This is a genomic window from Pseudomonas sp. MD330_10 (assembly GCF_042610415.1).
Classification (GTDB): Bacteria; Pseudomonadota; Gammaproteobacteria; order Pseudomonadales; family Pseudomonadaceae; genus Aquipseudomonas; species Aquipseudomonas rhodesiae.
Genome location: NZ_JBHGZU010000014.1, coordinates 1 through 112489, shown reverse-complemented (window position 1 = coordinate 112489; position 112489 = coordinate 1). Strand labels below are relative to the sequence as shown.

Annotated in this window: 106 protein-coding genes and 9 tRNA genes (1 of these 115 cut by a window edge); 90 read left to right on the top strand and 25 right to left on the bottom strand. The window is 60.6% G+C overall.

From position 1 onward, the window contains the following. Both ACFZPT_RS20225 and ACFZPT_RS20220 read right to left on the bottom strand, forming a co-directional pair. Nucleotides 1-1324: the 5' portion of an ATPase domain-containing protein gene (locus tag ACFZPT_RS20225; RefSeq protein ID WP_034099199.1), read on the bottom strand. It extends 119 nt beyond the left edge of the window; only the first 1324 of its 1443 coding nucleotides appear in the window; it begins with the start codon at nucleotides 1322-1324; the stop codon falls past the left edge of the window. A gap of 73 nt (nucleotides 1325-1397) precedes the next feature. After that, nucleotides 1398-2789, bottom strand: a complete 1392-nt coding sequence (locus ACFZPT_RS20220) for an aldehyde dehydrogenase family protein (RefSeq protein ID WP_034114451.1) — start codon at nucleotides 2787-2789, stop codon at nucleotides 1398-1400. 103 nt (nucleotides 2790-2892) lie between these two features. On the opposite strand from ACFZPT_RS20220, the gene ACFZPT_RS20215 reads away from it, so the two are divergent. Continuing rightward, a complete protein-coding gene (locus ACFZPT_RS20215) occupies nucleotides 2893-3765 on the top strand; it encodes a LysR family transcriptional regulator (RefSeq protein WP_034099848.1) in 873 nt (290 codons plus the stop codon). 48 nt (nucleotides 3766-3813) lie between these two features. Here the strand turns inward: ACFZPT_RS20215 and ACFZPT_RS20210 are convergent, their stop codons facing one another. Together ACFZPT_RS20210 and ACFZPT_RS20205 are read right to left on the bottom strand one after the other, a co-directional pair. After that, nucleotides 3814-4026: a hypothetical protein gene (locus tag ACFZPT_RS20210; protein ID WP_034099195.1), complete on the bottom strand. Its 213-nt coding sequence runs from the start codon at nucleotides 4024-4026 to the stop codon at nucleotides 3814-3816. Between the two features lie 97 nt (nucleotides 4027-4123). Next, nucleotides 4124-5320, bottom strand: a complete 1197-nt coding sequence (locus ACFZPT_RS20205; RefSeq protein WP_034114449.1) for an amino acid aminotransferase — start codon at nucleotides 5318-5320, stop codon at nucleotides 4124-4126. Nucleotides 5321-5663: 343 nt separating this feature from the next. Between ACFZPT_RS20205 and uvrB the strand changes: the two genes are divergently transcribed. From uvrB to ACFZPT_RS20145, 12 genes are all read left to right on the top strand, one after another. Beyond that, nucleotides 5664-7679: an excinuclease ABC subunit UvrB gene (uvrB, locus tag ACFZPT_RS20200; protein ID WP_034099192.1), complete on the top strand. Its 2016-nt coding sequence runs from the start codon at nucleotides 5664-5666 to the stop codon at nucleotides 7677-7679. A gap of 188 nt (nucleotides 7680-7867) precedes the next feature. Continuing rightward, a complete protein-coding gene (gene gltX / locus ACFZPT_RS20195) occupies nucleotides 7868-9349 on the top strand; it encodes a glutamate--tRNA ligase (protein WP_034114447.1) in 1482 nt (493 codons plus the stop codon). 147 nt (nucleotides 9350-9496) lie between these two features. Further along, nucleotides 9497-9572 (top strand) — tRNA-Ala (locus ACFZPT_RS20190). Nucleotides 9573-9650: 78 nt separating this feature from the next. Further along, a tRNA-Glu gene (locus ACFZPT_RS20185) sits at nucleotides 9651-9726 on the top strand. Nucleotides 9727-9776: 50 nt separating this feature from the next. Continuing rightward, a tRNA-Ala gene (locus ACFZPT_RS20180) sits at nucleotides 9777-9852 on the top strand. Nucleotides 9853-9930: 78 nt separating this feature from the next. Then, nucleotides 9931-10006: transfer RNA gene (locus ACFZPT_RS20175), tRNA-Glu, on the top strand. Between the two features lie 182 nt (nucleotides 10007-10188). Beyond that, nucleotides 10189-10728, top strand: a complete 540-nt coding sequence (locus ACFZPT_RS20170) for a TetR/AcrR family transcriptional regulator (RefSeq protein ID WP_034099190.1) — start codon at nucleotides 10189-10191, stop codon at nucleotides 10726-10728. A 12-nt stretch (nucleotides 10729-10740) separates the two neighbouring features. Then, a complete protein-coding gene (locus ACFZPT_RS20165) occupies nucleotides 10741-11574 on the top strand; it encodes an alpha/beta hydrolase (RefSeq protein WP_034114445.1) in 834 nt (277 codons plus the stop codon). 41 nt (nucleotides 11575-11615) lie between these two features. Further along, complete coding sequence (locus ACFZPT_RS20160) at nucleotides 11616-12050, top strand: thioesterase family protein (RefSeq protein ID WP_034114443.1); 435 nt, start codon at nucleotides 11616-11618, stop codon at nucleotides 12048-12050. 55 nt (nucleotides 12051-12105) lie between these two features. Then, nucleotides 12106-13071 carry a tRNA-dihydrouridine synthase gene (locus tag ACFZPT_RS20155; RefSeq protein WP_034114440.1) on the top strand — a complete coding sequence of 322 codons (966 nt, stop codon included), beginning with the start codon at nucleotides 12106-12108 and terminating at the stop codon, nucleotides 13069-13071. 535 nt (nucleotides 13072-13606) lie between these two features. Beyond that, nucleotides 13607-14689: a hypothetical protein gene (locus ACFZPT_RS20150; protein WP_158231127.1), complete on the top strand. Its 1083-nt coding sequence runs from the start codon at nucleotides 13607-13609 to the stop codon at nucleotides 14687-14689. 87 nt (nucleotides 14690-14776) lie between these two features. Continuing rightward, the gene (locus tag ACFZPT_RS20145; RefSeq protein ID WP_034114438.1) at nucleotides 14777-15721 is read left to right on the top strand and encodes a hypothetical protein; all 945 of its coding nucleotides are present in this window, start codon (nucleotides 14777-14779) and stop codon (nucleotides 15719-15721) included. 34 nt (nucleotides 15722-15755) lie between these two features. Here the strand turns inward: ACFZPT_RS20145 and ACFZPT_RS20140 are convergent, their stop codons facing one another. Both ACFZPT_RS20140 and ACFZPT_RS20135 read right to left on the bottom strand, forming a co-directional pair. Beyond that, complete coding sequence (locus ACFZPT_RS20140; RefSeq protein ID WP_034099180.1) at nucleotides 15756-19034, bottom strand: PAS domain S-box protein; 3279 nt, start codon at nucleotides 19032-19034, stop codon at nucleotides 15756-15758. Between the two features lie 69 nt (nucleotides 19035-19103). Then, on the bottom strand, nucleotides 19104-19994 hold the full coding sequence (locus tag ACFZPT_RS20135; protein WP_034114436.1) for a LysR family transcriptional regulator: 891 nt from the start codon (nucleotides 19992-19994) through the stop codon (nucleotides 19104-19106). A gap of 148 nt (nucleotides 19995-20142) precedes the next feature. Here ACFZPT_RS20135 and leuC point away from each other — a divergent pair, with 148 nt between their 5' ends. The 19 genes from leuC (at nucleotide 20143) to ACFZPT_RS20040 (ending at nucleotide 39042) form a co-directional block, all read left to right on the top strand. Continuing rightward, nucleotides 20143-21561 (top strand): 3-isopropylmalate dehydratase large subunit, encoded by a 1419-nt coding sequence (gene leuC, locus ACFZPT_RS20130; protein WP_034099176.1) that lies wholly within the window; start codon nucleotides 20143-20145, stop codon nucleotides 21559-21561. A gap of 10 nt (nucleotides 21562-21571) precedes the next feature. Further along, nucleotides 21572-22216, top strand: a complete 645-nt coding sequence (gene leuD / locus ACFZPT_RS20125; RefSeq protein ID WP_034099174.1) for a 3-isopropylmalate dehydratase small subunit — start codon at nucleotides 21572-21574, stop codon at nucleotides 22214-22216. Between the two features lie 136 nt (nucleotides 22217-22352). Then, nucleotides 22353-23117: a class I SAM-dependent methyltransferase gene (locus ACFZPT_RS20120; RefSeq protein ID WP_034099172.1), complete on the top strand. Its 765-nt coding sequence runs from the start codon at nucleotides 22353-22355 to the stop codon at nucleotides 23115-23117. Nucleotides 23118-23170: 53 nt separating this feature from the next. Then, nucleotides 23171-24253 (top strand): 3-isopropylmalate dehydrogenase, encoded by a 1083-nt coding sequence (leuB, locus tag ACFZPT_RS20115; RefSeq protein ID WP_034099170.1) that lies wholly within the window; start codon nucleotides 23171-23173, stop codon nucleotides 24251-24253. A 64-nt stretch (nucleotides 24254-24317) separates the two neighbouring features. Further along, a complete protein-coding gene (gene asd, locus ACFZPT_RS20110; RefSeq protein ID WP_034099168.1) occupies nucleotides 24318-25430 on the top strand; it encodes an aspartate-semialdehyde dehydrogenase in 1113 nt (370 codons plus the stop codon). 237 nt (nucleotides 25431-25667) lie between these two features. Then, nucleotides 25668-26678 carry an aspartate-semialdehyde dehydrogenase gene (locus ACFZPT_RS20105; RefSeq protein ID WP_034114434.1) on the top strand — a complete coding sequence of 337 codons (1011 nt, stop codon included), beginning with the start codon at nucleotides 25668-25670 and terminating at the stop codon, nucleotides 26676-26678. 164 nt (nucleotides 26679-26842) lie between these two features. Next, a complete protein-coding gene (locus tag ACFZPT_RS20100) occupies nucleotides 26843-29371 on the top strand; it encodes a FimV/HubP family polar landmark protein (RefSeq protein WP_099312060.1) in 2529 nt (842 codons plus the stop codon). Nucleotides 29372-29529: 158 nt separating this feature from the next. Then, nucleotides 29530-30354: a tRNA pseudouridine(38-40) synthase TruA gene (truA, locus tag ACFZPT_RS20095; protein ID WP_034099162.1), complete on the top strand. Its 825-nt coding sequence runs from the start codon at nucleotides 29530-29532 to the stop codon at nucleotides 30352-30354. 63 nt (nucleotides 30355-30417) lie between these two features. Next, nucleotides 30418-31050, top strand: coding sequence for a phosphoribosylanthranilate isomerase (locus ACFZPT_RS20090; RefSeq protein ID WP_034114430.1), 633 nt, complete (start codon nucleotides 30418-30420; stop codon nucleotides 31048-31050). 244 nt (nucleotides 31051-31294) lie between these two features. Continuing rightward, nucleotides 31295-32215: an acetyl-CoA carboxylase, carboxyltransferase subunit beta gene (accD, locus tag ACFZPT_RS20085; RefSeq protein ID WP_034099158.1), complete on the top strand. Its 921-nt coding sequence runs from the start codon at nucleotides 31295-31297 to the stop codon at nucleotides 32213-32215. After that, entirely contained in the window at nucleotides 32212-33519 is a 1308-nt protein-coding gene (gene folC, locus ACFZPT_RS20080; RefSeq protein WP_034114428.1) for a bifunctional tetrahydrofolate synthase/dihydrofolate synthase, read from the top strand. The genes accD and folC overlap by 4 nt, the downstream gene beginning before the upstream one ends. Beyond that, nucleotides 33503-34171: an SPOR domain-containing protein gene (locus ACFZPT_RS20075; RefSeq protein WP_034099155.1), complete on the top strand. Its 669-nt coding sequence runs from the start codon at nucleotides 33503-33505 to the stop codon at nucleotides 34169-34171. Before folC ends, ACFZPT_RS20075 begins: the two co-directional genes overlap by 17 nt. Before the next feature lie 218 nt (nucleotides 34172-34389). Next, complete coding sequence (locus ACFZPT_RS20070) at nucleotides 34390-34947, top strand: CvpA family protein (protein ID WP_034099153.1); 558 nt, start codon at nucleotides 34390-34392, stop codon at nucleotides 34945-34947. Nucleotides 34948-34988: 41 nt separating this feature from the next. After that, entirely contained in the window at nucleotides 34989-36494 is a 1506-nt protein-coding gene (gene purF / locus ACFZPT_RS20065) for an amidophosphoribosyltransferase (RefSeq protein WP_034099151.1), read from the top strand. 65 nt (nucleotides 36495-36559) lie between these two features. Then, nucleotides 36560-37771 (top strand): O-succinylhomoserine sulfhydrylase, encoded by a 1212-nt coding sequence (locus ACFZPT_RS20060; protein WP_034099149.1) that lies wholly within the window; start codon nucleotides 36560-36562, stop codon nucleotides 37769-37771. A gap of 11 nt (nucleotides 37772-37782) precedes the next feature. After that, nucleotides 37783-38547, top strand: a complete 765-nt coding sequence (locus ACFZPT_RS20055) for an SDR family oxidoreductase (RefSeq protein WP_034099148.1) — start codon at nucleotides 37783-37785, stop codon at nucleotides 38545-38547. Nucleotides 38548-38654: 107 nt separating this feature from the next. Beyond that, nucleotides 38655-38730, top strand: a tRNA-Val gene (locus ACFZPT_RS20050). Nucleotides 38731-38785: 55 nt separating this feature from the next. Beyond that, a tRNA-Asp gene (locus ACFZPT_RS20045) sits at nucleotides 38786-38862 on the top strand. Between the two features lie 103 nt (nucleotides 38863-38965). Further along, nucleotides 38966-39042 (top strand) — tRNA-Asp (locus tag ACFZPT_RS20040). A gap of 155 nt (nucleotides 39043-39197) precedes the next feature. On the opposite strand, the gene ACFZPT_RS20035 is transcribed toward ACFZPT_RS20040, so the two are convergent. Continuing rightward, nucleotides 39198-40481 carry an FAD-binding oxidoreductase gene (locus ACFZPT_RS20035; RefSeq protein WP_034099147.1) on the bottom strand — a complete coding sequence of 428 codons (1284 nt, stop codon included), beginning with the start codon at nucleotides 40479-40481 and terminating at the stop codon, nucleotides 39198-39200. Between the two features lie 184 nt (nucleotides 40482-40665). Here ACFZPT_RS20035 and ACFZPT_RS20030 point away from each other — a divergent pair. The 7 genes from ACFZPT_RS20030 (at nucleotide 40666) to ACFZPT_RS20000 (ending at nucleotide 46151) form a co-directional block, all read left to right on the top strand. Then, a tRNA-Val gene (locus ACFZPT_RS20030) sits at nucleotides 40666-40742 on the top strand. Between the two features lie 158 nt (nucleotides 40743-40900). Then, the gene (locus tag ACFZPT_RS20025; RefSeq protein WP_034099146.1) at nucleotides 40901-41326 is read left to right on the top strand and encodes a hypothetical protein; all 426 of its coding nucleotides are present in this window, start codon (nucleotides 40901-40903) and stop codon (nucleotides 41324-41326) included. Nucleotides 41327-41448: 122 nt separating this feature from the next. Beyond that, nucleotides 41449-43062: a histidine kinase famiy protein gene (locus ACFZPT_RS20020; protein ID WP_034099144.1), complete on the top strand. Its 1614-nt coding sequence runs from the start codon at nucleotides 41449-41451 to the stop codon at nucleotides 43060-43062. Between the two features lie 254 nt (nucleotides 43063-43316). After that, complete coding sequence (locus tag ACFZPT_RS20015) at nucleotides 43317-44033, top strand: DUF969 domain-containing protein (RefSeq protein ID WP_034099143.1); 717 nt, start codon at nucleotides 43317-43319, stop codon at nucleotides 44031-44033. Further along, the gene (locus ACFZPT_RS20010; protein ID WP_034099141.1) at nucleotides 44030-44980 is read left to right on the top strand and encodes a DUF979 domain-containing protein; all 951 of its coding nucleotides are present in this window, start codon (nucleotides 44030-44032) and stop codon (nucleotides 44978-44980) included. The genes ACFZPT_RS20015 and ACFZPT_RS20010 overlap by 4 nt, the downstream gene beginning before the upstream one ends. A 7-nt stretch (nucleotides 44981-44987) precedes the next feature. Next, a complete protein-coding gene (pcp, locus tag ACFZPT_RS20005; protein WP_034099139.1) occupies nucleotides 44988-45617 on the top strand; it encodes a pyroglutamyl-peptidase I in 630 nt (209 codons plus the stop codon). A gap of 75 nt (nucleotides 45618-45692) precedes the next feature. Next, entirely contained in the window at nucleotides 45693-46151 is a 459-nt protein-coding gene (locus ACFZPT_RS20000) for an anti-virulence regulator CigR family protein (RefSeq protein ID WP_034114424.1), read from the top strand. Here the strand turns inward: ACFZPT_RS20000 and ACFZPT_RS19995 are convergent, their stop codons facing one another. Genes ACFZPT_RS19995 through ACFZPT_RS19985 form a run of 3 tightly spaced genes read right to left on the bottom strand, consistent with a single transcriptional unit; the run spans nucleotide 46152 to nucleotide 48517 of the window. Beyond that, nucleotides 46152-47555, bottom strand: a complete 1404-nt coding sequence (locus tag ACFZPT_RS19995) for a heavy metal sensor histidine kinase (RefSeq protein ID WP_034114422.1) — start codon at nucleotides 47553-47555, stop codon at nucleotides 46152-46154. After that, entirely contained in the window at nucleotides 47552-48223 is a 672-nt protein-coding gene (locus ACFZPT_RS19990) for a heavy metal response regulator transcription factor (RefSeq protein ID WP_034099134.1), read from the bottom strand. Before ACFZPT_RS19990 ends, ACFZPT_RS19995 begins: the two co-directional genes overlap by 4 nt. Nucleotides 48224-48265: 42 nt before the next feature. After that, entirely contained in the window at nucleotides 48266-48517 is a 252-nt protein-coding gene (locus ACFZPT_RS19985) for a DUF2790 domain-containing protein (RefSeq protein WP_034099132.1), read from the bottom strand. 200 nt (nucleotides 48518-48717) lie between these two features. On the opposite strand from ACFZPT_RS19985, the gene ACFZPT_RS19980 reads away from it, so the two are divergent. After that, nucleotides 48718-49395 carry an HAD-IA family hydrolase gene (locus tag ACFZPT_RS19980; protein WP_034099131.1) on the top strand — a complete coding sequence of 226 codons (678 nt, stop codon included), beginning with the start codon at nucleotides 48718-48720 and terminating at the stop codon, nucleotides 49393-49395. A 19-nt stretch (nucleotides 49396-49414) separates the two neighbouring features. Here ACFZPT_RS19980 and ACFZPT_RS19975 read toward each other — a convergent pair whose 3' ends face one another. Together ACFZPT_RS19975 and csrA are read right to left on the bottom strand one after the other, a co-directional pair. Then, nucleotides 49415-49711 (bottom strand): hypothetical protein, encoded by a 297-nt coding sequence (locus ACFZPT_RS19975; RefSeq protein ID WP_034099130.1) that lies wholly within the window; start codon nucleotides 49709-49711, stop codon nucleotides 49415-49417. A gap of 551 nt (nucleotides 49712-50262) precedes the next feature. Beyond that, nucleotides 50263-50457, bottom strand: coding sequence for a carbon storage regulator CsrA (gene csrA, locus ACFZPT_RS19970; RefSeq protein WP_003192511.1), 195 nt, complete (start codon nucleotides 50455-50457; stop codon nucleotides 50263-50265). A gap of 262 nt (nucleotides 50458-50719) precedes the next feature. Between csrA and ACFZPT_RS19965 the strand changes: the two genes are divergently transcribed. After that, a complete protein-coding gene (locus ACFZPT_RS19965) occupies nucleotides 50720-51085 on the top strand; it encodes an SPOR domain-containing protein (protein ID WP_034099847.1) in 366 nt (121 codons plus the stop codon). A gap of 32 nt (nucleotides 51086-51117) precedes the next feature. Here ACFZPT_RS19965 and ACFZPT_RS19960 read toward each other — a convergent pair whose 3' ends face one another. From ACFZPT_RS19960 to ACFZPT_RS19950, 3 genes are all read right to left on the bottom strand, one after another. Further along, a complete protein-coding gene (locus ACFZPT_RS19960; protein WP_034099128.1) occupies nucleotides 51118-51807 on the bottom strand; it encodes an endonuclease in 690 nt (229 codons plus the stop codon). A 4-nt stretch (nucleotides 51808-51811) separates the two neighbouring features. Next, entirely contained in the window at nucleotides 51812-52063 is a 252-nt protein-coding gene (locus ACFZPT_RS19955; RefSeq protein WP_169869002.1) for a DUF1654 domain-containing protein, read from the bottom strand. A 167-nt stretch (nucleotides 52064-52230) separates the two neighbouring features. Then, complete coding sequence (locus ACFZPT_RS19950) at nucleotides 52231-53319, bottom strand: asparaginase (protein WP_034099126.1); 1089 nt, start codon at nucleotides 53317-53319, stop codon at nucleotides 52231-52233. 546 nt (nucleotides 53320-53865) lie between these two features. On the opposite strand from ACFZPT_RS19950, the gene ACFZPT_RS19945 reads away from it, so the two are divergent. The 7 genes from ACFZPT_RS19945 to ACFZPT_RS19915 are packed head-to-tail and all read left to right on the top strand — an operon-like array spanning nucleotide 53866 to nucleotide 60835. Then, entirely contained in the window at nucleotides 53866-54825 is a 960-nt protein-coding gene (locus ACFZPT_RS19945) for a sugar ABC transporter substrate-binding protein (RefSeq protein WP_034099124.1), read from the top strand. Between the two features lie 59 nt (nucleotides 54826-54884). After that, nucleotides 54885-56438 carry a sugar ABC transporter ATP-binding protein gene (locus ACFZPT_RS19940; RefSeq protein ID WP_034114419.1) on the top strand — a complete coding sequence of 518 codons (1554 nt, stop codon included), beginning with the start codon at nucleotides 54885-54887 and terminating at the stop codon, nucleotides 56436-56438. Continuing rightward, nucleotides 56435-57412 carry an ABC transporter permease gene (locus ACFZPT_RS19935; RefSeq protein ID WP_003174987.1) on the top strand — a complete coding sequence of 326 codons (978 nt, stop codon included), beginning with the start codon at nucleotides 56435-56437 and terminating at the stop codon, nucleotides 57410-57412. The genes ACFZPT_RS19940 and ACFZPT_RS19935 overlap by 4 nt, the downstream gene beginning before the upstream one ends. 3 nt (nucleotides 57413-57415) lie before the next feature. Then, nucleotides 57416-58438, top strand: a complete 1023-nt coding sequence (locus ACFZPT_RS19930; RefSeq protein ID WP_034114417.1) for a LacI family DNA-binding transcriptional regulator — start codon at nucleotides 57416-57418, stop codon at nucleotides 58436-58438. 23 nt (nucleotides 58439-58461) lie between these two features. Next, complete coding sequence (rbsK, locus tag ACFZPT_RS19925) at nucleotides 58462-59379, top strand: ribokinase (RefSeq protein ID WP_034114415.1); 918 nt, start codon at nucleotides 58462-58464, stop codon at nucleotides 59377-59379. Further along, on the top strand, nucleotides 59376-59780 hold the full coding sequence (rbsD, locus tag ACFZPT_RS19920) for a D-ribose pyranase (RefSeq protein ID WP_034099117.1): 405 nt from the start codon (nucleotides 59376-59378) through the stop codon (nucleotides 59778-59780). The genes rbsK and rbsD overlap by 4 nt, the downstream gene beginning before the upstream one ends. A 26-nt stretch (nucleotides 59781-59806) precedes the next feature. Beyond that, nucleotides 59807-60835 carry a nucleoside hydrolase gene (locus ACFZPT_RS19915; protein WP_034099116.1) on the top strand — a complete coding sequence of 343 codons (1029 nt, stop codon included), beginning with the start codon at nucleotides 59807-59809 and terminating at the stop codon, nucleotides 60833-60835. A 33-nt stretch (nucleotides 60836-60868) separates the two neighbouring features. Here ACFZPT_RS19915 and ACFZPT_RS19910 read toward each other — a convergent pair whose 3' ends face one another. Then, a complete protein-coding gene (locus ACFZPT_RS19910; protein WP_034099115.1) occupies nucleotides 60869-61081 on the bottom strand; it encodes a hypothetical protein in 213 nt (70 codons plus the stop codon). A gap of 171 nt (nucleotides 61082-61252) precedes the next feature. Between ACFZPT_RS19910 and ACFZPT_RS19905 the strand changes: the two genes are divergently transcribed. Both ACFZPT_RS19905 and ACFZPT_RS19900 read left to right on the top strand, forming a co-directional pair. Next, a complete protein-coding gene (locus tag ACFZPT_RS19905) occupies nucleotides 61253-61561 on the top strand; it encodes a hypothetical protein (RefSeq protein ID WP_034099113.1) in 309 nt (102 codons plus the stop codon). A gap of 146 nt (nucleotides 61562-61707) precedes the next feature. Beyond that, entirely contained in the window at nucleotides 61708-62028 is a 321-nt protein-coding gene (locus ACFZPT_RS19900) for an I78 family peptidase inhibitor (protein ID WP_034099112.1), read from the top strand. Between the two features lie 72 nt (nucleotides 62029-62100). On the opposite strand, the gene ACFZPT_RS19895 is transcribed toward ACFZPT_RS19900, so the two are convergent. Together ACFZPT_RS19895 and ACFZPT_RS19890 are read right to left on the bottom strand one after the other, a co-directional pair. Then, complete coding sequence (locus ACFZPT_RS19895; protein ID WP_003234260.1) at nucleotides 62101-62313, bottom strand: cold-shock protein; 213 nt, start codon at nucleotides 62311-62313, stop codon at nucleotides 62101-62103. Between the two features lie 289 nt (nucleotides 62314-62602). Further along, nucleotides 62603-62917 (bottom strand): hypothetical protein, encoded by a 315-nt coding sequence (locus ACFZPT_RS19890; RefSeq protein ID WP_021491187.1) that lies wholly within the window; start codon nucleotides 62915-62917, stop codon nucleotides 62603-62605. Nucleotides 62918-63283: 366 nt separating this feature from the next. Here ACFZPT_RS19890 and thrS point away from each other — a divergent pair, with 366 nt between their 5' ends. The 16 genes from thrS (at nucleotide 63284) to ACFZPT_RS19810 (ending at nucleotide 79371) form a co-directional block, all read left to right on the top strand. Beyond that, nucleotides 63284-65206 carry a threonine--tRNA ligase gene (gene thrS, locus ACFZPT_RS19885; RefSeq protein ID WP_034114413.1) on the top strand — a complete coding sequence of 641 codons (1923 nt, stop codon included), beginning with the start codon at nucleotides 63284-63286 and terminating at the stop codon, nucleotides 65204-65206. Then, entirely contained in the window at nucleotides 65206-65757 is a 552-nt protein-coding gene (gene infC / locus ACFZPT_RS19880) for a translation initiation factor IF-3 (RefSeq protein WP_169850653.1), read from the top strand. Before thrS ends, infC begins: the two co-directional genes overlap by 1 nt. Before the next feature lie 60 nt (nucleotides 65758-65817). After that, complete coding sequence (gene rpmI, locus ACFZPT_RS19875; protein ID WP_002553160.1) at nucleotides 65818-66012, top strand: 50S ribosomal protein L35; 195 nt, start codon at nucleotides 65818-65820, stop codon at nucleotides 66010-66012. A gap of 30 nt (nucleotides 66013-66042) precedes the next feature. Further along, entirely contained in the window at nucleotides 66043-66399 is a 357-nt protein-coding gene (gene rplT / locus ACFZPT_RS19870) for a 50S ribosomal protein L20 (protein WP_002553161.1), read from the top strand. A gap of 109 nt (nucleotides 66400-66508) precedes the next feature. Further along, nucleotides 66509-67525: a phenylalanine--tRNA ligase subunit alpha gene (pheS, locus tag ACFZPT_RS19865; protein WP_034099107.1), complete on the top strand. Its 1017-nt coding sequence runs from the start codon at nucleotides 66509-66511 to the stop codon at nucleotides 67523-67525. 26 nt (nucleotides 67526-67551) lie between these two features. Beyond that, nucleotides 67552-69930: a phenylalanine--tRNA ligase subunit beta gene (gene pheT / locus ACFZPT_RS19860; RefSeq protein WP_034114411.1), complete on the top strand. Its 2379-nt coding sequence runs from the start codon at nucleotides 67552-67554 to the stop codon at nucleotides 69928-69930. A 3-nt stretch (nucleotides 69931-69933) separates the two neighbouring features. After that, nucleotides 69934-70236, top strand: a complete 303-nt coding sequence (ihfA, locus tag ACFZPT_RS19855) for an integration host factor subunit alpha (RefSeq protein ID WP_002553164.1) — start codon at nucleotides 69934-69936, stop codon at nucleotides 70234-70236. Further along, nucleotides 70217-70573 carry a MerR family transcriptional regulator gene (locus ACFZPT_RS19850; protein WP_003174972.1) on the top strand — a complete coding sequence of 119 codons (357 nt, stop codon included), beginning with the start codon at nucleotides 70217-70219 and terminating at the stop codon, nucleotides 70571-70573. The genes ihfA and ACFZPT_RS19850 overlap by 20 nt, the downstream gene beginning before the upstream one ends. A 90-nt stretch (nucleotides 70574-70663) precedes the next feature. Beyond that, a tRNA-Pro gene (locus ACFZPT_RS19845) sits at nucleotides 70664-70740 on the top strand. 501 nt (nucleotides 70741-71241) lie between these two features. After that, nucleotides 71242-73647 (top strand): TonB-dependent receptor, encoded by a 2406-nt coding sequence (locus ACFZPT_RS19840; RefSeq protein WP_034111067.1) that lies wholly within the window; start codon nucleotides 71242-71244, stop codon nucleotides 73645-73647. Between the two features lie 289 nt (nucleotides 73648-73936). Continuing rightward, nucleotides 73937-74605, top strand: coding sequence for a GntR family transcriptional regulator (locus tag ACFZPT_RS19835; RefSeq protein WP_034099029.1), 669 nt, complete (start codon nucleotides 73937-73939; stop codon nucleotides 74603-74605). Between the two features lie 61 nt (nucleotides 74606-74666). Next, nucleotides 74667-75473: an ABC transporter substrate-binding protein gene (locus tag ACFZPT_RS19830; RefSeq protein ID WP_034111065.1), complete on the top strand. Its 807-nt coding sequence runs from the start codon at nucleotides 74667-74669 to the stop codon at nucleotides 75471-75473. Nucleotides 75474-75484: 11 nt separating this feature from the next. After that, a complete protein-coding gene (locus ACFZPT_RS19825; protein WP_034099019.1) occupies nucleotides 75485-76261 on the top strand; it encodes an amino acid ABC transporter permease in 777 nt (258 codons plus the stop codon). A 2-nt stretch (nucleotides 76262-76263) separates the two neighbouring features. Next, on the top strand, nucleotides 76264-77043 hold the full coding sequence (locus ACFZPT_RS19820) for an amino acid ABC transporter ATP-binding protein (RefSeq protein ID WP_034099017.1): 780 nt from the start codon (nucleotides 76264-76266) through the stop codon (nucleotides 77041-77043). A 36-nt stretch (nucleotides 77044-77079) separates the two neighbouring features. Further along, nucleotides 77080-78690, top strand: a complete 1611-nt coding sequence (locus tag ACFZPT_RS19815; RefSeq protein WP_379555600.1) for a gamma-glutamyltransferase family protein — start codon at nucleotides 77080-77082, stop codon at nucleotides 78688-78690. A gap of 66 nt (nucleotides 78691-78756) precedes the next feature. Further along, on the top strand, nucleotides 78757-79371 hold the full coding sequence (locus ACFZPT_RS19810) for a TetR/AcrR family transcriptional regulator (protein ID WP_034099013.1): 615 nt from the start codon (nucleotides 78757-78759) through the stop codon (nucleotides 79369-79371). 58 nt (nucleotides 79372-79429) lie between these two features. On the opposite strand, the gene ACFZPT_RS19805 is transcribed toward ACFZPT_RS19810, so the two are convergent. After that, nucleotides 79430-82180, bottom strand: coding sequence for a glycoside hydrolase family 3 C-terminal domain-containing protein (locus ACFZPT_RS19805; RefSeq protein WP_034111060.1), 2751 nt, complete (start codon nucleotides 82178-82180; stop codon nucleotides 79430-79432). Nucleotides 82181-82688: 508 nt separating this feature from the next. Here ACFZPT_RS19805 and ACFZPT_RS19800 point away from each other — a divergent pair. The 12 genes from ACFZPT_RS19800 to gspD all read left to right on the top strand — a co-directional run bounded on the left by ACFZPT_RS19800 (nucleotide 82689) and on the right by gspD (nucleotide 92871). Next, nucleotides 82689-82916: a hypothetical protein gene (locus ACFZPT_RS19800; protein WP_034099010.1), complete on the top strand. Its 228-nt coding sequence runs from the start codon at nucleotides 82689-82691 to the stop codon at nucleotides 82914-82916. A gap of 92 nt (nucleotides 82917-83008) precedes the next feature. Further along, nucleotides 83009-84727: a type II secretion system ATPase GspE gene (gene gspE, locus ACFZPT_RS19795; RefSeq protein ID WP_034111058.1), complete on the top strand. Its 1719-nt coding sequence runs from the start codon at nucleotides 83009-83011 to the stop codon at nucleotides 84725-84727. Next, on the top strand, nucleotides 84724-85926 hold the full coding sequence (gene gspF / locus ACFZPT_RS19790; RefSeq protein WP_034111056.1) for a type II secretion system inner membrane protein GspF: 1203 nt from the start codon (nucleotides 84724-84726) through the stop codon (nucleotides 85924-85926). The genes gspE and gspF overlap by 4 nt, the downstream gene beginning before the upstream one ends. Nucleotides 85927-85946: 20 nt before the next feature. Next, on the top strand, nucleotides 85947-86372 hold the full coding sequence (gene gspG / locus ACFZPT_RS19785; protein WP_034111054.1) for a type II secretion system major pseudopilin GspG: 426 nt from the start codon (nucleotides 85947-85949) through the stop codon (nucleotides 86370-86372). 3 nt (nucleotides 86373-86375) lie between these two features. Further along, entirely contained in the window at nucleotides 86376-86807 is a 432-nt protein-coding gene (locus ACFZPT_RS19780; RefSeq protein ID WP_034099001.1) for a GspH/FimT family pseudopilin, read from the top strand. Further along, nucleotides 86804-87160 carry a prepilin-type N-terminal cleavage/methylation domain-containing protein gene (locus ACFZPT_RS19775; RefSeq protein WP_034111052.1) on the top strand — a complete coding sequence of 119 codons (357 nt, stop codon included), beginning with the start codon at nucleotides 86804-86806 and terminating at the stop codon, nucleotides 87158-87160. The genes ACFZPT_RS19780 and ACFZPT_RS19775 overlap by 4 nt, the downstream gene beginning before the upstream one ends. Then, complete coding sequence (locus ACFZPT_RS19770) at nucleotides 87157-87786, top strand: prepilin-type N-terminal cleavage/methylation domain-containing protein (protein ID WP_034098998.1); 630 nt, start codon at nucleotides 87157-87159, stop codon at nucleotides 87784-87786. The genes ACFZPT_RS19775 and ACFZPT_RS19770 overlap by 4 nt, the downstream gene beginning before the upstream one ends. After that, nucleotides 87783-88508, top strand: coding sequence for a general secretion pathway protein GspK (locus ACFZPT_RS19765; protein ID WP_034098996.1), 726 nt, complete (start codon nucleotides 87783-87785; stop codon nucleotides 88506-88508). Before ACFZPT_RS19770 ends, ACFZPT_RS19765 begins: the two co-directional genes overlap by 4 nt. Next, entirely contained in the window at nucleotides 88505-89548 is a 1044-nt protein-coding gene (locus tag ACFZPT_RS19760) for a type II secretion system protein GspL (protein ID WP_034111050.1), read from the top strand. The genes ACFZPT_RS19765 and ACFZPT_RS19760 overlap by 4 nt, the downstream gene beginning before the upstream one ends. Then, entirely contained in the window at nucleotides 89523-90134 is a 612-nt protein-coding gene (gspM, locus tag ACFZPT_RS19755) for a type II secretion system protein GspM (protein ID WP_034111048.1), read from the top strand. The genes ACFZPT_RS19760 and gspM overlap by 26 nt, the downstream gene beginning before the upstream one ends. Then, nucleotides 90131-90655 carry a general secretion pathway protein GspN gene (locus tag ACFZPT_RS19750; RefSeq protein WP_034098993.1) on the top strand — a complete coding sequence of 175 codons (525 nt, stop codon included), beginning with the start codon at nucleotides 90131-90133 and terminating at the stop codon, nucleotides 90653-90655. The genes gspM and ACFZPT_RS19750 overlap by 4 nt, the downstream gene beginning before the upstream one ends. Further along, complete coding sequence (gene gspD / locus ACFZPT_RS19745) at nucleotides 90652-92871, top strand: type II secretion system secretin GspD (protein ID WP_379555602.1); 2220 nt, start codon at nucleotides 90652-90654, stop codon at nucleotides 92869-92871. Before ACFZPT_RS19750 ends, gspD begins: the two co-directional genes overlap by 4 nt. A 411-nt stretch (nucleotides 92872-93282) precedes the next feature. On the opposite strand, the gene ACFZPT_RS19740 is transcribed toward gspD, so the two are convergent. Beyond that, entirely contained in the window at nucleotides 93283-94488 is a 1206-nt protein-coding gene (locus tag ACFZPT_RS19740; RefSeq protein ID WP_379555603.1) for a DUF1835 domain-containing protein, read from the bottom strand. Nucleotides 94489-94669: 181 nt separating this feature from the next. Next, entirely contained in the window at nucleotides 94670-95749 is a 1080-nt protein-coding gene (locus tag ACFZPT_RS19735) for an aldo/keto reductase (RefSeq protein WP_034111042.1), read from the bottom strand. 232 nt (nucleotides 95750-95981) lie between these two features. Here ACFZPT_RS19735 and ACFZPT_RS19730 point away from each other — a divergent pair, with 232 nt between their 5' ends. From ACFZPT_RS19730 to ACFZPT_RS19715, 4 genes are all read left to right on the top strand, one after another. Continuing rightward, nucleotides 95982-96614 carry a glutathione S-transferase family protein gene (locus ACFZPT_RS19730; RefSeq protein ID WP_034111040.1) on the top strand — a complete coding sequence of 211 codons (633 nt, stop codon included), beginning with the start codon at nucleotides 95982-95984 and terminating at the stop codon, nucleotides 96612-96614. Between the two features lie 9 nt (nucleotides 96615-96623). After that, nucleotides 96624-97544 carry a LysR family transcriptional regulator gene (locus tag ACFZPT_RS19725; protein WP_034098987.1) on the top strand — a complete coding sequence of 307 codons (921 nt, stop codon included), beginning with the start codon at nucleotides 96624-96626 and terminating at the stop codon, nucleotides 97542-97544. Further along, nucleotides 97544-98410, top strand: coding sequence for a LysR substrate-binding domain-containing protein (locus ACFZPT_RS19720; RefSeq protein ID WP_379559063.1), 867 nt, complete (start codon nucleotides 97544-97546; stop codon nucleotides 98408-98410). The genes ACFZPT_RS19725 and ACFZPT_RS19720 overlap by 1 nt, the downstream gene beginning before the upstream one ends. A 79-nt stretch (nucleotides 98411-98489) precedes the next feature. After that, a complete protein-coding gene (locus ACFZPT_RS19715) occupies nucleotides 98490-99416 on the top strand; it encodes a pyridoxamine 5'-phosphate oxidase family protein (RefSeq protein ID WP_034111035.1) in 927 nt (308 codons plus the stop codon). 32 nt (nucleotides 99417-99448) lie between these two features. Here the strand turns inward: ACFZPT_RS19715 and ACFZPT_RS19710 are convergent, their stop codons facing one another. From ACFZPT_RS19710 to ACFZPT_RS19695, 4 genes are all read right to left on the bottom strand, one after another. Next, complete coding sequence (locus tag ACFZPT_RS19710; RefSeq protein ID WP_034098983.1) at nucleotides 99449-100228, bottom strand: helix-turn-helix transcriptional regulator; 780 nt, start codon at nucleotides 100226-100228, stop codon at nucleotides 99449-99451. A 366-nt stretch (nucleotides 100229-100594) separates the two neighbouring features. Beyond that, on the bottom strand, nucleotides 100595-102115 hold the full coding sequence (locus tag ACFZPT_RS19705; protein ID WP_034111033.1) for a glycosyltransferase family 39 protein: 1521 nt from the start codon (nucleotides 102113-102115) through the stop codon (nucleotides 100595-100597). Beyond that, nucleotides 102115-103770 (bottom strand): lipid IV(A) 4-amino-4-deoxy-L-arabinosyltransferase, encoded by a 1656-nt coding sequence (gene arnT, locus ACFZPT_RS19700; protein ID WP_034111031.1) that lies wholly within the window; start codon nucleotides 103768-103770, stop codon nucleotides 102115-102117. The genes ACFZPT_RS19705 and arnT overlap by 1 nt, the downstream gene beginning before the upstream one ends. Nucleotides 103771-103953: 183 nt before the next feature. Further along, entirely contained in the window at nucleotides 103954-104667 is a 714-nt protein-coding gene (locus ACFZPT_RS19695) for a histidine phosphatase family protein (RefSeq protein WP_052229497.1), read from the bottom strand. Between the two features lie 235 nt (nucleotides 104668-104902). Here ACFZPT_RS19695 and ACFZPT_RS19690 point away from each other — a divergent pair, with 235 nt between their 5' ends. The 8 genes from ACFZPT_RS19690 to ACFZPT_RS19655 all read left to right on the top strand — a co-directional run. Continuing rightward, nucleotides 104903-105571, top strand: a complete 669-nt coding sequence (locus ACFZPT_RS19690) for an ABC transporter ATP-binding protein (protein ID WP_034098980.1) — start codon at nucleotides 104903-104905, stop codon at nucleotides 105569-105571. A 1-nt stretch (nucleotide 105572) separates the two neighbouring features. Next, the gene (locus tag ACFZPT_RS19685) at nucleotides 105573-108035 is read left to right on the top strand and encodes an FtsX-like permease family protein (RefSeq protein WP_034111029.1); all 2463 of its coding nucleotides are present in this window, start codon (nucleotides 105573-105575) and stop codon (nucleotides 108033-108035) included. Beyond that, a complete protein-coding gene (locus tag ACFZPT_RS19680) occupies nucleotides 108025-109089 on the top strand; it encodes a lipocalin-like domain-containing protein (RefSeq protein ID WP_034111027.1) in 1065 nt (354 codons plus the stop codon). Before ACFZPT_RS19685 ends, ACFZPT_RS19680 begins: the two co-directional genes overlap by 11 nt. A gap of 137 nt (nucleotides 109090-109226) precedes the next feature. After that, nucleotides 109227-110222 (top strand): hypothetical protein, encoded by a 996-nt coding sequence (locus tag ACFZPT_RS19675; protein WP_034111025.1) that lies wholly within the window; start codon nucleotides 109227-109229, stop codon nucleotides 110220-110222. 2 nt (nucleotides 110223-110224) lie between these two features. Beyond that, a complete protein-coding gene (locus ACFZPT_RS19670) occupies nucleotides 110225-110602 on the top strand; it encodes a hypothetical protein (RefSeq protein WP_034111024.1) in 378 nt (125 codons plus the stop codon). Nucleotides 110603-110604: 2 nt separating this feature from the next. Further along, nucleotides 110605-110982 (top strand): hypothetical protein, encoded by a 378-nt coding sequence (locus tag ACFZPT_RS19665; RefSeq protein ID WP_047882636.1) that lies wholly within the window; start codon nucleotides 110605-110607, stop codon nucleotides 110980-110982. A 567-nt stretch (nucleotides 110983-111549) separates the two neighbouring features. After that, on the top strand, nucleotides 111550-111936 hold the full coding sequence (locus ACFZPT_RS19660) for a hypothetical protein (RefSeq protein ID WP_034115644.1): 387 nt from the start codon (nucleotides 111550-111552) through the stop codon (nucleotides 111934-111936). Nucleotides 111937-112126: 190 nt separating this feature from the next. After that, the coding region (locus ACFZPT_RS19655) for a hypothetical protein (protein WP_323156937.1) at nucleotides 112127-112489 on the top strand (363 nt) is incomplete at its 3' end.

Genomic DNA, 112489 nt, shown 5'->3' with positions numbered 1-112489 from the left:
AGCTGTCTCTGACCTTAAGAATGGAAAGCGTCCTTCTAAGTTCAGACTGAATCTCGAAGAAACGCATCAACATCAAGTTGTCGGCAATGCTCGACAGCTCGGATGCCGGTGAACTGACCTCGGAACCGAACAGATCGTGCATTTCCCAGGTCGCGAATACCGTGACGCCACGGGCGCGCAGTTCGTTCATCAGCGCGCTGTAGAAATCGGTGATGCGCGCCGGGTTGGTGGACACGCGGGTCATGCCGCTGAGGCTGTCGATAAACAGACGCTTGATGCCTTTTTCTTCCACCAGGCCCAGCAGACGCGCGCCCAGACCGTCGAGCAAACCTTCGGTGGTGGGCTGCCAGGCGATGCTCAGGGCGCCGCTGTCCTGCATCTGTTGCAAGTCGATGCCGAGGGACAGGCCCTTGAGTTGCAGGCGCTGCGGGCTTTCGTAAAAGCCGAAGTGCAGACCCGGCGCGTCCACCGTGGACTCGGACAAAAACTTGAGGCCCAAAGTGGTCTTGCCGATGCCCGACGGGCCCATCACCAGGGTCACGCTGGAGCTGTGCAGGCCGCCGCCGAGAATCGCGTCCAGTGAAGTGATGCCGCTGGGGATGCGCGTCAGGTCGGCGCTGTCCGGTGCGGAAGGGCGGCCATAGAGGCTTTCCAGGCGCGGGTACACCACCAGGCCGTCGTTGGTGATTTCGCATTCGTGCAGGCCGGTGAGCGCGCCGCTGCCGCGGGTCTTGCGCAATTGGATACGGCGGACCGAGCGGGTGCCGAACAGTTCTTCGCCCATTTCGATCACGCCGTCGACCATGGTGTGTTCTGGGCTGCCGTCGTCCAATCGCGAGCTGGTCAGAAACAGCACGGTGCAACCGGCGAAGGCGGCATGGCCTTGCAGTTCGGAGATGAATTTTTTCGTGTCGATGGGTGAGTCAGCTTTGGAGCGCGCATTGAGCAGGCCGTCCACCACCATGACGGTAGCCTTTTGCCGACTGATTTCGCGCCGGAGCAACTTCACCACCTCGTCGAGACCTTCGTTTTCCAGGGTGTCGAAGGCGCTGACGAATTGGATTTCGGCGCCGACGCGGGAGGCATCGAAAAAGCTCAGGGTGGACAGAAACTGGAAAAGGCGGTCGTGGGATTCCGCCAGCAACGTAGCGACCAAGACACGGCCGCCGTTGCGCGCATGATGAAACCCCAGCTGGTTGGCGAGGATGGTTTTACCGGAGCCGGGGCGCCCCTGGATGATATAGGACGCCCCAGACACCAGCCCTCCCTTGAGCAGAGCATCCAGCCCTTCGATTCCGCTTTGAAGGCGATTTAGCTTTTCCACAGTGCGATCCTGACCCTAAAAACATGCTGTTAAGCCGAGTGGACAGGATGCTAACGCCATTTGTTCAATGGGGCTACTTACGATCCAGCCACACCGTCTGTGCATTACAGAACTCTCGTACGCCAAAGTGCGACAACTCGCGGCCGAACCCGCTCTTTTTCACACCGCCAAAAGCGACGCGCGGATCGGAAACGCTGAACGCATTGACGAAGATACCGCCAGTCTCCAGTTGGTCGGCGATCTGGCGCGCCTTGGCCGGATCCTCGGTGAAAATGCTGGCGGTGAGGCCGAACTCGCTGTCATTGGCCAGGGCCACGGCGTGGTCGGCATCGCGGGCAGTGATGATCGAGGCTACCGGGCCAAACAGTTCTTGTTTGAAGGAGGTCATCTGGTCGGTGACATCCGCCAGGACCGTCGGCTGATAATAGTTGCCGGCCCCCTCGACTTTGTCGCCGCCCAGCAGCAGGGTGGCGCCTTCGTTCAGGGTCGCCTGGACTTGCCCATACAGTTCGTCGCGCAGGTCGAAGCGCGCCATCGGGCCGACGTAAGTGCTGTCGGCGGTCGGGTCGCCCATGACCAGGGCGCGAGTGGCTTCGACGAACTTCGCGGTGAAGGCTTTTGCCACCCCTTCCTCAATGATCAGGCGCTTGGCGGCGGCGCAGACCTGGCCGCTGTTCTGGAAGCGGCCGATGACGGCGGCCTGCACGGCGGCGTCGAGGTCGGCGTCGTTGAGCACGATAAATGGGTCGGAGCCGCCCAGTTCCAGCACACATTTTTTCAGCGCGGCGCCGGCCTGTGAGCCGATGGCGATGCCGGCCCGCACACTGCCGGTGAGGGTGACGGCGGCGATGCGTGGGTCAGCGATGGCGTTGGACACGCCATCCTGGGTCACGTTGAGCACTTCGAACAGGCCATCAGGGAAACCGGCTTGCTGGAACGCTGCTTTGATCAGGTACGCGCAGCCCATCACATTCGGCGCGTGCTTGAGCACGTAGGTATTGCCAGCGAGCAAAGTCGGCACGGCACCGCGCAGCACCTGCCAGACCGGGAAGTTCCACGGCATCACGGCGAGGATCGGCCCCAGCGGGCGGTACTCGATGTGCGCCGTGCCGTTGTCCACCAAGGTCGGTTCCGGGACGAGCATGGCCGGGCCGTGGGCGGCGTACCACTCGCTGAGTTGGGCGCATTTTTCGATTTCGGCACGGGCCTGGGCAATGGGTTTGCCCATTTCCAGGGTGATCATCTGCGCCATGGCTTCGGCCTGCTCGCGCAGAGCAGTGGCCAGGGCCAGCAGCAGCTCGGCACGCTGGCAGACCGGCTGGCGACGCCAAGTGCGGAACGCCCGGGTAGCGCGATCAAGCGCCGCGTCCAGTTGCGGTGCGGTTTCGTAAGGGTAGCTGCCGACGGTTTCGCCGCTGGCCGGGTTGATCGAGAGGGCGTGGGTCTGGGAAGTGATTGCGTTCATGGCGCCGTCCTGCTGAATGGGAGGAATGGGTTCAGCGTACGGGGCTGGCTCTTTTCTGAGAACTGAATAATATTGAGCGATACATTCACGAATGGAGAATGACTTGGATCTGGTGCAGTTGGAAATCTTCAAGGCCGTGGCCGAGCAGGGCAGTATCAGTGCCGCGGCACAGCTGATCCATCGGGTGCCGTCGAACCTGACCACGCGCATCAAGCAGTTGGAGCAGGACTTGGGCGTCGAGTTGTTTATTCGCGAGAAGAGCCGTTTGCGCTTGTCGCCGGCTGGGTGGAATTTCCTCGGCTATGCGCGGCGCATTCTCGATCTGGTGCAAGAGGCTCGCGCCACGGTGGCGGGGGAGGAGCCCCAGGGCGCGTTCGCCCTGGGCTCGCTGGAAAGTACGGCGGCGGTGCGCATCCCAGCCTTGCTGGCGGCCTATAACCAGAAGCACGCCAAGGTCGAGTTGGACCTGAGCACCGGGCCATCGGGCACTATGATCGAAGGTGTGCTGTCGGGGCGCCTGACGGCCGCGTTTGTCGACGGGCCGGTGTTGCACTCGACCCTGGAAGGTGTGGCGGTGTTCGAGGAAGAGATGGTGGTGATCGCGCCGCTGCACCACGCGCCGATCACCCGAGGGCAAGACGTGAATGGCGAGAACATCTATACGTTCCGCTCCAATTGCTCTTACCGGCATCACTTTGAGCGCTGGTTTTCCCAGGATGGCGCGGTGCCGGGCAAAATCTTCGAAATCGAGTCGTACCACGGTATGTTGGCGTGCGTCAGTGCCGGTGCCGGGCTGGCGTTGATGCCGCGCAGCATGCTGGAAAGCATGCCGGGGTCGGCGGCGGTGAGTGTGTGGCCGCTGGCCGATACCTTCCGCTTATTGAATACCTGGCTGATCTGGCGGCGTGGCACGGTGTCGCAGAGTTTGAACAGCTTTGTGAAGCTGCTGGAGGAGGGCGGCCTGGTTGCCGCCTGAGTTATCGATAGGGGAGTGGATTTGCCCTCTCCCACATGTTGGTCTTCATCAGCCGCCGAACTGGAAGGTGCCCATGGCCAATTTCGCCATGATCGCCGTTGCCCCCAGTTGCACCAGCCACAGTGCCAAACCACCGAGGAACACACCGAGCGCCACTTGCAGCACCAGGCTTTTTTCACGCTTGGGGTGGTGGGTGGCACGCGGGGGGAAGGGGTCCATGTCGTCGGGGTCGGCGCGCAGGTCCAAGTCATCGTTTCGCATAGGGCTCTCACAGCAAAGGGGCGGTGGGGTTCAGTCTAGGGGCTGGATACGAAAAAGGGGAAGCCATCGGCTTCCCCTCCTTATGCAACCAGCAGGTTTACAGGACCTGAACGATTGCCTTTGTGACCGCATCGATGTTGGCCTGGTTCAACGCTGCCACGCAGATCCGCCCGGTATCCAACGCATAAATACCGAACTCGGTGCGCAGGCGGGTAACTTGCTCAACGGTCAGGCCGGAGTAGGAGAACATCCCGCGCTGGCGGCCGACGAAGCTGAAGTCGTGGCCCGGTGCAGCCTTGGCCAGTTCGGCGACCATCTGCTCACGCATGCCACGGATGCGCAGGCGCATTTCGGCCAGTTCGGCTTCCCACTGAGCACGCAGCTCCGGGTTGTTGAGTACCGCCGCGACGATGGCCGCGCCGTGGGTCGGTGGGTTGGAGTAGTTGGTGCGGATCACACGCTTGACCTGGGACAGGATGCGCGCGCTTTCTTCCTTGGACTCGCTGACGATCGACAGCGCGCCTACGCGCTCGCCATACAGCGAGAACGACTTGGAGAACGAGCTGGACACAAAGAAGGTCAGGCCCGACTCGGCGAACAGGCGCACGGCGGCGGCGTCTTCGTCGATGCCATCGCCAAAGCCTTGGTAGGCCATGTCGAGGAACGGCACCAGGTTTTTGGCCTTGACCACGTCCAAGACTTTTTGCCAGTCGGCCGGGCTCAGGTCGACGCCGGTCGGGTTGTGACAGCAGGCGTGCAGCACCACGATGGACTGCGGCGGCAGGGCGTTGAGGTCTTCGAACAGGCCGGCACGGTTTACGTCGTGGGTGGCGGCATCGTAGTAGCGATAGTTCTGCACCGGGAAACCGGCGGTTTCGAACAGCGCGCGGTGGTTTTCCCAGCTCGGGTCGCTGATGGCCACCACGGCGTCAGGCAGCAGCTGCTTGAGGAAGTCTGCGCCGATCTTCAGCGCGCCGGTGCCGCCAACGGCTTGCACGGTGACCACCCGCTCAGCGCTGAGCAATGGCGATGCTTGACCGAACAGCAGGGTCTGCACGGCCTTGTCGTAGGCGGCGATACCATCGATCGGCAAGTACCCGCGAGCGGCATGTTGCGCCACGCGAATGGCTTCCGCTTCGGCAACGGCACGCAAGAGTGGAATCTTCCCCTCCTCGTTGCAGTAAACGCCTACGCCAAGGTTGACCTTGGTGGTTCGGGTGTCGGCGTTGAATGCTTCGTTGAGGCCCAGGATTGGATCGCGTGGTGCCATTTCGACAGCGGAGAACAGGCTCATTTTTGCGGCAGCTCTATGGGGGGTAGGAGGGACGTGTCGCGCTCCAGCCGAATGCACTAGAGCGGTGCACAAACGGGGAGCTAGTATAGAGGCCATCATCGCCGAGGGCGACCACCGAAACGGCTTTTCGGCCAAGTTTTTCGGTTTATTTACCGACCGTTAGTCATATTGCAACCTTGATCGAAAACCCAGGGTCAGACGATTGCCTTGAAAGCCGTCACATTCGCCTCCACTTGTATGGCTATCATGATTATTTCCTACGGCCCGCTCTGTATTTTCGCGGGTGGTGGTCTATTTCTTCCCCGACCGCTTTACAGTCTGGGGTGACTTCAAGAGGTACGTTATGTCGGATTTCCAACTAGTCACCCGCTTCGAACCCGCCGGCGATCAGCCCGAGGCCATTCGCCAGATGGTCGAAGGCATTGAAGCCGGCCTGGCCCACCAGACGCTGCTCGGGGTGACCGGTTCAGGCAAGACCTTCAGCATCGCCAACGTCATCGCCCAGGTGAACCGCCCGACCCTGGTGCTGGCGCCGAATAAAACCCTGGCCGCGCAGTTGTATGGCGAGTTCAAGGCGTTTTTTCCGAACAACGCGGTGGAGTACTTCGTTTCCTACTACGACTACTACCAGCCCGAAGCCTACGTGCCGTCCTCCGATACCTTTATCGAGAAGGACGCCTCGATCAACGACCATATCGAGCAGATGCGCCTGTCCGCGACCAAGGCGCTGCTGGAGCGCAAGGACGCAATCATCGTTACCACGGTGTCGTGCATCTACGGCTTGGGCAGCCCGGAAACCTATCTGAAGATGGTGCTGCACGTCGATCGCGGCGACAAACTCGACCAGCGCGAGCTGCTGCGTCGTTTGGCGAGCCTGCAATACACCCGCAACGACATGGACTTCGCCCGGGCCACCTTCCGCGTGCGCGGCGATGTGATTGATATTTACCCGGCCGAATCGGACCTGGAGGCGATCCGCATCGAGCTGTTCGACGATGAAGTCGAGAGCCTGTCGGCGTTCGATCCGTTGACCGGCGAGGTAATTCGCAAACTGCCGCGCTTCACCTTCTATCCGAAAAGCCACTATGTGACGCCCCGCGAAACCCTGATGGGCGCGATTGAGGGCATCAAAGTCGAATTGGCCGAACGCTTGGAATACCTGCGCGCCAACAATAAGCTGGTGGAAGCCCAGCGCCTGGAACAGCGCACCCGCTTCGACCTGGAGATGATCCTGGAGCTGGGTTACTGCAACGGCATCGAAAACTACTCGCGTTACCTCTCAGGCCGCGAGTCCGGCGCGCCGCCGCCGACCCTCTATGACTACCTGCCGCCGGATGCGCTGCTGGTGATCGATGAATCCCACGTCAGCGTGCCGCAGGTGGGCGCGATGTATAAGGGTGACCGTTCGCGCAAGGAAACCCTGGTGGAATACGGTTTCCGCCTGCCGTCGGCGCTGGATAACCGGCCGATGCGCTTCGATGAGTGGGAGGCCATCAGCCCGCAGACGATTTTTGTCTCGGCAACGCCTGGCAACTACGAAGCCGAGCATGCCGGGCGGGTGATCGAGCAGTTGGTGCGTCCCACCGGCCTGGTGGACCCGGAAATCGAAATCCGCCCGGCGCTGACCCAGGTCGACGACCTGCTGTCGGAAATCAACAAGCGCGTGGCCCTGGAAGAGCGGGTGCTGGTCACTACGCTGACCAAACGCATGTCCGAAGACTTGACCGACTACCTGGCCGACCACGGCGTGCGTGTGCGCTACCTGCACTCGGACATCGACACCGTGGAGCGCGTGGAGATCATCCGCGATCTGCGCTTGGGCACCTTTGATGTGCTGGTGGGCATCAACCTGCTGCGCGAAGGCCTGGACATGCCGGAAGTGTCGCTGGTGGCGATCCTGGATGCAGATAAAGAAGGCTTCCTGCGCTCCGAGCGTTCGCTGATCCAGACCATCGGCCGCGCGGCGCGTAACCTCAATGGTCGTGCGATTTTGTACGCGGACCGTATCACCGGTTCCATGGAGCGGGCGATCGGCGAGACCGAGCGTCGTCGCGACAAGCAAATTGCCTTCAACCTCGAACATGGCATCACGCCCAAAGGTGTGTTCAAGGACGTTGCCGACATCATGGAAGGCGCCACCGTGCCCGGCTCGCGCAGCAAGAAGCGCAAGGGCATGGCCAAGGCCGCGGAGGAGAGTGCCAAGTACGAAAACGAACTGCGCTCGCCGAGTGAAATCACCAAGCGGATTCGGCAGTTGGAAGAGAAGATGTACCAGTTGGCGCGCGACCTGGAGTTTGAAGCGGCGGCGCAGACGCGTGACGAGATTGGCAAGTTGCGTGAGCGATTGCTGGCGGTTTGATCTGCGCTGAATTGACTGGCCTTATCGGGGGCAAGCCCCCTCTCACAGTTGAAATGTGTTCACAGATCCAAGTGTGGGAGGGGGCTTGCCCCCGATAGCCGCGCCGCGGTTTTCCAGAAAACCCCCTGGGCTGTTACCATTCGCCCCTTGTTTCAATTTTCAGTTATATCGCCCATTCGAGACCTGCCATGACCACCGTCCGCACGCGCATCGCGCCATCGCCCACTGGGGATCCCCACGTCGGTACCGCTTACATCGCCTTGTTCAACTACTGCTTCGCCAAGCAGCACGGCGGTGAATTCATTCTGCGGATCGAAGACACCGATCAACTGCGCTCCACCCGCGAGTCGGAGCAGCAGATTTTCGATGCGCTGCGCTGGTTGGGCATTACCTGGGCCGAAGGCCCGGACGTGGGCGGCCCCCACGGCCCGTATCGCCAGAGCGAGCGCAGCGACATCTACAAGCAGTACACCCAGCAACTGGTCGACATGGGGCATGCGTTCCCATGCTTCTGCACCGCCGAAGAACTCGACCAGATGCGCGCCGAACAACAGGCCCGGGGCGAAACGCCGCGCTACGACGGTCGCGCGCTGTTGCTATCCAAAGAAGAAGTGGCACGTCGCCTGGCTGCCGGCGAACCCCATGTGATCCGCATGAAGGTGCCGAGCGAAGGCGTGTGTGTGGTGCCGGACATGCTGCGCGGTGACGTCGAGATCCCGTGGGACCGCATGGACATGCAGGTGCTGATGAAGACCGACGGCCTGCCCACGTACTTCCTGGCCAACGTGGTCGACGACCACCTGATGGGCATCACCCATGTGCTGCGCGGCGAAGAATGGCTGCCGTCGGCGCCGAAGCTGATCCTGCTCTACGAATACTTCGGCTGGGAGCAACCGCAACTGTGCTACATGCCGCTGTTGCGTAACCCGGACAAGAGCAAGTTGTCCAAACGCAAGAACCCGACTTCGGTGACCTTCTACGAGCGCATGGGCTTTATGCCCGAAGCGATGCTCAATTACCTGGGTCGCATGGGCTGGTCGATGCCGGACGAGCGCGAGAAGTTCTCGCTGCAGGAGATGGTCGACAACTTCGACTTGTCCCGTGTGTCGCTGGGTGGGCCGATCTTCGATATCGAAAAGCTGTCGTGGCTCAACGGCCAATGGCTGCGTGACTTGCCGGTGGAAGAATTCGCCAGCCGTGTGCAGCAGTGGGCGTTGAACCCTGAATACATGATGAAGATCGCACCGCTGGTGCAGGGCAGGGTGGAGACCTTCAGCCAGGTCGCGCCGTTGGCCAGTTTCTTCTTTGCGGGGGGCGTGAACCCGGATCCGAAGCTGTTTGAATCCAAGAAGCTCTCGGGTGATCAGGTTCGCCAGTTGATGCAGTTGATCCTGTGGAAACTGGAAAGCCTGCGTCAGTGGGAGAAGGACGCCATCACCGCGACGATTCAGGCGGTGGTCGAGTCCCTGGAGTTGAAACTGCGCGACGCCATGCCGCTGATGTTTGCGGCGATCACGGGGCAGGCCAGTTCGGTGTCGGTGCTTGATGCGATGGAAATTCTCGGCCCTGACCTGACGCGTTTCCGTCTGCGCCAAGCGCTTGATTTGCTGGGTGGTGTGTCGAAGAAAGAAAACAAAGAGTGGGAAAAGCTGCTGGGCACTATCGCTTAAGCACGCGGTTGTAACGACGAAACCCCGGTTTTCCGGGGTTTCGTCGGTAAGTGATTGTTATCCCGGCAAAAAATTTTGGAAATTGTTGAAAATAAATTTGACACGTTTCCAAACCGCCATTAAGATTCGCCCCGTCCTCACCGATGAGGGGCTATAGCTCAGCTGGGAGAGCGCTTGCATGGCATGCAAGAGGTCAACGGTTCGATCCCGTTTAGCTCCACCAATTTGCAGGTTCAAGGTCTGGCCACACCGTCCTTGAATCGATCAGAACTCAGCTCTGATCCGTTGTACAGAAGGTTTTGTCCCCTTCGTCTAGTGGCCTAGGACACCGCCCTTTCACGGCGGTAACAGGGGTTCGAGTCCCCTAGGGGACGCCAGTTTCAACAAGCAGCTCGCAAGGTCTGCTGCGCCGCGAGGCGAAAAATCTGGGGCTATAGCTCAGCTGGGAGAGCGCTTGCATGGCATGCAAGAGGTCAACGGTTCGATCCCGTTTAGCTCCACCAATTTACAGGTTCAAGGTTCCGGCCACACCGTCCTTGGATCGATCAGTCTCAGCCTGATCAATTGTATAGAAGGTTTGTGTCCCCTTCGTCTAGTGGCCTAGGACACCGCCCTTTCACGGCGGTAACAGGGGTTCGAGTCCCCTAGGGGACGCCACGATTACCCGCTCTGCGGGATTTTTAAGGGTCATTCAATTATTGAATGGCCCTTTTGTTTGTCTGGCGTTTGGCCAATTCCTCCTTCCCTTTCTTCTTGTCGTTCTGACCAGTGGTCATACCCGTCGCTTGCGGAATATTATTATGGTAATAATATTCAACCCATGAACCACGGAGGCAACGATGAGCGACAAAAAAGCGCAAACCCGCGAACGCATTCTGCAGGCTGCCAGCGCTGCGTTGATTCAGCGTGGCCCGGCTGAGCCTAGCGTCGGTGAAGTCATGGGGGCGGCGGGGCTGACCGTGGGTGGCTTCTACGCACACTTTGAAAGCAAGGACGCGCTGATGCTGGAGGCATTCAGTCAGTTGCTGGCTCAGCGCCGCGCGTCCATCAATGACCTGGACGAGCAGATCACCGGCGAAGAGCGCCGCGCCCTGGCGGCGGCGTTTTATCTGTCGCGCAAACACCGCGACTCAACCTCCCAGGCCTGCCCGCTACCCGCCACGGTCGGGGAGATGGGGCGCTTGCCAGAGGCGTTCCGCCAGGTGCTCAGCGAACATGTTGAATTGATGGCTGCACAGTTGGCGACGTGCCCGGAAGACATCGACAAGGCCCTGGCGGACATGGCGTTGATGGTGGGTGGACTGACCCTGGCGCGTGCGCTCGGGCCGGGGGAATTGTCGGATCGGGTGATGCGCGCGGCCAAGTCGGCGGTGCGTTAAAAGGAGCGGGTTATGGGTGCGTTAACCTGGGTGCGAGGTGTCAACGGTACATTGGGGTACGTGGCGCCGCGAACGGTGGCCAACAGAATGCGGCGTGTGTTCATGACCCCGCGCGAATTGCCGCCCCGTGATTGGGAGTTGCCGCTGCTGGCGCAGGCGCAGCGTGTCACGTTGCGTTTCGGTTTGTCGGCGCTGCGCTGGGGCGAAGGGCCCGCCGTGCTGCTGATGCACGGCTGGGAAGGCCGGCCAACCCAATTCGCCAGCCTCATCAATGCGCTGGTCGACAACGGCTACTCCGTGATCGCCCTGGACGGCCCGGCCCATGGCCATTCGCCGGGGCGTGAAGCCCATGTGCTGCTGTTTGCCCGAGCCATGTTGGAGGCGGCCGCCGAGTTGCCGCCGCTGCACGCGGTTATCGGCCATTCCATGGGCGGGGCGAGTGCCATGCTCGCCGTGCAATTGGGATTGCGCACCAATGCGTTGGTAAGCATTGCTGCGCCGTCGCGCTTTCTGGATGTGCTGCGCGGCTTTACCCGTATGGTGGGCCTGCCGACGCGGGCGCGGCTGGCATTTATCCAAGAGGTCGAGCTGACATTTGGTATGCCACTCAAACATCTGGATGTCGCTCACTACGATATGGCTATTCCCGGGCTGATCGTGCACGCCGAGGACGATACGTTTGTGCCCGTCAAGGCCGCCAAGGCCATCCACGAGGCCTGGTTCGACAGCCGCTTGCTGCAACTGGAGCAGGGCGGGCATCAGAAGGTACTGGCCGATCCACGGGTGATCGACGGTGTGCTGACGTTGTTGGCCGGCGCTCGGTTACAGGAGCGACAAAGCGCCTGATACACTGCTGCCCCCTGACATTAATCGACCGGGAGCAGCGCATGGGCTGGGATTTGGCAACGCCGTTTATCATTGACCTGCAGGTCGCCCCTGAAGACATTGACGGTCTGGGGCACGCCAACAACGCAGTGTATGTCGCCTGGCTCGAACGCTGCGCCTGGCGCCATTCGCAGCGCTTGGGGTTGGACCTTGCCGAGTACCGTCGATTGGATCGTGCCATGGCGGTGGTGCGTCATGAAATCGACTACCTGGCGGCCGGGTACGAAGGCGATGAGTTGCAGTTGGCCACCTGGATCGTCGATTGGGATCAGCGTCTGAAGATGACCCGCCGTTTCCAACTGGTCCGCCCCCGGGATGGCGCCACCTTGCTGCGGGCGCACACCACATTCGTCTGCATTGAGCTGTCCAGCGGCAAGCCCAAGCGCATGCCGACGGAGTTTCTCGATGGCTATGGCCCCGCCCTGACAGGGGGTTAACGGTTGCAGTGGGAAACCCAGTAAACTGCGCCACGATTTTTCTTGAGTGTTTTCCATGCAAATTGCTTTGGCGCCCATGGAGGGGCTGGTCGATAACATCCTGCGTGACGTGCTGACCCGCGTCGGCGGGATTGACTGGTGCGTGACCGAATTCATCCGCGTCAACGACCGCCTGCTCACCCCAGCCTATTTCCATAAGCTCGCGCCTGAACTGCTGCACGGTGCCCACACCGCAGCGGGTGTGCCATTGCGTGTGCAATTGCTCGGCTCCGACCCGGTTTGCCTGGCGGAAAACGCCGCGTTGGCCTGTGAACTGGGCTCCGAAGTGATCGACTTGAACTTCGGCTGTCCAGCCAAGACCGTCAATAAATCGCGCGGCGGTGCCGTGCTGCTCAAGGAACCAGAGCTGCTTAACCAGATTGTCGAGCATGTGCGCCGCGCGGTGCCGGCGCATATCCCGGTGACTGCCAAGATGCGCCTGGGCTTCGACAGCCCCGACGGTGCGCTGGTATGCGCCACAGCCCTGGCCGAGGGCGGCGCCGCCCATATCGTGGTGCACGCCCGTACCAAGACCGATGGCTACAAGCCGCCCGCGCATTGGGAGTGGATTCCTCGTGTGCAGGACGTGGTCAAGGTGCCGGTGTTCGCCAATGGCGATATCTGGAGTGTTGAAGACTGGCGGCGTTGTCGCGAAGTCAGCGGCGCCGAAGACATCATGCTCGGCCGTGGCTTGGTGGCGCGTCCTGATCTCGCGCGGCAAATCGCAGCTGCTCGCGCAGGTGAAGACGTGGTGGAAATGTCCTGGGCACAGCTGCAACCGCTGCTGCAGGATTTCTGGGTGCAATGCGTGGCGCAATTGACCGAGCGCCAGGCGCCAGGTCGCCTGAAGCAGTGGCTGGCGATGTTGACGCGTAACTACCCCGAAGCGGTGGCGTTGTTTGCCGCCTTGCGGCGTGAGACATCGCTGGAGCAAGTCAGTCTTTTGCTCGGTGTGGCCCATCCGCCGGTTTATCAGCCCTGACGGAGGAGTGGGTCGGCGGTATGGCGTGAATGGCTGCATGTTTCCAGGAAATGCTCCGTATCGAAAGATGCGGGGCATTTTTTGTTTATGGGCGGCATCAGTGGGGCGGCGTCAAGTGAGATGTATTTTTTATATTTAACCAAGCTGATGTATCGCCGGGTGTCTTTTTATTTAAGTTCATACACATGTGTCAGTTTGTCTTGATTTGTTTCTTGCGAGGCTGTTAGCAGAATCAATTACTGGGCGGTATCCGGAATTATTTCGCTGAGTTGCGCGCGCGTCGATTTATTAATATGTATTTCCGTTAATGCCTTCGCTTGGCGGCTTGATTCGCGGACTTCCGATAAAAGCCATGAGGCATTATCTGAAAATTCGGTTTGGTTTCCTTATATGAAATGCGATTCGAGGAACCCGACAGCGTTATTTTCCACGAAAGTAGGGACTGTGAAGCAGCCTTGTTGCTTGCTGGTCAATAAGACTATTGCTTTCCTATTCCTATAACGGAGTCAGGTTGCGTTAATTGAGGAAGTTATGAATGTCTCTAACGATCAATAATCCTAATTTTGTAAAACCTGATACATCGATTCTCGATCAACCGTCGTCCAAGCCGACGAGCGCTGATGCTAAATCCACCCCGCCTAGTAGCACTTCCCGTTCCGATGTTTCGACGACGCGCTTTGAAAATTCTAGCGTTAAAAATAACGAGTTGATGTTCAGTGCGGGTGCACTCTCTAAGATGTTTGACATGATCGAACAGTTTTTTAGGTCTATGCGGGAAGTGTTTGTTGGGCGAAATAATGCGCCTGATCTTATGTCTGGTTTGAAGCATTCGCCGGGTCTTACGCCGGACGTCACCAAAGCGCCTGTGAAGCCGGATGCCGCTGACCAACCGGCGACGCCAGGCGCAGATAAGCGATTGGTAAAGCCGGATATGGAAAAGCAATCGGTGAAGCCGGATGCTGCCAACCAATCCGTGACACCAGGCTTGGATAAGCGTCGGGTAACCCCTCAGACAACGGACCCCTCCGGTAAGGCTGACGCAGAGAAGTCGATGGTTTTAGCGGACGCCCGCAACACCCCAAAACCGGTGATGCCGCAAGTGCCCCGGCCTGAGGTCGCAGTGACCAACGATGCAAAGGCGAACGTACAGGTGAATGTCAACGTCAGCCATTGTCACTGCCCCGACCACGGCGTATTGCCTGATAGTGGGATCAGGCCAAGGGTTGTCCCAGACGTGCGCGTTGGGCCCAATCCCGATGTAATGCCTGGCGTAACGCCAAAACCCGCGCCGAGAGTTAAGCCTGAGGTGAAACCGGACACGAAGCCAGACGTGAAGTTGGAAGTGAAACCGGACACGAACCCGGCCGTGAAGTTGGATGTGAAACCCGACACGAACCCGGCCGTGAAGTTGGATGTGAAACCGGACACGAATCCGGCCGTGAAGTTGGATGTGAAGCCGGACACGAAACCCAACGTGACGCCACCCGTCAAGCCGGACACCCTCGTCGAAGTTAAACCTGACAAAACGGAACCTGATTTGACCAGCCCTGGCCCAGCGGAAAATACATTCGATAACAGGGACTGGCGTTTCAATAGGCGGCCTGCATTCAGGCGTTGAAAACAACAGGCTAGGATCGTTCACGTAAAACAATGACTTCTCCGGTGTCGGCTCGGTTCGGTGAGGTCATTGTTCAAGGAGTCAGTTATGCCATGTCCTTTAATTAATAATGTTGCGCGTGTGATAGATGTGCGTCAGGTCCTTGGTGTTGATACTTTCAACGCAGTGAATGAAGACGTCTCGCACGGTTATTCCAGAAATAACATAAAGTTTGATGCGTCGCCCAGCGCCGTCGCGAATGTAAAAAATAGTGCTGTCCAAAATGCGGATGCGGTCAATTCATTGGTGGCATTGTTTACTTCATTTTTTAACCAGTTAATTGGCTTGATATCCAATAAAAAAGAAACAACCGTACCTGACGTTCCACGTCCCCCTGACGTCCTGCCAAAGGTCGTACCTGATCCGACACCGCCCGCTCCCGGACCCGCCACGGATATCCCGGGTCTTTCAAGCAAGCGTAATGGTGCCAAGCCGGAGAATATTTGGAGTGGTTTTCGTCAGGGCCCCGATGGCAATTGTGTCACTGTCTCGGCGATTAAGGCGGCGATGCATCGCTTCGGTCAAAGCCCAACGGATATTTATAAAGAGGTGAAAAAAACCAGTACGGGTTATCACGTGGTCATGCGGGACGGCTATGAACTGACCTTGAGCGACCAAGAGTTGAGAGAGGGCGCACAAGGCGCGAAGTTTATTGGCCCGGACAAAGGAATGCTCAAGGATGCGCAGTTTTTGTTTGCGGTGAGCGCCAAGCGTGCTCAACGGGACAATAACGACGGCACGGCGGGCAGGAGTTACCGTGCAGCGATCCACAGCTTGAACAACGGTGAGGATGAAACCATGGCAGGTGAGGGGTTTGAACGGCTTGGATTGAAAAAGCACATGAAAAGAGTCTCCGTGCGTGAGCTCGCCCGTGGACAAATAGGCATGTGTAATCGAGCCGGGCATTCGGTGGCGGTTATCAACGGACGTGAAGAGTTGTGGGGGCGACAGGGTTCGACACCGAGACGGGGCGTTGCAGTAGCCCTGGTCTAGGGGTCGCTTACCTGCGCTGAAGGGCGGGTGTCGGCTATACCAGCAGCCGTCTGAAGCCTTCGATCGGCAGCGGACGACTGTGTAAATACCCCTGGTACAAATGGCAGCCCAGCATCTGCAGGAATGCCAGTTGTTCAGGGGTTTCCACGCCCTCGGCAATCACCTCCAGATTCAAACTGCGCGCCATGGCCACAATGGCGCGGATGATTTCGGCATCGTTGGGATCGTGGGTGGCATCGCGGACAAACGATTGGTCGATTTTCAGCGCGTCCACCGGCAAGCGCTTGAGGTAAGTGAGGGATGAATAGCCGGTGCCGAAGTCATCCATCGCAAAGCTCACGCCGAGTTTTTTCAGGCGGCGCATCTTGCTGATGGTGTCGTCGAGGTTCTGGATCACGATGCCTTCGGTGATTTCCAGTTTCAGCAGGCTGCAGGGCAAGGAGTGCTGCTGCAGACTGCGCTCCACCCGCTCGACAAAATCGCTCTGGCGGAACTGCCGCGGGCTGATGTTCACACACAGGCTGAAGTCCAACGGGTCGATCTTGCCCTCCTGAAGCAATTGCCCGAACGCCGCGCAGGCCTCGTCGAGAATCCAGGTGCCGACTTCAAGGATCAAGCCACTGTCTTCCAATACCTTGATAAATTCCGCCGGCGACTGCGCGCCCAATTGCGGGTGCTGCCAGCGCACCAAAGCTTCGGCGCCGACGATACGGTTGCCGCGCGCGTCCACTTGCGGCTGGTAATGCACGCTGAACTCGCCGCGGGAAAGGGCCAGGCGCAGGTCGGTTTCCATGCGCAGCCGTTCGCTGGCGGTCTTCTGCATGCTGTTGTGGAACATTTGCGTGGTGTTGCGCCCCGAGTCCTTGGCGCGGTACAGCGCGATGTCGGCGCGCTTGAGCAGGTCGGCCGGGGTCGAACCGTGGTCGGGGATCAGCGCCACGCCGATGCTGGGAGTGACTTGCAGGCGGTGACCGTCCAAAAACATTGGCTCCGAGAGCAACTCGCGCAGGGTATTGGCCAGGTTCTGAACCTGATGGCTGACTTCGTTGCGTGAGCCTTCCAGACCGCTAAGCAACACCACGAACTCATCGCCGCCCAGGCGCGCCACGGTGTCTTCCATGCGCACGCTGGCTTCAAGCCGCGCGGTGACGATTTTCAACACGGTGTCGCCCACCGGGTGGCCGAGGGAATCGTTGATGTGCTTGAAATGGTCCAGGTCCAGAAACAACAGCGCTCCGCGCAGGTTGTGGCGCTTGAGCAATGCAATCTGCTGGCTCAGACGATCCATCAGCAGCGCGCGGTTGGGCAGGTTGGTCAGTGGGTCGTGATAGGCCAGGTGGCGGATCTGCGCCTGGGCGTTTTTCAGCAGGCTCACATCCCGCGCCGTCAGCAGCAGGCACGGGGTTTCATTCAGCGTAATGGGCTCCACCGAGACTTCCACTGCCAGTAATTCGCCGCGTTTGTTGTGCCAGAGCATCTCCAGATGATGGATGCGACCCTTGATCTGCAGCTCGGCCAGCAGCGCCGAGCGTTGTTTGTCGTCGGCCCAGATGCCGATCTGATAGAGGGTCAGACCGATGGCCTCTTCAGCACGGTAGCCGGTCAAGCGGCAGAAACCATCGTTGACTTCTACATACCGGCCGGTGTCGCGTTCGGTGATCGAGATAGCGTCCGGGCTGGAATGGAACGCCTTGGCGAACTTTTCTTCGCTGGCCTTCAACGCCGCCTCCGAACGTTGTTGCTGGGTGATATCGCGCAAGGTCGTGACGATGCACGGTTGCTCCCCCACTTTGATCAGGCGGCTGGAAATTACACAGGTGAGGCTGCGGCCGTCTTTGTGATGGGCCACCACCGCCACATTGTTCAGCGCTTGCTCGCGGATTACTCGCTCGATGCGCTCAAGGCGCTGGCTCGAATCGTTCCATAGGCCGATTTCATCGGCGCTTCTGCCGATCACCTCGGCGACGCTCCAGCCGAAGGTCTGGGTAAACGCCGGGTTGATCTCGATGAACGCGCCGCTATCCAGGCCGGTGACGCAGATTGGGTCGGGGCTGGCCTGGAACAGACTGGCGAATTTCTCTTCGGAGGCGCTCAGGCGCTGTTCCCGTTCGACCTGGTCAGTGATGTCCAGCAGGGTACCGGCCATGCGCAACGGCGCGCCCTGGGCGTCGCGGTACAGGCGGGCGCGGCTTTCCAAATAGCGTGAGGAGCCGTCTTCCATCGGCACGCGGTAGGTCAGCTGATAGTTGCCGGCCGGGCCTTCGCGCAGGGTGCGGTAGGCATGGCGCATATTTTCGCGCTCTTCATCGGGCATGCCTTCGAAAAACGCATCGAAGGACTCGTGGAACGGCTCCGGCGGCAGGCCATGCAGTTGGGCGGCGCGGGCCGAGCCGTAGAGCATGCCGCTGGGGATGTGCCAGTCCCAGGTGCCCAATTGCGCGGAATCAAGGGCCAGGTCGAGACGCTCTTGGCTGTCCTTGAGGGCGTCCTCGGCCATTTTGCGTTCGGTGGTGTCGAGGAACGTGCTGATCAGGTAGGCCTCACCGTCCAGTTCGACCTTTTGGGCGCTGAGCGTGCCGTCGTGGATCTGGCCGTTACTGGCGCAGAACTGCACTTCCATGGTGATCGGTTCACCCTTACGCTGGGTGGCTTTGACCAGCTGCGCGCGTTGTTCGGGATGGCGCCATAGGCCCAGCTCCAGGGTAGTGCGGCCAATCGCATCGGCCAGGGGCCAGCCGAACAGCATTTCAAAATACTGGTTGGCTTCGCTAATCAAGCCGTCGGCCTGGCGGGTCAGCAGCACCATGTTCGGGCACAGGTGGAACAGCGTGGCGAAGCGCTTTTCGGAGTGGCTGAGGGCGCGCTCCCGCTCGCGCTGCTCGGTGATTTCGCGGATCACCCCGATCATGCGGCCCCGTCCGGTGTTATCCGGCACCACACTGCCGTTGATCTCCAGCCAATGAAAGCTGCCGTCTGGCCACTGGATGCGGTGGTGCATGGCTTGCTCGAACGGCTCGCCGGCCAAGACTGCGTGGAAGGCGCGCACCACCCGGGAGCGATCGGCGGGATCCAGCAGCTCCAGGTATTCCAGGTCCTTGGGCAGTGGCTGGCGCGGGTCGAAGCCGAACAGCGCCTGGGTGCCTCGTGACCAACTGATGCGCCCGCTGTCGATTTCCCAGCACCATGCGCCCAGGCGCGCGGCATTGAGCGCCGCCAGCAACTGCGGGGCGCTCTCCCAGCTTTGCTCCGCCTCACGCGGGTCGAGGGCGTAGATGCGGGGCAGCGGTGGCATGGAATCGACGGGGGTGCGCATTATCAAAGGGCCTTGGCTCACTCAATGGGCAAACAACGCGGTCCAGCTCAGTAAACCGGACGCACTAGGTCATGCCGATATCCCTGGGAGATCGACCTGTGCATCCAGCAAGCTCATAAAGGCCCGCGCAGCGTTCGACAGCGTCCTTTCGGTGTGCACGATATAGCCTAGCTGGCGACTGAGCTGTATGCCTGGCAAAGCGACGCTGGCCACCTGATCGTCCAGCATGGTACGCGGCAGCACGCTCCAGGCCAGGCCGATGGACACCATCATTTTGATGGTTTCCAGGTAATTGGTGCTCATCGCAATATTCGGCGTGAGCCCCTGAGCCTCGAACAAACGGCTGACAATATGGTGGGTAAAGGTGTTACCGCCAGGGAATACGGCTGGGTGGCCGGCAATGTCGGCCAGACTCACAGGGCTATCGCCGGCCAGGCTGTGTTCCGGCGCTACCACGAAATCCAGCGGATCGTCCCAAACGGGGGTGGCGCGCACTAGATGATGAGGGTCGGGCGCCAGGGTGATCACCGCCACTTCGGCACGGCCATGGAGGATTTCTTCGTAGGCCACTTCCGAATCCAGAAACTGAATATCCAGGGCCACGTTAGGGTACTGCCGGGTAAATGTGCGCAGTACCGGCGGCAGGCGATGCAGGCCGATATGGTGGCTGGTGGCAAGGGTCAGGCGCCCGCTGACTTCGCCGGTGAGATTGGTGAGGGCGCGGCGCGTGTCGTCCAGCACATTCAGAATCTGATACGCGCGCGGCAGCAGGGCACGCCCGGCTTCGGTCAGGCCAACCTCGCGGCCCAGCCGGTCGAACAGCCGCACGTTGAGCTGTTGCTCCAGGCCAGCAATGCGCTTGCTGATGGCGGGCTGGGTCAGGTGCAGGCGCTCGCCGGCCCCGGAAAAGCTGCCAGTCTCGGCGATGGCAATAAAGGCATTGAGGTTGGCCAGGTCCATTGTTGTATTCCAGTTGGTAATCCAAAGCATAAAAAATATGAATTTGAGTTATTTAATGTAGCGCCATACCATCAGCCTCACAAGCCAAAGGGTTATTGATACGTCTCAAAACCCGGGGCATAGAAAGACCGCTGATGAGGACCGACTGATGGCCGGCAAAACGCTTTACGACAAGCTTTGGGATTCCCATGAAGTGAAACGGCGCGACGACGGTTCGTCGCTGATCTATATCGACCGTCACATCATCCATGAAGTGACCTCGCCCCAAGCGTTCGAAGGCCTGCGGCTGGCCGGGCGCAAGCCTTGGCGCGTCGATTCCATCATCGCCACCCCGGACCACAACGTACCGACCACTCCCGAGCGCAAGGGCGGCATCGACGCCATCGCCGACCAGGTGTCGCGCCTGCAGGTGCAAACCCTCGACGACTATTGCGACGAATATGGCATCACCGAGTTCAAGATGAATGACGTGCGTCAAGGCATCGTGCACGTCATCGGCCCGGAGCAGGGCGCCACGCTGCCGGGCATGACCGTGGTGTGCGGCGACTCCCACACCTCCACTCATGGTGCGTTCGGCGCGCTGGCCCATGGCATCGGCACTTCCGAGGTGGAACATGTGTTCGCCACCCAGTGCCTGGTCGCCAAGAAAATGAAGAACATGCTGGTGCGCGTCGAAGGCCAATTGCCTTTTGGCGTGACCGCCAAGGACATCGTGTTGGCTGTGATCGGCAAGATCGGCACCGCCGGCGGCAACGGCCATGCCATCGAGTTCGCCGGCAGCGCCATTCGTGATCTGTCCATCGAAGGCCGCATGACCATTTGCAACATGTCCATCGAAGCCGGTGCCCGCGTGGGCATGGTGGCGGCGGACGAAAAAACCATCGAGTACGTCAAAGGCCGGCCGTTCGCCCCGCAAGGCGCCGACTGGGCTGCGGCGGTCGAAGCCTGGAAAGACCTGGTGTCCGACGCCGATGCAGTGTTCGACACCGTGGTCGAGCTGGATGCAACCCAGATCAAGCCGCAGGTCAGTTGGGGCACTTCGCCGGAAATGGTCTTGGCGGTGGATCAGAATGTGCCGGACCCAGCCAAGGAAACCGACCTGGTCAAGCGCGGCTCTATCGAGCGCGCCCTGAAGTACATGGGGTTGACCGCCAACCAGGCGATCACCGATATCCAGCTGGACCGCGTGTTCATCGGCTCCTGCACCAACTCGCGGATCGAAGACCTGCGCGCCGCGGCGGTGATCGCCAAGGGCCGCAAAGTCGCCTCGACCATCAAGCAAGCCATCGTGGTGCCGGGCTCGGGCCTGGTCAAAGCGCAAGCCGAGGCCGAGGGCCTGGACAAGATCTTCCTTGAGGCCGGTTTTGAATGGCGCGAGCCGGGCTGCTCCATGTGCCTGGCGATGAACCCGGACCGTTTGGAGTCGGGCGAGCATTGCGCGTCGACCTCCAACCGTAACTTCGAAGGGCGTCAGGGCGCCGGTGGCCGTACCCACCTGGTCAGCCCGGCCATGGCCGCTGCTGCTGCCGTCAACGGTCGTTTCATCGACGTTCGCGAATTGATCTGAGGAATACCCGATGCGAGCTTTTACCCAACACACAGGTCTTGTCGCGCCGTTGGACCGTGCCAACGTGGACACCGACCAGATCATCCCCAAGCAGTTCTTGAAATCGATCAAGCGCACCGGCTTCGGCCCCAACCTGTTCGACGAGTGGCGCTATCTGGACGTGGGCTATGCCTATCAGGACAACTCCAAGCGCCCGCTGAACAAGGATTTCGTCCTCAACGCCGAGCGTTACCAGGGCGCCAGTGTATTGCTGGCCCGGGAAAACTTCGGCTGCGGTTCCAGCCGTGAGCACGCGCCGTGGGCCCTGGAAGAATATGGCTTTCGCAGCATCATCGCGCCGAGCTTTGCCGACATTTTCTTCAACAACAGCTTCAAGAACGGCCTGTTGCCGATCATCTTGAGCGACGCCGAAGTGGACGAGCTGTTCCAGCAAGTGGAAGCCACTGTGGGCTACCAATTGACGGTGGACCTGGCCGCGCAGACCGTGACCCGTCCGGACGGCAAGGTGTATCACTTTGAAGTGGATGCCTTCCGTAAGCACTGCCTGCTCAATGGGCTGGACGATATCGGCCTGACCTTGCAGGACGGTGATGCGATTGCGGCGTTTGAAGCCAAGCACCGAGCCAGCCAGCCTTGGTTGTTTCGTGACGCGTAAATTGATGTAGGCAGGGCCGGCTTCATCGAGGGCAAGCCCCCTCCCACCTTTTGAGTTGTGAATACATTCAAATGTGGGAGGGGGCTTGCCCCCGATAGGGCCGGTACCAGCAACACAACCCTTGAAGGATGCCACCATGACCGCCACCGCCCACACCCAAGTCGTGCAAAAACAATTCGGCGAACAGGCCTCGGCCTACCTGAGCAGTGCCGTGCACGCCCAAGGCACCGAATTCGCGCTGCTCCAGGCCGAGCTTGCCGGGCAGGGCCACGCACGGCTGCTGGACCTGGGCTGCGGTGCCGGTCATGTGAGTTTCCATGTGGCTCCATTGGTCAAGGAAGTCGTGGCCTACGACCTGTCCCAGCAGATGCTCGACGTAGTGGCCGCCGCCGCGCAGGAGCGCGGTCTCACCAATATAAGCACCGTAAACGGTGCCGCCGAGCGCTTGCCGTTCGCTGATGGCGAGTTCGATTTTGTGTTCAGTCGCTATTCGGCCCACCACTGGAGTGACCTCGGCCTGGCCCTGCGCGAAGTACGCCGGGTGCTTAAACCAGGGGGCGTGGTGGCCTTTGTCGATGTGCTGTCACCCGGCAGCCCGCTGCTGGACACTTACCTGCAAACCGTCGAAGTGCTGCGCGACACCAGCCACGTACGCGATTATTCTGCCGCTGAATGGATGCGTCAGCTCAGCGAAGCGGGTTTGCACGTACGCAACAGCAGCCGCCAACGCCTGCGTCTGGAATACACCTCTTGGGTCGAGCGCATGCGCACGCCACAAGCCTTGCGCACCGCGATTCTTGAGCTGCAGCAAGCGATGGGCCAGGAAGTGCGCGATTACTACGAGATTCAAGCCGACGGCACCTTCAGTACCGACGTGCTGGTAGTGTGGGCCGAGCGCTGATTAATTTTTCCGACCTGTCCCGCGGATGGGTCGCCCGATGAAATGAGGCAAGCATGAGCAAGCAGATTCTGATTCTCCCTGGCGACGGTATTGGTCCGGAAATCATGGCCGAAGCGGTCAAAGTTCTGGAGCTGGCCAACACCAAGTACAGCCTGGGCTTCGAATTGAGCCACGACGTGATCGGCGGCGCCGCCATCGACAAGCATGGCGTGCCGCTGGCCGATGAAACCCTGGAACGTGCTCGCGCCGCCGATGCCGTGCTGCTGGGCGCCGTGGGCGGACCGAAATGGGACAAGATCGAACGCGACATCCGTCCGGAGCGCGGTTTGCTGAAGATCCGCGCGCAACTGGGCCTGTTCGGCAACCTGCGCCCGGCGATCCTTTATCCGCAGCTGGCTGATGCGTCGAGCCTCAAGCCGGAGGTGGTGTCGGGTCTGGATATCCTGATCGTGCGTGAGCTGACCGGCGGTATCTATTTCGGCGCCCCACGCGGCGTGCGCGTGCTGGACAACGGCGAACGTCAGGCATACGACACCTTGCCCTACAGCGAAAGCGAAATCCGCCGGATCGCCCGTGTCGGTTTCGACATGGCCCGCGTGCGCGGCAAAAAGGTCTGCTCGGTGGACAAGGCCAACGTACTGGCGTCCAGCCAACTGTGGCGCGAGATTGTCGAAGAAGTCGCCAAGGACTACCCGGACGTGGAACTGAGCCACATGTATGTCGATAACGCCGCGATGCAGCTGGTGCGCGCGCCCAAGCAGTTCGACGTGATCGTCACCGACAACCTGTTCGGCGACATCCTGTCCGACCAGGCCTCGATGCTCACCGGTTCCATCGGCATGCTACCGTCGGCGTCTTTGGATACCGACAACAAGGGCATGTATGAACCTTGCCACGGCTCGGCGCCGGACATCGCAGGGCAGGGCATTGCCAACCCGCTGGCGACTATCCTTTCGGTGTCGATGATGCTGCGTTACACCTTCAACCTGAGCGACGCGGCGGATGCCATCGAGAAGGCCGTGAGCCTGGTCTTGGATCAGGGCTTGCGCACTGGCGACATCTGGTCGCAGGGTTGCACCAAAGTCGGTACGCAAGAAATGGGCGACGCAGTAGTCGCCGCGCTGCGGAATCTGTAATCTCTCGGGCCCGCTTGCAGTTGTTGCTGCAAGGCGGCCCACTTTTTAACAAGGTGTAGTTGCGATGAAACGTGTAGGTCTGATCGGTTGGCGCGGTATGGTCGGTTCCGTGCTCATGCAGCGGATGCTGGAAGAGCAGGATTTCGATCTTATTGAGCCGGTGTTTTTCACCACGTCGAACGTGGGTGGCCAGGGTCCGTCCGTGGGCAAGGACATTGCTCCGCTCAAGGACGCCTACAGCATTGACGAGCTGAAGACCCTCGACGTGATTCTGACCTGCCAGGGCGGCGACTACACCAGCGAAGTCTTCCCCAAGTTGCGCGAGGCCGGCTGGCAGGGTTACTGGATCGACGCCGCGTCGAGCCTGCGCATGCAGGACGATGCCGTGATCATCCTGGACCCGGTCAACCGCAAGGTCATCGACCAGCAACTGGACGCCGGCACCAAGAACTACGTCGGCGGCAACTGCACCGTCAGCCTGATGCTGATGGGCCTGGGCGGCCTGTTCGAAGCAGGGCTGGTCGAGTGGATGAGCGCCATGACCTATCAGGCGGCGTCCGGCGCCGGCGCGCAGAACATGCGCGAGCTGATCAAACAGATGGGCGCCACCCACGCCGCCGTCGCCGATCAATTGGCCGATCCGGCCAGCGCGATCCTCGACATCGACCGCCGTGTGGCCGAAGCCATGCGCAGCGAAGCCTACCCGACCGAGAACTTCGGCGTGCCGTTGGCCGGCAGCCTGATTCCCTGGATCGACAAGGAGCTGCCCAACGGTCAGAGCCGTGAAGAGTGGAAGGCCCAGGCCGAGACCAACAAGATCCTCGGTCGCTTCAAGAGCCCGATCCCAGTCGACGGTATCTGCGTGCGCATCGGCGCCATGCGCTGCCACAGCCAGGCGCTGACCATCAAACTGAACAAAGATGTGCCGATCGCCGATATCGAATCGCTGATCAGCCAGCACAACCCCTGGGTCAAGCTGGTGCCGAACAACCGCGAGATCAGCATGCAGGAGCTGAGCCCGACCAAGGTCACCGGCACCCTGAATGTACCGGTGGGTCGTCTACGCAAGCTGAACATGGGCACCCAGTACCTGGGCGCATTCACCGTCGGCGACCAGTTGCTATGGGGCGCGGCCGAACCGCTGCGTCGCATGCTGCGGATTCTGCTGGAGCGTTGATCGCCTGAGGCGGTAAGAGAAACCCGCGTTCTGGTGACAGGCGCGGGTTTTTTGTTGGGCGTCCGGGCGCTATCGGGGGCAAGCCCCCTCCCACCGTTGAGTTGTGAATACATTCCACTGTGGGAGGGGGCTTGCCCCCGATAGCGCCATCCGCTCCACCACACCCCCACACCAATTGCCTCGCCCCCAGCCACCCGGTAAAGTGCCGCTCCCCCCGCAATGCCCGAGGCAACCCCCATGACCCAGACCTTTGAAGTCGCCGTGATCGGCGCCACCGGCACCGTCGGTGAAACCCTGGTGCAGATTCTCGAAGAACTGGCGTTTCCGGTGGGCACCTTGTATCTGCTGGCGGGCAGCAACTCCGCAGGGGCCTCGGTACCGTTTCGTGGCAAGAACGTGCGGGTCAGAGAGGTCGACGAGTTCGATTTCAGCAAAGCGCACCTGGCGTTTTTCGCCGCCGGCCCGGCCGTGACCATGAGCTTCGCTGCGCGCGCCACCGCCGCGGGTTGCTCGGTGATCGACCTGTCGGGCGCGTTGCCCGCCGAGCAGGCGCCGCAGGTGGTGCCTGAGGCCAATGCCCATCTGCTCGATGGACTGGGCAAACCGTTCCTGCTGAGCAGCCCGAGCCCATCCGCCACATACCTGGCGGTGGCCCTGGCGCCGTTGCGTGGCTTGCTGGATATCCAGCGGGTTAACGTCACAGCTAATCTGGCGGTGTCGGCACAGGGGCGCGAAGCCGTCAGTGAACTGGCCCGGCAAACCGCCGAATTGCTGAATGCGCGGCCATTGGAGCCAAAGTTTTTCGATCGCCAGATGGCCTTTAACCTCTTGGCGCAAGTCGGCACGCCAGATGCTCAAGGTCATACCGCCCTGGAAAAGCGCCTGGTACACGAACTGCGCGCCGTGCTGGATTTACCATTGCTAAAGATTTCCGCAACCTGCGTTCAAGCCCCGGTGTTTTTTGGCGATAGCCTGACTGTCTCGCTGCAATTGGGGGCGCCGGTCGATCTCGCTGCGGTGAATCGCATTCTCGATACCTCGCCTGGGATAGAGCTTGTAGAGGAGGGCGATTATCCAACGGCAGTCGGCGATGCGGTGGGCCAGGATGTGGTCTATGTCGGGCGTGTGCGTGCCGGTGTGGATGACCCGGCGGAACTAAATCTGTGGCTGACGTCAGATAACGTACGCAAAGGCGCGGCGCTCAACGCCGTGCAGCTGGCGCAGTTGTTGATAAAAGGCCTTGTGTAAAAGATACTTGGCGGCAATTTGTAGATTGATTCTAACCAGGCGCTATGCTTGGCCCCAAGCAGGAACAATTGCGTGTCGGTGACCTATCGGCTCGCCATGCCTTTTATGGCAGCGGTTACCAACCTTCTCGCAGGCCGGGGAGCGTTCAAACAAAGGATGAGGCTATGGTTCAAGTTCGCAAACTGGTGTTAGCAATAGCGGCCGCCTCGGCGCTGTCCTCCGGTATGGCGCAGGCGCTCCAGTTGGGGGAAATGACCCTCAAGTCGAAGCTGAACCAGCCCTTGTCGGTGGAAATCGAATTGCTCGATGTCGGCGGCCTCACGGCGTCCGAGATCACGCCGAGCCTGGCGTCGTCACAGGCGTTTGTGGATGCCGGCGTCGATCGTCAGGCGTTTCTCGATGACCTGACGTTCACCCCGGTGGTCAATCCCAATGGTCGCAGTGTGGTGCGCGTCACCTCCAGCAAGCCATTGCCCGATTCCTACATCCGTTTCCTGTTGCAGGTGCAATGGCCCAATGGCCGTTTGATGCGTGACTACAGCGTGCTGCTTGACCCGGCCAAGTTCGATCAGCCGGCCGCCACCACCGCAGCCCCGGCGCCGCGCCTGAGTGCGCCGGCCGTGAGCAAGCCCGCCCAGCACACCACCACCTCCCGCGATACCCTGTGGGAAATTGCCGAAAAGCATCGCAATGGCGCTTCGGTCCAACAGACTATGCTGGCTATCCAGGCACTTAATCCGAGCGCGTTCGTCGACGGCAATATCAACCGGCTGAAAACCGGCCAGGTGCTGCGCCTGCCGGACGCGGTTCAAAGTACCGCACTGCCGCAACCCCAGGCGATCGCCGAAGTCAGGGCGCAGAACGAGGCCTGGCGTCAGGGCCGTCGCACGGCGGCGAACCAGGCCGCCGGCAAGCAGCAGCTGGACGCCACCAAACGCACCCAGACGGGCAATGCCCCGGCGACCACCAATGCCAAGGACAACCTGAGCCTGGTCTCTGCCGAAGCGGCCAAGAAAGGCGGCAAGGGTAAGGCTGGCGACAGCCAGGCCCTGAGCGACAAGTTGGCGATGACCCAAGAGCAATTGGACACCACGCGCCGCGACAACGAAGAGCTGAAAAGCCGCGCCGCCGACCTGCAAAGCCAACTGGACAAGCTGCAAAAGCTGATTCAACTGAAGAACGATCAGTTGGCTCGCCTCCAGGCTGAAAAAGCGGACCCTGCCGCCGCAGCGCCGGCGATGTCGGCCCAACTGGCCGCCGACCCCGCTGCCACCCCGGCTGCTCCTGCTGCATCGACCACACCGACCACACCGACTACACCGACCCCAGTGGCCCCGGTGTCTGAACCGATCAAGACGGATGCGGCACCGGCCGCCACCGAAGGCAAGTTCAATGAGCTGCTGACCAACCCGATCGTCCTGGGTGTGGTCGGCGGTGCCGCGGCCTTGATTGCACTGCTGCTTTTGCTGCTGGTATTGCGCCATCGCAATGCTCGCCGCGAAGAAGAAAAGCACCTGCGCATGGCGCGAGCCCTGGCCGAAGAACCGGAATTCACCTCCAATATCGACCAGGACCTGCCGCCGGACAGTTTTGAAGGCCTGGAGGTGCCACCACCGAACGTCAAACTGGCTGCTGCGCCCGCGCCTGCTGCGGTGAGCGCGCCGGTGGTGGCACCGTCGGTTGCGTCCGTGCTGTCGCCCCTGGCCGCGGCGGTCGCGCCGCAAAACGCCAATGACGCCTTGGCGTTGGCTCAGTCCCATATTGATCGCGGCCTGCTCAATCAGGCCGCCGATGTACTGGAGCAGGCGATCAAGCATGAGCCCAAGCGCAGCGATCTGCGCCTGAAGCTGATGGAGGTCTACGGCCTGCAAAACGACAAAGACGGCTTCGTCACCCAAGAGCGTCAACTGGTGGCCAACGGTGAAAACCACGCCCAGGTCGAGCAGCTCAAGGCGCGCTTCCCGGCGATGGCTGTGCTGGCCGCGGGGGTCAGTGCCGCGGTGGCCGCCGCTGCCCTTGACGCTCAGTACGTCAAGGAGTTGCTGGAAGATAAGCCCGCGCAGCAGCCGGAAGCGTTCGATACGGATTTCGATCTGAGCCTGGACGAGCTGGAGTCGGCATCCCCGGCCGAACTCAAGGACGATCAGCAGACCTTCGAATCCCTGCTCAAGGAGCAAACCCAAGCCCAGGCCGCCCCGGATGAGCTGGCGGATTTCGACTTGCAGCTGGACGCGCCAGCGTCGGCGCAGTCGGACGACGATTTCCTTTCGGGTCTGGAAAGCGAGATGAAGGACGTGCCGGCCGTAGAGCCGCCAACGTTGACGCCTGCGGCCCTGGACGACTTCGACCTGCCGGAGGACTTCGACTTGTCCTTGGCGGACGAACCCGAGGCAGCGGCCAAGCCGGATGCGTTCGCTTCGGAGCTGAACGACGTCAACGCTGAGTTGGATCGCCTGTCCCAGAGCCTTGAGCACCCGTCCTTCACGGCGCAGGACGCCGCGCTGGGTGATGATGAGCCAGAGTTTGACTTCCTCTCCGGCACCGATGAAGTGGCGACCAAGCTCGACCTGGCCCAGGCCTATATCGACATGGGCGATGCGGATGGTGCGCGGGACATCCTTTCCGAAGTGCTCACCGAGGGCGACGAGGTGCAGCGCGGCGAGGCCAAAGAGATGCTCGGTCGGCTGGCTTGATGACGGGCCATTGACGCAGCGGCGGCCTTCGGGTCGCCGTTTTGCTTTGCAGCCCACCAAACACATGGCGTATGTGGCGTGCGGCCTTATAATGGCCGCCTTTGCGCAACTCATCAGGCTCTCAGTTCTTGGCAAATATAGATAACGCGGCCGCCGAAATGGCGGCCGCAGGCTTTTACCGCATCGCCTTGGGCGTTGAATACAAAGGTTCGCGCTATCGCGGCTGGCAGCGCCAGGCGTCCGGCGTGCCGACGGTGCAGGAAACCCTGGAGAATGCGCTGTCCAAAGTCGCCGACTCGGCGGTGTCGCTGATGTGCGCCGGGCGCACCGATGCCGGCGTCCACGCGTGCGGCCAGGTGGTGCATTTCGATACCCAGGCCGAGCGCTCAATGAAGGCATGGGTCATGGGCGCTAATATCAATTTGCCCCATGACGTCAGCGTCAGTTGGGCCAAAGTGATGCCCGCGCATTTTCACGCGCGTTTCAAAGCCATCGCCCGGCGCTACCGTTACGTGATCTACAACGATCAGATCCGTCCGGCCCACCTCAATGAAGAGATCACCTGGAACCACCGCCCGCTGGACGCCGAACGCATGGCCGAGGCGGCACAACATTTGGTTGGCGTGCATGACTTCAGTGCGTTTCGTGCCGGCCAGTGCCAGGCCAAGTCGCCGATCAAGGAAGTTCATCACCTGCGTGTGACCCGTCACGGCAAGATGATTGTGTTGGATATCCGTGCCGGTGCGTTCCTGCACCATATGGTGCGCAATATCGCTGGCGTGTTGATGACCATCGGCGCCGGCGAGCGTCCGGTGGAATGGGCCAAGGAAGTGCTGGAAAGCCGCATCCGGCGTACCGGGGGTGTGACGGCGCACCCGTTCGGGCTGTATCTGGTGCAAGTGGAGTACCGGGACGAATTCGAGCTGCCGGAGCGTTTTATCGGGCCACACTTCCTGACCGGCTTCAGCGAACTTGGCGGCTGACGCCCGGAAAAGCTTTTGTTACCATCCGGGACTTTCGCGGTCCAACCCCGAGGTTTCTACGACATGTCAGCCGTTCGCAGCAAGATTTGCGGGATTACCCGCATAGAAGACGCGCTGGCAGCCGTCGAGGCGGGGGCGGATGCCATCGGCCTGGTGTTTTATGCCAAAAGCCCGCGGTCGGTGAATGTGTTGCAGGCGCGGGCCATCATTGCCGCCTTGCCGCCGTTCGTAACCACCGTGGGGTTGTTCGTCAACGCCAGCCGTTGCGAACTCAACGAAACCTTGGATGCCGTGGCGCTGGACATGCTGCAATTCCATGGCGACGAGACCCCCGAAGAATGTGAAAGCTATCAGCGGCCTTACATCAAGGCGCTGCGAGTCAAGGCCGGCGATGACATCGCCAGTGCCTGCGCCGCCTATGCCGGTGCGCGGGGCATATTGCTGGACACCTACGTCGAAGGTATTCCGGGCGGCACGGGCGAGGCGTTCGATTGGTCGCTGATTCCGCAAGGGCTAAGCAAACCGATCATCCTGGCCGGCGGGCTTACCCCAGCGAATGTCGGTGCGGCCATCCAGCAAGTCAGGCCCTATGCGGTAGATGTCAGCGGTGGGGTGGAGCAGGCCAAAGGCATCAAGGATCACAGCAAGATTCGCGCGTTCATGCAGGCCGTGCGCGACAGCAATGGCGGGATGTGACGGCTGGCAGTCTGCCGCCGTCCATAACTACCACTGTGTAAAACAGCCCGACGCCGCCTGTGGGTGGCTCGGAAACGAAGTGGCAACCTTGCGTTGGCAGGTTGTCTGGAAGGCTGAGGGCACTGGCTGGAAATGGCAGGTCGAACGTCTGACCCCGTCCAGTCTGTGTCATCGCCACATATGAATTTAGCTCAAGGGCATACGCGGGGCTGAGTTCAAGCCACCGGTACTGGAGAAAGAAAGCATGAGCAACTGGTTAGTAGACAAACTGATCCCTTCGATCATGCGTTCCGAGGTGAAGAAAAGCTCGGTTCCTGAAGGTCTGTGGCACAAGTGCCCATCCTGCGACGCGGTGCTGTACCGCCCCGAGCTGGAAAAGACCCTGGACGTTTGCCCCAAGTGCAACCACCACATGCGTATTGGCGCCCGCGCCCGCATCGACATTTTCCTCGACGCCGATGGCCGTAATGAGTTGGGCGCCGATCTGGAACCGGTCGACCGCCTCAAGTTCCGCGACGGCAAGAAGTACAAGGACCGTCTGACCGCCGCACAAAAGCAGACCGGCGAGAAAGACGCGCTGATTTCCGTCAGCGGTAAGCTGCTGGGCATGCCGGTCGTCGTGTCGGCGTTCGAATTCTCCTTCATGGGCGGTTCCATGGGCGCGATCGTTGGTGAGCGCTTCGTACGCGCCGCCAACTATGCGCTGGAAAACCGTTGCCCGATGATCTGTTTCGCCGCCTCTGGTGGTGCGCGTATGCAGGAAGCCCTTATCTCCCTGATGCAAATGGCCAAGACCTCCGCAGTGCTGGCGCGTCTGCGCGAAGAAGGCATCCCGTTTATCTCCGTGCTGACCGACCCTGTCTACGGCGGCGTTTCCGCCAGCCTGGCGATGCTGGGTGATGTGATCGTCGGCGAGCCAAAAGCCCTGATCGGCTTTGCCGGCCCGCGCGTGATCGAGCAGACCGTGCGCGAAAAGCTGCCCGAAGGTTTCCAGCGCAGCGAGTTCCTGCTGGAGCACGGAGCCATCGACATGATCATTCCGCGCGGCGAACTGCGTCCGCGCCTGGGTAACCTGCTGGCGCAAATGATGGGCTTGCCGACGCCGGTATACGTTGCGCCCAAGGTCGAGCCGATCGTGGTGCCGCCGGTGCCTGCAAACCTATGACCCAACGAACCCTGGGCGAATGGCTCGCCTACCTTGAGCAGTTGCATCCTTCCGCCATCGACATGGGCCTGGAGCGCTCGCAACAGGTAGCGGCCCGCCTCGGGTTGGGCCGGCCGGCACCGCGCGTAATCACGGTGACCGGTACCAACGGCAAGGGCTCTACCTGTGCCTTTGTCGCCGCGTTGCTGCAGGCCCAAGGCCTGAAGGTGGGCGTGTACAGCTCGCCGCACCTGCTGCGCTACAACGAGCGGGTGCAGATCAATGGCGTCGAAGCCACCGATGCGCAACTGTGCGACGCCTTCGCCGCGCTTGATGCCGGGCGTGGCGATATTTCCCTGACTTACTTCGAAATGGGCACTCTGGCGGCGTTCTGGCTGTTCGAGCGTGCACAGCTGGATGTGGTGGTGCTGGAAGTGGGCCTGGGCGGGCGCCTGGACACGGTTAACGTGGTGGATGCCGACCTGGCGCTGGTCACCAGTATTGGCGTGGATCACGCCGATTATCTGGGCGACACACGGGAATCCGTGGCGTTCGAGAAGGCCGGAATCTTCCGCCAGGGCAAGCCTGCGCTGTGCGGCGATCTTGACCCGCCGCAGCCATTGCTGGACAAAGCGCGCACGCTGGATTGCCCGTTTTTCCTGCGAGGCCGTGAATTCAAACTTGAGATTGGCGAGCGGCACTGGCAATGGCAGGGGCGTGATGCGCGTGGACAGGTCGTGACGCTGGGTGACCTGCCGCTGTTGAATCTGCCGATGGAAAACGCTGCGCTGGCGCTGCAAGCCTATCTGCTAATGGATCTGCCGTGGAATGCCGAGCAGATTGCTGCGACCTTGTTGTCGACCCGGGTGACCGGGCGCCTGGATCGTCGTGTGGTCCAATGGCAAGGCAAGCGCTTGAATCTGCTGCTGGACGTGGGGCATAACCCCCACGCCGCCGAATACCTGGCGCGCCGCTTGGCGCGCACGCCGCCGGTCGGGCGACGTCTTGCGGTCTTCGGGTTGCTGGCCGACAAGGATCTTGATGGGGTGATTGCGCCTCTACTGAGCAGCGTCCAGGCGTGGGCGGTAGCACCGTTGGATACGCCGCGCAGTCGTCCGGCCGCGGAATTGGCGGCGGCGCTACAGAACCTTGGTGCACCGGTGACGTCGTATACAGGCGTCATCGCAGCCCTTGAGGCGCAGTGTGCGGTGGCAATGCCCGAGGACGAGATTCTGTTGTTCGGATCATTTTATTGTGTTGCCGAGGCGCTTGAGTGGTTGGCCCGGCGCTCCACGGAGGAAGCTGCACATGGCATTACTGGATAGCGCTTACAAGCAGCGGATGGTCGGCGCGCTGGTGCTGGTGGCGTTGGCCGTGATTTTCCTGCCGATGCTGTTTTCCCGCCAGGACGAACAGCGCCAGGTGGTGGTCGAGGCCCCGGCTGCGCCTCAGGCGCCGGCAGTGCCGCAGGTACAGGTTGAGCCGGTGGTGGTGCCTGAGCCGCAAGCTTTGCCGGAAGAAGAACCTGTGCCAAGCGAGGAAGACCTGGCGACGCAACAGGCGCCGTCGATGCCGGTGCAGCCAAGCGTGCCGGTGGTCAAGCCTGTTCCGGCACCTGCGCCAGCGACCGCAGCTGCCAAGCCTGCGGCGCCCGCGCCGGCACCCAAGCCGGTGGCGCCACAGCCCGCCGCCCCGGGCAAGCCGGACGTGGGGCAGAGCCGTATCGATGCCAATGGTCTGTCGATCAGCTGGTCAATCCAGGTGGCCAGCCTGGGCAATCGCGACGGTGCCGACGCCTTGCAGAAAAAGCTGCGGGCTCAAGGGTACAACGCCTATATCCGCAGTGCTGACGGCAAGAATCGGGTATTTATCGGGCCGTTAATCGAGCGTGCCGAAGCCGATCGTTTGCGCGATTTGCTCGATCGTCAACAGGGTCTTAAAGGTTTTGTGACCCGTTTCCAGCCTGAGCGTGGCTGATCCAAGCCGACCAATCGGTCTGAGTGTGGGAGGGGGGAATCTGATGGCGGTGTAGCAGTCGACGAATGACTGGCCCGCTATCGGAGGCAAGCCTCCTCCCACATTGGTTTGTCATGGGCGTCGCAAACCATTGATTTGCTAAGCAGCTGCAATCACCGCTTACCGACAGCCTGACGCTCTGCTAAAATGCGCCGCCTTATCCGTCCGTAGGCTCAAACGTGCCATTTACCTGGGTTGATTGGGCGATTGTCGCAATCGTCGCCATCTCCGCTTTGATCAGTCTCAGCCGCGGCTTCGTCAAAGAAGCCCTGTCGTTGCTGACCTGGATCATCGCAGGAGTCGTAGCCTGGATGTTCGGTGGTTCACTGTCGGTTTACCTGGCCGGTTACATCGAGACACCTTCGGCTCGCGTCATCGCGGGCTGCGCCATCATGTTCATCGCCACGCTGCTGGTGGGGGCAATGGTCAATTATCTTATTGGCGAGTTGATACGCGTCACCGGCCTCTCCGGGACCGATCGATTTCTCGGCATGGCCTTCGGCGCCGCGCGTGGTGCGTTGCTGGTGGTCGTGGCGGTCGGGCTGTTGAGCCTGGGGCCGGTACAGCAGGATGCATGGTGGCAGGAGTCGGTACTCGTGCCAAAATTTCTATTGGTTGCAGATTGGTCCAAGAACCTCATATTGGGGTGGAGCAGTCAGTGGCTGGCCAGCGGCATCAGCGTACCCGCTGATATGCCGTTCAAGGAGCACCTCTTACCGGCCAAAACGCCTCAGTAAGCGGTACTCAGTCAAGATCCATTAAGTAGGGGTTGCGTCGCATGTGTGGCATCGTCGGTATCGTCGGTAAGTCGAACGTCAATCAGGCGCTGTATGACGCGCTAACCGTCCTCCAGCACCGCGGCCAGGATGCTGCCGGTATTGTGACCAGCCACGACGGCCGGTTGTTCCTGCGCAAGGATAATGGCCTGGTACGTGACGTGTTTCATCAGCGTCACATGCAGCGGCTGGTCGGACACATGGGCATTGGCCATGTGCGCTACCCGACTGCCGGCAGCTCCACTTCGGCCGAAGCCCAACCGTTTTACGTCAACTCGCCTTACGGCATCACCCTGGCGCACAACGGTAACCTCACCAACGTTGAGCAACTGGCCAAGGAGATTTACGAATCTGACTTGCGCCACGTCAACACCAGCTCCGATTCGGAAGTGCTGCTCAACGTGTTCGCTCACGAGTTGGCTCAGCGCGGCAAGCTGCAACCCACCGAAGAGGACGTGTTTGCCGCGGTCACCGATGTGCATAACCGTTGCGTAGGTGGCTATGCGGTAGTGGCCATGGTGACTGGCTACGGCATCGTCGGTTTCCGCGACCCCCATGGCATCCGCCCGATCGTGTTCGGCCAGCGTCACACCGACGAAGGCGTCGAGTACATGATCGCCTCGGAAAGCGTATCCCTGGACGTGTTGGGCTTCACCCTGATTCGCGACCTCGCGCCGGGTGAAGCGGTGTACATCACCGAAGATGGCAAGCTGCACACCCGTCAGTGCGCCGTGGCGCCGAAACTCACGCCGTGCATCTTCGAACACGTCTACCTGGCGCGTCCGGATTCGATCATCGACGGTGTGTCGGTGTACAAGGCGCGCCTGCGCATGGGTGAGAAACTGGCCGAGAAAATCCTGCGCGAGCGTCCCGAGCACGATATCGACGTGGTGATCCCGATTCCGGACACCAGTCGTACCGCTGCGCTGGAACTGGCTAACCACCTGGGCGTCAAGTTCCGCGAAGGGTTCGTCAAGAACCGCTACATCGGCCGTACTTTCATCATGCCGGGTCAGGCAGCACGCAAGAAGTCGGTGCGTCAGAAGCTCAACGCCATCGAGCTGGAGTTCCGCGGCAAGAACGTGATGCTGGTGGACGACTCCATCGTGCGCGGCACCACCTGCAAGCAGATCATCCAGATGGCCCGCGAAGCCGGGGCGAAGAACGTGTACTTCTGTTCCGCCGCACCCGCCGTGCGCTATCCGAACGTGTACGGTATCGACATGCCGAGCGCCCATGAGCTGATCGCCCATAACCGCACGACCCAGGACGTGGCTGATCTGATCGGCGCCGATTGGCTGATCTATCAGGACCTACCGGACCTTATCGAAGCGGTCGGTGGCGGCAAGATCAAGATCGACCAGTTCGATTGCGCCGTGTTCGACGGCAAGTACGTGACCGGGGACGTCGACGAGGCGTACCTGGACAAGATCGAGCAGGCGCGTAACGACTCGTCGAAGATCAAGACCCAGGCGGTCAGTGCGATCATCGATCTGTACAACAACTGAGTAGACACCGGCCCTGAGGGGCCGGTTTTGTATCTTAAATACCGTATTGAGTAAGGAGTGGCAGCATGAGTCAGGAATGGGATGCCGGTCGGCTGGACAGCGACCTCGATGGCGTAGCTTTCGATACCCTGGCTGTGCGCGCCGGCCAGCATCGCACGCCGGAAGGTGAGCACGGCGATCCGATGTTCTTCACCTCCAGCTATGTGTTTCGTACCGCTGGCGATGCCGCTGCGCGCTTTGCCGGTGAAGTGCCGGGCAATGTGTACTCGCGCTACACCAACCCTACCGTACGCGCATTCGAAGAGCGCATTGCGGCCCTGGAAGGCGCCGAGCAGGCGGTAGCCACCGCGACCGGCATGGCAGCCATCATGGCGGTGGTGATGAGCTTGTGCAGCGCCGGCGACCATGTGCTGGTGTCACGTAGCGTGTTTGGCTCGACCATCAGCCTGTTCGAAAAATACTTCAAGCGCTTCGGCGTCGAAGTGGACTACGTGCCTTTGGCGGACCTGTCCGGCTGGGACGCGGCCATCAAGGCCAACACCAAATTGTTGTTCGTCGAGTCGCCGTCCAACCCGTTGGCCGAGCTGGTGGACATTGCCGCCCTGGCCGAAGTGGCGCATGCCAAAGGTGCAATGCTGGTGGTCGATAACTGCTTCTGCACGCCAGCCTTGCAGCAGCCGCTGAAGCTGGGTGCGGACGTTGTGGTGCATTCGGCGACCAAGTTCATCGACGGCCAGGGTCGTTGCATGGGCGGTGTAGTGGCTGGTCGCGGCGAACAGATGAAGGAAGTGGTGGGCTTTTTGCGCACCGCCGGCCCGACCCTGAGCCCGTTCAACGCCTGGATCTTCCTCAAGGGCCTGGAGACCCTCAGCCTGCGCATGAAGGCCCACTGTGCCAACGCTCAGGCTTTGGCCGAGTGGCTGGAGCAGCAGGACGGCATCGAGAAGGTTCACTACGCGGGCCTCAAGAGCCATCCGCAGCACGAGTTGGCCCAGCGCCAGCAGCGTGGTTTCGGCGCTGTAGTGAGTTTTGAGGTCAAGGGCGGCAAGGACGGCGCCTGGCGCTTTATCGACGCGACTCGTTTGATCTCCATCACCGCCAACCTGGGTGACAGCAAAACCACCATTACCCATCCGAGCACTACGTCCCACGGACGCTTGGCACCGCAGGAGCGGGAAGCGGCCGGTATCCGTGACAGCCTGATCCGCATCGCGGTCGGCCTGGAAGACGTGGCCGACCTGCAGGCCGACCTGGCTCGCGGGCTGGCGGTCTTGTGATCGAGTGGGCCATGGAAGCCGCGGTAGCCAGTAACGGCCGTGTTGCGCTGGTGACTGGCGCGGCGCGGGGCATTGGCCTGGGTATCGCGGCGTGGTTGATCAGTGAGGGTTGGCAAGTTGTGCTGACGGACCTTGATCGTGAGCGCGGTGCCAAGGTGTCCAAGGTGTTGGGCGATAACGCCTGGTTTATCAGCATGGACGTGGCTGACGAGAAACAGGTCGCCCAAGGGGTTGCCGAAGTGCTCGGGCAGTTCGGGCGCCTGGACGCCCTGGTGTGCAATGCAGCGGTTGCCGATCCGCATAACATTACGCTGGAAAGCCTGGATCTGGCGTACTGGAATCGTGTGCTGGCGGTTAACCTCAGTGGACCGATGTTGCTGGCCAAGCATTGTGCGCCCTACCTGCGTGCCCACGGTGGCGCAATCGTCAATCTGGCCTCGACCCGTGCGCGGCAATCGGAGCCGGACTGTGAAGCCTATGCGGCGAGCAAGGGCGGGCTGCTGGCGCTGACCCACGCGCTGGCTATCAGCTTGGGGCCGGAAGTGCGGGTCAATGCCGTCAGCCCTGGCTGGATCGATGCGCGTGATCCTGCGGTGCGGCGCGCCGAGCCGTTGAGTGACGCCGACCATGCTCAGCATCCGGCCGGCCGGGTCGGCACGGTGGAGGATGTGGCGGCGATGGTGGCGTGGTTGCTGTCGCGTCAGGCCGGGTTTGTTACCGGGCAAGAGTTCGTCGTGGACGGTGGCATGAGCAAGAGGATGATTTACAGCGAGTAGGGCGCAGGGCTGTCTTGAAGCAATTTTGTCTTTTTCGGAAAAACTTCAAGCGGGCTATTGACTTAGGTCTGCTACCTGCGTAAATTTCGCGGCCTCAACGAAGCAAAGGGTGATTAGCTCAGCTGGGAGAGCATCTGCCTTACAAGCAGAGGGTCGGCGGTTCGATCCCGTCATCACCCACCACTTCTTGAGAGTTTTGCCTTCGGGCAGGACGCAACGTTAAAGGTTGCACCGACGCGCAGCGGTAGTTCAGTCGGTTAGAATACCGGCCTGTCACGCCGGGGGTCGCGGGTTCGAGTCCCGTCCGCTGCGCCATATTTTCCAGGTCTGATACATCGGGCCTGAGATTGAACAGCCAAGGTTGATCAGTCAGACGTTTAATGACGGTAGAGATGTTGCTCTGCCGGTCAAGCGATACGCAGCGGTAGTTCAGTCGGTTAGAATACCGGCCTGTCACGCCGGGGGTCGCGGGTTCGAGTCCCGTCCGCTGCGCCATATCTGCGTCAAGGCCCACTGAACGCCTTGAAGCACAAAGCAAGCTAAAAGCTGTTTTGATCCGATAGCAAAAACCCTGGTCGAAAGACCGGGGTTTTTTGTTTGTGCGATTTGGAACGAATGCTGGAGCCGGCGAACCGGCTCCAACGACCTATTCAGAAACCCAGCTTGTCCCGCAGCCCGTAATACCAGGCCCCCATTGCCGCAAACGGCGTACGCAACAGTTGCCCGCCTGGGAACGGGTAGTGCGGTAGGTCGGCGAATGCGTCAAAACGCTCCGCCTGGCCTCTCAAAGCCTCCGCCAGTACCTTTCCTGCCAAGTGCGTGTACGTCACGCCATGGCCGCTGCAGCCTTGGGAATAGTAGATGTTGTCGCCCAGGCGCCCGACTTGCGGCAAGCGCGACAGCGTCAGCAGGAAGTTGCCCGTCCAGGCGTAGTCGATCTTCACGTCCTTGAGTTGTGGGAAGGCCTTGAGCATTTTCGGTCGGATGATCGCCTCGATGTTGGCTGGATCACGCGCGCCGTACACCACGCCACCACCGAAGATCAGGCGTTTATCGCTGGTCAGGCGATAGTAGTCGAGCAAGTAATTGCAATCTTCGACGCAGTAATCCTGCGGCAGCAGCGACTTGGCCAGCTCATCGCCCAGCGGCGCAGTGGTGATGACTTGGGTGCCGCACGGCATCGATTTCGCCGCCAACTCCGGCACCAGGTTGCCCAGATAGGCATTGCCCGCGACTATGATGAACTTGGCTCTGACCTTGCCTTCGGCCGTATGCACCACCGGATTCGCGCCACGCTCAATGCGCACCGCCGCCGATTGCTCGTAGATCGTGCCACCCAGGGATTCCACGGCGGCGGCTTCGCCCAATGCCAGGTTGAGCGGATGAATATGGCCGCCGCTCATGTCCAGCAAACCCCCTACGTAGTTCTCGCAGCCCACCACCTCGCGGATACGGCGCTCGTCCAGCAGCTCCAGTTGTGTATGGCCGTAGCGTTCCCACAAACGCTTTTGCGACTCTAGGTGGGCCATGTGCTTACTGTTGAGCGCGGCGAAAACTCCACCGTCTTTCAAGTCGCACTGAATCTGATACTTGGCCACTCGTTCGCGAATGATCCTGCCACCTTCGAACGCCATTTGCCCCAGCAACTGCGCCTGCTTGGGCCCAACGCTGCGCTCGATCACGTCAATATCGCGGCTGTAGCTGTTGACGATCTGTCCACCATTGCGGCCCGAGGCGCCGAAACCCACTTTCGCGGCCTCCAGTACCGTCACGCGAAAGCCGTGCTCCAGCAGGAACAGCGCGCTGGACAGGCCGGTGTAGCCGGCGCCGATTACGCACACATCGGTTTCGACCTCGCCTTGCAGCACTGGGCGAGGGGGAACGGCGTTGGCGGAAGCGGCGTAATACGACTGGGGGTAGGGGGTGTTCGCCATCCTGGAACCTCTGTTTTATATTTTTTACGAGTGCGTCGATCCTACCTGAGTTGAAAATCGGCTGCCAGCCATGCAAAAACTGCGAGTGATGTGGCCCTCGATAAAAAATTCGCATATTCATAGGGTTAGCTACGAAAAAGATGTTGACACACCTTCGGAATTCCGTAGAATGCCGCCTCACAGCAGGCACGTAGCTCAGTTGGTTAGAGCACCACCTTGACATGGTGGGGGTCGTTGGTTCGAGTCCAATCGCGCCTACCAAACAAAATCCGCTCTGCTGGGCGGTCTAGAAGGGCTCACCGAAAGGTGGGCCCTTTTTTGTTGTCTCGAATTTACTGCAATGTAGACGGATAGCGAGACTAAAGTCCCCTGTAAACAAGCCGATAAAGTGAGCACTTTCTCGTTATAGGACATTCGACATGCTTATCAATGCTGGCAATTCGAGCACGGTAGTCGTCCCGCAGACCACGTCTATCACCAGCGAAACGACTAAGGACGAAAACACTGGGCCTTTGACCATTCGTATGGATCCAAAAGCTAAGGGGGCTGCTGCCGCAAACGGCGCGGACCAGGCCTCATCCGGCCCGCAGGAGTCCGATCAGGTCAAACAGTTGAAAAAACAGATCGAACAATTGCAAAAGCAGCTTCAGCAGGCGCAGCAGACGTTGCAGAGAGCCCAGTCCAGCAAACAAAGTGAAGAGGCCAAGGCCGTGGCTGTCGCCGCAGCTCAAACACAAGTTATGACCATCAGCGCGGCATTGCAGACCGTTACCGCAGCGCTTTTGCAGGCCGTCATGGCCGAGAGCGGCAGTGGGAAGGGCTCAATGGTCAGCACGACGGCGTGATCTGATCGTGAAGAGTTGGTGTAGCAAAGGAGCCACGGGGCGCCAAACTATTTTTTGACTCCGGTTGTCTATGAGGCAGGAAGTCCGTTTTCTCCTCTATCAAGCCGACAGGATTTAGCCCCGTGACTCATCAACCAAAAGATCTCCACACCCGCGTGGATAACTCTGAAACCGGTGATATCACATCGGCAGGTAAGAACATTTTCTTTGCTGCCGTCGGCACCACGCGTATGCCCATGATCGTCACCGATCCCAATCGCGAAGATAACCCGATCATATTTGCCAACCAGGCTTTCCTGGATATGACCGGTTACAGCGCCGACGAAATCTACGGGCGCAATTGCCGCTTTCTGCAGGGGCCGGACACCGACCCCGAGGTGGTGGGCCAGATCAAGCAATCTATCAGTGAAGAAGAAGACATCTCGGTCGAGTTGCTTAACTACCGCAAGGACGGCTCAACGTTCTGGAACGCCTTGTTCATTTCGCCGGTATACAACGAATCCAATCAGTTGATGTACTTCTTCGCCTCGCAGCTGGACGTCAGTCGCCGCCGCGATGCCGAGGACGCGCTGCGTCAGGCGCAGAAAATGGAAGCCCTGGGCCAGCTCACCGGCGGTATTGCTCACGACTTCAACAACCTGCTGCAGGTCATCGGCGGCTATGTCGAGATGGTCGACCGCGCCGTGCGCAAGCCTGTGCTGGACGAAGATCGTGTGATTCGCAGCCTGAGTATGACCAAAGGGGCGGTGGAGAAAGCGTCTACGCTGACGCAGCAGTTGCTGGCGTTTTCCCGCAAGCAAAAGCTGCAGGGGCGTGTGATCAACCTCAATCATTTCGTCGAGCTGGCCAGACGCTCCGCTGAGCGTGTGATGGGTGACAACATCGATTTTCGCACCGACCTGCAAACCGACCTGTGGAACTGCCGAATCGACCCGACCCAGGCCGAGCTGGCCATCCTCAATATCGTGATCAATGCGCGCGATGCCCTGGTGGAGCGTGAGCAGCCAGCCTTAGCCATCGAGACCCGCAATATCCGAGTGCGCGAACTCAGCTCCATGTCCTACGACGGGCTGATGCCGGGACGCTATGTCAGCATGGCCTTGACGGACAATGGCTGTGGGATGCCCGACAGTATTCTTACGCGGGTTATGGACCCGTTTTTCACTACCAAGGATGAAGGCAAGGGCACTGGCTTGGGCTTGTCGATGGTCTACGGTTTTGCCAAGCAATCCGGCGGTGCGGTGCGGATTTATTCAGAGGAGGGCCTTGGCACCACGGTGCGCTTGTATTTTCCAGCGGATGAGGCCGGCATCTCGGCCCATGAAGAGCCCAAGGTATCGGAAGCCCGCAGCGGTTCGGAACGTATCCTGATCGTCGAGGACCGCCCTGATGTGGCCGAGCTGGCGCGCATGGTGCTGGAGGACTACGGCTATCACACCACCATCGCCTACGGCGCTGCCGAGGCATTGGACGTGCTGGCCAGGGAAGAACATTACGACTTGCTGTTCTCCGACGTGATCATGCCCGGCGGCATGAATGGCGTGATGCTGGCGCGGGAGGTCTGCCAGTTGTACCCCGACATGAAAATCCTGCTGACCACTGGCTACGCGGAAAACGCCATTGAACGCACCGACCTGGGCGGCGCGGAGTTCGAGGTGATCTCCAAACCGTGCTTGCCCAATGTGTTGGCCAAGAAGGTCAGGTACGTGCTCGATGGCCCCAACGGCGTGAGCTGAGCCTTGCGTAGGGGGCGTCGCCGACGACGCGCCCCCATCCCCTCCGATACCCACAAAATTTATTGGATCGCAGCAACAATTTTTCTTGTTGGACACCTCCCGCCTCCAGGCAGCAAAGTTGCCGCCACTGACGCTCGACCTTCCGGGTCAACAATAAAAAACCGAGCCGACTGCACGCCATCTCTTGCTGTGAACCCTTTGTTCACATCCTGCTGTAATGGCGCCGCAGCGCGCATTTAAAGGACCTCCCCGTCATGCAAACTGTTGTGAATCTATGGCCGTTGATCGGCGTACTTGTCATCGTGGTTGGCTTTATCTTGCGCTTCAATCCGCTGCTGGTGGTCACAGGTGCTGCGATCGCCACCGGGCTTGCTGCTCATTTTCCCCTGGAAAAAATCCTCGCCTCCATGGGGGATGGCTTCCTTCAGACCCGTGCCCTACAGCTGATTCTATTGTTACCGTTGGCGGTCATCGGACTGCTGGAGCGTCATGGGTTGCGTTTGCATGCGCAGAACTGGATCGCACGGTTCCAGCGCGCCACGGTCGGGCGCTTGTTGATCATCTATCTGTTCGTACGCGAATCCACTGCGGCCATGGGCCTGACCAGCCTGGGCGGGCATCCGCAGATGGTGCGGCCGCTGCTGGCGCCGATGGCTGAAGGTGCGGCGGAAAAGCGCTACGGCAAACTGCCGGACAAAGTGCGCCACAAAGTCCTAGCCATGTGTGCGGCCACGGACAACGTTGGGCTGTTCTTCGGTGAAGACATCTTCGTGGCGTTCGGCGCCATCGCGCTGATGCACACGTTCCTGCTGGGCTCGGGGATTGATGTGGAGCCGCTGCACATTGCGGTATGGGGCATTCCCACGGCGATCTGTGCATTTATCGTGCATGGGATCCGGCTGCACCGCTTCGACCGACGGCTCACCCGCGAGCTTACGCCCAGCGTGAAGGCTGTGGAGGCGGCGCAATGATTATTTCGATTCAATACCTGTACTGGCTGGCCGGGGTGCTGCTGTTGATTACGGCAGGCATGATTGTGCTGGATCGCAGCCACCCCAAGCGTTGGTCCAGCGCGCTCTTTTGGCTGCTGTTCGCGATTCCGTTTCTGGTGGGTGAGCGTCTGCCCTCGGTGGTGATCGGCGCCGGCGTAGTGGTAATGGCATTGATCGCCGGTTTCGGCGGTGTGGGGCGTGGCTCCCATGCTGAACTGCATGACAAGGCCACCCGCGCCAGCGCTGGTCGCCTGGGGCATAAGTTGTTTATTCCCGCGTTGGCTATTCCCCTGACCACGGTGATCGGTTCGGTCTTGCTCAAGCACACCGAAATCGGCGGCGTGCCGTTGCTGGATCCGAAAAACACTACCTTTGTGTCCCTCGGTATCGGCTGTCTGATCGCCCTCGGCCTGGCCTGTTGGCTAACCCGCGATACTCCGGTGCAAGCCTTGCGCGAGTCGCGTCGCCTGACCGAAGCCCTTGGCTGGGCCATGGTTTTGCCGCAGATGCTGGCCATGCTCGGCCTGTTGTTTAACGAGGCTGGGGTGGGCACGGCGGTCGCCCATGTCACCACTACCTACATCAACCTGGATTTCAAGTTGGTGGCGGTGATGGTCTATGTGCTGGGGATGGCGTTGTTCACAGTGATCATGGGCAACGGTTTCGCGGCGTTCCCGGTGATGACCGGCGGCGTCGGTGTACCGGTGCTGGTGGGGATCTACGGCGGCAACCCAGCGGTCATGGCTGCCATCGGTATGTTCTCCGGCTACTGCGGTACGCTGATGACCCCGATGGCCGCCAACTTCAATATCGTCCCGGCGGCCTTGCTGGAACTGCCGGACAAGAACGCGGTGATCAAAGCGCAATTGCCGACCGCCCTGATGATGCTGGTAGTCAATATCGTCCTGCTTTACCTGTTGATGTGAGGCCACTATGCACACTGTGTTGCTAACGGGGTTTGAGCCCTTCGATCAAGACCCGGTGAACCCGTCCTGGGAAGCCGTGCGCCAGTTGGATGGCCTGCAACTGCGCGACGACGTGCGGATCGTTGCGCGGCGGCTGCCCTGTGCCTTTGCCACGGCCCCGGAATGCCTGCTGCAAATGATCAACGAACTGCGCCCGGCGATGGTTATCGCCACGGGGCTGGGGCCTGGGCGTAGCGATATTTCCATCGAAAGGGTGGCGATCAATCTCAACGATGCGCGTATCGCCGATAACCTCGGGGCGCAGCCGATCGACACGGCGGTTGTAACGGATGGCCCGGCGGCGTACTTCACCACGCTGCCGATCAAGGCGATGGTGCGGGCGGTGCGCGAGGCTGGGGTAGCCGCTTCGGTGTCCCATACAGCGGGTACGTTCGTGTGCAACCAGGTGTTCTATCGCCTGCAGCATGCGCTCGCCGGCTCCGGTGTGCGCAGCGGCTTTATTCATGTGCCGCGCTTGCCAGGGGGCAGCGAGCCGTCCATGGCGTTGACGACCCTGATCGAAGGACTGCGCGTCGCGGTGACGGCAGCCTGGCAGACCTCGGTGGATGTGGTGGAGGCGGGCGGTCAGGTAAGTTGATCGGGCGCTGCTTTCAATGCGTCGCGGTGTAATTTCAACTACAGTTGAAGGACGTTTCTGCCCTGGAAAATCGCCATGATCAAGTGCTCGAAATATGCGTCTGTTGCGCTAATGCTTGCGTTGTCTGCCGGGAGTGCTCTGGCGTTGGCCGATCCTGGCAACGGCCATGGGAATGGCAAGGGCGGCGGTAACGGCAAAGGCAATAACCCTGGCGGTCAGAACTACGACAAACCCAAAGGCAAAGGTGCCTCGGGCAGTCATGGGCCCAACGTGGATCGCAGCGGCGTATTGAATGTGCTGGGCGGTTATCGGAACTATTGGAGCCCCGGCCCGGCCTTGCCGCCGGGGATCCAGAAGAACCTGGCACGCGGCAAACCGCTGCCGCCGGGTATCGCGAAAAAACTCGATGGCCGTTTGCTGGGTCAGTTGCCACATTACGATGGCTACGAATGGCAGCAGGCGGGCACTGACTTGATCCTGGTGGCCATTGCTTCGGGCATCATCTACGAAGTACTCAATGGGGCGTTCAACTGATCAGTCCGCTTCACGCCCGGGGAACAACAGCTCGAAACAGGTGACACCGTTCTGGCTGCTGACGCTGTAGCGGCCATTGTGCAACTGCATGATGGTCGCCACGATCGACAGGCCCAACCCGTTGGAGTGAGCCGAACGTTCCCGCGACTCATCCACTCGATAAAAACGCTCGAACAGACGCGGCAGGTGTTCGGCCGCAATCGTCTCCCCCTGATTGCTCACCCGCAGGATGAGGCCCTCAACCGCGGGCATCGCCTCGATACGCAGCTCTGAATGCGCGGCGCCGTACTTGATCGCATTAGCGCACAGGTTCGCCAGGGCGCGCCGCAGTAGCATGGGCTCGGCCCAGATTTCCCCTTGGCCAGCGGTGAGAATGCGCATCCCCCGATCACTTGCCAGCCCCTCGAAGTACTCCGCGATGCGTTCCACTTCATCTGCGGCGCTGAGTGCCTGGCGTTGGCGCAGGGCGCTGGCCGGGTCAGTGCGTGCGAGGAACAGCATATTGTCGAGCATGCGCGCCAGCCGTTCGAGTTCTTCGACATTCGAAGCCAAAAGTTGCTGGTAGCTATCGACGCTGCGCTGTTGATGCAGGGCAACCTGGGTTTCCCCCAACAAGTTGTTGATAGGCGTGCGTAGTTCATGGGCCATGTCGGTCGACACCTGGCTCAATTGCGCAAAACCCTTGGCCAGGCGTTCGAGCATGGTGTTGAAGGCATTAATCATCGGCAGCAGTTCTTTCGGTGCGCCCCGGCTGTCGAGACGTTCGGCCAGGTTGCCGACGCCGATCCCTTGGGCATGCTGCGCCAACCGTCGCAACGGCAGCAGGCCTCGATGCACCAGTACATAGCCGGCTAGCGCCAGGGCCAGTGCGGCGATACCTGCCAGGATATACACACTCAATCGATAACTGGCGAGCATGGCGGTACGTTCGGTCATCAAGCGTCCGCTGGTAACTTGCAGGTTGCCCAGGTCGCCGGAGTCGATAGACGCGGCAAGGGCGGCCAAAGGAACACCGTTGACACCGGGCAGGTGCTGCACATCGGCAAGGTCCAGGACATGGCCTTTGGGCACCGGTGTGACCGCCGGCAAGTCGATATTTCCTGGATTCACCAGCAGCAATGGCTGTTGCCCGGGAGCTGCAATACTCAGCACCGACTCGCGGTTGCCCAGCATGTTCTGGAACAATTCCGGTTTGTTCCTGATCAGCTCCAGGGTGTTGCTGTCGTTGAGCAGGTTGCGCAGTTGATCGACCCGCGAGATCAACGCGGCGTCGTCGCGGCGGATCAGCTCGCGCTCCAGTTCCCGGTACAGCGCCACGCCGAGGGTGGCCAGCAGAGCAAAGGCGAGCAGGGCGAACACCAGCGCCAGTCGCAGGGTCAGCGAATAATGTCGGCGAGGCGTCATGGCTGGGTGTCGAAGCGGTAGCCGATGCCGCGCACGCTATGGATCAGCTTGAGCTGGAACGGGTCGTCGATCTTCAGGCGCAAGCGGCGCACGGCTACATCCACCACATTGGTGTCGCTGTCGAAGTTCATGTCCCATACCCGCGACGCGATCAGCGAGCGTGACAATACCTGGCCCTGGTGCGTGGCAAACAGGTGCAGCAGGGCAAATTCCTTGTTGGTCAGGGTAATGCGTGTGCCGGCGCGGGTGACGCGGCGTTTGAGCACTTCAATGTGCAAGTCGGCGATGTGCAGTTGGTCTTCTTCACGGGTTGGGCCGCGACGGGTCAGGGTGCGTAGGCGGGCTACCAGTTCGGCGAAGGAAAAGGGTTTGATCAGGTAATCGTCCGCACCCAGCTCCAGGCCCTTGATGCGGTCGGCGATATCGTCACGGGCGGTAAGAAAAAGCACTGGTGTGTCGGCTTCTTTGCGCAGGCGGCGCAGTACTTGCCAGCCGTCCATCTTCGGCATCATCACATCCAGCACGATCACATCGAACGGCGTTTCCAGGGCTTGGTGCAGGCCGTCCACGCCGTCGCGGGCGAGGCTCACGGAGTAGCCCAGCTCCTGAAGGCCATTGAGCAGGTAATTGCCGGCCTTGGGTTCGTCTTCTACAACAAGGATATTCATGGAAAAGGCTCGGATTCGGTACGTCGCGCCAGTGTAATCCGATCAATTGTCATTGGGGCATCCGATAGCCTGGACCTGATAGTCCAGCACATGTTCGCGACCTTGGTGGTCAAGATAGCGCAATTGCGCCGGGACAATGCCGCATTGGTTGCCAGTGTCGCTGCTCGACAGCACTTTGGCGACGTCCAGATGTACATAGGCGCCAGTCGCGTCATGGATTACGCCGGTGTTGTCGGCGGCGAATACGGAGCCGGTGGCAAGCAGTGTGGCGACGCCGAGGATCAACAGTTTCATCACGTTCTTACTCCGAAGGGTGGCTGCCAGGCTCTGGCAGTAAGTTCACGGTAAACAGCCGCCCCTAACAGCCCGCCAACAGAATGATGACAAGTTCGTAATGAAACCCCTGGCTCAGGCGTGGTGGCGTTTACAGCCATCGGGTAGCCCCGTAGATTGCAGCGGTCGATCATGCGTTACCGCCCACGAGGAAGCCCCCAGTGTCCATCCGTGCTTCAGCTGTATTTGCCCGTTCTTACCGTGCTTTCCTGTTTGATATGGACGGTACCCTGCTCAACTCCATCGCCGCCGCCGAGCGTGTGTGGAGCCGCTGGGCCGAACGTCACGGTCTGGATGTGGCGGCGTTTTTAACCACCATCCATGGCGCCCGCGCCATCGATACCATCACGCGCCAGGGGTTACCCGGCGTCGACCCGCACGCTGAAGCGCAATGGATCACCGAAGCTGAAATCAACGATGTGCATGGCGTGGTTGCGATTTCCGGTGCTGCGGCGTTTCTCGACAGCCTGCCTGCCGATCAGTGGGCGTTGGTGACGTCGGCGCCCAGGGAACTGGCAATGCGCCGGCTGCAAGCGGCGGGCATTGCGCCGCCGACGGTGATGGTGACGGCAGAAGATGTCGCCATCGGTAAGCCGAATCCGGCCTGTTATGTGCTGGGCGCCCAGCGTTTGGGCGTTTCGGTGCAGGAGTGTCTGGTGTTTGAGGATGCGTCGGTGGGCATTCGCGCAGGTGAGGCGGCGGGCGCGGATGTGATGGTGGTGACTACGACCCACCTCAAGCCGTTGGCGACACAACACCCAACCATTGGTGGGTATGAGCGGCTGCAGGTGCGGCGGAATGCCGAGGGCTGGTTGACCTTGCACAACGAGGCGGGTTGATACAAGAAAGCCAAGACCTTTACGGGTCTTGGCTTTCTTGCCACGCAATCGCGTTGGGCGGCGCATGCATGCGTTCGCTCCTCATGCCGCGTCGTGACACCACCATTTCGCGAAGAATCTCGTTAGCCAGTCGTGCAATCGCTTCGGCGCCGCGATAGTGCGCGCGTACGATCCCGGTGATTGCGAAATGATCTGTCTCCGGGCCGCTGAGCACCACGGACAAGGTGCCGTCAGCGTGTAGCGTGCAGGCAACCGAATAACTGGGTAAGCGAGCTGCAAGGGCGGATTCGATTTCTGATCGGCTGAGGGTATCCATCGATTTCAGGCCTTCAACTAACGGGTAAACACACCAAGCATAGGCCGCGATGCGACACTGTAAATACCGGCAATCTGCTAGCTGATACGTGACTATGGGCGTGACGTTTTTCCAGGGCTGCGCTGACAGAATCTGCGGTGTACGACCTTTTGTATAGGCTTGAGGCAGAACATAAACAGGTAACCGCATAGCAGTAGCGTCAGGTCCAGCACCGAATGCTGATCGGTGGGAGCGCTGCCTGCAATTTCAAACCTGATTACAAATTCCAGGCCGATAAAAGCCAGCCCTATCAGCAAGGCGATCAGCCAGGATCTGGAAAAGCGCGGCGATGCGGTATCAGACCTCATGTACGTGCTCCCGAGTGCACATGGAGGAAGTCAGTCAGGAGTTTCGGCTGTAAATGACGTAACAAGTTCCGGTCCCGAAGATTGTTTCATCTTGTCGCGTGGACCGACTTGCTGGCGATACTGGCCACGTCCGAAACGCAGGCCGTTGGGAAGAGTTTTCGCCAGCCGTTACCGTGCACGAAAGGGCTGGCTACTGAGGGCGTTTCAAGGCGTCTGGTTTTTGTCCGGAGCAGTCAGGCCAGCCTGGATACGTTGATAGATCTCTTCGCGATGCACGGCAACGTCTTTCGGTGCGTTGATGCCGATTCGTACTTGCTGGCCGCTGACGCCCAGGATGGTGATCGTGATGTCATCACCGATGTTTATGCTTTCACCAACTTTGCGGGTGAGTATAAGCATGGACTTCTCCTTGATTACTTTTAAGGACACATGTTTCAGACAGGGCAGGTGTCGGATGTGTATAGCTTACTGCTAAGCGCTTCCCTGTGACTGCCTCTTTAGGACGCATAGAGGCAACATTAATTCCCATGGGCGCATCATACAGGTCTGCGATACATCATTCGCATTGTTTAATCCAACGTTTATGACGGCCAGAATAGACAGTGGATGATAAAGTCGCCTCTTTAATCCTTAAAGGAGCAGGGCAGTGCGTAAAGTAGTGATGGCAATGATGGTGTTGGCGCTGGCCGGCTGTGGCGAAGGCAAGCCCGTCGATACCCCCAAGGCCAAGCCTGCCGTGAGCGAAAGCCAACCACAGACCGGCGCGATTGCTGTGCAGGAGTGGGATGTACGGGTAGGTCCACCGGACCACAAGCTGCAGGCGATCACTGACCTCACCGCCTGGTTGCTGGAACATGGTTTCAATTTTTATATCGTGAAAGTGGACGGCAAGGACGAAGTGCTTCTAGGGCCGTTCGCAACCAAGGAGGAAGCAGAAGCCAAGCAGGCACTGCTCACTGAAAAACTCGCGCGGGCCAAGAAGAACGACACCGAGTCCCAAGTCATCGAGCACAAGGCCGCCCAGTAACGGGCCGATTGGGCGGGGGCTCCCGCCCATGTTCAACCGCATGCTTTGAGGTTCACCGGGCCGACAAACTCATTACCGCGCCCCATCACGCAAGCCACGGTCTGGTTGCGTTGGCGCTCCCAGGCCTGTACGGGGTAGGTCTTGTTCCAGGCTTCATACAATTGGCGATCCTGTTTCGACAAGCGCAAACCGTACTGCTTGCTCATGTAGAAATAGGTACGCGCGATCATTCCGCGAATCGATGGGCGCGGCATGACCTTCTTGGCCTTGAAGTCCACCTGTGTCAGGCATGAACCGTATTGCCCACTCTGTACCGGCAGCCAACCAAAGCTGAAGTTGTTACGGTCGCCGTTTACTTCGCCAATGCTAGGCACCAGGTTGTGCAAATCCGCTTCGGCGCGCTTGAACACATCATCATGGCGCGTGCAGTTCTTGCGACCGCCGTTCTGCCAGCACTGGCGCTGATGGCCTATCTGCCATGCCGGCACTATATGTTCCCATTCAATTCGCGCGGCGCGGTTGGCGTTTTTGCGTGGAATGTACCCGCAGGCTTTCAGGTCCACGCGATTGCCGGTGTACTTGCAGCCGCAATAGAACTCGGTGGATTGCGGGGCGTAGAGCTTCCAGGCAATTTTCTTGGCTTCGCTGAAAGTGCGCGGCGCTTGGGCATGGGCGGAAATGGCAAAAAACAGGCAACAGACAGCAATAAAACGGGCACTCATTGACTCAATCTTCCTTCGGCACAACCCAGAAAATCTGTACGCCGCCGTCGTCGCGGTAGGCGAGGGTGACATTATCGTTTTCAGCGATTTCCTCGAGCAGGCGCTGCCATTGCTCTTCAGGCTCATCCGGCAGGCGGAAGATGAGGGCGGCCTTGGCTTTCTGAGCCTGGGTCGAGTTAATGATCTTTTGCACACGAACGGCCAGGCGTTCATAGGCATCAGGTGCTGTCGGCAGTGCTGCAGAAGATTTTGCCACGGAATATTCCTTATTTAGCTGTACGTGCATACAGTATTTAACTGTAGGCAATTTCGCAACTGCTTAAATTTCTGGAAGTTCTTCTGTCAGCAATTCGGGATGTTTGATGGGGGGAGGGGAGGAGGGGCTGTAGGAGCGAATTCGCTCCTACAGAAGATGTTTAGAAATCAATATTCCCAGAACATCCGTTGCAGCTCCTTGCTGTCCTGGGTCTTGGTCAGGGCGACCATTGCCAGAATCCGCGCTTTCTGTGGGTTCAAGTCCAGGGCTGCGACCCAGTCGTACTTGTCGTCAGGCTGTTCGGCGTTACGCAGCACCATGCCACCCGCGTTGACGTGGGAAGAACGAATGATCTGCACGCCTTGCTTGCGCAGGTCCACCAGAGTCGGCACAACTTTGGAAGACACCGAGCCGTTACCGGTACCGGCATGGATGATGGCTTTCGCGCCAGCTTGGGCCAGGGCCTTGTAAGCAGTGTCGCTCACGTTGCCGTAGCCGTAGGCAATTTCCACATCGGGCAGGCTCTTGATGGTTTTGATGTCGAACTCGGAGTCCATGGTGTGGCGCTTGGCCGGCAGGCGGAACCAGTAGGACTTGCCTTCAACCACCATACCCAGGGGACCCCATGGGCTCTTGAAGGCTTCGGTCTTGATGTTGATCATCTTGCTGACGTCACGACCGGACTGGATTTCGTCGTTCATGGTCACCAGTACGCCTTTGCCGCGTGCATCTTTGCTGCCGGCCACGGCCACTGCGTTATACAGGTTGAGCATGCCGTCCGCCGACATGGCGGTGCCTGGGCGCATCGAGCCGACCACTACGATAGGCTTGTCGGTTTTCTCTACCAGGTTCAGGAAGTAGGCGGTTTCTTCCAGGGTGTCGGTACCGTGGGTGATCACGATGCCATCCACGTCTTTGCTGTCGGCCAGCTCCGCAACGCGGCGACCCAGTTGCAGCAGGTTCTCGTTGTTGATGCTTTCGGACGCAATTTGCATCACTTGTTCGCCGCGCACATTGGCGATCTGACTAAGCTCAGGAACACCGGCGATCAATTGCTCGATACCGACCTTGGCCGCCTGATAGGTGGCGCTGTTAGCGGCACTGGCGCCGGCGCCGGCAATGGTGCCGCCGGTGGCGAGAATCACCACGTTGGACAGTTTGGTCTTGGCTTCAACTTCTTTTGCCTGGGCGGCAACGGGGAACAGCAGCAGGAGGGCTAAGGCGCCCGGAACAAAGTTCTTCAGTGCGGATTTCATTATTTTTCTCTCTGATTTTTTGATGAGTGCTGTAGCAGGTTCATCCAGAACACTCGGGCGATGCTAAATGCCGCGAGGTGCTGGGTAAGAGCAGGATCTGTACCAGCCTTATGGCCTGTGTATTTTTAAATTAACTTATTGATTAAAAAGGAATTTGTAGAAGTTTTTAGTGTGGGCGACGAGCTTATTGTCCGGCTTTCCGAACAACTGCCTGGGTTGGCGTTCGGTAGCCCGAAAACACTGACGGAAAAATCCGCAGTGATCAGACATGAGCTGTCGTTTCGGAGATCTGTAAGGGGAGGCGATGTTTAGAAGCAGCAGCGCATGTTGCCAAGCTTTCGTATTAGCGGAGCATCAAAGACGCATACCCCCGTTGACAAATTTCGACAAGGTTCTCATAGTTTGAATAACGCAAACGTTTGCGAGATGTTTCCGATGCGCTTGGCGTAACGTGACAGCTCGTATCAGCCTCCCAGGTGGGCGGGCTGCCGAAGCCTTCTTCGGTGCAAGCGTTGCTCACAATAATCATAAGATCGGAGTGACCCCATGAAGCTGCCATTTGCTGGACGTCTTCTTGCTATCGCTGTGCTTGCTGCCGCATCCGCCGCTTTACCGCTCTCCTCTGCATTCGCTGACGAGGCCGCCGCCAAACCGAAAGTCGGCCTTGTAATGAAGTCCCTGGCCAACGAGTTTTTCGTCACCATGCAGGAAGGTGCCAAGGACTATCAGAAAGCCCACCCCGCCGATTTCGACATGATCACGAACGGCATCAAGAATGAAACCGATACTGCTGCCCAGATCGATATCGTCAATCAGATGATCCTGTCCAAGGTCAACGCCATCGTCATTGCACCAGCCGACTCCAAGGCGCTGGTCACCGTACTGAAAAAAGCTTCCGATGCCGGGATCAAGGTGGTCAACATCGACAACCGTCTCGACCCCGGTGTGTTGAAAAGCAAGAATTTGGACATTCCCTTCGTTGGCCCGGACAACCGCAAAGGTGCCAAGCTGGTGGGCGATTACCTGGCCAAACAAATGAGCGCTGGCGACAAGGTCGGCATCATCGAAGGCGTTCCGACCACCACCAACGCCCAGCAGCGCACCGCCGGTTTCAAAGACGCGATGGATGCTGCCGGCATGAAGATCGTATCCACCCAGTCGGGTAACTGGGAGATCGACCAGGGCCAGAAAGTCGCCTCCGCAATGCTGAGCGAATACCCAGACCTCAAGGCGCTGCTGGCCGGTAACGACAACATGGCTTTGGGTGCTGTCTCTGCCGTACGTGCAGCCGGCAAAGCGGGCAAGGTGCTGGTAGTGGGCTACGACAATATCGAAGCCATCAAGCCGATGCTGCAGGACGGCCGCGTGCTGGCTACCGCCGACCAGGCCGCTGCCCAGCAAGCCGTGTTCGGTATCCAGAACGCGCTCAAGCTGGTCAAGGGTGAAAAAGTCGATGCCAAAGATGGCGTGATCGAAACCCCGGTCGAACTCGTCCTCAAGAAGTAATTCTGGCAGCACCCAAACAGCGTCCGCTCGCTCCCGGGCGGACGCTCGGAGATTTTCCTATGTCATCTTCCGCCCCGAACGCTGTCCTCTCGGTCAGCGGTATCGGTAAGACGTATGCCCAGCCAGTTCTGTCCGACATCACTCTGACGCTCAATCGCGGCGAAGTGCTGGCGCTGACGGGTGAAAACGGCGCAGGCAAAAGCACCTTGTCGAAAATCATCGGCGGGCTGGTCACTCCGACCACCGGGCACATGCAGTTCAACGGCCAGGATTACCGCCCAGGCAGCCGCACCCAGGCCGAAGCGCTGGGTGTGCGCATGGTCATGCAGGAACTCAACCTGCTGCCGACCCTGACTGTCGCCGAAAACCTGTTTTTGCATAACCTGCCCAGCCACGGTGGCTGGATCAGCCGCAAGCAACTGCGTAAGGCTGCCATCGAAGCCATGGCCCAGGTCGGCCTGGATGCCATCGACCCAGACACCCTGGTCGGCAGCTTGGGGATCGGCCACCAGCAAATGGTCGAGATCGCGCGCAACCTGATCGGCGACTGCCATGTGCTGATCCTCGACGAACCCACGGCTATGCTTACCGCCCGTGAAGTCGAGATGCTGTTTGAGCAGATCACCCGTTTGCAGGCCCGCGGCGTAGCGATTATTTACATTTCCCATCGACTGGAAGAGCTGGCTCGTGTCGCCCAGCGCATCGCGGTCCTGCGTGACGGCAAACTGGTGTGCGTCGAGCCGATGGCTAACTACAACAGCGAGCAACTGGTCACATTGATGGTCGGTCGCGAACTGGGCGAACACATCGATTTGGGCCCGCGCACCATCGGTGGCCCGGCGCTCACGCTCAAAGGTCTGACGCGCTCGGACAAAGTCCGCGACGTCTCGTTCGAAGTTCGCGCCGGTGAAATCTATGGCATTTCCGGGCTGATCGGCGCGGGCCGTACTGAGCTACTGCGCCTGATCTTCGGCGCTGACCAAGCCGACAGCGGCACCGTGGCCCTGGGCTCGCCAGCCCAGGTGGTGAGCATTCGTTCGCCGGTGGATGCCGTGGGCCATGGCATCGCGCTGATCACCGAAGACCGTAAGGGTGAAGGCTTGCTGCTGACCCAGTCCATCAGCGCCAACATTGCTCTGGGCAACATGCCTGAAATTTCCGCGGGCGGCGTCGTTAACAGTGGCGATGAAACCGCGTTGGCCCAACGTCAGATCGATGCCATGCGCATTCGCAGTTCCAGCCCGGCGCAGTTGGTGTCGGAATTATCCGGCGGCAACCAGCAGAAGGTGGTGATTGGTCGCTGGTTGGAGCGCGACTGCTCGGTGATGCTGTTCGACGAGCCTACGCGCGGTATCGACGTCGGCGCCAAATTCGACATTTACGCCTTGCTCGGCGAGTTGACCCGGCAGGGCAAGGCGTTGGTAGTGGTGTCCAGCGACCTGCGCGAACTCATGTTGATCTGCGACCGCATCGGTGTGCTGTCCGCCGGGCGCCTGATCGACACCTTCGAGCGCGACAGTTGGACCCAGGACGAATTGCTCGCCGCCGCCTTTGCCGGCTATCAGAAACGTGATGCGCTGCTCAACGATGCAGTGCTTAGGGATACCCCATGAAAACGACCACTTCTCCCGGTAAAACCGGCGGCAACTTCTACGGCCTGGGGACTTACCTGGGCCTGGCAGGTGCCTTGCTCGCGATGATTGCGCTGTTCTCGGTATTGAGCGATCACTTCCTGTCCTATGACACGTTCAGTACGCTGGCCAACCAGATTCCGGACCTGATGGTGCTGGCGGTGGGCATGACCTTCATCCTGATCATCGGCGGTATCGACCTGTCGGTAGGCTCGGTGCTGGCGCTGGCGGCATCGGCGGTCAGTGTGGCGATCCTCAGCTGGGGCTGGAGCGTTTTGCCGGCCGCCGTGCTGGGCATGGGCTGTGCGGCGCTGGCCGGTACGCTCACCGGTTCGATCACCGTGGCCTGGCGCATTCCGTCGTTTATCGTGTCCCTCGGTGTGTTGGAAATGGCCCGCGGCGTCGCGTACCAAATGACCGGTTCACGCACCGCCTACATCGGTGACTCCTTCGCCTGGCTGTCCAATCCGATTGCCTTTGGTATTTCGCCGTCGTTCATCATTGCCTTGCTAGTGATCATTGCGGCCCAACTGGTGTTGACGCGGACCGTGTTCGGTCGCTACCTGATCGGTATCGGCACCAACGAGGAAGCGGTACGCCTGGCGGGGATCAATCCCAAGCCTTACAAGATCCTGGTGTTCAGCCTTATGGGCCTGTTGGCCGGCGTAGCCGCGTTGTTCCAGATCTCGCGCCTGGAGGCGGCTGACCCGAACGCGGGTTCCGGTCTGGAGTTGCAAGTGATCGCGGCGGTGGTTATCGGCGGCACCAGCCTGATGGGCGGGCGCGGTTCGGTGATCAGCACGTTCTTCGGCGTCTTGATCATCTCGGTCCTGGCTGCCGGCCTGGCGCAGATCGGGGCCACGGAGCCGACCAAGCGCATCATTACCGGTGCCGTGATTGTGATCGCTGTGGTGCTCGATACCTATCGCAGCCAGCGTGCCAGTCGGCGAGGCTGAACCATGGCAACGATCAAGGATGTGGCAGCGCTTGCGGGTATTTCCTACACCACAGTGTCCCATGTGGTGAACAAGACGCGCCCGGTCAGCGAGCCGGTGCGCCTCAAGGTCGAGGCGGCGATCAAGCAGCTCGACTACGTGCCCAGTGCCGTCGCGCGTTCGCTCAAAGCCAAGACCACCGCAACCATAGGCCTGCTGGTGCCCAACAGCCTCAACCCGTATTTCGCGGAATTGGCCCGTGGTATCGAGGACTATTGCGAGCGTAATGGCTATTGCGTGATCCTCTGCAACTCCGATGACAACGCTGAAAAGCAGCGCAGTTATTTACGGGTATTGCTGGAGAAGCGTATCGACGGTTTGATCGTCACCTCAGTGGGCGGCGACGACAGTGGGCTGGCTGCAGGCTTGAGCGCGGTGCGAACGCCCATGGTGATCGTCGACCGGGCGTTGGATGGCATTGATGTCGATCTGGTGCGTATCGACCACGAAGAGGGCGCTTACCTGGCCACCCGGCACCTGCTCGACCTCGGTCATCGGGATATTGCCTGTATCGGCGGCCCGGCCCACACCCGCGTGGCACAAATGCGTCTGGCAGGGTATCGCCGGGCGTTGCACGAGGCTGGCGTGGAAGTACCGGCCGAGCGCATCCGCGAAAGCGATTTCACCAGCACCGGCGGTTATGCCGCCGCCGTGCAACTGCTGGCTGAAAAACCGCCCAGCGCGATTTTCGCCAGCAACGACATGATCGGTTTCGGTGTATTGCGCGCGGCGGCCGAACGCAATATTCGCGTGCCTGGCGAGCTGTCGGTGATCGGTTTCGACGACATTCAAATGAGCCGTTACGTCTACCCGGCGCTAACCACGGTGGGGCAGTCCATCGTGCAACTGGGCGAGACGGCTGCCGAGCTTTTACTGCGACGGATCGCCAACCCTCAACTGCCAATCGATCAACGTATCGTGACCCCAAGCATTGTGTTGCGCGAGTCGACGGCCCCCGTCGCCGGTGTGTTTGCCCAATACCGCTGAACCGAATTGATGAGTACTGATGTATGCCCGCAAAAGTAGTGGTAATAGGCAGCTTGAACATGGACCTGGTGACCCGCGCCAGCCGCTTGCCGCGCGCCGGTGAAACGCTGATCGGCCAGACCTTTGCCACCGTGCCCGGCGGCAAGGGCGCCAATCAGGCAGTCGCGGCGGCGCGGCTGGGTGGCGATGTGGCGATGATCGGCTGCGTCGGCACCGATGCCTACGGCAGCCAACTGCGCGAGGCATTGCTGGTCGAAGGCATCGATTGCCAGGCGGTCAGCAGCGTCGCCGGCTCCAGCGGTGTCGCGTTGATCGTGGTGGATGACAGCAGTCAGAACGCAATCGTCATCGTGGCCGGTAGCAATGGCGCTCTAACGCCGGCGTCATTGCAAGCGTTCGACGCGGTGCTACAGGGGGCCGACGTGATCGTCTGCCAGCTTGAAGTGCCCATGGACACGGTGGGATACGCCCTCAAGCGTGGCCGTGAACTGGGCAAGACCGTGATCCTCAACCCAGCGCCTGCCAGTGCTCCGTTGCCGGCCGAGTGGTACGCCTCGATCGACTATCTGATTCCCAACGAAAGCGAAGCCAGTGCGCTGAGCGGCGTGATGGTCGATTCTCTCGACAGCGCCAAAGAGGCCGCGACTCGTCTGATCGAAGCCGGCGCCGGCAAAGTCATTGTTACCCTGGGTGCGCAAGGTGCGTTGTTTGCTGATGGCCAAGGGTTTGAGCACCTGGTGGCGCCCAAGGTCAAGGCGGTGGATACCACCGCAGCCGGCGACACCTTCGTAGGCGGTTTTGCAGCTGCGTTGTCCGCTGGCGAAAGCGAGGCCGAGGCCATCCGCTTCGGTCAGGTCGCGGCAGCGTTGTCGGTCACCCGCGCCGGTGCGCAACCCTCCATTCCAACGCTGCACGACGTACAAGGTTTTGTAGCCTCATGAAAAAGACCCCACTGCTCAATATCGCCCTGTCGCGAGTGATCGCTTCTCTGGGACACGGCGACATCCTGGTCATCGGTGACGCCGGTTTGCCGGTGCCGCCGGGTGTAGAGTTGATCGACCTGGCGCTGACTCAGGGCATTCCGGACTTCATCAGTACCCTGCGCATTGTGCTCAGTGAAATGCAGGTGGAGAGCCATGTACTGGCCAACGAAATTCTACTCAAGCAGCCGCCAGCGCTGACTGAGCTGAATGCCCTGACGGCTCAGGCCGCGCTCGGCGAGCGTCGTCTGCTGAGTCATGATGAGTTCAAACAACTGAGCCGTCAGGCCCGCGCCGTGGTGCGTACTGGCGAATGCCAGCCTTACTGCAATATTGCGCTGGTGTCCGGCGTGACGTTCTAGTCTTTCCCAACGACAAGGAGTGTTTTATGCAACGTGGTCTACCCACCCTGAGAAATTTGTTTCGGAGTGTTCTGCTTTTGTCCGCACTCACTGCAGCAAGCGCCCAGGCGGCGGAAAAAATCGACCTGATCATCGACACCGACCCGGGCGCCGATGACGTGGTGGCGTTGCTGTTCGCCATGGCTTCTCCTGAGGAGCTGAATATCCGCGCGCTCACCACCGTCGCCGGCAATGTGCGCCTGGACAAAACCTCCCGTAACGCCCGGCTGGCCCGTGAGTGGGCAGGGCGCGAGGACATTCCGGTATACGCCGGTGCGCCAGCACCGCTGTTGCGCACGCCGATCTATGCCGAGAACATTCATGGCAAGGAAGGTATTTCCGGCGTCACCGTGCATGAGCCCAAAAAGGGCCTCGCGCCAGGCAATGCCGTTGATTACCTGATCACGACCCTGCGTGCCGCCAAGCCTCACAGCATCACCATCGCTATGCTCGGCCCGCAGACCAACCTGGCGCTGGCATTGACCCAAGACCCGGAAATCACTCAAGGCATCAAGGAAGTGGTGGTGATGGGCGGTGCGCACTTCAACGGCGGCAATATCACGCCGGTCGCGGAGTTCAACCTGTTCGCCGACCCTGTCGCCGCGGAAATCGTGCTCAAGAGTGGGGTCAAGCTGACCTACCTACCGCTGGACGTCACCCACAAGGTGCTCACCAGTGAAGCGCGCCTGAAGCAGATCGCCGACCTCAAGAACAATGCGAGCAAGATCGTCGGCGATATCCTCAACGAGTACGTCAAGGGCGACATGGAGCACTACGGCATTCCCGGTGGGCCTGTGCATGACGCCACCGTGGTCGCCTATCTGCTCAAGCCTTCGCTGTTCAGCGGGCGTGAAGTCAACGTTGTGGTCGACAGCCGTGAAGGCCCGACCTTCGGCCAGACCATCGTCGATTGGTACGATGGCCTGAAACAACCCAAGAACGCATTCTGGGTTGAGAGCGGCGATGCCCAGGGCTTTTTCGATCTGCTGACCGAACGCCTGGCTCGCTTGAAGTAACGTGCTGATCGGTCGACGTTCGCCGGCCGATTCTTACTCGCGCTCGGGGTTATCCGCCCCCATGTGATCGGCTGGGTATTTTTCGAATACCTGGCCGATGAATGCTTGCGCGGCCTGGGTCCCCAATTCTTTGACCAGCAGGTCGATGCCGATGATTGCCAATTCCTCTGGGCTGCCTGGGCTGTAGGAACTCTGGCCCAAGGGCCATTTGGCTTTGATGTCGGCTTGAAGCGTTACGGTGGTCATGAAGGTCTCGCGAGGCAGAAAAAAATACTGGGCAGCGCGCTGGTGCGCGGTTTTTGCCGGGGCAGTTAACCATTTTGCATGCTGTTTGGCACTGATACTTAGGCATGATGCTTAGGTGCGGGCGCGCGCTGTGCCACACTGTCGGCTTGTTTAACAGTCGGAAAACGCTACGTGCATATCGATTTGAATAACCCTGAGAATCTGACATTGGCCGCCGTGCGCCAACTGCTGGCCAGTGCCAGCGACGACGAGCATGCCCAGTTACGGGTGACCAAGGCCGGTCTTGCCTACATTTCGAGTGGAAGGGCGGTAGGCAATGCGGATATCGACGGGTTGCTGTTTCGGCTGGAGACCTGGGCAAAAGGCTCCGGTTATGTCGGTAACGTGGCGGCCAGTGACGAAGTCTGGGTCACGCAGATTTTCAATGCGTTGCGGCAAAACTGGCCGAAGCCGTCGGATGACTATATCGACATCTACTGATCGCGTTCATATCTGGTCACGATTGATCAAGCGAATGCCCGGCTAGAGTCAGGCAGACTTGCTCCTCAACGCTTTACGTCTTGAAACCAAATCGCCACACCGCTGTCGCACGATCTCTGTCCATTTTTTTATTCATAGGAGGCTTCATGCCTTGGAAGCTCGCATCATTCGGTACTTTGTTGGCAGCACTCGCATTGGCGGGATGCAGCACCTCGGGTACCTCTGAGCCAGCCAAAAATGCCGCTGTGACCGATGCCGGTCATAGCCGCTGTGAGGCGAAGGCTGCCGAATTTACAATTGGCCAGAAAGCCTCGCCGCAACTGTTGGAACAGGCTCGTACGCGCTCCGGTGCGCAGAACGCCCGGATCCTCAAGCCCAACGACATGATCACCCTGGAGTACCGCTCCGACCGACTGAACCTGAACACCGATGACAATTTGGTGATCACTCGGGTCAATTGCGGCTGATCTTCACCGGCTTTTGCTGTGCCCATAAAAAACCCCGTCACATGGACGGGGTTTTTTTAGCTCAGCGGAGAATTACTCGCCGCGAACCTGTGCAGCTTGCATACCCTTTTGGCCTTTCTCAGCCACGAAGGAAACGGTCTGGCCTTCTTTCAGGCTTTTGAAACCGTCGCTTTCGATAGCTTTGAAGTGTACGAACAGGTCGTCACCGCCACCTTGAGGAGTGATGAAGCCGAAGCCTTTTTCATCGTTGAACCATTTAACGGTGCCGGTTTGGCGATTAGACATGGTGTATCTCCAAGAAACATATATTTTCAGTAGTGCTGTGCTGCTCAGGCCAACTGGGCACACCGGGCTATCATAGTCGAAATGTTCGGCTTGGGAGCCCCCCCAAGGCATTGTTTGCTGATCAATAGCGTTGGCTTTAGACCTTCTTCTGGCTGAAAGCCCCGAACTACGGGGCTTCTGCGCTAAATATGGGGTCTTAAAAAAAGCCGTAAAAGCTGCGTAATTTGTGAGAAACAGCGGATTTCAGGTCTTTTTTTCGATCAATCGGCCGTGTGATCAGGCTGTCGATTTACTTTTTCTTCACGACTTTGCAGGACGAAATAGCCGCCACAGCTTTATTTTTAAGCTCCGGACTGGCGTTCTGATTAGTCATCAATTCCTTGATTTCAGCAGTGCTCAATTCCGCGTTGATCTTATCTGCGCCACATTCACAATGGGCTTTGGCGGTTTTGACGTCCACATTCTGGCTGGCCGCAGCGCTGCAGTCGCTGACGAAACTATCGCGCGCACCGGCTGGCCAGTTCGATGGGGCAGCAGCCTGAGCGCCAAGGGAAAGGACGGTCAGTGAAGCAGCGAGAGCGAGGGTCGAGGTAAAACGCATCATTGGATGCTCCTTTGAGTCGAGGACGAACGGCGATTCTCAGGGGGTTTGAGGCACAGCGTACAGCTCAAGTTCACTTTTGCATCTATAAAGCCTGGAAATTCGTTATCAGCAACAGCAGCTGCGGCCCGATGACCGTTCATCTGTGCTAGCATCGGCGGCCTGGCTATTTAACGGCGCGTTCAAAGCGGCCTTGCCACGTTGTTTTTTTTCACTCCAGTCACTCTGGTTCGATTATCGGTTGGCCGAAAGGCTCCTGCCGCTGTAAGGCAGGCGTTCAGCATTGAGCGGCCTGGTGTTGGATCTTGTACTGGCTCATCCCAACCCACGTGACCTTTGGTAGGGGTCACCACTAGGAGAGGAGGCGCCATGCCAACTATTACTCTTCCCGACGGCAGTCAGCGTTCATTCGATCATCCGGTTTCCGTAGCCGAGGTCGCCGCATCCATTGGCGCAGGCCTGGCCAAAGCCACCGTGGCCGGTAAGGTCGACGGCAAGCTGGTCGATGCCAGCGACCTGATCACCACCGATGCCAGCCTGCAAATCATCACGCCCAAGGATCAAGAAGGGCTGGAGATCATTCGCCACTCTTGCGCGCACTTGATTGGCCATGCGGTCAAGCAACTGTACCCGACGGCGAAAATGGTGATCGGTCCGGTCATTGAAGAAGGCTTTTATTACGATATCGCCTACGAGCGTCCTTTTACCCCGGATGACCTGGCGGCCATCGAGCAGCGCATGCACGCGCTGATCGAAAAAGACTACGACGTGATCAAGAAGGTCACGCCGCGCGCCGAAGTGATCGACGTGTTCACCGCTCGTGGCGAAGACTATAAGTTGCGTCTGGTGGAAGACATGCCGGACGAGCAGGCCATGGGCCTGTACTATCACGAAGAATACGTCGACATGTGCCGTGGCCCGCACGTGCCGAACACGCGTTTCCTCAAGTCGTTCAAGTTGACCAAGCTGTCCGGCGCCTACTGGCGCGGCGACGCCAAGAACGAGCAATTGCAGCGCATCTACGGCACTGCTTGGGCTGACAAGAAGCAGTTGGCCGCTTATATCCAGCGCATCGAAGAAGCCGAAAAACGTGACCACCGCAAAATCGGCAAGCGCCTGAACCTGTTCCACCTTCAGGAAGAAGCGCCGGGCATGGTGTTTTGGCACCCGAACGGCTGGACCCTGTATCAAGTGCTTGAGCAGTACATGCGCAAGGTTCAGCGCGAAAACGGTTACTTGGAAATCAAGACACCGCAAGTGGTTGATCGTAGTCTGTGGGAGAAGTCCGGACACTGGGCCAACTACGCCGACAACATGTTCACTACCGAGTCGGAAAGCCGCGATTACGCCATTAAGCCTATGAACTGCCCATGCCACGTGCAGGTGTTCAACCAAGGCCTGAAGAGCTACCGCGAGTTGCCGATGCGCCTCGCGGAGTTCGGTGCCTGCCACCGCAACGAGCCATCGGGTGCGCTGCACGGCATCATGCGTGTGCGCGGCTTTACGCAGGATGACGCTCATATCTTCTGCACGGAAGAACAGATGCAGGCTGAGTCGGCAGCCTTTATCAAGCTGACCATGGACGTTTATCGTGATTTCGGCTTTACCGAAGTTGAGATGAAGCTGTCCACTCGTCCGGAAAAGCGCGTCGGTTCTGACGAGCTGTGGGATCGCGCCGAGGCAGCATTGGCCGCAGCCCTTGATAGTGCGGGCCTTGCATACGACCTGCAGCCGGGTGAGGGAGCTTTCTACGGTCCTAAGATCGAATTCTCGCTGAAAGATTGCCTTGGCCGTGTCTGGCAATGTGGTACCTTGCAGCTCGATTTTAACCTGCCGATCCGTCTGGGAGCCGAATACGTCTCCGAAGACAACAGCCGTAAGCACCCGGTCATGCTGCACCGGGCGATCCTCGGTTCGTTCGAGCGGTTCGTCGGGATCCTGATCGAGCACTACGAGGGCGCATTCCCTGCGTGGCTGGCTCCGACCCAGGCAGTGATCATGAATATCACTGATAAACAGGCAGATTTTGCCGCTGAAGTTGAAAAAACTCTCAACGAAAGCGGATTTCGTGCCAAGTCCGACTTGAGAAATGAAAAGATCGGCTTTAAAATCCGCGAGCATACTTTGCTCAAGGTTCCCTATCTTTTGGTTATCGGAGATCGGGAAGTCGAGATGCAGACTGTCGCTGTGCGTACTCGTGAAGGTGCTGACCTGGGCTCGATGCCCGTCGCCCAGTTCGCTGAGTTCCTCGCGCAAGCGGTTTCCCGGCGTGGTCGCCCAGATTCGGAGTAATTATTATTAAGCGTGAAATGAGACAAGATAAACGAGCTGCACCGAAAGCCCCGATCAACGAGAATATCTCGGCACGCGAGGTTCGGTTAATTGGCGCTGACGGCGAGCAGATTGGCATCGTCTCGATTGATGAAGCGCTTCGTATCGCTGAAGAGTCCAAATTGGACCTGGTGGAAATCTCCGCCGACGCAGTCCCGCCTGTTTGCCGGGTGATGGACTACGGCAAATCGATCTTCGAAAAGAAGAAGCAGATTGCTGCGGCGAAGAAGAACCAGAAGCAGATTCAAGTAAAAGAAATCAAGTTTCGTCCAGGGACGGAGGAAGGGGATTACCAGGTAAAACTGCGCAACCTGGTACGTTTCCTGAGTGATGGGGACAGGGCCAAGGTATCCTTGCGATTCCGCGGCCGTGAGATGGCCCACCAGGAGCTGGGGATGGAACTCCTCAAGCGGGTTGAAGCTGACCTGCTCGAGTACGGTTCGGTCGAACAGCATCCTAAGATGGAAGGACGCCAGCTGATCATGGTCATCGCCCCGAAAAAGAAGAAGTAATCAACAGGGCACGGCAGGCCTTCTGATTATGTTTATCAACTGAATGCGGAGTATCCGAACATGCCAAAGATGAAGACTAAAAGTGGTGCTGCTAAGCGGTTTCTGAAAACTGCTAACGGTATCAAGCACAAGCACGCTTTCAAGAGCCACATCCTGACCAAAATGTCGACCAAGCGTAAGCGTCAACTGCGCGGTAGCAGCTTGCTGCATCCGTCTGACGTGGCAAAAGTCGAGCGCATGCTGCGCCTTCGTTAATTTTTGGATCAAGAATAGAGGAAGTAACTCATGGCTCGTGTAAAGCGTGGCGTCATTGCCCGTAAACGTCACAAAAAAATTCTGAAACTTGCTAAAGGCTACTACGGCGCGCGTTCACGCGTATTCCGTGTTGCCAAGCAAGCGGTAATCAAGGCAGGCCAATACGCCTACCGTGACCGTCGTCAGAAAAAACGTCAGTTCCGCGCTCTGTGGATCGCTCGTATCAACGCTGGTGCTCGTGTTAACGGTCTGTCCTACAGCCGTTTCATCGCTGGCCTGAAAAAAGCGTCCATCGAGATCGACCGTAAGGTTCTGGCTGATCTGGCAGTGAACGAAAAAGCGGCGTTTGCTGCGATTGTCGAGAAAGCTAAAGCCACCTTGGCTTAAGTACCCCCGACAGTCACCGCGGGCTGCTCCTGCAGCCCAAGGTGTTAAACGTCATAAATAGGGGAAGAGCCTTAAAGCTCTTCCCCTATTTCGTATCTGGAGTCTGTACATGGAAAACCTGGACGCGCTCGTCGCTCAAGCTCTCGAGGCTGTGCAAAGCGCTGAAGATATCAATGCCCTGGAGCAAATCCGGGTTCACTACCTTGGCAAAAAGGGTGAATTGACTCAGGTGATGAAGACCCTGGGAAATTTGCCGGCTGAAGAGCGTCCGCAAGTCGGTGCGCTGATCAACGTCGCCAAGGAGCGTGTCACAGAGGTTCTCAATGCGCGTAAGGCGTCGCTCGAGGAGGCCGATCTTGCGGCCAAGCTCGCCGCCGAATCCATTGACGTCACCTTGCCTGGCCGTGGTCAGGCCTCGGGCGGTCTGCATCCGATCACACGGACTCTGGAACGTATCGAACAGTTCTTCACCCATATTGGCTACGGCATTGCCGAAGGCCCTGAGGTCGAAGATGACTATCACAACTTCGAAGCACTCAACATCCCAGGCCACCACCCGGCCCGGTCGATGCATGACACCTTCTATTTCAACGCCAATATGCTGCTGCGCACCCACACCTCGCCGGTACAGGTCCGCACCATGGAAGCGAACAAGCCGCCGATCCGCATCGTCTGCCCAGGCCGTGTGTACCGCAGCGACTCCGATATTACCCACTCGCCGATGTTCCATCAGGTCGAAGGCCTGCTGGTAGATCGCGATATCAACTTCGCCGACCTTAAAGGCACGATCGAAGAATTCCTGCGGGTGTTCTTCGAGAAAGAGCTGGCGGTGCGTTTCCGTCCCTCGTTCTTCCCGTTCACCGAGCCGTCCGCTGAGGTCGACATGGAGTGCGTGATGTGCAGCGGTAAAGGCTGCCGCGTGTGCAAGCAGACCGGCTGGCTGGAAGTCATGGGCTGCGGCATGGTTCACCCGAATGTGTTGCGCATGTCCGGGATCGACCCGGAAGAGTTCTCGGGCTTTGCCTTCGGCATGGGCGTAGAGCGCCTGGCTATGCTGCGTTACGGGGTGAACGACTTGCGTCTGTTCTTCGACAACGACTTGCGATTCCTCGCGCAATTTCGCTAGTCGTAACGAATCTTTAGGAGAGCAGGATGAAATTCAGTGAACAATGGCTGCGTGGCTGGGTAAGCCCGCAGGTAGATCGCGACGAGCTGGTTGCTCGTTTGTCGATGGCCGGCCTTGAGGTCGATAGCGTTACGCCGGCCGCCGGTGTTTTCAGTGGCGTGGTAGTGGGCGAGGTGCTGAGCACCGAGCAGCACCCGGATGCTGACAAATTGCGTGTGTGCCAAGTGAGCAACGGCGCGGAAACCTTTCAGGTCGTGTGCGGAGCGCCCAATGTGCGCCCGGGCCTGAAGATTCCTTTCGCCATGATCGGCGCCGAGTTGCCAGGCGACTTCAAAATCAAGAAGGCCAAACTGCGCGGGGTCGAGTCCAACGGCATGCTGTGTTCCCAGGCGGAACTGCAGGTGGGTGAAGGTAACGATGGTTTGATGGAGCTGCCGGCCGATGCGCCGGTGGGTCAGGACATACGCGTCTACCTGGAGCTGGAGGATGCCAGCATCGAGGTCGATCTGACCCCGAATCGCGGCGACTGCCTGTCCCTCGCCGGTCTGGCCCGTGAAGTCGGGGCTCTGTACAACGTGCCGGTCACTCGACCCGTAGTGGCTGCCGTGCCTGCGGTGCATGACGAAGTGCGCCCGATCGAAGTGCTGGCACCGAATGCTTGCCCACGTTATCTGGGTCGTGTGATCCGGAATGTCGACCTGTCCAAGCCTACCCCGTTGTGGATGGTCGAGCGTCTGCGTCGCGCTGATGTCCGTAGCATCGACGCTGCCGTCGATATCACCAACTACGTGATGCTGGAGCTGGGCCAGCCGTTGCACGCATTTGATCTCGCCGAAATCAACGGCGGCATTCGTGTGCGCATGGCCGAAGAAGGCGAAAAGCTGGTACTGCTCGACGGCCAGGAAGTGGCCCTGCGTGCCGATACACTGGTCATCGCCGACCACTCTCGCGCCCTGGCGATTGCGGGCGTGATGGGTGGCGAGCACAGCGGCGTGTCCGCGACCACCCGCGACGTATTCCTGGAAAGTGCGTTCTTCGATCAGATCGCCATTGCTGGTAAAGCTCGCTCCTACGGCTTGCACACCGATGCTTCGCACCGCTACGAGCGCGGTGTGGACTGGAAGCTGGCCCGTGAAGCCATGGAGCGCGCCACTGGCCTGCTGTTGGAGATTACCGGCGGTGAAGCCGGCCCAATCACCGAAACTGTCAGCGAAGAGCATCTGCCAAGTGTGGCGCCGATTACCCTGCGCGCTAAAAGCGTTGAGCAGATGCTTGGCCTGGTGATCGATCCTGCTGAAATCGAGCAGTTGTTGTCAGCCCTCGGCCTTGGCATTGCTACGGGCGGGGAAGGGCAGTGGCAGGTAGAAGTGCCAAGCCATCGCTTCGATATCAGCCTTGAAGTCGACCTGATCGAAGAACTGGCGCGCCTGTACGGTTATAACCGTTTGCCGGTCCGTTACCCGCAGGCTCGTCTTGCTCCTCAGCCCAAGGCTGAGGCGCGTGCGCACTTGCCTGAGCTGCGTCGTCTGCTGGTTGCTCGTGGTTACCAAGAAGCGGTGACCTACAGTTTCATCGATCCAAAGCAGTTTGAACTGTTCAATCCAGGCGTCGAGCCGCTGTTGCTGGCCAACCCGATCTCCAACGATATGGCCGCCATGCGTTCGTCTCTGTGGCCAGGCTTGGTGAAAGCGCTTTCTCACAACCTGAACCGCCAACAAGATCGCGTGCGCCTGTTCGAAAGTGGCCTACGTTTTGTAGGGCAGTTGGATGGCTTGAAGCAAGAGCCGATGCTGGCCGGTGTGGTCTGTGGCAGCCGGTTGCCGGAGGGCTGGGCCCAAGGCCGCGAAGCAGTGGACTTCTTCGACGTTAAGGCTGACGTAGAAGCCGTGCTGGGCTTTGCCGGTGCGTTGGACGCGTTCACCTTTGTTCCGGGTAGCCACCCGGCGCTGCATCCGGGCCAGACTGCGCGCATCGAGCGTGAGGGACGTTTGGTCGGTTTCGTCGGCGCTATTCACCCGGAACTGTCGAAAACTCTCGGCCTTGATCGCCCGGTATTTGTATTCGAGCTGGTGTTGGCTGAAGTGGCGACTGGCAAGATGCCCAAATTCAGCGAGTTGTCGCGTTTCCCTGAAGTGCGCCGAGACTTGGCGCTGATCGCCGATCGCGATGTCGCCGCTACTGCCGTTCTGGATGTAATCCGTGAAAATGCAGGGGAATGGCTGACGGACCTCAGGCTATTTGACGTCTATCAGGGTAAAGGTATTGATCCGCATAGAAAAAGCCTCGCAGTCGGCTTGACCTGGCAGCATCCATCGCGCACTCTTAATGACGATGAGGTGAATACCACGACACAAAATATCCTCACCTCGCTTGAACAAAGGTTAAACGCCACGTTAAGGAAGTGACGTATGGGGGCTTTGACGAAAGCTGAGATGGCGGAACGTCTGTACGAAGAGCTGGGTCTTAACAAGCGCGAGGCCAAGGAATTGGTCGAGCTGTTTTTTGAAGAGATCCGCCATGCTCTGGAAGACAACGAACAGGTCAAATTGTCTGGTTTCGGCAATTTTGACCTGCGGGACAAACGCCAGCGGCCTGGCCGCAATCCAAAAACGGGAGAAGAAATCCCGATCACGGCTCGCCGTGTGGTCACCTTTCGTCCAGGGCAGAAGTTGAAGGCCCGAGTTGAGGCTTATGCTGGAACCAAGTCATAACGACGAACTACCCGTCATCCCAGGCAAGCGCTACTTCACCATTGGTGAAGTCAGCGAGCTGTGTGCGGTAAAGCCGCACGTGCTGCGCTATTGGGAGCAGGAGTTTCCTCAACTCAACCCCGTCAAACGCACCGGGAACCGTCGGTATTATCAGCGCCAGGATGTGCTGATGATCCGACAGATCCGCGCGTTGCTGTACGACCAAGGGTTCACCATCAGTGGTGCGCGTCAGCGCATGTCCGGTGATGAAGCCAAGGACGACACCACTCAGTACAAACAACTGATCCGCCAGATGATCTCCGAACTCGAAGATGTGCTGGTGGTTTTGAAGAAGTAAATCCGGCTTTTAAAATACTTCCACATTTCAAAAGCTTGCGGTATATTCCTGATCGCTTCGTTGCGAAGCGAACCCAGTAACACGCCTAGTCGGGGCGTAGCGCAGTCCGGTAGCGCACTAGCATGGGGTGCTAGGGGTCGAGTGTTCGAATCACTCCGTCCCGACCATATCTTTCAATGACTTAGCCCAATCTACCCAGGTTGGGCTTTTTCATGCCCAAAAAATATCCCACGACTCCCACCCGTGCTCACACCCATGCGCTACGCAACGGCAATGGAAGCCAATCAAAGCGTCCCCTGTACCCTGTACAACCCTGATCGGCTAGCCGGCGTACTCGACTGAAACGGCAGGTGTCTCCACTGCTTGGTGTGGCTTGATACATCGCGTCGGCTGCTTTAGCGAGATGCGCTCCGACGATGCTGTCGTTGTGGAGGCAGAGCAGTAGGTTGGCTCATAAACTGCTGGCGGCGGCTTTGAGATCCGCTGCTGACGCGAAGGCTGTTAGGCGAAGAAAAAATATTGGCGATGAGGCATGTTCACCGCGGATTTTCCGCCTGATCCTTTTCATAGCGCGCATAGCCATCGACAAAAAATAGGGGTGGAGCCTGTCCCTTTTTTTCACCTCGCCTGTCATTCCAGGCAAGTGAACATAATCGAGAGCTTCCCCAATGCCCGTCGTCCGCCCCTTGCGCTTGCGCCCGTTGCTGAAACTGAGTTTGCTGCTGAGCCTGAGTACCAGCCCGTTGTTCGTCCCCGTCAGTTATGCCGAAGACAGCGCGCCGCGCCGCAGCTACCAGGTGCCGGCCGGCAGCCTGAGCGCGGCGTTGACCCGGTTTGCCGGGCTGGCGGGGGTTAATTTGTCGGTGGACCCGGCGTTGGTCAGCGGGCGCAGCAGCCAAGGCCTGACCGGCGAGTATGGTGTGGAAGAGGGCTTTGCGCGCCTGCTGCAAGGCTCCGGCCTGCAACTGCAACCCATGGGCGAGCAGGCCTACATGCTGGTGCCCCAGCCGGATGGCAGCAGCCTTGAACTGGCGCCCACCTCCATCCTCGGCACCACCGGCCTGTATGACGGCGACAGCTATGCCGGCGGCCAGGTGGCGCGACGTGGCTCCCAGGGCTTGCTGGGCACCCGCGACTTTATGGAGACGCCCTTCAGCATCACCACCTACACCCAGGACACCGTAAAAAACCAGCAGGCGCGCACCTTGGGCGACCTCATAGCCAACGACCCCTCGGTGCGCGCCACCAACCCGGCCGGTGGGCGCTATGAGCAATTCACCATCCGTGGCTTCAGCCTGTTCAACAGCGATGTGGCTTACAACGGTCTGTACGGCGTACTGCCGACCTACAGCATCGATATGGAAATGGCCGACCGCGTCGACATCCTCAAGGGGCCGACCCAGTTGATCAACGGCATCTCGCCGCGAGGCAGTGTGGGCGGCGGTATCAATGTGGTGCCCAAGCGCGCCATCGACAAGGACATCACCTCATTCACCGGCACCTGGGCCTCCGACAGCCAGGCCGGCGGCGCGGTGGATGTGGGCCGGCGCTTTGGCGAGGATAACCAGTTCGGCCTGCGCTTCAACGGCGTGAAGCAGTCCGGTGATACCGAGTGGGATCACCAAAGCGTCGACCGTGAAATGGCCGTGCTCGGTCTGGACTTCCGTGGCGAGCGCCTGCGCCTCTCCACCGATATCGGCCACACCGAACGCGACACCGACGCGCCCCAAGAGCGCGTGCAAGTCGCCGCCGCCGCGCCGGTGCCCCGGGCCAGCGATGTGCGCCGCAACTATGCGCAATCCTGGAGCAAGGCACGCACCAACGACACGTTCGGCACGTTCAACGGCGAGTTCGATCTGAGCGATAACGTGATGCTCTATGGCGGCGTCGGCGTGCGCAAAAGCAGCCACGACTTCCTGCGCCACGCGGTGTCCGTCACCAACGCGGCCGGTGCGTTCAAAGTGCAGCCTCGGGACTTCACCCGCGATGAAAATGTACGCACCGCCACCGCTGGCGTGCGCAACTGGTTCCACACCGGGCCGGTGAGCCACGAGGTCAACCTGGCGGCCAGCTACTTCTATATGGATTTCACCAACGGCGGCGCGCGCTATGCAGAGGCATCGAGCAACCTGTACGACCCGGTGCAAACGCCGACACCTTCGACGCCTACGCGCCAGGACGCCAAGGTCTACACCGAAAACAAGTTCAGCGGCCTGGCGTTGTCCGACACCCTGGGCTTTTTCGACGATCGCCTGTTGCTCACCCTCGGTGCGCGCTGGCAGCGGGTCAAGGTCGACGACTGGAGCAATGGCGTTAAAGGCGACACCGCCTACGACGAAGAAAAAATCTCGCCCTCGGGCGGTCTGTTGTTCAAAGCCACCGACAAACTGTCGCTGTATGCCAACTACATGGAAGGCCTGAGCCAGGGCAAGATCGCGCCATCCACCTCGGTCAACGAAGATCAAATCTTCGCGCCGTTCATCAGCCGCCAAGTGGAAGTGGGCGCCAAGTACGACGCCGGTGCATTCGCGGTGACCGCCGCCGTGTTTCGCATCAAGCAGCCGGCCTACGAGACCAACGCCACCACCCGCGTGTTCGGTCCCAATGGCAAGCGCCAGAACGACGGGGTGGAGCTGAGTGTGTTCGGCGAGCCGCTCAAGGGCGTTCGCCTGCTGGGCGGCGTGATGTATATCGACAGCGAACTGAAAAACACCACTAACGGCACCTTCGACGGCAACCGTGCGCCGGCCACGCCCAAGTACAACGTCAACCTCGGTGCCGAATGGGACGTACCGACCCTCGAAGGCCTGACTCTGACTACCCGCGGCATCCACTCCAGTTCCCAGTACCTGGACCAGTCCAACGTCAAGGAAATCGACGCCTGGAACCGCATCGACGTCGGCGCCCGTTACGCATTCAAGGTGGACGACAAACACATCACCCTGCGCGCCAACGTGGAGAACGTCGCCGACAAACGCTACTGGAGCTCGGCAGGCGCTTCGGATGACAGCGAGCCGGGGCTGACCCTGTCGACACCGCGGACGTATCTGCTGTCGGCTACCGTCGACTTTTAACGCCCGGCGCGGGCTGCAACGGGTTGGCAAAAGGGGGTGAGCGCGGTCGGACTGCCTGACCGAGCGCTCATCCCCAGCGTGTTACTGGCACTGTTCTGCTCACAATCGGTGCCATCTGTGAGCCATTTGGTAGCACACCTCCACACACGGCAGCCCTTGTTAACCGACGGGGCTTGCCGCTGTTTCCTGCAAAATCAGTCTCTTAAACATTGCCTAGTGCATCTGGCACATATCCTGCTGTGTTTGTATCCGTGGATAATTGGATACAAAAATACAAAAGGTGACGCTGATGCAATTTGCTCCCGCTTACGTTGACCGTCAGCCGCTGACCGCCGAGGAGGAGGCTTACAACTTCCTGCTCGACGCCATCTGCGGCGGTCGCTTGCGCAAGGGCGATCGCCTGATCGCCGAAGACATCGCCAGCGAGATCGGCATGAGCCGTATGCCGGTGCGCGAAGCGTTTCGCCGTCTGGATGCCCAAGGGCTGGTGACTTTGCGTCCCAACCGTGGCGCGGTTGTCAGTGGCCTGGACATTGATGAGTTGCACGAAGTCTTCGAGATGCGCAGCGCCCTGGAAGGGCTGGCGGTACGCGTGGCGGTAGGCCGCATCGGCGAGCGTCAGTTGGCGGCGCTGGAGCGTCTGCTGGATGAAATGGATGACTACCGCGATGAGAGCGCCGAGTGGGTCAGCCGACACCGCGCCTTCCACGAATACCTGTGCAGCCTCAGCGGCAGGCCGCGTTTGATGAAGCAGATTTCGGCGTTGTATTCCCTGGTCGAAGCGCCGATGCGGCTGTGGCTGCAGCACGGCGAAAAACCCCTAAGCGCGCGTCAGGAGCACTCGGTGATCCTGGAGGCGATTCGTGCCGGCGATGCCGCGCGCGCCGAGGCCGTGGTGCGTGAGCACATCGAAGGCACCGTGCCGGCCCTGATCCAATTCCTGCAAACAGAACAATAAGATCCACTGTGTTTTGACGTTGAGTCCTGCCCCGTTTTTCCACGAACTGGAGTGTCTGGTCATGCATAAACACCGCGCCTTGCTGGTGGCTGTCTCCCTCGGTCTGTGCACGCAATGGGCCGTTGCCGCGCCCCAGGTGCCGGAGCGATTGCGCAACGTCGACAAACTCACTTATTGCTCAGGCATGGATTCACCGCCCCTGGTCTCCTTCGATGAGTCTCAGAAACCCCGGGGGCTTACCGTGGACCTGGGCTTGGAAATCGCTAAGCGCCTGGGCGACAAGCAGGTGCAGTGGAAGGTGGTTCCGTTCTCGGGGCTGGTGCCGGCGTTACTGGCCCAGCAATGCGACATGATCGTTGATCAGCTGTTCGACAAGCCCGAGCGGCGGCAAGTGATCGACATCGTCAACTACATGTATTCCAGCCAATCGGTGGTGGTGCCCAAGGGCAATCCCAAGGGCATCAAGACGCTGGACGACTTGTCCGCGCACAAAGTTGCTGTGCTCAACGGCTCCACCATCAAAACCCTGCTGGACACGCAGAACGACAGCCTGACCAAGGCCGGCAAGCCACCGATGAAACTGGTGGTGTACAACACCGACACCGACGCCTTTCAGGCCCTGCGCATCAGCCAGGTGGACGCCTATGGCACCACCGTGGAAACCGCCGGTTATTACGCGGCGATGGCCCCGGACCTGTTTCAGGAGGGCGTGCCTGCGTTCAGCCGCATCCTCACCGGCCTGGGCATGCGCAAGGATGACCCACAACTGACGGCCGCCGTGCAGCAGGTGATCAGCGATATGCGCAGCGATGGCAGCTATGTGCAGTTACTGAACAAGTGGCATGTCAGCAGCGACACACTCGACTGAGGTCCGCCGCGATGAACTTCAATTGGGATGTGTTCTGGCAGTACCTATTGCAGCCCAGCGGGGTGTACCTCACCGGGCTGTGGCTGACCTGCCTGATCAGTGTGCTGGCCATGGCGCTGGGGTGTGTGCTGGGCCTGGCGGCGGCGTTGTTGCGGCTGTCCGGCAACCCGTTGCTGCACCTGCCGGTACGCTTTTATGTGTGGCTGATGCGCGGCACGCCGTTACTGGTGCAGATCGTGTTTCTGTACACCGCATTGGCGGCGGGCGGGATTTTCCGCTTCGAGGACATCGAGCTGTTCGGCTTGATCGTCCCCGGCAATATCCAGGCGGCGATCATTGCCCTGGGCCTGAACGAAGGCGCGTACATGGCCGAAATCATCCGCGCCGGTATCGGTGCGGTAGACAAGGGCCAATACGAAGCCGGACGTTCCCTGGGCATGGGCTTCGCCAAGTTGATGCGGCGCATTGTGCTGCCCCAGGCGTTTCGCGTGATCGTGCCGCCCCTGGGCAATGAGTTCAACGTGATGCTCAAGAACACCACCTTGGTCAGCGTGATCGGCGTGCAGGAGCTGCTGCTCAGCACTCAGATGATCACCTCGGCGACGTTCCGCGTGTTCGAGTTGTACTTGGTGGTCGCGTTGTACTTCCTTACGCTGACCACGCTGTGGGGCTTTTTCCAGCGCTGGCTTGAAGTGCGCTTCAGCCAGTCCGACCGGCCGTCTGCACCGCCGCCGGCAGCCAGCCGCATGTTCGGTCGCAGTACCCTGAAACTGCTGAGGGGACGTTAACCATGGCGCATCAAAGTGAAGAACTGATCATTGAGGCGCTGGATATCCACAAATCGTTCGGCGCGCTGCAGATCCTCAAAGGCATCTCCCTGCAAGTGCGGCGCGGCGAAGTGGTGGTGCTGATCGGCGCCTCCGGTTCCGGCAAGACCACGTTTATCCGCTGCATCAACCTGCTGGAGGACATCCAGGGCGGGCGCATCCGCGTCAACGGCCGCGCCATGGGCTACCGCGAACGCAGCGACGGCAGCCTGGTGCGCGATTCGGAGCGCAACATCGCCCGTCAGCGCCGCGACATCGGCATGGTGTTCCAGCGGTTCAACCTGTTCCCCCATATGACCGCGCTGGAAAATATCATCGAGGCGCCGATCCAGGTGCTGGGCACCCCGCGTGCCGAAGCGTTGGAACAGGCGCGCGGTTTGCTTGCGCGGGTGGGCCTGGCGGACAAGGCCAGCCACTACCCGTCGATGCTCTCCGGGGGCCAGCAGCAACGGGTAGCGATTGCCCGCGCGCTGGCAATGAAACCCCAGGCCATGCTGTTCGACGAACCCACCAGCGCCCTTGACCCGGAAACCGTCGGCGAAGTGCTGCAAGTGATGAAAGAACTGGCCGAGGAGGGCATGACCATGGTGGTGGTGACCCATGAAATGGGCTTTGCCCGTGAGGTGGCTGATCGCGTGGTGGTGCTCGATCAGGGCGAACTGATTGAGCAAGGGCCACCGGAACAGATCTTCAGCCATCCCAGCCACCCGCGTACCCGAGCGTTTCTCAGTCGCGTGCTCTGAACGCACGCCAACCCCCCGTATTCAAGAGCCTTTGCCATGTTGAAATTCTCTGCCCATGAGTACCCCTATCCGTCGCAACGTCAAAGTGTGTTCGCCCATCGCGGCATGGTAGCCGCGTCCCAGCCCCTGGCCGCTCAGGCCGGTATTGAAGTCATGCAGCAGGGCGGCAATGCCATCGATGCCGCCATCGCCACGGCGGCGGCGCTCACCGTAGTTGAACCCACCGGCTGCGGCCTGGGGGGTGATGCGTTTGCGCTGGTCTGGTGCAAAGGCCAACTGCACGGTCTGAACGGCAACGGCCATGCGCCGGCAGCGTTGAGTATCGAGGCGGTCAAGGCAGCCGGCTACGAGCGTATGCCGCTGTACGGTTGGACGCCGGTGACAGTGCCTGGCTGCCCGTCGGCCTGGGCGGAGCTGTCGCAACGCTTCGGCAAGTTGCCCTTCGCTGCGCTGCTGCAACCGGCCATCCGCTTGGCACGGGATGGTTTTCCAGTGTCGCCGGTGGTTGCCCATCAATGGCAACTGGCCGTAAACGAATTCAGCCCCCATCGCGACCCGGTGCTCGATGCCTGGTTCGACACTTTCCTCATCGATTGGCGCGCCCCCAAAACCGGCGAGATATTCCGCAATCCGGCCCAGGCCCGCACGTTGGAGGAACTGGCCGTCACGCGCTGCGAAAGCCTGTATCGCGGCGCCCTGGCCGAGCGCCTGGACGCGCATGCCCGCGCCACTGGCGGTTACCTGCGCGCCAGCGATCTCAAGGATTACCGCGCCCAATGGGTGGAGCCGATCCACATTAACTATCGCGGCGTCGACGTCTGGGAGATCCCCCCCAGCGGCCAGGGACTGGTCGCGCTGATGGCGCTGAAAATCCTCGAAGGTTTCCACTTCGATCACCGCGACAGCCCACAGACCTGGCATCGTCAGCTTGAAGCCATGAAGCTGGCCTACAGCGACGGCCTGCATTACATCACCGACCCGCTGCACATGCGCATGGCGGTGGACGACCTGCTCAGCGACCGCTACAGCAGCCGTCGCCGCGCGCAGATCGGCGAGCAGGCGCAACCGCCCAAACCAGGCGACCCGCACGCCAGCGGCACGGTGTACCTGGCCACCGCCGACGCCGAAGGCAACATGGTCTCGTTCATCCAGAGCAACTACCACGGCTTCGGCTCCGGCGTGGTACTGCCCGACAGCGGCATCGCCCTGCAGAACCGTGGCCAGGAGTTCAGCCTCGACGCCACCCACGCCAACCGCCTGGCTCCCGGCAAGAAAACCTTCCACACCATCATCCCCGGCTTCCTCACCCAGAACGGCCAGGCCCTCGGCCCATTCGGCGTGATGGGCGGTTACATGCAGCCCCAGGGGCACGTGCAGATGGTGATGAATCTGGTGGACTTCGGCCTCAACCCCCAGGCCGCGCTGGATGCACCGCGCTGGCAATGGTTGGGCGATATGAACGTCGGCGTCGAGCACGGCGCTTCTCGCGAGTTGGCCAATGCCCTGGCGCGGCGCGGCCACCAGGTGCAGATCGCCAGCGACCTCACCGATTACGGGCGCGGGCAGATCATCCTGCGCGACCCACACAGCGGGGTGTTATGCGGCGGCACCGAGCCGCGGGCGGATGGGCATATCGCGGTGTGGTAAGACGCACCATTTGCGGCTCATGGGCATTTTGGATAGGGTGCATACCTACCCCCCCAGGATGCCCCCATGACCGATCCCGCTCCTAAAACCCGTCGCGCCCCCAAAGGTGAAAAACGCCGCGAAGAGCTGCTGGACGCGGCCTTGCAGGTGTTTTCCCGCGAAGGTTACAGCGGCGCGTCCGTGGCGCGGGTGGCGGCGGTTGCCGGTCTCTCGGTGGCGGGGTTGCTGCATCACTATCCCAGCAAGATCTCGTTGCTGATGGGCGTGCTGCAACGGCGTGACGAAATTAATCAGCGGATCGCCGATCAAGTGCGCGCCGAGAAGACGCTGTGCGGGTTGCTCGGCAGCCTGCGGGCGATCAATGCCGCGAACGCCAATGCGCCGGGGGTAGTGCGCGCGTTCACCATTCTCAATGCCGAAAGCCTGCTCGATGCACAGCCGGCCTGGGCCTGGTTCCAGCAACGCTATGAGGGGATCCAACGACGTTTGCAGGGACAGTTCGCCGATCTGGTGGCGGCGGGAGAAGTGCGCAGCGATGTGGACATCCCTGGGCTGGTTGAAGAAATCCTGGCCATGATGGATGGCCTGCAGATCCAGTGGCTGCGGTTTCCCGAGCGGGTGGACCTGGTGGCGCGCTTCGATACCTACCTTGCGCGGGTCGAAGCGGCCATCAGAACCTGAGCCGAACGCGGGTCAAGTGTGAGAGGGCGCAAGCCCAGCCACACTCGACCGCGCTGGATCAGTTACCTGCAGCGCTGCCCTGGCTGCTGTCATCACTCATGTCATAGCCATCACCGTCGCTGGTGCCGCTGTCGCCTTGGTTTTGATGCAGCACGCCGCCGGTCTTGACCGTCGATTCACGCAACGTCGAGTTCAGCGCCGAACGTGGCAGCGGGTTGCTGGTGCCGGTCGACAGTTCCTGGCGGAACGGGTTGACCAGCTTGGCGTTCAGGCGAATGTCCTGGGACGACGCGCCCACCGACAGGGTGAAACTGTCGGCGTCCACCACCCAGTGCTTGCTCGCCACGTCGTAGTAGGCCAGCGAGCGGTCATTGAGCTCGATGGTGACGCGCTTGCTTTCGCCCGGCTTGAGGAACACTTTTTTGTAGCCCTTGAGTTCCTTCAGCGCGCGTTCGACTTTCGGGTTGTTCTGCCCCACATACAATTGCGCCACTTCGGCGCCGCCCACCTTGCCGGTGTTGGCCAGGTCGAACGAGACTTTGATCGGCGCACCGGCCACCGCCACCCCAGGGGTGACGCTGATATTGCTGTACCCGAACGTGGTGTACGACAAGCCGTAGCCGAACGGGTAGAGCGGTTTGATGCCCTTTTTCTCGTAGCCGCGATAACCCAGGAACAGGTCGTCTTTGTAGCTCATCTCGTCCAGGGTTTCCTGGTTGTCGAACTTGGGGAAGGTCGCGTAGATCGGGTTGTCTTCGATATTGCGTTCGATGCTGATCGGCAGTTTGGCCGACGGGTTGACCTTGCCCAGCAGGATCTCCGCCAACGCCTGGCCACCGTTCTGCCCAGGGTAGAACGCATGCAGCGCGGCCGGCACTTGATCGACCCAGTCGCTCATCTTCAACCCGGTGCCGCCGTGCAGGGTGACGACGGTGTTCGGGTTGACCTTGGCGATGCTCTGGATCAGCAGGTTCTGATATTCCGGTAGATCGAAGCTGTGGTCGAAGCCTTCGCCTTCGTACTCGTTGCTGTTACCGGCCGCGACCAGTACCGCGTCGTAGTTGGCCAGGTCCTTCGGCGCCACCAACGAAGCCCAGCTCATTTGCACGCCCACCAGGCCGCCCATGGTCGAGAGGTAGCCATTGCGACGCGAGTATTCCAGCTTGATGTTGACCGGTTTGCCGGCCTCCAGCTTGACCTTGGCAAACACCGGAATGGTCGGCGGGATGCTGTTGTTGGGCAGCGGCTTGCCGTCGCCGTTATCGAGGACTTTCTGGCCGTTCACGTACAGGCGCACCGCACCGTCGGCGCGCACCTTGAACACCTGCTCGCCGCTGACTGTCGGGGTAATCTGGCCGCTGTAGCGGATGGATGTGGCGGCGGTGTCGCCATTGACCGGCAGGCTGTCGGTGGACCAGTCCAGGTCGACATGCTGGTCGGTGCGGCGCGCGGCCGGGTCGCCGGACCAGTTGGCGTTGCTGAAGAACTCGGTCTTCAGGCCCTTGACGGGGTTGCCGTCGCTGTCAGCGTGGGTCCAGGTCGAGGTGGCCGGGTCCAGGGACAGGCCGTCGATAAACTCCACCTTGGCGCCTGGCGCCAATTGCTGCAGGCCGCTCAGCTCGCTGATGTAGTTGGCTGCCATTACGTTGGCACTGCCGAAACCGGTGGGCGGCGCGTACTTGGCGAGGCTGCCGACCACGGCGATGCGCTTGACCTTCTTGGCATCCAGCGGCAGCAGGTTGTTCTGGTTCTTGAGCAGCACAATGCCTTCGCGCGCGGCATTCAGCGCCACGCGATTGCTGGTGGCGCTGTTCATGTTGTGGCTGGTCAACGGCGCCTTGCTGTCGAACTTGTACAGGTAGATCTGCTTGAGGATGCGCCGCACTTTGTCATCAATGGTCGCGCTGCTCAGCTCGCCGCTGTCCAGGTACGGCTTGAGCACCGTGCTGTTCATCTGGTAGCCCATCATGTCCAGATCGGTGCCGGCCTGGGCTGCGGGCAAGCCATCGACCACGGCGTTGTAGTCGCTCTGCACAAAGCCCGGATAGCCCCATTCGGTTTTCAGAATGTCGTGCATCAGGTGCTTGTTCTGGCAGGCGAACTCGCCGTTCACTTTCTGGAAGGCGCACATCATCATCGCAACTTTGCTGTTCTTGGACGCGGATTCGAACGGCGGCAACGTCATCTCGCGCAGCACGCGTTCGCTGATGATTTCATTGAGGTGGAAGCGGTTGCTTTCCTGATCGTTGGCGGCGAAATGCTTGGCATTGGCCCACACGCCACGGGACTGGATACCGTTGATCAACGCAGGACCCAGGCTGGCGCCGAGGAACGGGTCTTCACCGGACAGGTACTCGAACGCACGGCCGCTGTACGGCATGCGGTACAGGTTCACACCGGGGCCGGTGACGAACTGATAGCCGCCGCTGGCGGTGTCATAACCCAGCGCCCGGCCCAAGTCGATGGCGCGGCGCGGGTTCCAGCTGGCTGCCAGGTTCGGGCCCGACGGGTACACCACGCCCTGGGCATTGCCTTCGCTGGTGTAGCGCACGCCCACGCCACCGTCGGCGCCGTGGATCTGTGGAATGCCGTACTGGCTCAGGGGTTTAACGTCCCAGCCACCGATACCACCGATGTAGGCAAGTTTTTCCTCCATGGTCATCTTCGCCAGGGTTTTATCCGCCGCTTTTTCCGCGCGGCTCATTCGGCCCTCGTCCAGCGCCGGGCTGGTGCCCGCATGCACTTGGGACACGGCCAGGGCCAGCAGGGCGAGCGCCGACTGCGCCCCGATCTTTTTGCGTTTACTCATGGGTCTCTCCGACAACAACAGTTCAATCAATAGGCGCGTTAAACAACAGGGTTTGCTGCGCGCTCATCACTTTTTCAAAGGCAATAGTTGCCCCTGATCGCAATTTTTAGCCGATGGCTAATTGCAACTACTTGGCGAAATTCGCGGACGTATTAGTTGGAAATTGTATTGATTATTCTTGTGGATGGTGTCTATGCGATATCACGCCATGGCATTTTGAATCGCAAAAACGTCACAATTAAGGCAATTCTTGCGCTTATAAGTCAAATAAAAGCTAATTTTTGCGAAAAATAAGAAATAATTCCTTACGTTTTGGAACTTACGCTAAACCTACAAGTCGATTGGTTTAAGAAAATATATGCAGTCATGGCGAACTAATGGCGTTGCCCGATAGTTCTAAAGTGCCATGTTTCATACAGGCTGTAACACTTCCTGCTTTGGTGTAGGGTCTTGAACTTAGTCAAGGCGCCACTTGAGCCGAACGCTGTTTTTTATCTGGAGAATATTTATGAAAGTTTCCCTGTTGGGTGCCGGTATTGTGCTGGGCGTTGCATTGAGTGGCGCGGCCATGGCCGCCGACTCCACCGATGCAGATGCCCAGTCTGGCGCTGCCGATTCCACGGTGCTGACCCAGACCCACGATGCCAAAGCCGCCAAGAAACAAAAGGCCGAAACCACCAAGGGCGGTCGCCCACTGAACAGCAGCCACCAGGCCGCGCCGAAAACCTCGAACTAACGGGAAAACCGATCGCCTGTGGGAGATGGCAAGCGCCATTCCCACAGGCCTGTTGAACATAGTCCCTCACATAGCCCCTCAGACCGTCACCCATGTCCAACCCTTCAACGCCCATCGATGCCTGCCAGACCCCCCTCCCGGAGACCGACCAGGTCTGCGCCTGGCTGATGCGGCACGCCGGCCTGAAAACCGTCGATCTGGAGCGCGCTCGCCGTCTGGCCCAGGCGTCCGCCGACGACGAATTGCTCGGCCTGCTTACGCGTCTGGGGCTGGTTTCCGAAGTCGAACTGGCGCGCGCCTGGGCCCAATTGCTCGGCGCGCCGCTGCTGTTGGCCGAGGCCGCGCCCGCGCTGCTTGATCCGTTACCGGTGTTGACCGAGCGCTTTATGCGTCATTACCAAGTGGTGCCGGTGGGGTGGCAAGAAGGCGGGCTGACGGTGCTGTCGGCCAACCCGGCGCAACGCTACGCTTTCCAGGCCCTGGCCTATGCCTGCGGGGTGCCGGTGTGGCTGGCGGTGGGGCCGCGCACCGAAGTCGATACCTTGATTGAGCGCTATTACGGCCAGGGCCGTTCGACCATGGGCACCTTGATCGAAAACCTCGATGAGCAGGGCGGCGCCTTGGAAGACATCGAACACCTCAAGGACATGGCCTCCGAAGCGCCGGTGATACGGTTGGTCAACCTGATCCTGCAACGCGCCGTCGAGCAGCGCGCCTCGGACATCCATATCGAACCGTTCGAGAACCAACTCAAGGTGCGCTACCGCATCGATGGCGTGCTGCATGACGCCGAAGCGCCGCCATCCAGCTCGTCGGCGGCGGTGATTTCCCGAGTAAAGATCATGGCACGCCTGGACATCGCCGAGCGCCGCCTGCCCCAGGACGGGCGCATCATGCTGCGCATCCAGGGCAAGGAACTGGACCTGCGGGTGTCCACGGTGCCCACCAGTTTTGGCGAGTCGGTGGTGATGCGTTTGCTCGACCGCCAGACCGTACGCTTCGACTTCCAGAGCCTGGGCTTCGACGGCGAGCGCCTGCAAACCTTTCTCGATGTGCTGGAGCGGCCCCACGGCATTCTGCTGGTCACCGGCCCGACCGGCTCGGGCAAAACCACCACGTTGTACACCGCGCTGTCGCGGCTCAATACCGCCGAACGCAAGATCATCACCGTGGAAGACCCGGTGGAATACCAACTCGAAGGCATCAACCAGATCCAGGTCAAACCCGCCATCGGCCTGGATTTTGCCGGTGCGTTGCGCTCTATCGTGCGTCAGGACCCGGACGTGATCATGATCGGTGAGATCCGCGACCTGGAGACCTGCCGCATCGCGATCCAATCGTCGTTGACCGGGCACCTGGTGCTGTCGACCCTGCACACCAACAGCGCGGCGGCGAGTATCACGCGCCTGCTGGATATGGGCGTAGAGAGCTACCTGATCGCCTCGACGGTCAACGGCATCCTCGCCCAGCGCCTGGTGCGCCGCCTGGACCCGGCCACGCGCGTAGCCTTCGAAGCACCGCCTGAATTGATCGCGGAACATGGCTTGGATCGCCTGACGGACCGACGTCCGATTGTGCTCTATCGCCCCGGCACTGGTGGTTATCGCGGCCGTAGCGCCATCACCGAATTGCTGGTGATGAATGACGAACTGCGCAGCCTGCTGATGCGCCAGGCCGACGCTGCCACCCTCGAACAGGCGGCGCGCCGCAGCGGCCTGCGTACCCTGCACGAAGAAGGCTTGCGCCAGGCGCTGGCCGGCATCACCTCGCTGGAAGAAGTGCTGCGCGTCACGCGTGGGGAGGGCACGTGAGCCTGTTCAAATACCGCGCGCTCGATGCTCAGGGTGCGCCGCACAACGGCACCCTCGACGCGAAGGATCAGCCCACTGCCGTGACCCTGCTGCAAAAGCGCGGCCTGCTGGTGCTGCAGGTCGAGCCAGCGGGCCTCAGTGGCCTGCATAAAGCCCTGGGCCGTGGCCAGCTCAACGGCGCCGCCCTGGTCAGCTTCACCCAGCAACTGGCCACGTTGCTCGGCGCCGGGCAACCCTTGGAGCGCGCCCTTGGCATTCTGCTCAAGCAACCCGGCCAACCGCAGACCCGCGCGCTGATCGAGCGCATCCGCGAACAGGTCAAGGCCGGCCAGCCGTTATCCAAAGCCCTGGAAGCAGAGGGCGGGCAGTTCTCGCCGCTGTACCTGAGCATGGTGCGCGCCGGCGAGGCGGGCGGGGCCCTGGAAAACACCCTGCGTCAACTCAGCGATTACCTGGAACGCAGCCAATTGCTGCGAGGCGAGGTGATCAACGCGCTGATCTACCCGGCGTTTCTGGTGGTCGGCGTACTCGGTTCCCTGGCGCTGCTGCTGGCCTATGTGGTGCCGCAATTCGTGCCGATTTTCAAAGACCTTGGCGTGCCGATCCCGCTGATCACCGAAGTGATTCTGGGCCTTGGGCAGTTTCTCGGCGCCTATGGATTAGCCGTGCTGGCCGGCCTGATCGTAACGGTCTGGGTCCTGGCCGCGCGTCTGCGCGACCCCCAGCGCCGCGAACGCTATGACCGTCGCGTGCTCGGCCTGCGCGTTATCGGCCCGTTGCTGCAACGGGTCGAAGCCGCACGCCTGGCGCGCACTCTCGGCACCTTGCTCAGCAACGGCGTGGCCTTGCTGCAAGCATTGGTGATTGCGCGGCAGGTCTGCACCAACCGCGCCCTGCAAGCCCAGGTGGCCCAGGCCGCCGAGTCGGTCAAGGGCGGCGGCACCCTGGCCAGTGCGTTCGGCGCCGAGCCGCTGCTACCGGACTTGGCCCTGCAAATGATTGAAGTCGGCGAACAGGCCGGCGACCTGGACGGCATGTTGCTTAAGGTCGCCGATGTGTTCGACGTCGAAGCCAAGCGCGGCATCGACCGCTTGCTGGCCGCGCTGGTGCCGTCGCTGACCGTGGTCATGGCGGTGCTGGTGGCGGTGATCATGCTGGCGATCATGCTGCCGCTGATGAGCCTGACCAGCAATATATGAACCCATAAGGACCCACTCCCATGCGCCATACCCGATTCAAACCCGCCCGCCGCCAGGGCGGTTTTACCTTGCTGGAAATGCTCGCCGTGATCGTGCTGCTGGGCATCGTCGCGACCATCGTGGTGCGCCAGGTCGGCGGCAACGTGGACAAGGGCAAGTACGGCGCGGGCAAGGCCCAATTGGCCAGCCTGAGCATGAAGATCGAAAGCTATGGCCTGGACGTCGGCTCGCCGCCCAAGACCTTGCAGCAACTGGTCGACAAACCCGCCAACAGCGCCGGGTGGGCCGGTCCGTATGCCAAACCGTCGGACCTCAAAGACCCGTTCGGCCACGCCTTCGGTTACCGCTTCCCCGGCGAACACGGCGCCTTCGACCTGATTTTCTACGGCCAGGACGGCCAGCCCGGCGGCGATGGTTACAGCGCCGACCTGGGCAACTGGGAATAACCCATGCCCGCCCGCCAACGCGGCTTTACCCTGCTGGAAATGCTGGTGGTGATCGTACTGATCAGCGTCGCGGCCGGCTTGGTTGGGTTTGGCCTGCAACAGGGCCTGCGCGCGGCAAAGGAACGCCAGGTGGTAGGGCAGATGGTTGAAGCGCTGCGCAGCACGCGGGCGCGGGCGATTGTCAGCGGCGCCACGCAAAGCACGCTGTTCGACTTGAACACACTCAGCTTCCAAGCTCCGGATCGCCCACCCAAACACTGGCCCGCCGAGCTGCAAGTGACCCTGCACACCGCCGAGCAGGCCGGCTCCGCGATTGAGTTCTACCCCGACGGCAGCTCCACCGGCGGTCATCTGCTACTGGCCCACGGCACGCGGCGTTGGCGCATCGATATCGGCTGGCTGACCGGCAGCGTGCAATCCAAGGCGTTGCCATGAAAAAACAAGGCGGTTTCACCTTGTTGGAAATGCTCGCCGCGCTGCTGTTGATGGCCCTGTGCAGCACGGTGCTGCTGGTCGCCTTTGGCCAAAGCGCACGTTCGTTGCTGCAAGTGACCCACAGCGACCGCCTCAGCCACGCCGCCCTTAGCGTGATGGACCAGGAAGCCTCCGGGCCCCTCGCCAACGGCGTGCGCCAGGGCGAACTGGACGGCATCGCCTGGCAGTTGCGTATCGCCCAACAACCCGGACGCCTCGGCCAGCCGCATTTGTTTCGCCTCGACCTGACCGTCAGCGAAGGCCCGCGCAGCGCGCAATTCAGCACCTTGAAATTGCGCGGAGCGAGCCTGTGAACACGCGACAACAGGGCTTCACCTTGCTGGAAATTCTTATCGTCATCAGCTTGCTGGGGGTGCTGCTGGTGCTGGTCGGGGGCGCGCTGCTGGGGGCCAATCGCGCGGTGCTCAAGGCACAGCGGTACACGCTAAGCCTGGATGAAATACGCGCGGCGCAGCAGTTTCTGCGTACGTCGATCAGCGAGGCGCTGCCCTTGGATGTTACCGAGGATGACAGCCAGACCGATGGCTTCTTTGTCGGCAGCGCCCAGCGCATGCAGTTTGTCGCAACCCTGCCCGGCGTGCTCGGCGGCGGCATCCAGCGCTTTACCTTGCAGTTGACCGGCGACCAGGCGCAGCGCGATTTGCAGGTGGCGTTCGCGCGGTTTGAGTCGCCGGCCCAGGTCAGTGTGCCGGCCTCACGCGGCGAGCCGCAGGTGTTGCTCAGCGATGTCGAAGACCTGCAATTGAGCTATCGCGGCTTGTCGCCCAAGGGCCAGCCGACCGGCTGGCTCAGTGACTGGCCATGGTCGCGGCGCTTGCCGCAGACGGTGCGGATCGCCGCGCGGGTCAACGGCCCGGTGCCGTGGGTGACCCAAGTGATTGCGCTGCGCCTGAACCTATCCAGCGGGGCCGCGGAATGATCCGTCATCAACGCGGCGTCGCGTTGCTGCTGGTGCTGTGGGTATTGGCGTTGCTCAGCCTGCTGCTGGGCGGCCTGGCCGGTTGGGTGCAACTGGAAACGCGTCAGGCGGCGTGGCATCGCCAGCACACCCAGGCGGTGCTCGCGGCCGAAGCGGGTATCGCCCTGGCGATGCAGGCGTTCGCCGACCCGTTGCAGCGCAAACAGTGGATCGCCGATGGGCGCGAAATCCCATTGGTATTCGACGATGCGCAGCTGCGCGTCAGCCTGCGCAGCGAGCGCGGCAAGTTGTATTTGAACAGCGCCGAGGTGGCCGATTTTGCCCGCCTGGCCCTGGCCTGTGGTGCCAGCCAGGCCCAGGCCAACCAAGTGGCGCGGGACCTGGAGGTGCGTCGTAACCAGGGCCTGGCGCCGTTTCGCGTGGTGGAAGAACTGCGTCAATTACCGGGCATGACCCAAGCGCTGTACAGCGCACTCGTACCCGAGATCAGCCTGTGGAGCGGCCTCGACCGGCCTGACCCAGCCTTCGCCAGCGCCCTGATGCGCCGTGCCCTGAACCTGCCGCACCTGAGCGCGGTGGGCGCCGACCCCGGCGAGGTGCTGGTGATCGACAGCCACGCCGAACGGCCCGGCCGCTATCACGCCCGGTTGCAGGCCACCGTGTTATTGAGCCCCGCGCAAGGCAGCGCCCAACCTTATCGAGTACTCCGTTGGCAAGAATGAATGACTTCCTCGCGGCGCGCCTGCAGCCGCTTACGGCGCCCATCGCCCAGCGCTGGCGTGGCAGCCTGTTGCAACAGGGCTGGCGACTGTGGCTCAAGGAACTGCGTGGCTGCCTGCCGCGCTGGCTGTCGCTGCACGATATCCCCGACCGGCTCTACCACTGGCCACTGACCGCCGCCGTGCCGCCAGTGGTGGGGGAGGTGCGCCAGGTGCTGTTGCTGGCTCCGCAGGCGGTGCTGATGCAAACCCTGCGGCTGCCGCCGGCGACGGCGCGCAATCTGTCCACGGTGGTGGGTTATGAATTGGATCGCTTTACCCCGTTCGATGCGGACCAACTGTACTTCGTCGCCCGCCAGGAGCGCCGCATGCCGACCCATGTCGACGTGACCGTGGTGGCGATTTTACGTGAGCGTCTGGACCAGATCCTCAGCGACTGCGCCGCCCTGGGGTTGCAGCCTCATGCCGTGGATGTGCAGGACGCTGGGGGCAACGCCCTGGGCGTCGACCTGTTGCCGCAGCCGCTGCGCCGCCGTCAGCGTCCGGCCGGCAAGGGCTTGCAGCGCCGCCTGCCGTGGCTGTGCGGCGCCTTGATGATCGGCGCCATGGTGCTGTGGCTCGATGACCGTCAACGGGTTTTGGAGGCCATGCAGCAGAGCGTGCGCGAGCAAAAAGCGCAAGTGGCCGACGTTCAAGCGTTGCGCCAGCAACTGCTTAATACCCGCGGCGCCGCGCAGTACCTGATCCGCCGCAAAATGGCGCAACCGCCGCTGTCGGCGCTGCTCAACGAACTGACCGCGTGCCTGCCGCCCGACACCTGGCTCGACCAGTTGGAAGTCGGCGACGGTGCCGAGGTGTCCTTCTCCGGCCAAAGCGCCAAGGCCAGCGCGCTGATCACTCGGATCAAAGGCTGCCGCAGCCTGGAAAACGCCCAGTTCGAAGGGGTGATCCAACCCGATGCGCAAACCGGCAAGGATCAGTTTTCCTTGCGCGCCCACCTGCACCAGGAGGCCGCTGATGCGCCGACCCCTGACACCCCGTGAACGCCGTGGCGCCGCCCTGATCGGCCTCGCTCTGGTACTCGGCGCCGTGTACTGGCTGTTGATCGACAGCTGGTTCGCCGGCCCCTTGCGCGCTATGGGCGAGCAAGCCGAGCAGTTACGCGAGCAACAACAACGCTACGCCGGGGTACTGCGCCAGGCCGACAGCCTGCGCCAACAGTTGGAGCAGGCGCGCCAGGACCCCACCAGCAGCACCAGCCTATTGCCCGGCGATGACCCCAGCGCGGTGGCCGCCGACTTGATGCAACGCATCGCCGACCTGATCAACAGCCGCGCCACTGTCGGCGGCGGTTGCAGCTTGACCCAACGCATGCCGATCACCCCGGAACAAGACAACAGCGAGCCCTATCGGCAGGTCAAAGTCAGCCTCACGCTTAATTGCGCCATCGAGCCGTTGACCGCGATTCTGCACGAGCTGGAATACCAGCGGCCGTTTCTGTTCGTTGATGAAATGAGCATTCGCCGCGCGCCGAGCGCGCCGGTCAGTGGCGGTGCCGGCAAGCTGGTGGTGCACCTGTTGGTGCGCGGCTACCTGCAACCGGCGAGCGCGCGGCAGGTGCAGCCATGATCAGTGTATTGCGCCCCCTCGAATGGGTATTGCTCGGCGTGGCCGCGCTGTTGGGCCTGCTGATGGCCGGCATTCTCAGCAGCATCGGCGACGCACCCCAATGGCTGCCGGCGCCAGCGCCGGATGCGCGTACCCAGGCCGCGCCCAAGGTGCTGAATGCACCGAGTGCAAGTCTCGACAGCCTGGCCGGCACCTGGCAGGCGCCACTGTTCAGCCCGGATCGCAGCCCTGACCGCGCTGTCGGTCAGGCCGGTGTGTCCGGCTTTTCGAGCCTGGTGCTGACCGGCGTCCTTCTGGACGGCAACGTGCGGGTGGCGCTGCTCAAGCGCGCGGATGGCCCGCCGCTCAAAGTCCACCAGGGTCAGACCCTGCCCAACGGCTGGCGACTCGAACAGCTCACCCCACGCGACGCCCGTTTTGTGCTGGATGGCCGCACGCAAACCCTGAGCCTCAAAACCCCGCGTTTGCCGCCGCCGTCCATGACGCCCCCGATTACCCTTCCTCACGAGTCCACCCCTTGATCGATACTTTCCCTGGCGCTTTGCGCACCACTGCGTTTTGCCTGGCCACCGCCGTCACCCTCGGTGGCTGCGGGACCTTTCCCGAGCACCTGGACGCCGACCCGGCGCTGTTGCACGAAGCGTTGCAAGGCACCGGTTCGCAACGCCCGCCGGTGGACCCGACAACGGAACAGGCACCGCTCGACAATCCCCAACCCAGCGCGAAAACCCCACCCCAGCGCCAGTTGATCCGTGGCAACCAGTCCTTCGTTCGCCCCCCAAGCGCCGCACCCGCCGGTCGCGAGGAGAGCGGCGGCGACATCGTGTTCAACTTCGCCGACCAGCCCATCGAAGCGGTGATCAACAGCGTGATGGGCGACCTGCTGCACGAGAACTACAGCATCGCCCAGGGCGTGAAAGGCACTGTCAGCTTTTCCACCTCCAAGCCGGTGAATAAGCAGCAGGCGTTGTCAATCCTCGAAACCCTGTTGTCCTGGACCGACAATGCCATGATCCAGCAGGGCAACCGTTATGTGATCCTGCCGGCGAGCCAGGCGGTGGCGGGCAAACTGGTGCCGCAGATGCGCGTGGCACAGCCGTCCAGCGGGCTGTCGGCGCGGCTGTTTCCGTTGCGCTATATCTCGGCCACCGAGATGCAGAAACTGCTCAAGCCATTCGCCCGCGAGAACGCATTTTTGCTGGTGGACCCGGCGCGCAACGTACTGAGCCTGGCCGGCACTCCGGAAGAGTTGGCCAACTATCAGGACACCATCGACACCTTCGATGTGGACTGGCTCAAAGGCATGTCCGTGGGAGTGTTCGGCCTGCAACGTGCCTCGGTGGCGGAGCTGATGCCCGAGCTGCAAAAGATGTTCGGCCCCGACAGTGGCATGCCCTTGGCGGGCATGGTGCGCTTCCTGCCGATTGAGCGGACCAACTCGGTGGTGGCGATCTCGTCGCAGCCGCAGTACCTCAGCGAAGTCGGCGACTGGATTCACACCATCGATGAGGGCGGCGGCAACGAGCCGCAGATGTACGTGTATGACGTGCGCAATATGAAGGCCACCGACCTGGCCAAGTACTTGCGACAGATCTACGGCACGGGCGCGATCAAGGACGACGCCCCGGCTAAAGTCGCCCCTGGCCTGCGCACCGCGGCCCTGTCATCCCCCGGCACCAACAGCACCTCCGGCAGTACGCCGGGCGGCTTGAGTAACAACCTCAATAACAACCCACCCGCCGCGGAGGATGAAGAGCAGGAGCCCGAAGCCGATCAGGACAGCACCGCCCAGGACGCCAGTGAAGGCGCCCCGACCAAAAGCCTCGACGCCGGCACCCGCATCACCGCGCAGAAGAGCAGCAACCAACTGCTGGTACGCACGCGCCCAGTGCAGTGGAAAGAGATCGAATCGGCGATCAAACGCCTCGACAACCCGCCGCTGCAAGTGCAGATCGAGACGCGCATCCTCGAAGTCAAACTCACCGGTGAACTGGACCTGGGCGTGCAGTGGTACTTGGGGCGCCTGGCCGGTAATTCCACCAGCACCACCGTGGCCAACGCCGCCGGTAGCCAAGGTGCGCTGGGCGGTGGCGGGGCAGGGCTGGGGGCGACGGATTCGTTGTTCTATTCCTTCGTCAGCTCCAACCTGCAAGTGGCCCTGCACGCCCTGGAAACCAACGGCCGTACCCAAGTGCTGTCGGCGCCGTCGCTGGTGGTGATGAACAACCAACCGGCGCAGATCCAAGTGGGCGACAATATCCCCATCAGCCAGACCACGGTCAACACCGGCACCTCCGACACCACCTTGAGCAGCGTCGAATACGTGCAGACCGGTGTGATCCTCGACGTGGTGCCGCGCATCAATCCGGGCGGCCTGGTGTACATGGACATTCAGCAGCAGGTCAGCGACGCCCAGGACCAGGCCGCCAACAGCGACACGCAAAATAATCCGCGCATCTCCACACGCTCGGTCTCGACCCAAGTCGCGGTGCAGAGCGGGCAGACGGTGCTGCTCGGCGGCTTGATCAAACAGGACAACGCCGAGAGTGTCAGTGCGGTGCCTTACCTTGGGAAAATTCCGGGATTGCGCTGGTTGTTCGGCAACACCAGCAAGTCCAAGGACCGCACGGAATTAATCGTGCTGATTACACCGAGGGTGATCACCAGCAGCAGCCAGGCGCGACAAGTGACGGATGACTATCGCCAGCAGATGCAGTTGTTGCGGCCTGTTCAGTAAGCAGGTTTGAACTGCCTGCGTCATCGAAAAGGCTGGCTCATAACGCTGTGGTGAGCAGGCTTGCCCTGCGCTGGGCTGCGGAGCAGCCCCACTTCAGACACTGCGTTTTTATCTGGCACACCGAGGCGCTTGGTTTGGGGGCCGCTTCGCGGCCCAGCGCGGGGCAAGCCCGCTCACCACAGAAAGCTCATTTTCTCGGATTTGTTTTCACTGCGGATGTGTAGATATCTATGCAAATCATAAAGGCTGAGATATAGCGCTGTGGTGAGCAGGCTTGCCCCGCGCTGGGCTGCGAAGCAGCCCCACTCCAGACACTGTGTTTTTATCGGGCACACCGAGGGGGCTTGGTTTGGGGGCCGCTTCGCGGCCCAGCGCGGGGCAAGCCCGCTCACCACAAAAAAACCTATTTTCTCAGGTCTTCCAGACTGGCCGCAGCGCGTGGTCAATCACCCAGTGCGGCTCGCCGGGGCGGATGCAAGTGCCGCCGACCCAGCGTTCGTGTGAGGCGTGGTCGAGCCAATAGGCTTGGCCGCTGAGCACCTGATGGCCCAGGGGCGTCAGCGTCAGCACGCGACGGGGCCATTCCAGTTGTGTTGCGCTTTCGGTAAGTAACGGTTGCGCGCCATCGATGAGCGGGCGGAGCAGCGCATGGAACATCATGTCGCCCAGAAACGGCAGTGGTTCGCGCTTGGCCATCAGTTCGGCGAATACACGCCCGAAGGGCATGGGCCCGGTGTCGGCGAGGCTGGTCAAGGCCAGGCGCTCGGTCAGCGACAGGCCGTCCTGGGCGCCAGGCAATTCTTGCAACTGACGCAACAAGGCCGGGCCCAGCAAGGGTAGGGCGGGGTGATGGGCGTGTGCCAGTTGCGCCAGTTTGAGCGGTGACGGATCGCAATAGGCCGACCAGGCCTGTTTGGCCAGCTGCACCGCGTCGTCACCGATCAAGCGCCGCTGTGGCCACAGCCAGGCGAGCACGTCCGGGGCCAGTTGGCCGATGCCGATAAAGCGTTCGACGCCTGGAATCTGCGCCACTTCAATCAGCTCCAATTGGCGCGGAGCACGGTCCAGGCCGGCCAGGACACGGATCAGGAACAGCTGGTCATACGCGTCCGCTTCGCACCACAACACACTCGGCGTGTCGTCGGCCAGCGCCTGCAATTGCTGGTATTCATCGTCGACCCGGCGCGCCACGGTGGCCAAGTCCAGGGCGAAGGCCTGGCTGATAAAGGCGCTGCGTAGAGCGCGAAACGCCTCGGCGGGCAGGTCGCGTACCGGGCCCATGCACAGCGGGTCGGTGAGCATGCGGAACTGGCCCTGGAACCCGGACAGTTGCAAGGTGTGGGCGATGTCGCTGCCGCAGCGCCAATGGGTGGTGCGGGCTTCATCACTGGCGTGGAAATCGGGATGGCGCGCGGCAAAGTCGAGGGCGTCGACATGGGCCTTGAGCTTGGGCCAACTGCTGAACCCCAACTGCTTGGCGATCTGCCATTGGGCCTGGGACAAGGTTGCACCGGGGTCTTGGGCTTTGAGATGCGGCAGCAATTCCTTGGCGCGCTTGCGCTGCTGCTCAAGGTTGAGGCGACCATCGGTGGTGGAGGTGACGGGACGTGGCGACATACGAGCTCCTGGGCTTACCTTTTTCCGCTGTCAGGTGGGGAGTCGTAGCAATCGGATGGGTGTTGCGGTGTCCTGGGCGCAGCCCTTTCCGCGGAAGGTGGCGTGGATCGCGCCAGGCCGCAAATATAGGCAGCATGGCAGGCGATTGCAAGGCGGCCCTCACGCAGAGGGCCGCCTTGCCTTACTTGTCCTGGCGCGCGTCCAGGGTCTTGCGGTGTTCGGCCAAGAACGGCTGTTCAGCCGGATCAAAGCGATCGATCCCGGCAGTGAAGCGGTGCCAGTACGGGTATAACGGCTGGCGCCGTGTCACGGCTTCGATGCGGGAGGATTGCGCCTCGGTGAGCTTCAACTCGGTGGCCGCCAGGTTATCGCGCAGGTGTTCCTCGGTGCGCGCGCCGACGATCAACGAGGTGATGCCCGGACGATCCTTGAGCCACGCCAGGCACGTACGCGCCACCGAGACGCCGTGCTCGTCGCCTACCGCGGCGAGGGTTTCGATGATGTCCAGCGCGCGCTCATGATCATGCACGTAGGGTTCCGGCCAGTCGCTGCCCTGGCGGGTATTGGCCGGCGGCTTTTGCCCTCGGCGGGTGGAGCCGGTCAATAGACCTTCGCCCATCGGTCCCCACACCAGGGTGCCCACGTGCTGATCGAGGGCCAGCGGCAGTAACTCGTACTCGGCCTCGCGGGATTCCGGTGTGTAGTAGATCTGTTGCGTGATGGGTTTGAGCATGCCGTGCAACTCGGCTTTGCCCAGGGTTTTCATCATTTGCCAGGCCGTGAAATTGCTGGTGCCGAAATAGCGGATCTTGCCCGAACCCACCAACAAGCGCAGGGCTTCGAGGGTTTCCTCGATGGGCGTCATACCGTCCCAGTTGTGCAGCTGATACAGGTCGATATGGTCGGTGCCCAGGCGCTTCAAACTGGCTTCACAGGCTCGGATCAAGTGATAGCGCGACGAGCCGGAGTTGTTCGGGTTGTTGTTGTCCACCGGGCTGCGCCCTTTGGTGGCCAGCAGGATGTCGTTGCGCTTGTCGCCAAGCGCCTTGCCGACCACTTCCTCGGCCAAGCCATGGGAATAGAGGTCGGCGGTGTCGACCATGTTTACCCCGGCGTCGAACGCGATGTCGAACATGCGCCTGGCCTGGGGCACGTCGACGCTGCCGCATTTCTCAAACTCGGCGCGGCCGCCAAACGGTACGGTGCCCAGGATGATTTCGGATACCAGCAGACCCGAATGGCCCAGTTGTCGATACTGCATGTCGCCTCCTGCTAAACGTTGAACGTGAAGTTCTGAGCCATGCAGTTGGCGATAGTTTGAATTTTTTCCATGAAACCTCGATGCGCCTGCTGCACCTGGCTGCCGGATATATGTGGATGGGCATTGTTTCGCCAGATGAAATGCTCGATTGTGAACCGTGGTGATTCCATCGGTGGCAGCAGCGCTGGAAGATGGTCAGCGCTGCCTACCTACTACTTTTTTGGAGCCTGTCATGTCTCAGCCTGCGATCAAACTTTACGGTTTTCCGTTGTCCGGCCACTCCCATCGAGTCGAGCTGATGTTGTCGCTGTTGGGGCTGCCCAGTGAATTTATCCTGGTCGACCTCAAGCAAGGCGCGCATAAAAGCGCGGCGTTTCTGGCCAACATCAACAGTTTCGGTCAGGTGCCGGCCATCGATGACGGCGGCGTGGTGCTGGCCGATTCCAATGCCATCCTGGTGTACCTGGCGAGCCGGTACGGCAACGGCCAATGGCTGCCGAGTGACCCGGTGGGGCAGGCGCGGGTCCAGCGCTGGCTGTCGGCCGCCGCCGGGCCGCTGCACGCAGGGCCTGCCACCGCGCGGCTGGCGGTGGTGTTTGGCGCCGATGTGGATGCGCCGTTGGCCATCAGCCGGGCTCATGGGTTGTTGAGCCTGTTGGAGCAGCAACTGAGTCAGACATCGTTTTTGGTGGGCGAGCAGCCGAGCATTGCCGATGTGGCGTTCTACAGTTACGTGGCTCACGCGCCGGAAGGCAATGTGTCGTTGGCCGACTACCCTCAGGTACGCGCCTGGTTGGGGCGCATCGAAGCCCTGCCGGGTTTTGTCGGTATGCCGCGCACAGCCGTCGGTTTGCAATCGAGCTAGGGAGCGTCAATGGACCGATTTCATGAAATGCAGGTTTTTCTGGCGGTGGCCGAGGAGCAGGGCTTCGCTGCGGCAGCACGGCGGTTAAATACGTCGCCCCCCAGCGTGACCCGTGCCATCGCCGCGATGGAACAACGCCTCGGCACACAGCTGCTGGCGCGCACCACCCGCAGCCTGCACCTGACTGAAGCCGGCCAGCGTTATTTGGAAGATTGCCGACGCATCCTCGCCGAGTTGGACGAGGCCGAGGAGGCGGCGGCGGGCAGTTACGCCAGCCCCTGGGGCCACCTGACGGTGACCGCCCCGGTGCTGTTCGGCGAGCTGTATGTGGCGCCGCTGTTGGGCGAATACCTCGACCGATTCCCCCAGGTGACGATCAACGCGCTGCTGGTCGATCGTGTGGTGAACATGGCCGATGAAGGTGTCGACGTGGCCGTGCGTATCGGCCATCTGCATGAGCCGGGGCAGCAGGCGCTAAAAGTCGGCGAAGTGCGCCGCGTGGTGTGTGCTGCGCCGGGCTATCTGGAGCGGCATGGCCGGCCCGAACATCCCGGGCAGTTGCGCGAGGCTACGATTGCCACCTCGTCGGCCAGCCAAGTGGTCAGCGAATGGCAATTCGTCGACGACGGTCGCTCGCTGACGGTGCCGATTACTCCACGCCTGGTGGTCTCGGCGAATAACGCGGCGATCCACCTGGCGCGCCTAGGTTGGGGGATGACGCGGGTGCTGTCGTATCAGGTCGCTGCGGCGGTCGCGGCCGGTGAGCTGGAGATTGTGCTGGACGCCTTCGAGCCGCCGCCGCTGCCGATCCAGGTGGTGTTCCACAACCGTGGGCGCGTGCCGGCCAGGGTCAACACCTTTGTCGACTTTCTCAGCCAGCGCCTGAGCCAGGATGCTGCGCTGAACCCGTCCGACCGGCACTCGCTTTGATGGAGCGTTATCGCGATATGCAGTTGTTCGCCGCGCTGGCTGGGCAACCGAGCCTGGCGTCGGCGGCGCGCGCTGCACGGGTGTCCGGCCCGACCTTGGTGCGCGCCATTGCCCGTTTGGAGGCGCGCCTGCGCGTGGCGTTGTTGCAGCGCAGCACCCGCGGCGTCAGCCTCACCACTGCCGGCGCTGCCTACCTAGCCGATTGCGTACGGTTGCTGGCCGCCGTCGACGCCGCCGAAGCCTCGGCCAAGGGCTTGCAGATGCAGGTTCAGGGCAGCCTGCGGGTGTGTTTGCCGTTACTGTTCAGCCGCTACGTGATGGCGCCGGTATTGGCCGACTATTTGGCGCACTACCGCGACATGCGCTTGCTGGTGCGCTATCAGGACCCTCACCCTAACCTGTACGAGGAGGGGCTGGATGTGGCGATCCTGGTGGGCGAATTGCCCAACTCAGCGCTGATCGCGCGTCCTTTGGGCCAGGTGCGACCCATTCTGTGCGCAAGCCCCGATTACCTGGCTGCCCACGGTGAACCCACCCACCTCGATGAACTCAAGCAGCATCGCTTGATCGCCAGCCCCGCCTCTTATGATCCGTTCCGCACCCGCGCGCGTCTGGCCTGTTCCACGGTGCAAGGCGCGATCAATGCCGCCGTACAGGGCGCAGGGTTGTTGCACTGCCTCAGTTATCCGGTGCATGAGCATTTGCTCAGCGGCGCCCTGCGCCGTGTGCTGCCGGACTTCGACGGACCACCGCTGCCGGTGCAGGTGGTGTACCGCGAGGGCAGGCAGGCGCCGATGCGCGTGCGCAGTTTTGTCGAACACTGTGTGAGCGCGCTGCGCGGGCATCCGGCATTTCAGTTGGCGTAACAGTGGATTGCCGGAGGTGGTGATTCCCCCGTCGCGTATCGGGGCGCAGCATTCGCCTATCCCTAATGGAGGTGACCCTATGAACCCGATCGAACAGTCCCCTTGGCATGCCGGCGAGCGGCAGATGCAGCACAGCGCCGGCGTTGCCGAGCGCATGGCGATGGTCGGGCCCAAGGTGATTCGCGACCACTTGCCCGAACAGCACCGGGATTTCTACCCCTTGCTGCCGTACCTGGTGCTGGGCGCGGTGGATGCGCAAGGCCTTCCCTGGGCGACCCTGGTGGAAGGTGCGCCGGGCTTTGTGCATTCGCCCGACCCGCAGCGCTTGCAGATCGACAGCCTGCCCTCGGCGGGCGATCCGGCCCGTGCGGGGCTGCATCAGGGCGCGTCGGTGGGCGTACTCGGCATCGACCTCAATACCCGTCGTCGCAATCGCATGAACGGCCGCATCGGTGCCCTTGACCACGAAGGATTGTCGGTGGACGTGGTGCACACCTTCGGTAATTGCCCCAAGTACATCCAATTGCGCCCGGTCGAAGGCGTCGCCCGCAAACCGGGCAGTGCGGTTGAGCGTTATGATCACTTGGACGCCGCCGCGCAGCACCTGATTCGCAGCGCCGACACCTTCTTCGTCGCCAGTTACGTCGACACCGACAGCGAGCGCGCGGTGGATGTTTCCCACCGGGGCGGCAATACCGGTTTCGTGCGCGTCGACGGCAACGTGCTGACCATCCCCGACTACGCCGGCAACCTGTTCTTCAACACTTTGGGCAACCTGGCGGCCAACCCGGTGGCAGGGCTGTTGTTTATCGATTTCGACACGGGGGATGTGTTGCAGCTTGTCGGGCGCACCACGCTGATCCTGGACGGGCCGCAAGTGGCGCTGTTCGAAGGCGCCCAGCGCGTGTGGACAGTGACCGTGGAGCACATGGTTCGGCGCCCGGCGGCATTGGCCTTGCGCTGGCGGTTTGCGGAATTTTCGCCGTTCAGTCTGGCGATGGGGTGATCGCTCACCCCATTAGTCCAGTGCAGACTGCGTCAACGCTTACCGTATCCAGACTCACCGGCGCCTATCATCCACTTGGCCAGACCGTGCCGGCCGCTCATGCCCAGCTTGGCGCCGGCGCGTTTGAGGTAGGTTTCGATCGTGCTGTTCTTCACACTGAGTTTTTCCGCCAACTGCGGCACGGTACTGCCGGTCAGCAGGCCCAGGCACACCTCCTGCTCGCGCGCCGATAGGCTGATGTTCTCTAGAGACAAGCGCCGGTAGAACGCCTGCTGCAGCTGCGATTGTTCCGGCAGCGCGTGATCCGTTTTGCGCGGCGCCTGACGCAGCAGTTGGGCGTGGTGTTCGAGCAACGGTAGAAGGGTATCCGACAGGCACTTGAGGAATGACAACTGCGTCAGGGAAAACCCGTGTTCGGTGTAGGGCCGGAACAGCGAGATCACCCAGCGTTGGTTGCCGTGGCGCGATACCAGATGGCACTGGTGCAGGTTATTGATTCTGGGGTTCAGCTGGATCAGCAGCGGGTCTTGCATGTCGAGCATGGCTCGCACCAAGGGGTGGTCCTTCGCCGAGGGCAGGCGTGGCGGCCGTGCCTGCGGGTGGCCGGCGCTGCCCAGCCGTGTGATATCGAGGACGCGCTCGGGCAATTCGTCAAACGCCCATTGGCTGAGATCGACCCACTGGGTAGGCACCCATCGGTTTACCAGATGCAGCAGATGGTCGGCGAAATGGGCGTGCCCGCTGTGGGTTATCACCTCGCCCAGTTGCGCATAAAAGTGTGGGCTCTGAGGGGCGTAGGGCTGGGCATCCATGGCCCGTTGATCGTCGAGGTCGAGCACCGTTAATGGTCGCCCGGGGAGTTTGCTTGAAACATAAGGGCCTAATCCTACTTATCCAACTGAAACGAGGTACACAACGTGCCATAAAAACCACGTCATTAATTCGACGCTTCTAAGGGGTGTTTCCGGATAGGGTTTCGTAGGTCAGTTTTTTATATTTATTTAAGTATTTGAAATATATACAAAAAATCTTAAAGAGAAGATTCCTTTGTTCAAGTTGTCCTCGCCAATTACTAGCCAATTTCCTACAGGGCTTTAATCGTTTCAGCATTCAAGCATCAAAAGTGCCGATCCATTCTTTTGGATATCAGGGACAGTAGATCAGCTCGCCCGTCCACCTCAGGGCTGGCGAGGAATGAACGCCCTGCTGCCGTCCTCGCGCACCTGAAACAGCCGTTCGCCGTTATCCGGTTGTGTTGTGATGATCTGATGGTCTGCGGCGAGGTAAGCCAGCGGCATCGGGTCGTCCTTGGAGAACGCTGTGACGATAATCGTGCGCTGTGGGTCAAAGTGCCGGCCGCTGGTGGTGTCCAGCCAAGCCATGAACGCGGCGCTGTCGCCTTGGCGCGGGAAGTTTTGGGCCTGGCTGACGTAGTAAAACGCGTTGCCTTGGTTTTGCAGGTACAGGGGCACCTTGTTGTCGACTTCCAACATGACCATCTGCCATTGATCCCACGGCGCGGTTTTGACCGCCTCGGTGCGCACATCCTCGGCAAAGCGGGTGACGCCGCCATTGCCGTTGCTCCAGGGGTAGGCCACGCCGAGCACACCGAGCATCACCACGGCGGCGATGGCGAAACCCTTGTGCCAGCGCGTCCCACTGGCCGGCTTTTTCGCCAGGCGTTCGCTCAACCACCAAGCGGCCAACAGCTGGGCGAATGGCACCAGCGGCAGCACGTAGTAACTGCGTCGGCTGCCGCTGGCGGTGAAAAACACAAATAACAGACCCAAGCCCCAAACCAGCCAGCGCACATTGGCAGGCGTATGGCGCCAGTGCCGCACGGCCAGCCACAGACCCAGCAGCCAGCACGGCGTCCAGGGCAGGGTGTAGGCGGGCAGGTAGATCAGGTAGGTGTAGATCGGCCCCATGTGGTCGAAGGGATCGAAGAAGCGCACCACGTTTTCCCGGAACACCAACGCCAGGCCGCTCTCGCCGTAAGTCGCTGCGCCGTAGAGGTGAGATAACACGAACGGCACCGCATATGCCGCGCCGCCAATCAGTGCGGCCAGTAACAAGCGCAGGTTGAGGTGCTGCCTGTAGCGCTGCTTGCTGAGCAGGTGCGGCAGCAACACCAGGCCTGGCAGCACCACGCCGATCAAGCCTTTGAACAGCGACGTCGCTGCCAGCAGCAGGCAGAACACGGTGTAACGTCCCAACCGTGTGTCGTCCGGCCCACGCCAGTACCACCATACGGCGGCGAGGACGCCGCACAGAGTTAGCACATCCGCCGTGGCCACCCGCGCCCAGAACAGGAAGTAGAACGTGGTGGCGAGCATCCAGCCCGCGATCAGACCGGTGCCTTTGCGGAACAGGCGCTCGCCGAGCAGGTAGATCAGCCACACGCTCAACCACGCGGCGATGACCGAGGGTAAGCGCAGCGACCACGGGCCCAGGCCGCCCATCAGGTGCGCCATGCCGGTGATCATCCAGTAGGAGGGCAGGGGTTTGTCGTAATACGGCGCGCCTTTGAGGTACGGGTCGAAGTAATCGCCGCTCTGCAACATTTGCAAGGCAATGTTCGCCCAGCGAGTTTCCGGCCCCCATAGGTCACGCGCGCCGAGCCCGCACAACAGCAACAGGGCACAGACGCCGAGCAGTAACAGCAAGGCGCCGCGTTCGCTGCGAGGAAAGACCGGCATCAGGGCACCTGCGGGTAAAGGGTCAGTTCCAGATAGCCTTTGTTGTAGCGTTTACCACCCAGCGGCAGTTGCCCAGCCTCGGCCATTTCGCTGGTGCTGCCGACCCGCAGCAGCACGCCGACCGGGCCGTGACGGCGGGCCTCTTTGAGCCAGTCCTGAACCTGCGCCACGCCCACCTTACGCTGCGCGGCATCGGGGTATTGCAGGCCGTAACGCAATTCGCCCTCGGTGTTGTACAACGTCACGTCAGGGCGTTGCAGGCGCCAGGCGAGGGCGCTGGCGCTTTCCAGTTGGTTGCTCAGCAAGGCGCTGGTTTGCTGCAGTTCGCCCAGGTGTTCTTGCACGAATTGGTCGGGCATTTCATTGTCGGTGATCAGCGCCGGCATGCCGGCGGGCAGCAGTACCACCAGCAGGCCGATGCCCAGGGTCGGCATGGCCCACAGCGTCAACGGGCGGAAGGCTTGCAGCAGGTTGGTCAGAATCCACACCAACAGCACGATAAAGGTCAGGGACAGGCTGAACATCTCGGCATGGCTATTGCCGTATAGCGGTCGGGCGATTTGCAGGTAAATCAGGCCGATCATCGCCGCCATGCCAATGGCGAAATTAAGCAGGCCGTTAAGGCAGATCGACCGGGCTTTGCCTTGGCTGATCAGGTCGGTCAAGGTGTGCCCCATGAGCAGGGCGAGCGGTAGCAGGCACGGCATGATATAGGTCGGCAGCTTGCCGTTGCTGAGGCTGAAGAATCCCAGCGGCAGCAGTAGCCACAGGGCCAGGAAGCGAATGGGGGCCTGGTTTTTTTCCTGCCAGGTCTTGCGCAGGGTGTTGGGTAGCAGCCCCGCCCAGGGCAGGCACGCCACAGCCATGATTGGCAGGAAAAACCACCACGGCCGCACATGCTGCGCATCCTCGGCACTGAAGCGGCGAATATGTTCGTTCCAGAAAAAGAAGCGCCAGAAATCCGGTTCCTGCACATGAATCGCCCACACCCACGGCAGGCACACCAGCGCCGCCACCAGTACCGCCAGTGGGCCGTAGCGCAGCAATTCCCCCAGGCGCCGTTGCCAGAGCATATAGGGCACGGCGATCAACACCGGCAGCGTCCAGGCCAGAAAGCCCTTGGTCATAAAGCCCATGGCGCAGGCAAGCCCCACGATGGCCCAGGCGCTCAGTCGGCCAGGCAGTGTTTGACTGTCGAGGGCAAACCACAACGCGACCAGACTCAGGTTGACCCACAGCGTGAAAAGCGGATCGAGGTTGGAATACCCGGCTTGGCCGGCGATCAAGCCGAAGCTCAGGTAGAGCAGTGCACAGGCGAAGCTTTTGCGCGGGTCATTCCACAGGCGGCGGGCGAGCAGATAGGCCAGCAACACACTCAGGCCGCTGGTCAGGGCCGAGGCGATGCGCACGCCGAACAGGTTCTGGCCGAACACGGCTTGGCCCAGGGCGATCAGCCAATAGCCTCCGGCGGGTTTTTCGAAATAGCGCATGCCCATAAAGTGCGGTGCCACCCAATTGCCGCTGAGCAGCATTTGCTGGCTGACCTGGGCGTAGCGGGTTTCATCCGGCGTCCACAAACCGTGCAGGCCCAAGGGCAGCAGATAAAACCCTGCGAAGGCCAATAACAGCAGGTGCAACGGTTTTATGCGGGGCATGGCAACGTCGCTCCTTGACGTTTTATGGAGACCGTTTGAACTAATAAAGTCATAGCGGAAGAACCAAAGCGTTCACTAAGTGGCGAGAAAGAGTCATGGCGTCCTGATTTAAAGACGCAATTCAACATGCCAGAACAGGGCTGTCTTTTTGCTGAACACGCTGTGGCGGTCGTTGTACTGTGCTTAAAGTTGCTTGAGGGCAGCGGGCCAATCGGGGTTATTAACAATGCCCAGGGTTTTGAACTTACCGTTGGGCAGAACTTGCACGAACAGTGCACTGCCGTACTCGGGAAACCGCGCACGGGGGTAGCCCAGATGGGTTTCAAAGTCGGCGATGCAGCCGCTGTGCGTGACGAACACCAGGTTGCGCCCGGGCTGTTTATGGCTGAGCAATTCCTCGCCCATGGCCGCGCCGCAGACGGCTTGCTGGCTGGCGGTGACGTCGGTCTTGTCGAACATGAAGCGGGAGGTCTGGGCGGTGCGAATGGTCGGGCTGGCGAGCACGTCGCTGCCTTCCATGCCCAAGGATTTAAAGGCTTTGCCGAGTTGTTCGGCGCGTTGGCTGCCTTCAATCGTCAGGCCTTCGACGGGGCCCAGGCACGGGTTGCTCGAACGGTCGCAACGCTCTTCGTGGCGCACCAGCACAATCAGATCGCCATCGCGCCAGAGCGGCAACACCGATGAACTCAGCAGGCGATTGCCGACTCCCAAGTCCCGTGGCGATAAGGGCCAGTTCATGAAAGCAGTCACCAGCAAGGCAACTACCGTAATGCCCAGCCAGAGCGCTGACAAGCGCTTGAGAAAGTGTCGGCGTGCGCGTGGTTTGGTCAGGGTCAGGTCAACCACTTCATTCACCTTGGGCGCTGTCGCCAGCGTTTTATTTATTGGGCGCGACATGTTGGCGAGTGCCTTGAGTGGAGCCAGAAGCTGTCACAGAGCGGCTGTCTTTTCGCTGAACATGGAGCGTTTAAAAGTTGCCAGGCGTAGCAACTAACAAGTTGCCGACGGATGACGCTTGGCCGGCAATTTAAAGAGTGACGGGTGGCCGTCCGGTGAAATCCATGTGAAAAATTTGCGTGGGCTCGGACCGCAGCCGTTATCCTCGATGGCCACCCATCAAACGAGTGCTCCCATGTTGCAGGTGCAAGGCGTGTTTAAAAGCTATGTCACTCCTCAGGGCCCGTTGACGGTGCTGGCCGGTGTCGATCTGCACCTGGCCGCACGCAGCAGCCTGGCGTTGATGGGGGAGTCGGGCAGCGGCAAGAGCACGCTGTTGCATCTGGTGGCCGGGTTGGATCGAGTCGATAGTGGCCGTATCCAGATCGGCGAACAGCGCCTGGACCGGATGAGCGAGGCGCAACTGGCGCACTGGCGGCGTACGGACATCGGCCTGGTGTTTCAGCAATTCAACCTGATCGGCAGTTTGCGCGTGGCCGACAACCTGGCATTCCAGGCGCGGCTGGCGGGGCGTTTCGATGCCCATTGGCAGGCGCAATTGATCGAGCGCCTGGGCCTGGGGGATTTGCTGACGCGTTACCCGGAGCAACTCTCGGGCGGCCAGCAGCAGCGGGTCGCGGTGGGGCGTGCGTTGGCTTCGCGTCCGCGGCTGTTGTTGGCCGATGAGCCCACCGGCAACCTCGACGAAGCCACCAGCGACGAGGTGCTGCAACTGATGCTCGACCTGTTGCGCGACAGCCCCACCAGCCTGTTGATGGTCACCCACAGCCCACGCCTCGCTGCACGACTGGATCGCCAGGTAGTGCTGCATCGCGGCCAGGTCGTAGCGGCGGGAGCAGTCTGAGATGGCGGTGTTCTATTGGACGTTGCGCGCCTTGCTCAGTCATTGGCGTCGCCATCCCGTGCAGTTTTTCAGCGTGCTCACCGGCCTGTGGCTGGCCACCGCGTTATTGACCGGGGTGCAAGCCCTCAACAGCCAGGCGCGCGACAGCTACGCCCGCGCCAGCCAATTGATCGGCGGCGAACCCCAGGCCAGCCTCGCGATGCCGGACGGCGCCAGTTTTCCCCAGGCACTGTTTGCCCAGTTGCGCCGTGCCGGGTGGCCGGTGTCGCCGGTGGTGCAGGGCAGGGTGCAACTTCAAGGGCATGCAGACCTGCGCCTGCAATTGATGGGCATCGACCCGCTGTCGCTGCCGGGCAGTGGCGCGGTGGCGGGGCAGCGCTTGAGCCAGGCGCAGATGCTGGCGTTCTTCGCGCCGCCGGGCCGCACCTGGGTCGCCCCGCAAACCTTGCAGGCCCTCGGGCTGCAAGCGGGCGAGCAACCCTTGACGCTGAACGGGCAGCGCCTGCCGCCGTTGCAGGCCCAAGCGGACATGGCACCTGGGCTGTTGCTCACGGATATCGCTTTCGCCCAGCCGTTGCTGGGGATGCCCGAGCGCTTGTCACGCCTGTTGCTGGACAACGCCTTCGCCGCCGACCACCCCATGCCGCCCGCCGGGCTACAACTCAAGCAGGGCGAGGACAACAACCTCGCGCGGCTGACCGACAGTTTTCACCTGAACCTCGACGCACTGGGCTTTTTGTCCTTCGTAGTCGGGCTGTTTATCGTGCATGCCGCCATCGGCCTGGCCCTGGAGCAGCGGCGCGGGTTACTGCGCACCTTGCGTGCCTGCGGCGTCAGCGCGCGTTGCCTGATCTTCGGTTTAGGGGTGGAGTTGGGTGTATTGGCGTTGCTCGGCGGCGTGCTCGGCGTGGCCAGTGGTTACCTGCTGGCCAGCCTGTTGCTGCCGGATGTGGCCGCCAGCCTGCGCGGTCTGTATGGCGCCGAAGTGCCGGGGCAATTGAGCCTGAACCCTGGCTGGTGGCTGGCCGGTTTGGGCGTTAGCCTGCTCGGCGCCTTGCTCGCCGGTGCCAGTAGCCTATGGCGTGCGGCGCGCCTGCCGTTGCTGGCGTTGGCCAATGCCCAGGCCTGGCACGAGGCCCACGGGCGCTGGTTGCGGCGTCAAGGCTATGTGGCCGCCTTCGCGCTGCTGGTGGCCCTGTTGGCGCTGTGGCGCGGCGATAGCCTGGCCGCCGGCTTTGTGTTGATGGCCGCGTTGCTGCTGGGCGCCGCCCTGGGTTTGCCGGTGTTGCTTAACGGCTTGCTCAAAGCAGTGCTGGGCCGCAGTCGCTCGGTGCTCGGCCAATGGTTTCTCGCCGATTGCCGTCAGCAACTGCCGGCCCTGAGCTTGGCGCTGATGGCGTTGCTGTTGGCGCTGGCCGCCAATATCGGTGCCGGTTCCATGACCTCGGGCTTTCGCCATACATTCAATCATTGGCTGGAACAACGCCTGACCGCCGAGCTGTACCTCAACCCCCAAAGCCCGGCCCAGGCCGAGCAACTGGGCACCTGGCTGGCGCAGCAACCACGGGTGCGTGCGGTACTGCCTAACTGGCAGGTGGCGGTGCAGGTGCAAGGCTGGCCGGCGGACCTGTCAGGGGTGGTTGACGATCCCACTTATCGGCAGCACTGGCCGTTGCTGGAAGCGGCGCGCGCGCCTTGGGACCAATTGCGTGACGGCGACAGCGTGATGCTCAGCGAGCAACTGGCGCGCCGCCTGGCAGTCAGCGTGGGCGACACGCTGAACCTGTCGACGCCGCAGGGGCCGTGGACGCCGAAGGTGGTAGGCATCTACGCCGACTACGGCAACCCCAAGGGCCATCTGCTGATCAATGCCACCCACTTGCTCAGCCACTGGCAGGGCCTGTCGCCGTCGCGTTTCAACCTGCGGGTCGCGCCGTCCGATGTGCCAGCGCTGATCCGTGACCTGCAACGGGTGTTTGCCCTGGAGGACAGCCGCATCATCGATCAGCAGCAACTCAAGGGCTGGTCGAGCCAGGTGTTCGAGCGCACCTTCGCCGCCACCGCCGCGCTCAATAGCCTGACCCTCGGCGTGGCAGGGGTGGCGTTGTTCATCAGCCTGCTGACCCAGAGCCAGAGCCGCCTCGGTCAACTCGCACCGTTGTGGGCGCTGGGCGTGACGCGGCGACAATTGATGCTGCTCAACCTCGGCCAGACCTGGCTGCTGGCGGTGCTCACCTTGTGCCTGGCGCTGCCGCTGGGGCTGCTGTTGGCGTGGTGCCTGGACGCGGTGATCAATGTGCAGGCGTTCGGCTGGCGCCTGCCGTTGCAGGTGTTCCCATGGCAATTGGCGCAATTGCTGGGCTTGGCACTGCTGGCCACGTTGCTGGCTTCGGCCTGGCCGCTGTGGCAGTTGTATCGCAGCCGTCCGGCGGACTTGTTGAGGACATTTGCCCATGAAGGTTAGGTCGTTGTGTTGGGCTGTGCTGTGGCTGCTGGCGGCCTGCGATAAAGCCCCTGCGCCCGCGGAAAGCTTCGCCGGCCTTGGCAGCGATGCGGCGGACTTTGCCCAAGTGGTGCCCGGCAAAGTCTTCAGCTTTCCCGAAGACCATGGCCCCCACGCGGGGTATCGCATCGAATGGTGGTACGTCACCGCCAATCTCAAGGATGCCCAGGGCAATCAGTTCGGTGTGCAGTGGACATTGTTTCGCAACGCCCTGAAGGCCGGGCCCACCCAACCGGGCTGGCACGACTCCACCCTGTGGCTCGGGCATGCGGCCGTCACATCCGCCACCCGCCATTACGCCGCCGAACGCTTTGCCCGTGGCGGCGTGGGCCAGGCCGGGGCGCAAGCGGCGCCGTTCAATGCCTGGATCGATGACTGGAATTTCGCCAGCCGCCCCGGTGCCACCCGCGCATTGACCGACATGCAACTCAAGGCCCACGGTGCGCAATTTGCCTACGACCTGCGCCTGACCTCCCAGCGCCCGCTGGTGTTACAGGGCGACAACGGCTACAGCCGCAAATCCGATCAGGGCCAGGCGTCGTATTACTACAGCCAGCCATTTTTTAGCGCCGAGGGCAGCGTAAGCATTGATGGCAAGACCTATCAGGTCAGCGGCCCCGCCTGGCTCGACCGCGAATGGAGCAGCCAACCGCTGAGCGCCAGCCAGAGCGGCTGGGACTGGTTCTCCCTGCACCTGGATCGCGGCGCACAACTGATGCTGTTCCGGGTGCGGCAAACCGACGGTGCGCCCTACCTGACCGGCACCTGGATCGACCGCGAAGGCCATACCCAGACCCTGCACAATGGCGATATCCAACTGACGCCGTTGCACACTACCGCCATCGATGGGCGCCAGATACCGACGCGCTGGTCGCTGAAGATCCCCAGCAAACAGCTGGACATCACCACCGAGGCGCTAAACCCGAACGCCTGGATGAGCCTGAGTATTCCGTACTGGGAAGGCCCGGTGCGCTTTGACGGTGGGGTGGGTTACTTGGAGATGACTGGCTATTAGGGGCGTTTCCGTAGGCGCTATTTCCTCACCCAGTAGGCAACTTCCCAAATGCGCTTCACCCCACCTGCGCTTGTGTCCGGGGCGTAGGCGCTTGCTTATATTTCCACGCCATCTTCTTTGCATCCCGGATGTAGGGCATGGCGCAGAGCTATATCAACGACCGCACCACGGACTACCACAGCTTGAAATCCCGCCTGATGGGCAGCGCCCCGACCCGACAACGTTCCGAACATTTTGATGTGTTGAACCGACACCTGCGCCCCGGCCTGGTCACGCCGGGGCAGTTGGTGATTATTCCCGATCCCCACAGCGTGAGTTGTTCCGGCGAGGAAGCCTGGTTGATGCGGCATGCCGAAGTAGTGCGACGCAACCTGGACATGAACTCATCCACCGGCAAGGCCTTGATCGGCAACTATGACTTGTTACAAAGCTTTATGGCATACAGCTCCATAGGCATCGGCAGCGCCACAGCGGCCTGGGCGCGGCATCTTAATGACGTGGCGCAGACCTTGGAAGAAATCGAGCAGTTGCATCAGCGCTTGAAAGACGGTGCATTGGACCGCGATGCCTTTATCCAACAGCGCCAGACCCTGTTCCGCCGCCTGGACCTGCAACTGCAAGGCGCGGCACGTTTTGGCACAGGGCTGCAGGGGCATGAATCGTTGAAAAAGGTGCTGGGAATATCGACCAAAAGCTATCTGCATAAAGGTGAGATCGCCGGGTATGCACAGCGGATTCGGGAGACCGCGCAAATGTCGAAGTGGTTGGGCAAGGGGACCTATCTGGGCGTGGCGCTGGATGTGGGCGTGGCGGGGTTGGAGATCAAGGAGGCGTGTGTGACGGGGCGAGAGGCGCAGTGCAGGAAGGCGAAGTATGTGGAGACGGGGAGGTTGGTGGGGGCGGTGTCGGGGGCGGCTGGAGCTGCAAGTTTCGGCGCTAAATTAAGTCGGCGTGCATGCAACATCTTTTTAGGTATTGCGGCTAAAGGACGTGGTGAACTCATCTGTAGTGTTATCGGAGGTGCTGCGGGTGGTTATGAGGGCGGCAATATACTTGGCGATAGCGGAGCGTTTCTGGGGGGAAAGATACTGGAGGTCAACGGGAGCCTGATATTCGAGCCAGAGGGGGTTTAACCATGTCGTTTTTTGTCGCCTTCACTGTAGTGAATTTTATTGGAGTATTAGTCCTCTTGGGACTGATGCTTTTTGTCGAATATACAAAACTCGACGAGCTGGAAAGTTACTTCAGCGAAAACGAGAAGGTCCTTAGATATAAACGTTTTTGGAAAAGAAATCAGCGAATTGACCGTTTTCATCGCATGGGGTTGATGATCGATATTCTGTCAACGCCTAAGGCTTTCCTGAAAGCCAGCCTCGTGACTGAGGCTGAGTTGGCATCTGTCCCTTTAGCGCTTAAACGATGGGCATTATGGCCATATTGTGTTTCTTATATTTGGATTGTCACTGCCGGCATTTGGTACGTCTGGTTCAATTGGTGGTCGGAGTGGACTTGACTGTGGATTTTTTTCTTGTCTACACCATTGTTGTGTTTGTTGGGACGTTTATCGTTCTGGGACTGATACTTTATGCCGAATATACAAAACTCGACGAGCTGGAAAGTTATTTCAGTGAAAACGAGAAGGTTTGTAGACATAAACGTTTTTGGAAAAGAAATCAGCGAATGGACCGTTTTCATCGCATGGGGTTGATGATCGACATCCTGTCAACGCCCAAGGCTTTTCTGAAAGCCGGTCTTGTGACTGAGGCGGAACTGGCATCTGTTCCTTTAGCGCTTAAACGATGGGCGTTGTGGCCTTATCGTGTTGCTTGCGTTTGGTTTGTCGCATCCTGCGTTTGGTATATCTGGTTTCATGGGTGGTCAGAGTGGATTTGACTGTGGATTTTTTCTTGTCTACATCACTCTGTTGATAGTTTTTACTTTCGTCATGTTAGGACTGATGTTATTTGCCGAACATAGAAAGCTGGAAGAGCTGGAGAGTTATTTCAGTAAGAACAAAATGGTTCTTGAGCACAAACGTAAATGGGGCGTAACCAGAGACTCGCCAGATTTCATCGCATGGGTTTGATGATCGATATCCTCTCAATGCCAAAGTGCTATGTGAAAGAAGGACTTGTGACCGAGGCCGAGTTGGCCTGCGTTCCATTATCTCTCAAACGCTGGGCTCTATGGCCCTATCGCTTGTGCCACATTTGGGCTCTTGCATTGCTCGTTGGAGCTGTCTGGCGCAGTTGGTACGATATCGAAATCTGAAATGTCTTACATAACTTTCAAAAAATACTGTACATCCACATTTGGGCGCTTCGATGAGGGGACAAGGGGTGCTGGCGTGCGCAGATATTGGCGGCGCTGCGGGTGGGCAGGCGGTAGGCTTGCATTACTGAGTGGAAAGATCCTGGAGGTTAACGGTGATTTGATCTTCGAGCCAGAGGGGGCTTAAGCGTGTCGTTTTTTCTTGCCTTCACCATTGTGCATTTTGTTGGGGCGTTTGTTGTTTTGGGACTGGCGCTGTTTGCCGAATATACAAAACTCGACGAAGTGGAAAGTTATTTCACTCATAACGAAAGGGTCCGCGCCAATAAGCGATTCTGGAGAAAAAATCATTGGATCGACAGGCAATACCGCATGTTGTTGATGTTTGATTTACTGTCTGACTCAGCACGCTATGTGAAAGCAGGTGTCGTGACCGAAGCCGAACTGGTGTCTGTGCCGTTAGCGCTCAAGCGTTGGGTGTTGTGGCCCTATTACCTTGGCCTCATTTGGGTTATCGGCACCGTCGCTTGGTCCGTTTGGCGTAGATGGTGCGGCGTCGAAATGGCGCTAAATTAAGTCGGTGTGCATGCAACATCTTTTTAGATATTGCGGCTAAAGGGCGTGGTGAACTGATCTGTAGTGTTATCGGAGGTGCTGCGGGTGGATATGAGGGCGGTAATTTGTTCGGCGATGGCGGGGCGTTTCTGGGTGGGCAGATCCTGGAAGTTAATGGTGATTTGATATTCCAGCCAGAGGGCGCATAGCCATGGATCTTTTTCTTGCTTACACCATCGTGTGGTTTGGTGGGATGCTTGTTATTTTGGGACTGATGCTTTATGCCGAATATACAAAACTCGACGAACTGGAAAGTTATTTCAGTGAAAACGAGAAAGTTTGTAGACATAAACGTTTTTGGAAAAGAAAACAGCGAATTGACCGTTTTCATCGCATGGGGTTGATGATCGATATTCTGTCAACGCCCAACGCTTTTCTGAAAGCCGGTCTTGTGACTGAGGCGGAACTGGCATCTGTTCCTTTAGCGCTTAAACGATGGGCGTTGTGGCCTTATCGTGTTGCTTGCGTTTGGTTTGTCGCATCCTGCGTTTGGTATATCTGGTTTCATGGGTGG

Excerpts from the sequence above, each read along its gene's own strand:
- ACFZPT_RS20220 (WP_034114451.1), bottom strand. The coding sequence starts at position 2,789 with ATGAACGCAATCACTTCCCAGACCCACGCCCTCTCGATCAACCCGGCC.
- ACFZPT_RS20210 (WP_034099195.1), bottom strand. The coding sequence starts at position 4,026 with ATGCGAAACGATGACTTGGACCTGCGCGCCGACCCCGACGACATGGAC.
- ACFZPT_RS20205 (WP_034114449.1), bottom strand. The coding sequence starts at position 5,320 with ATGAGCCTGTTCTCCGCTGTCGAAATGGCACCACGCGATCCAATCCTG.
- uvrB (WP_034099192.1), top strand. The coding sequence starts at position 5,664 with ATGTCGGATTTCCAACTAGTCACCCGCTTCGAACCCGCCGGCGATCAG.
- gltX (WP_034114447.1), top strand. The coding sequence starts at position 7,868 with ATGACCACCGTCCGCACGCGCATCGCGCCATCGCCCACTGGGGATCCC.
- ACFZPT_RS20170 (WP_034099190.1), top strand. The coding sequence starts at position 10,189 with ATGAGCGACAAAAAAGCGCAAACCCGCGAACGCATTCTGCAGGCTGCC.
- ACFZPT_RS20165 (WP_034114445.1), top strand. The coding sequence starts at position 10,741 with ATGGGTGCGTTAACCTGGGTGCGAGGTGTCAACGGTACATTGGGGTAC.
- ACFZPT_RS20160 (WP_034114443.1), top strand. The coding sequence starts at position 11,616 with ATGGGCTGGGATTTGGCAACGCCGTTTATCATTGACCTGCAGGTCGCC.
- ACFZPT_RS20155 (WP_034114440.1), top strand. The coding sequence starts at position 12,106 with ATGCAAATTGCTTTGGCGCCCATGGAGGGGCTGGTCGATAACATCCTG.
- ACFZPT_RS20150 (WP_158231127.1), top strand. The coding sequence starts at position 13,607 with ATGTCTCTAACGATCAATAATCCTAATTTTGTAAAACCTGATACATCG.
- ACFZPT_RS20145 (WP_034114438.1), top strand. The coding sequence starts at position 14,777 with ATGCCATGTCCTTTAATTAATAATGTTGCGCGTGTGATAGATGTGCGT.
- ACFZPT_RS20140 (WP_034099180.1), bottom strand. The coding sequence starts at position 19,034 with ATGCGCACCCCCGTCGATTCCATGCCACCGCTGCCCCGCATCTACGCC.
- ACFZPT_RS20135 (WP_034114436.1), bottom strand. The coding sequence starts at position 19,994 with ATGGACCTGGCCAACCTCAATGCCTTTATTGCCATCGCCGAGACTGGC.
- leuC (WP_034099176.1), top strand. The coding sequence starts at position 20,143 with ATGGCCGGCAAAACGCTTTACGACAAGCTTTGGGATTCCCATGAAGTG.
- leuD (WP_034099174.1), top strand. The coding sequence starts at position 21,572 with ATGCGAGCTTTTACCCAACACACAGGTCTTGTCGCGCCGTTGGACCGT.
- ACFZPT_RS20120 (WP_034099172.1), top strand. The coding sequence starts at position 22,353 with ATGACCGCCACCGCCCACACCCAAGTCGTGCAAAAACAATTCGGCGAA.
- leuB (WP_034099170.1), top strand. The coding sequence starts at position 23,171 with ATGAGCAAGCAGATTCTGATTCTCCCTGGCGACGGTATTGGTCCGGAA.
- asd (WP_034099168.1), top strand. The coding sequence starts at position 24,318 with ATGAAACGTGTAGGTCTGATCGGTTGGCGCGGTATGGTCGGTTCCGTG.
- ACFZPT_RS20105 (WP_034114434.1), top strand. The coding sequence starts at position 25,668 with ATGACCCAGACCTTTGAAGTCGCCGTGATCGGCGCCACCGGCACCGTC.
- ACFZPT_RS20100 (WP_099312060.1), top strand. The coding sequence starts at position 26,843 with ATGGTTCAAGTTCGCAAACTGGTGTTAGCAATAGCGGCCGCCTCGGCG.
- truA (WP_034099162.1), top strand. The coding sequence starts at position 29,530 with ATGGCGGCCGCAGGCTTTTACCGCATCGCCTTGGGCGTTGAATACAAA.
- ACFZPT_RS20090 (WP_034114430.1), top strand. The coding sequence starts at position 30,418 with ATGTCAGCCGTTCGCAGCAAGATTTGCGGGATTACCCGCATAGAAGAC.
- accD (WP_034099158.1), top strand. The coding sequence starts at position 31,295 with ATGAGCAACTGGTTAGTAGACAAACTGATCCCTTCGATCATGCGTTCC.
- folC (WP_034114428.1), top strand. The coding sequence starts at position 32,212 with ATGACCCAACGAACCCTGGGCGAATGGCTCGCCTACCTTGAGCAGTTG.
- ACFZPT_RS20075 (WP_034099155.1), top strand. The coding sequence starts at position 33,503 with ATGGCATTACTGGATAGCGCTTACAAGCAGCGGATGGTCGGCGCGCTG.
- purF (WP_034099151.1), top strand. The coding sequence starts at position 34,989 with ATGTGTGGCATCGTCGGTATCGTCGGTAAGTCGAACGTCAATCAGGCG.
- ACFZPT_RS20060 (WP_034099149.1), top strand. The coding sequence starts at position 36,560 with ATGAGTCAGGAATGGGATGCCGGTCGGCTGGACAGCGACCTCGATGGC.
- ACFZPT_RS20055 (WP_034099148.1), top strand. The coding sequence starts at position 37,783 with ATGGAAGCCGCGGTAGCCAGTAACGGCCGTGTTGCGCTGGTGACTGGC.
- ACFZPT_RS20035 (WP_034099147.1), bottom strand. The coding sequence starts at position 40,481 with ATGGCGAACACCCCCTACCCCCAGTCGTATTACGCCGCTTCCGCCAAC.
- ACFZPT_RS20025 (WP_034099146.1), top strand. The coding sequence starts at position 40,901 with ATGCTTATCAATGCTGGCAATTCGAGCACGGTAGTCGTCCCGCAGACC.
- ACFZPT_RS20015 (WP_034099143.1), top strand. The coding sequence starts at position 43,317 with ATGCAAACTGTTGTGAATCTATGGCCGTTGATCGGCGTACTTGTCATC.
- ACFZPT_RS20010 (WP_034099141.1), top strand. The coding sequence starts at position 44,030 with ATGATTATTTCGATTCAATACCTGTACTGGCTGGCCGGGGTGCTGCTG.
- pcp (WP_034099139.1), top strand. The coding sequence starts at position 44,988 with ATGCACACTGTGTTGCTAACGGGGTTTGAGCCCTTCGATCAAGACCCG.
- ACFZPT_RS20000 (WP_034114424.1), top strand. The coding sequence starts at position 45,693 with ATGATCAAGTGCTCGAAATATGCGTCTGTTGCGCTAATGCTTGCGTTG.
- ACFZPT_RS19995 (WP_034114422.1), bottom strand. The coding sequence starts at position 47,555 with ATGACGCCTCGCCGACATTATTCGCTGACCCTGCGACTGGCGCTGGTG.
- ACFZPT_RS19990 (WP_034099134.1), bottom strand. The coding sequence starts at position 48,223 with ATGAATATCCTTGTTGTAGAAGACGAACCCAAGGCCGGCAATTACCTG.
- ACFZPT_RS19985 (WP_034099132.1), bottom strand. The coding sequence starts at position 48,517 with ATGAAACTGTTGATCCTCGGCGTCGCCACACTGCTTGCCACCGGCTCC.
- ACFZPT_RS19975 (WP_034099130.1), bottom strand. The coding sequence starts at position 49,711 with ATGGATACCCTCAGCCGATCAGAAATCGAATCCGCCCTTGCAGCTCGC.
- csrA (WP_003192511.1), bottom strand. The coding sequence starts at position 50,457 with ATGCTTATACTCACCCGCAAAGTTGGTGAAAGCATAAACATCGGTGAT.
- ACFZPT_RS19965 (WP_034099847.1), top strand. The coding sequence starts at position 50,720 with ATGGCAATGATGGTGTTGGCGCTGGCCGGCTGTGGCGAAGGCAAGCCC.
- ACFZPT_RS19960 (WP_034099128.1), bottom strand. The coding sequence starts at position 51,807 with ATGAGTGCCCGTTTTATTGCTGTCTGTTGCCTGTTTTTTGCCATTTCC.
- ACFZPT_RS19950 (WP_034099126.1), bottom strand. The coding sequence starts at position 53,319 with ATGAAATCCGCACTGAAGAACTTTGTTCCGGGCGCCTTAGCCCTCCTG.
- ACFZPT_RS19945 (WP_034099124.1), top strand. The coding sequence starts at position 53,866 with ATGAAGCTGCCATTTGCTGGACGTCTTCTTGCTATCGCTGTGCTTGCT.
- ACFZPT_RS19940 (WP_034114419.1), top strand. The coding sequence starts at position 54,885 with ATGTCATCTTCCGCCCCGAACGCTGTCCTCTCGGTCAGCGGTATCGGT.
- ACFZPT_RS19935 (WP_003174987.1), top strand. The coding sequence starts at position 56,435 with ATGAAAACGACCACTTCTCCCGGTAAAACCGGCGGCAACTTCTACGGC.
- ACFZPT_RS19930 (WP_034114417.1), top strand. The coding sequence starts at position 57,416 with ATGGCAACGATCAAGGATGTGGCAGCGCTTGCGGGTATTTCCTACACC.
- rbsK (WP_034114415.1), top strand. The coding sequence starts at position 58,462 with ATGCCCGCAAAAGTAGTGGTAATAGGCAGCTTGAACATGGACCTGGTG.
- rbsD (WP_034099117.1), top strand. The coding sequence starts at position 59,376 with ATGAAAAAGACCCCACTGCTCAATATCGCCCTGTCGCGAGTGATCGCT.
- ACFZPT_RS19915 (WP_034099116.1), top strand. The coding sequence starts at position 59,807 with ATGCAACGTGGTCTACCCACCCTGAGAAATTTGTTTCGGAGTGTTCTG.
- ACFZPT_RS19910 (WP_034099115.1), bottom strand. The coding sequence starts at position 61,081 with ATGACCACCGTAACGCTTCAAGCCGACATCAAAGCCAAATGGCCCTTG.
- ACFZPT_RS19900 (WP_034099112.1), top strand. The coding sequence starts at position 61,708 with ATGCCTTGGAAGCTCGCATCATTCGGTACTTTGTTGGCAGCACTCGCA.
- ACFZPT_RS19895 (WP_003234260.1), bottom strand. The coding sequence starts at position 62,313 with ATGTCTAATCGCCAAACCGGCACCGTTAAATGGTTCAACGATGAAAAA.
- ACFZPT_RS19890 (WP_021491187.1), bottom strand. The coding sequence starts at position 62,917 with ATGATGCGTTTTACCTCGACCCTCGCTCTCGCTGCTTCACTGACCGTC.
- thrS (WP_034114413.1), top strand. The coding sequence starts at position 63,284 with ATGCCAACTATTACTCTTCCCGACGGCAGTCAGCGTTCATTCGATCAT.
- rpmI (WP_002553160.1), top strand. The coding sequence starts at position 65,818 with ATGCCAAAGATGAAGACTAAAAGTGGTGCTGCTAAGCGGTTTCTGAAA.
- rplT (WP_002553161.1), top strand. The coding sequence starts at position 66,043 with ATGGCTCGTGTAAAGCGTGGCGTCATTGCCCGTAAACGTCACAAAAAA.
- pheS (WP_034099107.1), top strand. The coding sequence starts at position 66,509 with ATGGAAAACCTGGACGCGCTCGTCGCTCAAGCTCTCGAGGCTGTGCAA.
- pheT (WP_034114411.1), top strand. The coding sequence starts at position 67,552 with ATGAAATTCAGTGAACAATGGCTGCGTGGCTGGGTAAGCCCGCAGGTA.
- ihfA (WP_002553164.1), top strand. The coding sequence starts at position 69,934 with ATGGGGGCTTTGACGAAAGCTGAGATGGCGGAACGTCTGTACGAAGAG.
- ACFZPT_RS19850 (WP_003174972.1), top strand. The coding sequence starts at position 70,217 with ATGCTGGAACCAAGTCATAACGACGAACTACCCGTCATCCCAGGCAAG.
- ACFZPT_RS19840 (WP_034111067.1), top strand. The coding sequence starts at position 71,242 with ATGCCCGTCGTCCGCCCCTTGCGCTTGCGCCCGTTGCTGAAACTGAGT.
- ACFZPT_RS19835 (WP_034099029.1), top strand. The coding sequence starts at position 73,937 with ATGCAATTTGCTCCCGCTTACGTTGACCGTCAGCCGCTGACCGCCGAG.
- ACFZPT_RS19830 (WP_034111065.1), top strand. The coding sequence starts at position 74,667 with ATGCATAAACACCGCGCCTTGCTGGTGGCTGTCTCCCTCGGTCTGTGC.
- ACFZPT_RS19825 (WP_034099019.1), top strand. The coding sequence starts at position 75,485 with ATGAACTTCAATTGGGATGTGTTCTGGCAGTACCTATTGCAGCCCAGC.
- ACFZPT_RS19820 (WP_034099017.1), top strand. The coding sequence starts at position 76,264 with ATGGCGCATCAAAGTGAAGAACTGATCATTGAGGCGCTGGATATCCAC.
- ACFZPT_RS19815 (WP_379555600.1), top strand. The coding sequence starts at position 77,080 with ATGTTGAAATTCTCTGCCCATGAGTACCCCTATCCGTCGCAACGTCAA.
- ACFZPT_RS19810 (WP_034099013.1), top strand. The coding sequence starts at position 78,757 with ATGACCGATCCCGCTCCTAAAACCCGTCGCGCCCCCAAAGGTGAAAAA.
- ACFZPT_RS19805 (WP_034111060.1), bottom strand. The coding sequence starts at position 82,180 with ATGAGTAAACGCAAAAAGATCGGGGCGCAGTCGGCGCTCGCCCTGCTG.
- ACFZPT_RS19800 (WP_034099010.1), top strand. The coding sequence starts at position 82,689 with ATGAAAGTTTCCCTGTTGGGTGCCGGTATTGTGCTGGGCGTTGCATTG.
- gspE (WP_034111058.1), top strand. The coding sequence starts at position 83,009 with ATGTCCAACCCTTCAACGCCCATCGATGCCTGCCAGACCCCCCTCCCG.
- gspG (WP_034111054.1), top strand. The coding sequence starts at position 85,947 with ATGCGCCATACCCGATTCAAACCCGCCCGCCGCCAGGGCGGTTTTACC.
- ACFZPT_RS19780 (WP_034099001.1), top strand. The coding sequence starts at position 86,376 with ATGCCCGCCCGCCAACGCGGCTTTACCCTGCTGGAAATGCTGGTGGTG.
- ACFZPT_RS19775 (WP_034111052.1), top strand. The coding sequence starts at position 86,804 with ATGAAAAAACAAGGCGGTTTCACCTTGTTGGAAATGCTCGCCGCGCTG.
- ACFZPT_RS19765 (WP_034098996.1), top strand. The coding sequence starts at position 87,783 with ATGATCCGTCATCAACGCGGCGTCGCGTTGCTGCTGGTGCTGTGGGTA.
- ACFZPT_RS19760 (WP_034111050.1), top strand. The coding sequence starts at position 88,505 with ATGAATGACTTCCTCGCGGCGCGCCTGCAGCCGCTTACGGCGCCCATC.
- gspM (WP_034111048.1), top strand. The coding sequence starts at position 89,523 with ATGCGCCGACCCCTGACACCCCGTGAACGCCGTGGCGCCGCCCTGATC.
- ACFZPT_RS19750 (WP_034098993.1), top strand. The coding sequence starts at position 90,131 with ATGATCAGTGTATTGCGCCCCCTCGAATGGGTATTGCTCGGCGTGGCC.
- ACFZPT_RS19740 (WP_379555603.1), bottom strand. The coding sequence starts at position 94,488 with ATGTCGCCACGTCCCGTCACCTCCACCACCGATGGTCGCCTCAACCTT.
- ACFZPT_RS19735 (WP_034111042.1), bottom strand. The coding sequence starts at position 95,749 with ATGCAGTATCGACAACTGGGCCATTCGGGTCTGCTGGTATCCGAAATC.
- ACFZPT_RS19730 (WP_034111040.1), top strand. The coding sequence starts at position 95,982 with ATGTCTCAGCCTGCGATCAAACTTTACGGTTTTCCGTTGTCCGGCCAC.
- ACFZPT_RS19725 (WP_034098987.1), top strand. The coding sequence starts at position 96,624 with ATGGACCGATTTCATGAAATGCAGGTTTTTCTGGCGGTGGCCGAGGAG.
- ACFZPT_RS19720 (WP_379559063.1), top strand. The coding sequence starts at position 97,544 with ATGGAGCGTTATCGCGATATGCAGTTGTTCGCCGCGCTGGCTGGGCAA.
- ACFZPT_RS19715 (WP_034111035.1), top strand. The coding sequence starts at position 98,490 with ATGAACCCGATCGAACAGTCCCCTTGGCATGCCGGCGAGCGGCAGATG.
- ACFZPT_RS19710 (WP_034098983.1), bottom strand. The coding sequence starts at position 100,228 with ATGGATGCCCAGCCCTACGCCCCTCAGAGCCCACACTTTTATGCGCAA.
- ACFZPT_RS19705 (WP_034111033.1), bottom strand. The coding sequence starts at position 102,115 with ATGCCGGTCTTTCCTCGCAGCGAACGCGGCGCCTTGCTGTTACTGCTC.
- arnT (WP_034111031.1), bottom strand. The coding sequence starts at position 103,770 with ATGCCCCGCATAAAACCGTTGCACCTGCTGTTATTGGCCTTCGCAGGG.
- ACFZPT_RS19695 (WP_052229497.1), bottom strand. The coding sequence starts at position 104,667 with ATGTCGCGCCCAATAAATAAAACGCTGGCGACAGCGCCCAAGGTGAAT.
- ACFZPT_RS19690 (WP_034098980.1), top strand. The coding sequence starts at position 104,903 with ATGTTGCAGGTGCAAGGCGTGTTTAAAAGCTATGTCACTCCTCAGGGC.
- ACFZPT_RS19685 (WP_034111029.1), top strand. The coding sequence starts at position 105,573 with ATGGCGGTGTTCTATTGGACGTTGCGCGCCTTGCTCAGTCATTGGCGT.
- ACFZPT_RS19680 (WP_034111027.1), top strand. The coding sequence starts at position 108,025 with ATGAAGGTTAGGTCGTTGTGTTGGGCTGTGCTGTGGCTGCTGGCGGCC.
- ACFZPT_RS19675 (WP_034111025.1), top strand. The coding sequence starts at position 109,227 with ATGGCGCAGAGCTATATCAACGACCGCACCACGGACTACCACAGCTTG.
- ACFZPT_RS19670 (WP_034111024.1), top strand. The coding sequence starts at position 110,225 with ATGTCGTTTTTTGTCGCCTTCACTGTAGTGAATTTTATTGGAGTATTA.